Consider the following 115,343-nt stretch of genomic DNA (forward strand, 5'->3'; position numbering starts at 1 on the left):
TAGATGCTGTGGTGGTACAGGTGTATGTAAGTTTTTCCACTTTAACATTATAACATATTCATCTTTTGGATTAGTAAACGATTTTTTACATATATGCATGTAATTTTTGGCACATCACATTAAATGCACAATATTAATGAGATTTCATACCGAATGAAATAATTATCATTACCAATAGTTATATTATTGTTGATTCCAATCAGATATTGATAATTCATTCTTCATTTAATACATCTTCAAAAATAGATATAATACTATAGATTGATATATTGTTTTTTTCATATTTCTTTCCATACATAAGTTCAGTAAATTCAAAGAAATCGGTATTAAATTCTGAAGTTTCCTCCTCACATTCATATTTTTTCATCATTACATAAAGTATTCCTAAAATTATGTTTTCATAAGGAGTATTTGTGCCAAAGAGTTTTTGCTTATCTTCCCACACTGAATCTAGTAAATTAAACAATTCTTCTATTTGAAATGAACCAAGATTAAATACAGAGGAAATATAATATACAAATTTTTCTTCATGAGATGTAAAATGACTAGATTTACTAAACATGTAACCATATTTTTTGTATAAATCATTTATTTTAAAATAATAATGCATCTGATTTACCCCTTAGTATATAATTTAAAATTCATATTTTAGATAATAATACATGCTACTTAATATTATGTGTAACTATAGGTATCTTATGTGCAAAATAAAAAATTTTTTAAAGGGTTTCAAAATAGCAAACCTTATATATGATGCTCAAAACCGACACTTATCTATGTAGTAGGGAGAAATAATTTCCCGACTATATCTACAATAGAATTGGTGTGGGTGGTGGCTTCACTATACTCTTAGAGTTGATCGTTTATTGTGAAATATCGATACCCACTATATCCATTTCTGAAAAACGGTGAATTAAATGAACGGAAAAAACGAAATAAATAATTCCTCAATCGAGGAAAGTGCCGCATACGAACATGAAATCAATTTCAATTCCATTCCTGTAGAGTTGAAAGAATACGATCAGTGGGTACTCTGGAAATATATCCCTGAAAATGGTAAACATAAGAAAATTCCATATTCAATACATGGTTCCAGAGCTAGTCCAACCAACTCAGAAACATGGTCCAGCTTTGAGGAAATTAGCAGCAAATTCCAAGAATCTGAAGATTATACAGGAATTGGATTTGTATTTACAGAAAGTGATCCTTTTGTTGGTATCGATTGGGACCATATTAGAGATGCTGAAAAGGATTTATGGAATATTGATATCTTAGATGAGATTAAAAACCTTGAAACTTATGCAGAAGTATCACCAAGCGGTACCGGTGTTCATGCCATAGTCAAAGGTGAGAGGGATCCAAAGGGTAGAAAAAGAAAGGATAATCGCGAAATCTATGATAGCCAGAGGTATTTCACAGTAACTGGCGATGTTATCAGCGGTGTACCTGCAGTCATTAATGACATCAATGAAGTATTTGATTCCATACAGGAGAAGGTGGGATATGAAATATCAGCTACAACATCTACTGAATTGGGGTCTACTAGTACAGTCGAGGATGATGAAATAATTAGATCTTGCAGGAGTGCTGCCAATAGAGAAAAGTTCAATGATATTTTTGAGGGCAAGTGGGAACAGTATTATGAGTCCCCAAGTCAGGCTGACATATCTCTATGTGATATGCTCGCACTCCGCACTCAGAATGAAGAGCAAATGGATCGTATTTTCAGAAAATCTGGTCTGTATAGAGAAAAGTGGGAACGTAAAGACTATTCAGGAAAAACGATTCAGAATGCCATTGATTATGTACACTCTAAGAACACATGGCAAGGAGTTGAGTTACCTGCAGGGTATATAATAAATGAAAAGGGTCTTCACTCAAACTCTGCAAACCATTCAATTTGCCGTACACCTATTGTTGTATCTGCAATCGGAATGGATATTGACACTGATGAGTTCTGGTATAGGATTACTTTCCAAGATCCACTTGGAAACTTAAAGGAGAAATATGTCAAACAGGAAGAACTTACTAAAAAGTCTTCAGTAATGAAATTGTCAAATCAGGGTATAATAGTTACTGATAAAAAGGCTGGAGATCTGTGTGAATATCTTGCAGATTCCATTCATAGTAGTTCAGGGACATTGCCTGTAATAAGGTTTGTTCAGAAAAACGGTTGGAAGAATGGTAATGAGATGTTTGTAATTGGAAACATGTACCATACCTACGATGAGAGTGGTGCAGTTGAGCAAATTGATGAGGAAATTGCTGAAGGTCTAAAAAAACGAGGAACTTTGGAAGATTGGGTGAACGGTGTTGAAGAAATAATTAATGAACCTATTACCCGATTTAAGTGTTATTGTGCTGCATCAGCTATGCTTTTACGTCTGTTAGATGTCCAGTCTTACATAGTAGACCATACAGGTGATTCTACTACAGGAAAGACACTCAGTACTAGTGTTGCCTTCAGTATGTTTGGAAATCCCTCTGAGTTAGTATTTACAGCAAAATCAACGTCTACATATCTCGAACACAAGGCAACTACTTTTACAGATCTTCCCTTGTTTGTTGATGAAACCAGCCTGCAACATCAGGAATTTCTTAAAGAGTTAATCTACATGATTGCAAATGAGACTGGAAAGGGCCGTGGTAAAAAGGATGGTGGAGTAAGAAAGTTGAACCGCTGGAAAACTGTCACATTTACGACAGGGGAAAAACCAATCGTTGATGCTGACGGCTATGGTGGACAGCAGGTTAGAGTAATTGAAATCCAGCAGACTCTCCCAAAGATGAAACATGCTGTGAAACTAGCAAAATCTACTATATCAAATAATTATGGACACGTTTCTGACTTGTTTATTAGGAAGTTGTTCGATTATAAAGGAGAACTCAGTTATAAGTTTGCTCAATACGAAGAACTATTCACTAACAATGAATCTGCTACAATGAACCGCATGGGCGATAAGTTCGCAGTTATTGCAGTCGCTGGAGAACTACTAGAAGACGTGTTTGCTGAAATTGGCATAGAATCAAAAAATCATGTTGATTTAGTAGATGCCTTCTTCACCGAAATTGTGAAAGAAAATCCAATTGTGCCTTATCCAGTAATTGTACTGCGTGCTGTGAATGAGTGGGTTGAGGAGAATAAAGGATATTTCCTTGAAAATGAGTGTGAAGAGTCTTATAGAAAATATGGATGGATTACAGATGACGGTTACTTGGATATTATTCCTAAATCTGTCAAGGATGCGATGAAGCAGCAGGGCATGGAGATTTCAAGTGCGATTGATACTTGGATTGAAAAAGGTATTATGGTTTGTAATAGTGGAAGAAAAGATTACAGATCCACACATAGAGATGAGGAATCAAAGCGAGTAAATGTCTATCGTTTTGACATGCAGAAAATGCAGGAATATATAGAATAATTCTGTCTCAATGTTGCATGTGTCACAGTGTGGGGGGGTGTTTTTTATTAATACAATGGTATTAAACAACAACAAAACAAATTCAATATATTTATACTGTGACAACTGAGACAAATGAGACAGTAGTTAGCGGTACATCTAAAAAAGGATTGTACTGCCTCATAAATATTAGGCGGTGCAGTATGGTGTTTAGAATAAAACCAACATCTTTCTAGATTCCATCCCTGTACCGCCTAATACGTCTTTGTTATAAGTGTATTAAACGTATCAACTGTTTTACAACAAATTAATGATTACTGCTTGCCTCTACGATTAGTTGGGTAGGGGGTTCATTATAGGTTCACTTTTTCTTTCTGAAGGGGGTATATTGCTATTCCAATAATATTGCCACATTATTAATTCTATTGAAACTATACTAAATAAAAATTATGCATACTCAAATTGAATAAAGATATTCTGTTTGTTATATGTCTGAAATCTGGACCTAATAAGTCATATTAGAATGAGAAAAAACAATCCATAAATCAAATTTTAATCACAGATAATGTATAAAATCTATTTCATTTCCTAAAGAGAAGATTGAAACAATTAAATGTTAAGAGCTGACTGAAAATTCAAAAAAAGTAATATATAAAAACAGCAATCTTAGAGTGATAATTACCATGCCCAAATCATCTAAATCATCCAGCAATAACGAAAAAAACCTTGAGCAAAAACTCTGTGCATCTGCTGATAAATTAAGAAACAATATCGATGCAGCCGAGTACAAACACGTAGTACTTGGTCTGATTTTTATCAAATACATCTCGGATTCATTTGAGGAATTGTACCAAGAACTTGCGGATGATCCTGCTTCCGATCCAGAGGATGTAGATGAATACACAGCAGAAAATGTATTTTGGGTACCCGAGGAATCCAGATGGGGTGTCATTGTAGCTGATGCAAGAAACTCATCCATTGGAACTACCATTGATACTGCCATGCGAGAGATCATGAAAAGCAATGAGTCTCTCAAAGGTATTCTGCCTACAAATTATGGTCGACCAGAACTCGATAAACAGAAACTCGGAGAACTTGTCGATATCATCCATAATATCAAGTTTGATGAATCTGAACATAGTGAAAGGAACGTTCTGGGTCAGGTTTACGAGTATTTCCTGGGTAACTTTGCAAGTGCTGAAGGGAAGAAAGGTGGAGAGTTCTATATTCCCAAGTCTGTTGTTGAAACCCTTGTTGAGATAATCGAACCCTATAATGGCAGAGTGTACGAGCCATGCTGTGGTTCGGATGGTATGTTTGTACAGAGCAGAAAATTCATCGAAAGACATGGAGGAAGTGATGAAGACATCTATGTCTATGGTCAGGAATCAAACCCCACTATATGGAAACTGTGTAAGATGAATCTGGCATTGCATGGTATTGATAACGACGTGAGGACAGGTGATACCTTCCGTCAGGATAAATTACCAAATCTAAAGGTTGATTATATCCTTGCCAATCCGCCTTTCAATATTAGTGACTGGGGCGGAGAGAACCTGCAGGATGATGTCAGATGGAAGTATGGTACACCACCTAAAGGTAATGCCAATTATGCCTGGATTCAGCATATGATTTATCATTTGAAACCCACTGGAATTGCTGGTTTTGTGCTGGCCAATGGCTCATTGTCATCCAATTCTTCAGGTGAAGGGAATGTCAGGAAGAATATTGTTGAAGAGGATTTGATTGACTGTATCGTTGCCATGCCAGACAAATTGTTCTACAATACTTCAATTCCTTGCTGTCTCTGGTTTGTCACAAGGGATAAGAAAAACCATGGATTCAGAGACAGAAGTGGAGAGGTACTCTTCATTGATGCCAGAGATATGGGTGAAATGAAAGATAGGCGACATCGTGAACTTACAGAGGACGATATCCAGACCATCGCCCAGACGTATCATAAGTGGCGTGGTGAATGTGATGAGAAAGGTTTCTGCAAATCTGCTACTCTGGAAAATATTGAGAAACATGATCATGTCTTGACACATGGACGATATGTGGGATTCAAAGAAGAAATGCTCGATGATGAGACCTTTGAGGAAAAGATGGATATTCTGATTCCCAAACTCAGGAAACAACTCAAGGAACTCGATGAACTGGATGATGAGATCGGGTCGAACCTTGGAGAGATTGGTTATTCATTATAAATGAGTGAATACTATGCAACCTTTTGAGTTATTACAAACTGCCCATTATATTGTATTAATAGTGGTGAACACGCTATTTATACTAATTTTGATTGGGCAGTTTAGGGAAAGCAAAAAACCTTCTATAACTACCCACGTTGTTTCAAGCAAAAAAGAAGAATACGAACATCCAGATGTCTTGGAATCAAGCTCTGCATTTAATTCTGAGCTTCAATATATACGTATAATTAATAAATCGAAAAATGAAGCTAAAAAGGTAACTATATCTTACAAAATGAGTTTGGAAAGCAATCCAGACAGTGTCATAGAAAATACGGAAAAATTAGATTACCTAAATCCTTTTGAAATGACTCAAATTTTACTTCGTACTGATATTTTCCGAGACAATAATCCAGATAAATTTGAATCATTTGATGTCAACGATACAACTACATTAATTCGTCCAAAAAGTCATTTGAAGATATATCTGGATATAAGTGTTGAATATAATCCTTTGATTTTTGGATTCATTAAGCATGCATCAAAAGATAATTACACCATAAATTGGAACAAGTTTGATTCAGAACCTTATGAGAGGTTCGACTGTTGGAATAAAAGAAATGGACATCATATATTCAAAAAGACTGTCTCACAAAATAAAGATTTAGTTTAAAGGGGGGATAAAATGGGGAAACGAAAAACAACAAAAAAACAATTAGAAGCATTAGCAAAAGGTAGAGAAAAACAACTCCAAAATCAATTAAGGAAAAAAAGTAGAAATCCCAATTATAAGCGAAGGCCGATTATCAGAGAAAGAACAAATTCTACTAATACAAACCATTCTGCAGTACAAAACCAAAATATGAAAGTTGACTTTTCTCTATTTAATAAATTATTAAGTATAAAATTTTTTCCAATTGAAATTAATAGAGCCAAAGAAAAATTAAATTTTAAAGAAGTAATTAATCACATTTTTTCTAAATTGGATTATCATAGTAAGAAGATACATGCAAATAATAGTGAAATTACAGAAATTATTAATTATTTGAATAGGAGAGAGGAAAAATATAATCAACAATTTACTAAACTGAGAAAACAAATAATGGAACTAAAAGAAGAAAATGAGCAGTTAAAAGAACATATGAAGGTATTAAATGATAATGAATCAAAAGACAAAATTCAAAAAAACTGAAATTGGTATAATTCCTGAAGAATGAGAACTTATTTCTATCGATGAAATAAAAACCGCTGTAAGACAACTTGTTAAAGATATGGTAAAAGCAGGTGAGATTATAGATGTTTTTGATTGAATAGAAAATTACACATATAGCATTAGACAAAGTTGGGTTTAGGCTAAACTTGTTTAACTCATGGATCTCAACTACTTGCCTTTCTATATCTCAAATTTCTTATAAAAGATCGCTTTGTCACTGCCGCCTTCGATTACCACACCGTCGCCAGGCATTAGTGTATCGATTACAGCGTCCATCAGAGCACTCTTACCACCAGCACTCGGTCCAGACACATATGTGCATATCTTGGACAAAATGAAGATAGTGAACAGGCTCATTCGGGAGTTATGTTCACCGACAATGGTATCGTCAAGAATGGTGTTTATATCGTAGATTTCTGGAACGATTTCTTCTCGGAGACGTTTGAATTCCGCGAATTGTTCGTCATCCAGTTCCAGACTTTGTTTGAGCTTTTCTTCCAGAGCTGCTTGGTAGGCCTCTTCGACCTCGTCCATCGTTTTTCCTCCGGGAAGAAAGTGATTGGGATTAGACAATCACGCCATCTGTTGCAATGGTGTTGACCATAACTTCGGCACGTTCCTCGGTCACGTCGAGGTCTTTCATCTTCAGCAGCATGGTTACTGCTAGGTCTATATCGAGTATTGCATTTAGCAGCAAATGGATCATATTAAATATGATGTATATTTAGTTTAAACTATGTTTAAAAGCAAAGTTACCGCATTGAAAGCAAGTAAAACAAGAATATACCCATCAATCCGCTTGCCACGTGAATATGGTGAACTCATTGGCAATAATGCAGAAGTGATTCCTACATCCCACGAAGGAAAACAGGCTTTTTTAGTCGTACTAGACCATGAGAGTTTAAACTCAGAACCCAAAAGTCCACTTGAAACTAGAGTAGAATATCTGGAAAATAAGTTTAACAATCTTGAAAAATCAACATCAGAAGACGATAAAAAGTCTGGTGGGCCCGCTGAGATTCGAACTCAGGATCCTCGCCGTGTAAAGGCGATGTCATGACCGGCTAGACCACGGGCCCCTGCCTGCGTTTGCATCCCCTAGATGTTACAAGTTGTATATATCATTTTTGATGTATGGAATGCCATTCTTTTTATAATAGTAACATTTGATTAGGTTTTGATGGATTCAGACCCTGAAAATTATGAATATGAAGAAGATATAGAAGCCTATTATCTCGGGGATTATGCAAGTATCGGTTCGATTGTAAGGGAAGTTCTTCCCTTTGAGCTTCTTGCTACTGTAGGAGGTGTTGTTGCAGGCCTCATTCTTTCCGGTATGACAGAAGAACTTCAGGTAATTCCCGGGCTGTTAGTGATAACTCCGGCAGTGCTTGGAATGCGGGGTAACATCTCCTCTACCCTGGGCTCCCGTCTGGGGAGTGCAATACATATGGGTCTGATTACAAAAATAGAGCGCAACCCCGAATTGCTCAACAATATTGGCGGTTCTCTTTTGCTCAGTTTGTTGCTCTCTTTTGTACTGGGTTTGTTGGGTCATTTTATGACAGTTGCTCTGGGTCTGGAAAGTGCAGGTGCCTTTACCCTTACATTAATAGCCGTTATAGCAGGTTTGTCTTCAGGTTTAATTCTCTCTGTAATAGCAACGTTTTTTGCCATAGGTATGTTCAGGTTTGGTTTTGACCCGGATAATGTAGTCACACCCTCTATAGCAACTATAGGTGACATCGTATCCATGTTCATGCTGTTTCTTTCCGCAAAGGTGGTGTTGGCAATATGAGCTATTATTCCATTGGAAGTATAGTGAAAAGCAGTGCACCTATCCTTTTCCTGACTTCTTTCATCGGCCTTTTTGCAGGTCAGATCATGAACTCGCATCTGGATAGTTTGATCTCATATCCCATCCTTTTACTCCTGATACCCGCATTGATAAAAATAGGAGGAGATACAGGCAGCATGCTTGGAGCAAGGCTGGCCTCGGCATTTCATATGGGTCTTGGTACCACACGTATCCATAAGAATCCTGTTGTACGCAATAGTCTGGTAGCTGCTTTTATTGTAGGTATTATCGCTTCCTGCTTCCTGAGTGTAGTGGTATGGATTGTGGGGATGATTGTTTACAATGGTATAGAGTTTACAAGTCTTTTCAGTATCTCTGTAATGGCATGCGTGATAGAATTGGTCATAGTATATGCAGTAACACTGGTTGTAGCAGTTGCCTCTCACAAATTCGGGCTTGACCCGGATGATACCGTTATTCCTATAATTGCAACTATCGGTGATGTTGTAGGGATCTCTGCCATATTTGGAGTTATAGCATTGTTGGAGTTTGTCTGACACTAATAATGATTAAATGATTATGTTTTTATATTCGCGAATTAGTTTAAGTTAACAAAGGTAGAACGAATCATGTGTCCCAAAGAGATCAAATATAGCCCTACTAATCTCAAAGATCTTCTTATTCAAATGAAAGACACCTCAGAACTTATGGTAGATCTTGCTTACTCTGCTATGGTTTATGATGATGAGGATATTGCTGAGGAAGTCCTCCGCTTAGAAGAGAGGATGGATACTTACTACTATCACATGAACATGGCTGCAATGTTAAGTACCCGTCGTGTTGAGGAAGCCGAAGAAATGACGGGGGTGCTTCAGGTAGCTTCATCTTCTGAAAAAATCGCAAATGCAGCTGCTGATATCGCCCAAATTGTCCTGATGCAAATGGGTATTCCGCTGGAACTAAAAATGGCACTCAGAGAAGCTGAAGAAACCATTTTAAGGGTAACAGTAAGCGATGATTCCAGCATGAATGGTTATACACTGGGCGATCTTGAACTGGATACTGAAACAGGGATGTGGATTATTGCTATCCGACGCCAGAATGATTGGATATACGATCCAGATCACTCAACACGCATACGTTCTGGAGATGTCCTGTTTGCACGAGGGCATGATGAAGGGGTACCTCTTCTGATCAAACTTGCCACCAACAAAGAGTATGTTTTACGGGATAATTCACACGAGCGACTATTAAAAGACCTGGAAAAGGCCGTAGATATCATCGTAGACATGAAAAACATGGCTGAAATGTCTGTAGGACTTGCCTATTTTGCAATACTCTATGACAATAATGATATAGCAGAAGAGGTGCGTGCCATTGAGTCTGAGATGGATGTCATGAAATATGATCTCCAGCACTGGGTACTTGAAACCGCAAAACATGTCTCTGATGTTGACGAACTCAAGGGTCTATTACATCTTGCCAATGCATCTGAAGCCATCTCTGATGCTGCGTATGGTATTGCTGATACGGTGCTCAGGGATATAGAACTGCACCCCATAATTACTCTTGCTGTTAGAGGTTCGGATGAAGTTATCACGAGGGTTGTAGTGGAAGACTGTTCCCCGATTGTCGGTGATACGCTCGGAGAATTGCAGCTTGCCACTGAGACAGGGGTCCACATAATGGCCATAAAAAGAGCCGGGAGATGGCTTTACAGTCCAAGTGCCCGCACTCGTATTGAGGGAGGAGACATCCTTATAGGACGAGGTTCTCGCACCGGGGAAGAGGCTCTGCTGGAAATGTGCGCCTGCCCCGTGAGAGAGGATTGATTCACTTTGGCTGGTGCTTTTGCATTTCTTTTTTTGCCAACATGTTGGAGCCGAACGTATACAGAAGGATTACAATTCCCAGCCAGATAAAATGCTCTCCGATATCCGGTCTGCCTATATATTTTAATGCAAGACCTGTAGCCAGGACAAACATGTTTGCCAGGCCGATTTTCTTGTTTCTTTTAACGGTACTTTGATACATCTGCTTGTGTACAAGATATTCTTTTTTCTCATCCTTCATAGGTGTTCACATCCGTGGTGTAGTTATAATCATATCAGCTGCTTTTTGCAGTCTCTCAAGGACTGCAGTTCCAATCCCTTTTTCAGTAAAAGACCCGTCTACAATTATCAAATCCATACCCTTTGAATCCATCTCTCTTAATCCTGCAAAAATACGCTTTGCTGCTGTCTCGGGTTTAGTTGCCTGGCCTATAGATAATTTTTCTTCCAACAGGAAATCGTTTTGGATCTCTTCTGTAAGTAACAATCCTGCCCTTTCCTGTTCCTTTTTAGTCTTTCCAACAAGGTATGCAATTTTTGCAGATACGTCTTTTGCTTTTCCCTGCACAAGTATAACCTTTGCAGAAGGTGAATAATGGGTATATTTCATGCCGGGTGAAAGGGGTTTTTTCGTATGATCCATTTTTGCATATCCAATACATACTTCTGAATTTGTGCATTGCTGTATATCTTCGGCAGAAATCTTTCCCGGGCGCAATATCACCGGGACCTCTCCGCGTGCATCGACTACAGTGGATTCCACACCAATTTCTACTTCCCCTCCGTCCACAATTGCATCGATTCGGCCTTTAAGGTCTTCCTCGACATGGGACGCAGTTGTAGGACTGGGCCTACCGGAAAGGTTTGCGCTGGGGGCAGCAATAGGTTTGCAGGCTGCCTCTATAATATTTTGGGCAATCTGGTTTGCAGGCATGCGGATTGCTACGGTTTCAAGTCTTCCCGTAGTTATATAAGGCACCATATCTGTTTTTTCGAGAATTATTGTCAGGGGTCCTGGCCAGAAGCATTCTGCAAGTTTTCTAGCAATAGGGGTAAAAGTGCTCACAAGTTGTCTGCATTGATCCTGATTTGATACATGGACTATAAGAGGATTATCAGCAGGCCTGCCTTTTGCTATAAATATTTGCTCTACAGCTTGTGGGTTAAGTGCATCGGCTCCCAATCCATAAACCGTTTCTGTAGGAAAGGCAACAGTTTTGCCTTCTCGCAACAACTTTCCTGCCTCTTTGAATATATCGTCTGCTGTCTTTTCAGCAATCCTCATTATCTCTGTTTTTTTTTGCATACGGGATACTTGTTCCATTCCTTCACTATATCAGGACAGGCTTATCTTATATCTTTAACTTTCACATCTTCTCATGATCATCTTCAATAGTTTCTTCATGTTTAACCGGGCAGCTGGAATTTATTATACAATAGGTTTTACCGTAGTCATCTACAGTTGATTCTTCACAAAGTCCAACTCCGTGCCTGTGAGCAGCCCTGCTTATCATGTGAGCTGCTACGGGAGCTGTTAACAGAAGAAAAAGACCAACAGTAATTGCTTTGATTCCCATGGGTCCGAACCCAAGTTTTACAACGATTCCCATCATTACTCCAAAGGCTCCAAGTGTTCCGATCTTGGTTGTTGCGTGAAGCCGGTTGTATACATCAGGGAGCCGATAAAGTCCCAGCATTCCCAGGAATACAAAGAACATTCCCGCGAAGAAGAAAAAATTGCTAAGAATATCCTGTATAAATGTTATGTTATTCAGAATACCACTCCCTCATCCAGATATTTTGCGATTGTGACAGTTCCAACAAAGGTTATAATAGAAATCACAAGAGCTACATCCATAAAAAACACAGATTCATGGACAAAAGAATAAACACCCAGCATAACCGCAATTACTGTTGTAAGGGCATCCACCGCGATTACTCTGTCTGGAATTGTAGGACCTTTGATAATCCTGTAGATACAGGGAATAATTGATAATACCATAAATACAAGCGCTATGTCAAGCAAATGGATTGTGTTCATTCGAAGGCCTCCAGTACATATTCTTCCAGATCGTCCCTTATAGAATCACGTATTTTTTTTGCATCGTCGATGTCGATACAGTGTACATACAATGTAGATTTGTCATTAGATATATCAATAGTAAGGGTCCCGGGCGTCAGGGTGATGGTGTTTGCGATAGCTGTAATACCAACATCTGTTTTTGCCCTGATGGGAACTGCTATAATTCCGGGTTTTATATCGATTTTTGGTTGCAGTACGATTTTTGCTACAACAATACTTGCCTTTACAATCTCAACTATGAGTATGGAGAGATAATGTATCTGTTTTGGTATGCGGTTTAATTTATCCCTGTATGAAATTTCCTCTCCGAAATTATAGAGTTCCTTAAATGGCCTGATCAGGAATGGTCCGATCATGGCACCTATGAGGAAATTGCTCAGGTTTACGACACCGTGAACAAAACACCAGACAAAACCAAGTGCAATTGAATACAGAACATATCTTTTCATCTTACGCTCCCTCCCAGGACTGCGTTAATGTATGGTTGCGGATTAAGAAGCTGATTTGCAATCTCACTTGAAAGGGATATCAATGGTTCTGAATACACACCAAGGATGAGTACAGCTGCTGCAAGTATAATTATTGGTACTGTTATCATTGGTGAAGGCCCATGTGATGAATAAGGGCCATATTTTTCAAAATCCCTTGCTTCACCCCAGAACATGAGTAACCATGCCCTGAACATGTAGAATATTGTAAAAACTGCGAATGCAAATCCTATAAGCACTGGCAAATAATATTCTCCCAACATAGCCGCGTCAAAAAGGACAAATTTTGCTATAAAACCTCCCAGTGGCGGCATTCCTGCAATGGACATCGCTCCTATAAGGAACATGCTACTCATTAGAGGTGCACTTTTGACCATTCCTCCCATATGATGCATATCCCTTGTTTTGGCATGGTGAATAATCCCTCCGGATGTCAGGAAAAGCATGGATTTGGCAATTGCATGATTAACAAGATATACCAAAGAAGCTGCAAGGGCATAAGCTGTTCCCATTCCAATCCCCAGGAAAACATAACCTATCTGGCTGACACTGGAATAGGCAAGGAGGCGTTTGACATCTTTCTGGCCGACAGCAGCAATGGCCCCTATTGCTATGGTGATCAATGCAAGCAGGATAATAATTGGTTTTAGTAAAAACAGTGCATCTTTAAAGACCAGGAAATATACCCGGAGAATTCCGTATGCTCCCACCTTGATCATAACACCGCTAAGCATGGCACTTATGGGTGATGGGGCTGTCGGGTGGACATCCGGCAGCCAGTAATGAAGAGGGAATATGGCTGCCTTATTACCAAAAACGATGAGAAATAATAAAGCAATGAAATAGATATGCCAGGGCATAGTTCCTGCATCACTCAGTGCGGATATTTTCACTGAAAGGTCTGCCATATTCAGGGTTCCCATTGTTGCATATAGAGAAGCGACTGCAATCAGCATTACCATTGAACCGATCATATTCAAGATGAGATACTTGAATGTCGCCTCCATTTTATCGGAAATTGTAGTGACACCTCCGTTTTCCGAAGCTACTACCAGTCCGCATGATGAAAGCAGCAGTATTTCGAAAAACACAAACATATTGAAAATGTCCCCTGTGAGGAATGTTCCATTTAAGCCTGCAACAAGCAAGTTAAAAAGAGAATGATATGTTGTGTTCAGGGACTTGCCTTCGATGTAATCCAGGGAATATATAAGCGCAAGCAGGGATATCCCTGAACTCAATACAACCATCCCGGAGCCCAGCAGGTCGGCAACGAGTATTATTCCATATTTACCCCATTCCCCAACTTCGTAAACCAGTATTCCGCTGTTCCATACTTGCAAGAGGAGAATAATACTCATCAATAATATGGAAGCTGATACAATTATGTTGAGGGTCTTCTGGAAAGTTGGTCTGGAACGCAACATTATCATTAATGCTGACATAAGTATGGGTATTGCAACCAGTAGTATTGGGAGGTGTTCCTGAATATTCATCCCCTCAGCCTCCTGAGTTTCTTTACATCGGTGGTACCGTATTCTTCATGGATGCGGTAGGCCAGTATAAGTATAAATGCAGTAGTCGCAAGGCTGATTACAATAGCTGTTAACACAAGAGCCTGGACAAGGGGGTCTACGAAAGGGGTTTCCGTTCCAGGAGGCACTATTGGTGCAAGTATACCTTCAGATAATTTATCTGTAAAAATTATCCCGCTGCCAGAACCATGATAGCCCTCTGCTATTATAGGAGCTTTTTCACCATCAAATACTCCGGTTGAAACTATTAGCATATTTACTGCATGAGAGATGAGGGACAAGCCGATGATGATTTTTATGATATCCCTGCGTAGGATTAAAAATGTCCCAATTCCAAATATAAGGGCTATTGTTATTGATAATATTGTATTGTTCATTCGTCTTCACCCACGTTTTTGAATATGTATAGCAAAGTGCCGATTACGACAAAATATACACCAATATCAAAAAGAGCAGCTGATACCAACTCTATTTCACCGTAAAGTGGTATCTCTACAAATTTGATTAAACTCCTAAAGAAATTATGTCCATATACAATTGCCCCAAAAGCAGTTAGTGAAGAAAGAAGTAATCCAAAACCGAACCATTTATCCCATGAAGGGTTAAAGAAGGATTTGATATATTTCAAACCAAAAACAACATAGGTCAGGGAGATTACCGAAGCAAACATTACGCCTCCTATAAATCCTCCCCCCGGATTATTATGTCCTGCAAGTAAGAGGGATATTGAGAACAGGATAACAAGGGGAATGCAGATCTTGGTAATTGTTTTTGTAATTAATGTTGTCATTTTCCTTCACCTCTGCTGTGTATTAAGTTATAGACTCCCAGGGCTGCCAGACATAACACTGAAATTTCTCCCAACGTATCATAACCACGGAAATCTACAAGGATTACATTTACAACATTATGCCCTCCTGCAAGTGGAACACTGTTTTCCAGGAAATAATAGGAAAGCGATTCAAAGGGTGAAACAATACCTTGGGTTGCATTGAGAAGCAAGATCAGCACTGTAACTGCGACAGCAGATGAAATTACTAAATCCCTTGCCAGAATGGTTTTTGGTATTTTTTCCTTGAATGTCTGGGGAATCTTTGCTATTACAAGCAGGAATATTATTGTGGAGAGGGTTTCCACAAGCACCTGTGTAAGAGCAAGATCGGGTGCTTTGAGATATATAAATACCAGACTGACAAAGTACCCAACCGCCGAAAGTGCGATGACAGCAGCCAGGTATCTGTGAAGGGTTGCTGCTGCAATTGCTGCGATGATCATGAGGATCAGTATCAGTGCCTCGTAAAGGGGAATATCAAAATTAAGGTTGGCAGGGAACACCTGTGTTGCCATCATGAATGCTGGTATGGCAAACAGTATGACCATTAAAAATAATATAGCATAGATGTAGAGCTTTATGCTACCGGGCTGGGCAAAATTGGCAAATCCTTTTGCACTTCCCTTTGCTCCATCAACAATCCTGTCATAGTAATAGTTCACACTTACCCGGGGGTATTTTACATTAAACCTATCCTGCCAGGCCGCTATACTATCATAGCGTGTGTAAATTGTCAGGCCTGCTATGAAAGTGATTACTGTCATGAGAAGGGCCGGTGTAAGACCATGCCAGAGTTTGACATGCAGATGTACTTCCTCGAGCACGATTCCTGCGGTTGCGGGTTCAATTATATTATGGATCGGAATCGAAGGGACAAGGCCAAACAGGATGACAAGACCTGCAAGGAATGCTGCAGGAATAAGCATTGTATACGGTGGTTCATGTATATGCTCGGGCAGGAGATCATGGTGTTTTTCCCCCAGGAATATCCCGTCGATAAGTTTGATGGAATAAGCAAAGGTAAACACACCTCCCAGTACTGCTGCTGCCGGTATCAGGAATGTGAACGGTCCTCCGAGAATATGTCCCATCTCAACTGAGGTTTCATAGAACATTTCCTTACTAAGGAAACCATTGAGAGGTGGAATTCCTGCCATTGCAAGGGCTGCTATGGATGCAATGATAAAGGTAATAGGCATGTCTTTTCGCAAACCACCGAGTTTGCGTATGTCCCGGGTGGCTGCTTCGTGTGCAACAATGCCTGCTACCAGGAAAAGACACGCTTTGAAAGTTGCGTGATTGAGAAGATGGAAAGTTGCTGCTGCCACTCCTAAACCGGGTTCGTGGTAGGATGTGTAACCATACATTGTCATCATGTATGCCAGCTGGCTGATAGTTGAATATGCCAGGATTGCTTTGATGTCTGTCTGGCGGAATGCCAAAAATCCCGCAAGCAGCATTGTGAATATGCCAATTCCACTTACTAAGATAAACCAGGCTTCTGTACCTGAAAATATGGGGTGTATCCTGGCTACCAGATATATTCCGGCCTTAACCATTGTTGCTGAATGCAAAAAGGCACTGACAGGGGTTGGAGCCTCCATTGCATTTGGAAGCCATATGTAAAAGGGCCCCTGTGCGGATTTGGCAGCTGCACCTATCAGGATAAGTATCAGTGTTATTAAGAAGAAAGGATGAGCTTTGATGTTTTCAATCATCGCGGGGTTCTGGAGAATAGTAGCGATATCATAGGAACCTGTAATAGTATGTAGCAGGATAAATCCTGCCAGCATGAAAAGACCGCCACCTGCTGTGAGCAGCAGGGATTTTGTGGCTCCGTAGATGGAAGCGGGTTTATCTCTCCAATAACCGATAAGCATGAATGATGTGATACTGGTAAGTTCCCAGAATATGAAGAGCTGGAGTGTATTCCCTGCAAAGACCATACCGATCATGGACCCCATGAATAAGAGCAAGTACTGGTAATAACGGGGGAGGTCTTCCTTGTGGGACATGTACCCATTGGAATAGGACATTATAATTACACCGATACCGGATGCTATGAATCCGATCATCATAGCCAGTCCATCGGCATAAATGCTGAATTCTGCACCGATGCTTGGCATCCACTCAATTGAATGTTGTATTATATGTCCATGAATTATTTCGGGAGCTACTATACCTATTAATGCAAAGCTCAGGAAGGCAATTCCTGCTGCAAACCAACCGATCCTGTGCTTCAGGAACTTTTCCAGCAGCGGTATGAATATCGCCGCGGCAAAGGGTAAAAATATAGCCAGTATGATTACCGTAAAGGAGTCCATGTCTCTCCTTAATTAAATTCCAATATATAACTGTTGTTCATGATCAATAAATATTTTTATTAAGTCCATTTGATCATATTTATCTATTGTTCTTCTTCGTTTGTTATTTGTTCAAGTCAGACCGCGGTTCTTAATCATTATTCATTTTGCTTTGTCAGATTTTATGGCCTGGCGGCGCTGTCTTCTTTACATATACCTCTCTAGGGGGCAACAAAATATATATAGGTTTAATCTGTATAGGGAGAGTGCTTCAGGGTGGCCCTGAGGTACAGGGCGTCTGCGTTTTTGTAGATGTCTGATAAACAGAATGGGCCCGTGGTCTAGTAGGTTATGACATCGCCTTGACATGGCGGGGATCCTGAGTTCGACTCTCAGCGGGCCCACTTCCGAAATTGCGATATACTTAAATAAAAAAACCGCATGTATGTGGTGCTCCCAATGCCCAGGTAGCTCAGTTTGGGAGAGCGCTGCCCTGAAGAGGCAGTCGTCCCCGGTTCGAGTCCGGGTCTGGGCACCAATTCAGTATGAACATCAGTAGTGTAGTGGTTATCACCGGGCGTTGCCAACGCTCGAACCCGGGTTCGAATCCCGGCTGATGTATAACTATTTTTTTCTTTTATCCTTTGGCCTTATTTGATATATCGTCCTTCAAATTACCGGGTGTAATTTTTTCTACTATAATGTATTTTAGTATACTTTTTGAAGTTGTATACCAGGATTTTGCTATCAAGTCATTTATCCACGGATAAAAATATACTTCAGGGTGAATGACTATCTACTAAAAATATAAAGGTGAATGATATAAATTTTTATATGCATAAATAGCCAGATGATAAAATAATGTTCGAGATCCCCATTATCAGCCATTTACGCTCTTTCGTGCCTTCCCAAGCAACTCCTGAATCCGCTTTATATCATCTTTATCTTTTGGATGCAATCCAAGTGCCTGTTTGTACATCTGTATGGCCATACCGTAATTGCACATTCCATGAAAAGCCCGCCCCTTCATTTCCCAGATTACCGGTTTGTTCATGCCTTGCTGCACAAGGGTATCAAAACACCTGTTTGCCTGTGAATATTTGCCAAGCTGTATACAGGCCACTCCTTTGTTAAACAGGGCATTCTTGTTGGACGGTTCCATCTCCAGTGCTTTGCTGAACAATTCATAGGCTTTTTTGTGGTCTGTCCTGCATTCCTGGCCCTGTATTATCAGTTCTTCAACACTCGCTTTTTTCTTATTCCGCAATTTACTTCGGGCACGGTTTAATGCATCTGTGTTGCTTGTATTATTTGTAGAAAGTTTGCCCTGCGATTTTGAGACGGTTTTTCTTTCCTTCTTTGCAGGTGGTATGTATTTCTCCAATCCAAGTATTTCATGCATTATCATTATAGCTGCATGTTTATCCAGTGGCTCATTGTTATTGCCACATTTCGGGGACTGGATACATGAAGGACATCCCTCTTCACAGGGGCATCCCTTGATTGCTTTTAAGGTAACATCAAGCATTTCTTCAATTTTGTCAAAACCGTTCTCTGCAAAACCAACACCTCCTTCATGACCATCATAGATGAATATCCCGCTTCTTCCCTCCAGGTCTCCATGTGATGGCGTGGATACTCCTGCGACATCGTTGCGATCTGCAAGCAGATGTACCGGATACATTGCTATCATTGCATGTTCAATTGCATGCAGGCCACCGGCAAAATCCCGCTTCTGTTTACTCACCATCTCCTCATAGCCTGCAGGCAGGTCTATCCACAAACTTTCGGTTTCAAGGGATGAAGGGGGCATTTCTATTTCCTTCCTGCCCATCTCTTCATCCGATCCGTGCCGTATTCTCCGGAAACCTGTCACCTGTTCGACAACTTCGACCCTTCCCAAACCGACGGTAATATCGTCCAGTTTCCCGGGTTTTTTTTCTTCGTACTTTTCCCTCAGGAATATCTCGGAAGCAACCATTGGTTTGGTATAATAATCAGCTTTACCTTTCTCAACAAGGATTTCTTTCTTGCTGTGGTTCATCATTTGCACAACATAGGGATTTCCCATATGGATATAGATGGCTCCTTCAAATGCTTCCCTGAAAGCCATTGAGCGTTCCAGGTCTTTTTCAATAATCTTCCTCTTGCCACCTGTGGTATCTATAAGGCAATATCCGTTCCTACCGGCTCCCCTTATGTTCACCTGTCCATGGGGATGGTTATCAAGACAGATTGTACCCTTTTCATTTTCTGCAAGCAATTTTTCTTCCTTCAGGACTCCAATAACATCCCGTATTCCGCTACCGAAATACTTCTCGTCCTCCTGTTGCAGGGGTAATTCTTTTGCTGCACACAGTATATGTCCCGTTTGTATGTAGGTATTTTCAGGATTAATGACAGCATCTTCGCAGGATTTTGCAAAAAATTTCTCTGGATTGCGCATGTAATATTGGTCCAGGGCATTCTGGCCGGCCACAAGTACCACCATGCTTTCGTTCTCTCCTCTGCCGGCCCTTCCGGCCTGCTGTCGGGTGCTCATTATAGTGCCGGGAAATTCATCAAGGATACAACCATCGAGTCCTCCGATATCAATTCCGAGTTCTAAGGCATTTGTTGAAAGGACGCCTTTAAGAGTACCATTCTGCAATTGTTTTTCTATGAGAATCCTGTCTTCTGGACTATATCCACCGCGATAAGGGGCGATCCTTTCTTTCAACCCCCGGTTTTGCAGTTCCTTTTTTGATTGGAGGTACATTCTCTCCATTTTCTGGCGGGAACGGGTAAAAAGAATAGTTTGCAATCCTTCCTGTATTAATGTGGTAAACAACCGGTTTGAATCTGCAAAACTGCTTTTGCGCAGGAAGTAACCCTTTTTGTTATAGTATGCCGGCGGGTTCCAGAATACAAACTTCTGTGCTCCCCTGCCTGAACCATCCCTGTCAATGACCTCCATGTTTTTTCCAGTCAGGTTGCATGCATGTTTGCCGGGATTGCCAATGGTGGCGCTGCAGCATATGTATTGGGGATTGGATCCGTAGTGATCGCATATTCTCTGCAGCCGGCGCAAAAGATTTGCCATGTTGCTGCCGGTGACTCCGGTGTAATAATGGCTTTCATCGAGGATTATGTATTTCAGGTTGGATAATACTCTGTACCACTGCTGTTTCCAGCCCAGTACACTCATATGCAGCATTTCGGGATTGGTAAAAATAATATTTGCATCGGCTTTTGCCTGCCATCTCTCTTCTTTAGAGGACGGCCCTACAAAACGGCCAATGTCAATCCTTTCACCCAGTATATCTCTCAATTTCACAAAATTTGAATACTGATCATTGGCAAGGGCATTTAGAGGTGATATATAAAGGACAGTAGAGGCAGGATGGTCCATTATTTCTTCAAAAACAGGTATTGTATATGCCAGGGATTTTCCGCTGGCCGTACTGGTTGCCAGTACGATGTTTTTACCACTTCTGATCTTCTCAATGGCTTCTGTCTGATGGGAATATAGTCTTTTAATTCCTCTTTCATGCAGGGCAAACCTGAGCAATGGCTTGATATCAACATTATCATACTTTCCCTGTCTTTCTTTTATGGATTCACTGTGTACGATTTGCCCTTCGTAGCCCCTGGATGATGTTATTTTGGAAAGTATTTTTTCGATATCCATTGTTTTTTCCTCTTCCATGCCCCTGAATAAATGTGTATATCCTGACGGCAAACTTGTTGGGGTCGTATAGAGGATTGTTTATTCTTATGTTTATCCGATGTTTGGGGTACCTACACCCATCACTATCAGGCGTGTTTCCATTGGTGGGTGATGCCAGCCATCCGGGACCACAGTTTTCTTTTCAAACGTGATTTTCACCCTCTCAGAATCTATACGGCATTTGTTCATGTATCCTTTAACAATACTCTCTCCGGTTTTTCTTGCAAAATCCAGGGCATCCACATATTTCTTGAACTGCTTTCTTTGCCCGGGTGCAAATACAAGAAAATTCTCTTCGGGCCGTTGCAGGGAATGTGGCCGGATCATAATATCCACGCGTTTGATCCCTTTTCCCATAAGTGCTCCTACCGCATTACCAACTTCAAAATTTTCAGGTACCTTTATGTCTGCGATCAATATTTTTTGTATTTCATCCACGTAAGCCTTAACAGGTCCCCCAACCAGGGCTACAGGAATATCCAGATTCAAACGTGCCGGATATTTGCCGTTAAGTATGTCCGTGATCACTTTTTCATCAACATCCGGCAGCAGGAAGTGAATAAGTTCTTTTGACATATTTTTTGCAAACATTTCTTTGATATTTTTACAAAACTCTATCTTGTTCTTCCTGAGAAGTTTTGAAAGCATCTCTGCCCCTTTTTCAGAAGCTTCTGCATTCCACTCCGTATAATCTCCCAGTACATGCAGGGCATCTGTCGGAGTGAATCCTATTGCCTGGACAATTCTTTTCTGTATCAGGGAATCCAGTACATTGGCAGAAGGTATCCCATTTAGTTGATGAGAAATAGTCTGTATGGAAACCGGCTGTTCACCCAGTAAGTCCAGGATTTCTTTCTCTTGTGGATCAATATGCTGGTGGTCCGATTGATTCTTTATAAAAAAGCGGGTTGGCTGGAAATTTTCATTTTCCATTACACGGAAAGTAGGTGCCTGTTCGCTCAGGATTTCCATAAGTTGTGGGTGATGTGTAGCAGCCATACATAGAGGTATTACTCTTCTGGGTCCGATATTTATGCTCTTTTTAGTAACCCAGATGTGACTGTCTCCTCCCATAGCAGAAGTTTCCATGTCGATTGCTTTGACCCTTGTTTTCCAGCCACCAACTGTAGCCCCTTCTGCTTTTAACTCCGGTAGTCCTTTGTAGATAGCAGAAACATCGGTGCTTGTGCCTCCAACATCCATAACGGCACATGTATCCAGGTTTGCTAGGTATGAAGCACCCACAAGACTTGCTGCAGGTCCGGAAAAAATAGTTTCGATTGGCCGATGCAGAGCATCCTCTATATTGACCACAGATCCATCACAACGCAACATCAGCATTTTTTCCTTTATTCCGAGTTTTTCGATTTCATGGATGACTGACCGGATGAATTTTGTAGTAACAGGAATAAGCTGGGCATTGAGGAGGGCAGTGACAGCTCGTTCATAGGCTCCGAGTTCCTGGGAAAGTTCATGGCCGCATACAACCGGTTTGCCGGTAAGTTCGAGGATTTTATCCTTTACTTTAAGTTCATGTTCCGGATTACGGGTTCCAAAATAGGCAGAAACTGCGAATACCGAAACCCTGCCTTGAACTTCTTTGATATATTCTTCCACTTTTTTCATGTCCAGGGGTGTCGACTCTTCACCGTTTTGGTCGTGTCCTCCGGCTATGAATACATAATTCTCTGCAGCAAGTTCTCTTTCCAGGGGATGGTCACCGATCAGGATTAGGGAGGCGGATGCACCGGTTTTTTCCAGAAGGGTATTTGTGGAAAGTGTTGTGGATACGGACACCAGGTTTATGTTTTCCATATATTCCCGGTTCAACAATTCCAGGACGTTATGTATGCCCATAATGAGGTCCGGATAGGTAGTAAGGGATTTAGCCCAGTCTACGACTTTCCCATCCCGGTTACGGATAAAAACTGCATCTGTGTACGTTCCGCCAGCATCAATTCCCAGACTGTATTGCATTTTCCTTTCACTCCAAAACGAGATTTTCCGGTTGGTATAAATGCTTTTGTATTTAACTTCAGGGTTCAATGCGTTTTTATAGCCGGGATGGGTGTATTTTATGATTATTTGTATGGGATACCCGGATTCAGTTATCTGCTTTCTTCTTGAAAAATAACCAGCCCTTATCGTTCTTGCCGTACTTCGTCTTAATAAGAACATAGTCGCCAGTCAATTGTTTTCCTTTTAGTGTGACGATGATTTCCTTGTCTTCAATCTTTATTGCTTTGTAGTTTCCCCTGTCCCATATTTCAACTTTGCCGGCTCCGTATTGTCCTTCAGGTATTTCTCCCTCAAAATCGGCATATTCCATTGGGTGGTCTTCCGTCTGTATGGCAAGTCTCTTGATTCCGGCTTTTTTTGGAGGTTGTTTGGGAACTGCCCAGCTTTTCAGTACGCCATCAATCTCTAGCCTGAGATCATAATGCAGATTGCTGGCATCATGTTTCTGTATTACAAAAATAGGCTCATCGGATCTGGAAGTCTCTTTGGCTTCAGGTTCAGATGTCCTGTTAGAATCTCTTTTTTTCCTGTATTCTTCCAGCGTGAACTACCACCCTCTGAATAGGGTGGCTTCCTGCTTCATAGCCCTTCCCATTGAAAACAACTCCACAGGCTCTCCCCGTAGTTCCTACGGTGCTTCAAATACCTATCAAATTCTGTTTATTTAAAGCAAACTTCTTAATATTAATTGCAGCATTGACATCCATATTTTCGTGGATGGTTCAAATTGTCCAATTCTCAATATGCTTTTCCCATACCATTCTGCTTTATATTCCAATTTGGTTACAAAAGAACTCCATGATACATCACTAATGGATTGTGCAAGTTTATGATTTTTCAACATTCCAGATACGGTTAATGTTTCCAGTGCAATAGCTTGGTTTTCGCTAATTAATCTGGAAGTTAATTTATGCTGAAAATCATTTCTCTGATTTGCTATTTTCTCATGAAGTTTGGCTATCTGCTGTTTTGCTTTATCTCTATTTTTTGAACCTCTTTGTTTTCGTGAGAGACGCTTTTGTAATACCTTCAGTCTTTTCACTGAATTATTAAGATGCCTGGGGTTATCTATTTTTTCACCGTTAGACATGATGGCAAAATCTTTGATACCAACATCAATACCAACCGCACTATTTTCATCAAAATCCTGTTTATCAGGTAATTCTTTACCATCATCTACAAGAATGCTGATGAAATATTTACCAGACGATGTTTTTGATACTGTTGCGGTTTTCAAGTTACCATCAAAGTGCCTGTGCAACTTAGTTTTAATCCATCCAATTTTGGGAAGTTTGACTTTATTCGTCTCAAAATCCACTTTATAATATTGTGGAACAGAAAATGATTGTACTGGATTTTTCTTTGATTTAAATTTGGGAAAACCCGTTTTCTCACGGAAAAACCTGGTAAAAGCATTATCCAGATTAAGAGTAGCTCCACGTAAAGATTGTGAATTGACTTCTTTCAGCCATTCCATATCTTTATACAATGTTGGAATTGTTTTATTCAATGTAAATCTGGAAATTGCTTTTCCGTCTTGCTCATAGGATTTAATTTTTTGTTCTAAGGCCCAATTATAGATTACCCTCACACAACCAAAATGCTTGCTAAACATTTCTTCTTGCTGTTTTGTTGGATACATTCTATATTTGTAGGCTTTCAACATATATATCCACCTATGCACTTGACACTATTTATACTTTGTGCCAAAACCACAAAAAGACGCATTCATCTCCTGCCTTATGGAAGGAGTCTTCTGCTTATTTAGGTAATTCATCCACCGTTTGAAAACGGTGGTCTTCTTACTCTATCATGATAAATAAAAATATGAGTAAAGAGCTATAATAGGATATTGCAATTATATGGGGTTTTCAATGCTGGAAAAAGTTGATCTCTCAAAAAGAATAGACGATAAGGAGTACAAGGATTTAGTCGATAAACTTGAGATCAAAATGGGGGAATTACAGCGCAAAAGCTGGAAAATGCAGGTTCCCATAATTGTTGTCTTTGAAGGCTGGCATGCTTCGGGTATGAGTGATATAATAAATCGTTTCATTCTTCCCATGGACCCCAGGGGTTTCCGTTTCCATACAACTACCAGTCCCACAGATGAGGAAAAACTCCGACCTCTTTTGTGGCGTTTCTGGACCAAAGTTCCTGCCCGCGGCCAGGTAGCAATCTTCGATCGCAGCTGGTACAGGCGAGCGATTATAGAACATATTGAAAAAAATAATGGAAAAGGACTTGAAAGATGCCTGCAGGGAATCAGGAGTTTTGAGAGGCAACTTGCAGACGATGGTTACCTAATAATCAAGTTCTTCCTCCACATAAGCAAAGAGAAACAGCAACAACGGTTTAAAGAACTGGAAAAGAATAATGGGGATCTTTTTATTGTGGGGGAAGATGAAGTGGATTATGCAAGTGAATATGAAGCCTATCTTCACACCGTAGAAAAAATCCTGGAAAACACGGATTCTTTCAGGGCTCCCTGGACAATTGTAGAAGCAAATAACAGGAATTTTGCCACTGTCAAGATCATGACGGCTTTTATAAATGCAATGGAAGATAAACTCAAAGAGGTAGACCATAAATCCGTGACTGAAACTACTGTGGATCTCTTCCCTAAAGAGGATTTACCGGGAATACCATCCCTTAAAACTTCTATACTGGCACGCACCGATATGGGAAAAACTATTGATAAAAAAGAATACAAAGAGAAGAAAAAAGACTATCAGGAACGTTTGAGGCGTTTGCAATATGAATTGTTGAAGCGCCAGATTCCTGTAATTATTATTTATGAAGGCTGGGATGCATCAGGTAAAGGGGGTAATATCCGAAGGCTTGCCCGCCGGCTCAATCCCCGTCTCTATTCGGTTATTCCCATTGGCGCTCCCAATGATTATGAGATCTCGCGTCATTATCTCTGGAGATTCTTAAAAGAAATTCCGCCTGCCGGTAGAATTGCTATTTTTGATCGTAGCTGGTATGGCAGGGTCATGGTAGAACGGGTAGAACAGCTATGCACTGAAAACGAGTGGAAACGCGCTTATAGGGAGATTAATGAATTTGAAGCGATGCTTACTGACTGGAATGCTGTAGTTGTCAAATTCTGGTTGCATATAGATTAGGATACCCAGTTTGAAAGGTTCCAGAAAAGGAGTGAAACACCTCACAAACAATGGAAAATCACTCCAGAGGATTGGCGAAACCGTGAAAATTGGGATGCCTATCGTGAAGCTGTAGATGAGATGCTTGAAAAAACAAGCACTACTTATGCCCCATGGACAATTGTAGAAGCTAACGATAAAAAATATGCCCGTATAAAGGCCCTGAAAACCGTCACAGAAGCAATTGAAGAAAAACTTAAAAGTTAATCAGACAAAATTTTCTTTATGTTTTTTGTACATTACATGTACCATACCATCTACAAGCCCAATCTTTGGGACATAGATTTTATTGATATTTCCCCACTTCATAGCTGATAGGTAAACCTTTGATGCCGGTACGATTACATCAGCACGATCTGGTTTCATATTGAATTTTATTATGCGCTCTTCAACAGTAAACTTGCCCATGTAGTTTGCCGTTGTTTTGAGTTTTTTATATTTCAGAGGTTTGCCTTCCTTTTTTCCGGCATGTTTGAATAACTTGTTTATATTTCCTCCAGTACCGATTGCGCAAACATTTTCTTCCCCTTCAAGAGTGTCTTTGATCCATTTTTTCATTTTCTTCCAATTCCTCTTTGGCACCAACCCTTCTTTTATACGGATTGTCCCAATGTTAAAAGAGCGGGATCTTATCGCATGTTTTCCCTTGAAAAAAGTAATTTCAGTACTCCCGCCGCCTACATCTATATAAAGGTAGGATCCATTCCTGTCCAGCATTTTTTCTATATGATTGGAATAAATTACTTTTGCTTCCTTTTTTCCTTCAATGACCTGCAGATCGATATCACATTCTTTTTTGATCTGGTTTACTATTTTTTTGTGATTTTTAGCCTCGCGCATTGCTGAGGTTGCATAAGCCATGTATTCTATAGGCTGGTAGACATTTATGAGGTGCCTGAAAGCCTGCATTAATTCTACAAGTTTGTCGGCTTTTTCTTCGGATATCTTCTTGTTGATGAATGCATCATCTCCCAGCCTAAGGGGTATCCTTAGTAAGGATACCTTTTCAAAATAAGGCTTGCCGGTTTGGTCCTCCACTCGTGAAAACAGGAGTCTGATAGCATTGGACCCTACATCAATAGCAGCAAATTTCATTTATTAGCCTGCCCTGTCTTTCTGGCCAGATAATCATATATTTCGTCCTGGCATCTGACTTCTTTATCGTCAACACTTATCAGATAGGGATTGTCCTGTTTCTCATTGATTATCCTTGTTTTTTTCCTGTCATTGAACTGCATTTTCATGAAGTCCCGGATTTCTTTCTGTATATCCGGATCATATATGGGGGTGGCAACTTCTACTCTTTTGTCAAGATTACGTACCATCCAGTCAGCAGATGAAATGTAGTATTTAGTATCTCCCTCATTGCAAAATACAAAAATTCTTGAATGTTCAAGATATTTATCTACAATACTAATGGCATTGATATTTTCGCTCTGTCCTTCAACTCCGGGGACAAGGGAGCAGATACCTCTAATTATCAGATCTATCTTGACGCCTGCATTATTTGCTTCATAAAGTGCATCGATCATTTCCTTGTCCACAAGACTATTCATTTTTGCACAGATGAACGCTTCCTTTCCCATGGATGCATTTTCTGTTTCCTTTCGAATAAGGTTCAAATATTTCTTTCTAAGCTGGTGGGGAGCTACCAGCAAATGCTGGTAATCATAAACTTTGTAGTTATGTTCAAAAAACTTAAATAAGTTGTTAATTTCTTCATTGATTTGACTGTTAATGGTAAAAAGACAGTGGTCACTGTATAATTTCGCGGTTGATTCATTGAAATTACCCGTTGCCACGGCACTATAAAAAACAGATTCATTCCCTTCTTTGCGTTCTATCTGGCAAAGTTTGGCATGCACCTTCAATCCCGGTACACCGTCAATTAAGATAGCACCAGCATCTTCCAGCATTTGTGTCCAGTAAATATTGGCCTTTTCATCGAACCTGGCCTGTAATTCCATTACTACTGTTACGTTTTTGCCGTTTTTGATGGCGTTTGTCAGGGCATTGATAACTTTTGAGTTCTTTGCAACCCTATACAGGGTAATTTTTATCGAGGTGACCATCGGGTCAATAGCCGCTTCCCTGAGCAGGTCTATCATATAATCAAAAGAGTGGTATGGATAGTGAAGAAGAATATCTTTTCTTTTGATTGCTTTTAAGATACTTGTATGTGCCTCGATCGAGGGGTGTGTCAATGGAGGCGAATTCGGGTATCCAAGTTCTTTCATTCCCATGCGCGGGAAATCCATAAAATCTCTGGCGTTATGGTAGCGACTTCCGGGAATCAGGTTTTCAAAATTATTCATTTTGCTTTTTCTGAGGATAAAGTTAAGCAAGTGCTCGGGAATTTCCCTATCGTATACAAATCGTACAGGCAGTCCACGTTTTCTTTCTTCCAGACTCTTCATCACTTTTTCAAAGAAACTTTTTGTTACATCTTCTTCAAAATCGAGCTCAGCATCCCTTGTAAGTTTTATTGTATAAGCGTCGATCCTGTCATAGTTAAATATTGCAAAAACATCTTTCAGGCCAAACCTTATGATATCATCCAGAATTATAACATACTTCTTGTCATCTTTTGAAGGCAGGCTGATATATCGGGGTAAAATATCAGCAGGAACTTCTATTAGGGCATATTTATAATCAGCAGGATCCTCTTTCCTGTACATGTGAATTGCAAGATATATTACATGATTTTTTAGGTAGGGGAACTTTTTGTTTTCATTGAGCATTAAGGGAACAAGCAAAGAGTGAATCTTTTGTTTGAAATACTCTGAAATGTAGTCTTTATGGTAATCCTTGAGGTTTTTTTCATCAAGTATGTATATCTTATTCTTCTGGAGTTCCTTACTAATTTCCTTGAATACATCATCAAAATCATTTTGCAAAGTCAGAACTGTACTCTGTATTTTTTGCAACACTTCTCTGGGAGAGCCTCCAAACATCACTTTTTCTTTAATGTCGGCATCAATCATTCTTCTGATTGTTCCCACACGTACACTGAAAAATTCGTCAAGGTTTGATGAAAAGATGCCCAGGAACTTCAGCCTTTCCATCAGGGGTACACGGGTATCGGCAGCTTCTTGCAATACTCTTTCATTGAAGGACAGCCAGCTAATTTCCCGATTGATATATTTAAGTGATTCTCTTTTCATGGTATCCCATTGTATACAATTCTGGATGTATCTATTTGTGGCATTTTAGTGGTTGGAGAATATATATCAATTTTGTATGTATTCTATATATTACTACTAAAAATATTAATCAGATTTTCTTTGAATACATTCCTGCAATGGATTCTGCAAACATCTTACCAAATTCCGGTTCGGTAATACTTTCCCATTCAGCAGGGAATTTATCCCGCAGTTTTTTTATTTCTTCTTCTTTGTAATGGATGAATGCATCAATGTGGCCATCAACAGCATTGTTTTTCCCTTCTCCATCGGAGGTACTTTTGTCTCCCCAGTGTCCACTTTCCTTGAACCCGTTCAGAAGTTCGACAGCAACGGCTGCATCGTGCATGTCTCCCAAATTATCCTGAAGACTCTTCAGCCGCTTTATTGTCTGTTTGGCTTCGTCTCCCAGGACTTCCTGGAAGAATTCAAAGGTATAACGCAGGATTTTCACATCTATACGTAATCTGTGCAGTACTTCCAAAGGTGCTTCATGGGGGTCAGGACCTACTTTGTCTTCATAGGCAAGGACATTTGCATATTGGCCATAAACAAGTGTGGGAAATACTTCTCGTACACTGGTGGGGCGTGGTGTGCCTTTACTGTTTTCATTTTCCATTTTCCAGTACTTCTTTTTCCCCAGGGCATCCTCAAACTTTTTCTTGAACCTGTTGTACCTTTTGCCATCCAGGTATTCCAGCATATTCCCTCTTTCTTTGGCCCTTTCGATCTCGATGTTGTCTTTCAGGAAATCGAGTTCTCCTTTACGCTCTTCAGGTAACTCATCACAATAGTGGTCAATACGTTCAAGGAATACGTCCATGTCCCTTACATTACCGAGTGCTTTGCGGGTGCGTTTTATTCCTTTAAGATATACGCCAAGTTCTTTCATGTCAAGGTAGGGATTGAGAACTTCAAAACCGGCTTTGATACGCATGGCAGCCACGCGCATGTCATGTAGCTCTTCTATGTCCCTGCCGACTTTTGTTCCCATTTCATGCTTTTGCATTTTCTTGAAATGTTTCTGGAAGATCTTCCGGGCGGCTTCGGCCATTGTGTCATCGGTTTGGATTTCATTCTTATTTTTTGATTTTTTGGTATCTTCTGTTTCTTCATCGGGAGCGATTTCTATTGGCTTTTCTTTCAGCTCCTCTGTAACTTTTAGTTCTTCGTCATCCTGATTCATAATGTATTCTCCCCCAATCTTGCTTTGGTCTTCTTCCTCTTGATTACCTGTAAGTTCCATCATTATAAGTTGGGCCAGGGCAATAAAAAATGAATTATTTTTAGGGTTGTTTTTTAATTTATGTTGTTTGATCTCTAAAAGATGAGTAAGCATTTCTTTGAAGATCCTTGTTATAAGAAAGAGTGTAGTGGCTAGATACCCCATTGCAATATAGGATACGTTTGGATATATCCATTTTTCAGGATAGAGGGAAATAAACCCACCTATAATGATTGCGTATAGGATGGCACTTACCACGGTGTAACCGATTTCCTGTTTTATTAATAGATTCAATCCCAGCATTATGAGCGCGAGCCCCGTTGCAAATGCGCCCATGGTCACCAGTATTTCCCCTGCCGGAGAATAACGGTTCAATTCCATCAGCATAAGGGCCACAGCGCCCCCGATTCCCAGTGTTGCGCCTGCTATTACTGCAAAAAGACCAATTATTAATGATTTACCCGAGCCCATGATTACCTATGTATATTTGATTATTTTAAAAACTTCCCATCGTAAACAGAACTATTTTTAGATGAAGGTCTGGAATTCATGAACATTGTTACTTAATATGTGTACATCAAGTTAATAGAGATGTACATACAAGATTTTAATTATGGATTTCCTCGACTCATCCACCTTTGAGTATTCAGGAAAGGATTTGTTTGTTTTCCTTTCTGACATCAAATACATTATCCTATTCTACGTCTTCGGGGATTTCCTTACTACCATAGGTGCCCTGAATTTCGGGGTCGAGCAAAACGGATTTATAGCAGTCGTACTGGCGGAATTTGGCCTGGGGGCCTTTTTGCTTTTGAAAATCCTCTTTATTGGGGTGGTTTATTTGAACTACAAACTCATCAGGCAATCCGGCCTGTCCTGGAGTTCATTTCTGTGGAATACGTCCAAATTTGCTATTGCTTTTTTGGGTATTGTACTTGTAGTGAATAATTTGATGGTTATGCTGACCCAAACCAGTTTGATAGTCTAATCCTAAAAAAGTAAATTATGTGTTCAAGTCCTTTGTACTCATATTAATGGATATTTCTGCGATATCGCCACTGTATTCAGCAATCCTTTGCAGGCTTTCCACAATGAAGCCAAATTGGTGTGAGTTGGTGTTTGCCTGCCTGTTCTTGTATAATGCAGTACCTTCCAGGGAAATTTTCTTTGCATTCTTTATGACCATATTTGCTTCCATGGGATCGAGATTTGAAAGTAGGGCCATGGACTGCTTGAAGATAGTCTGGACATCTTCTGCCATTTTGAATACAGGGTCATCAGGTTCCACTTCATTTTCCATTTCAATCAGGTTCTTTGCAATCCTGACCACATGGTCTCCGATCCTTTCCATGCTTTTAGTAACAAGCCGATAGCCCAGGCACTCCCTGGGCCTTTCTATACCAATCTTTTCTGAAAGGTTGCGGTCTTCAATGGCTGCTTTCAACTGTCTTACAGTCAAAAGGTAAAACCTGTCTATCTCATTGTCCCTGAGGATTATATCCTGGGCGACTTCTTTGTCATTTTTCTCAATTGCTTCCATTATGTCGCTTAACATTGATGTTAATAGGCCGGACATATTTTGCATAGCCCTGTGGAGGGAAAGGTCCCTGTAATTGAGCAGGCTTTGCAGCACAAGTTCATGGTGGCTTTCCTCCACCACTTCAAGACCTACAAGCCTTTTGCGGGATGCATCTTTTATGAATTTACGATCGGCTGCACTGAATCCCTCTTTTGACTCCATTTTAATTATATCATAGCCAGCAAGATAATGAGAAATAAGTATCCTGAAAATGTCTTCCGGCTCGGCTACAGGAGGCTGATTATACATTTTTCCTTTTTTGGGGATCAGGCGATTAATTTCAATTTTGGTTTCGTATCTTTGATTTTTGTTGAGTGTATCAGAGGATATCAGGAGTGAACTTTTATTCTGGGGTGCAAGGATTACGCTATCTCCAGCTTCAAGACCGGCCCCTCTCACCCAGTTTATGGGGAGAGATACTATAAAGGTGGACCCTCCTGTGAGTTGTACTTTTCTTCTTTCAGACATAATATTTTCCTTTGATTTTCATAAAAATATTTTTCAATTAATAATAGTAAGTGTTTTTTGATATAATGGTTGATTTGCCTGAGTGTTGTTATTGTTGGTTAGAAATATCTCAATGTGTATTCATATGGTTAGTAAATTATATATTTTGTCAATATATAATATATATTGATATTTTGTATATGTATTTTAATTACATAACACTAATACCTGTGTTTCTGGGGGTCAGTAGCAGTTGAGCAATTACTATTGGTTCATCTGTGCGATAAACTAAATTATAAGTGCAATATCTCTTCAACAGAAACTCTTATATAGCTAAATTGCCAATCATTTACTGTATTACCCTATACCATAGGTGTGTTTTTACAAATTAATTTCTCGTTTTTTGCTGAGGTATACTGATGGATAATGACAAACATTTAAAAGGCACGACCACTGTAGGCATAGTTTGCAGTGATGGAGTTGTTCTTGCCACTGAAAAAAGGGCAACTATGGGCAACTTCATAGCCAGCAAGACCGCAAAGAAGATTTACCAGATCGATGACCTGGTCGGGATGACCACTGCTGGCTCGGTAGGTGATGCCCAGCAACTTGTGCGGATGATTAGTGTGGAATCCAAACTCTATAAAATGAGGAGACAGGAATCAATAACCATCAAAGGCCTCACAACTTTACTCTCCAACATCCTTGGTGGGCAACGCTATTTCCCTCTAATGGTCCAACTCCTGGTAGGTGGCGTAGATAAGAATGGACCTGCCATATTTTCACTCGATGCGATGGGTGGAAATATTGAGGAGACAAAAGCCGTTGCTACGGGCTCTGGTTCACCGATGGCTTATGGTGTTCTTGAAGACCGCTATCATGAAGGTATCAATGTCGAAGAGGGTATGGAACTTGCAATCCGTGCTCTTTACAATGCCATGAAAAGAGATTCAGCTTCTGGAAATGGTATCGATGTTGTCAAAATAACTGCGGATAGCTATAATAGGCTTGATACCGGAGAGGTGGACAAAATACTTGAAAATCTGAAATAAGCTACCTTATTCATCTTATTTTTTAAAATACTCTTTCCCACATTTTCTACTTTTTTATAATACAGGAAGGCATTTTTAATGGTCATAGAAGATATCCTAGAAGGATTAAAGAAAAAAATCGAGAAGAATCTTCCGGCTGGCACTACAATTTCAAATGTAGAATTTGAGGGTCCTCAGCTTGTGGTATATACAGAAGAACCCCGGAAATTTGCTGATAATGGAAACATCGTACGGACCCTGGCCAAAAATTTAAGGACCAGAATAGTTGTTCGTCCTGATCCAAAGGTACTTTTGGCACCAGAAGAATCTATCGACCTTATCGATCAAACAGTTCCCGAGGATTCAGGAGTCACAAATTATGATTTTGCTCCGGATGTCGGGGAAGTGATAATTGAGGCGGAAAAACCCGGCCTTGTAATAGGCAAGCATGGGGAAACCCTTCGTGAAATAACCAAGAAGATAGGCTGGACCCCGAAAGTTGTCAGGACTCCGCCGATAAAATCCCGTACTGTGAAAAATATACGGGAATTTATGAAAAAGAACCATTCCGATAGAAAGAATATCCTTAAAACAATTGGGAGGAAAATTCACAGGGAATGTACTTCCAAGGACCAATGGGTACGTCTTACGTCCCTTGGTGGCTGTCGTGAAGTGGGTAGAAGTTGTTTCCTGCTCTCCACTCCGGAATCCAAGATTATGATCGATTGCGGTGTCAATGTAGGTTCCGACGATGACATGACTCCTTATCTTTACATTCCTGAAGTACAGCCCCTAAATCAGATTGATGCGGTTGTTATTACCCATGCACACCTTGATCATCAGGGTCTTGTGCCTCTTCTCTATAAATATGGTTATGATGGGCCAATTTATTGTACCCACCCAACCAGGGATATGATGGTCCTGCTTGAACTGGACTTTATCGACGTGGCTGCCAAAGATGGAAAGCGGGTCCCATATGAATCTGCGGATGTACGTAATGCACTAAAGCACAGCATCGTACTGGAATACGAAGAAGTGACTGATATTGCACCTGACATCAAGCTTACGTTCCACAATGCAGGCCATATTATTGGATCTGCAATATCCCATTTCCATATAGGGGACGGTTTGCATAATGTGGTAATAACCGGGGACTTCAAGTATGGGCCGACACGCCTTTTCAATCCTGCAGTAAACAAGTTCCCCCGGGTTGAGACCGTTATTACGGAATCAACTTATGGTGCCTCTAATTCTATGCAGCCTGCATTAAAAGATGCCGAAAAGAACCTGCAAAAGATTATCAAGGAAACTATAGATCGACAGGGTGTTGTGCTTATTCCTGCATTTGCTGTGGGAAGAAGCCAGGAGGTTATGATTGTCATAGAGGAAGCTATCAGGAAAGGAATTATTGATGAGGTTCCGGTTTATCTCGATGGTATGATATGGGAAGCAACTGCCATCCATGCTACCTATCCGGAATATCTAAATAATGATCTGAGACGCCTGATTTTCCAGAAAGGACAGAATCCATTCCTCTCTGAATGTTTCAAACCTGTGGATTCTAATGAACTCAGGAGAAATATTATTGAAAATCCACATCCATGTGTGATCCTGTCCACTTCCGGTATGATGAGCGGTGGGCCGGTCATGGAATATTTCAAAGCCTTTGCACCGGGTGAAAGAAATACTTTAGTGTTTGTTGGTTATCAGGCCGATGGAACTTTGGGTCGCCGTATCCAGAAAGGCTGGAAGGAAATCCCCCTGTCTTCCGGAGGCAAGGGTTCAGAAACTGTGCGAGTGAACATGGATGTTGAGATTGTGGATGGTTTTTCCGGTCACTCGGACCGCAGGCAACTCATGGAATTTTTCAAGCGCATGAAACCACAACCAGAACATGTGTTCACAGAGCACGGCGATGAACGTTCGTGTATAGACCTTGCAAGTTCTGTCCATAAAAGAAAGAAAATTGATACAAGAGCTCTTACCAATCTGGAAACTATAAGACTGGTATAAAGCTTTAATCAAGGAGACTGCGGAGGTACTCTACAAGTTCCCTGTGGTCTCTTACAACAATATCTGCCTTGTGGAGATGATCAGCGCTGACATAGGTTGGAACTGCAATGCAAAACAATCCTGCATTCTTTGCGGCTTCAACTCCCAAGGGTGCATTTTCCAGGACAATACATTTATCTTTTTGTACTGCAAGCCTTTCCACAGCAGTCAAATAAGGCTCGGGGTCAGGTTTGCCTTTTTCTACATCTGTTCCTGCAATCATTGTATTGAATATTTTGGGATAGAATTTTCTCATCAGCGTTTCTACAATGGCACGGTCGGATCCTGAGACTACTGCAAGTTTGAACTTTGCTTGCAGGGATTTGAAAGTTTCATCCATTCCATCAAATACACATGCTTTCTGGTTCTTGAAAAAAAGTTCTTTTTTCCGTTCATGTATCTGCTCAATATCCTCTTCAGTAGGCACCATTCCTTGCTTTTCAAATATTTTTTCTATAATCCCTCTGTGATTTGATCCTTCGAGAATGTATATTTCTTCTTTTTCGATATCTATCCCTGCTTCTTTGAAGGACGTTTTCCAGGCATGTGCATGGAATGGCATCGAATCTACCAGCACTCCATCGACATCTGATATGATTGCCTCTAAGTTTTCAGGTATTGCAGTTTTATCCATGACGGTTGAGTACTATTTTAGCTTATTAAAAGGTTGTTCGAAAAGATTATAACGATACAGGTCCCATGTTATTATGGTGAATTCGCATGTCTAAGTTCAACAAAAGGGATACAGAGAGAAAGGGTGCGAAAAAAAATGAAAACCTTGAAGAAAAACTCATTCAGGAAAATCTGAATGACCTTAAATCGGAAGGTGATGATTTTTCGGAATAAAAGCTTTTTTGGTGTGAGGTTATCCCTTTTGCAGTCTGTTATCTGCATTTCAGGATGGCCTGTGAAAAGTAGTTGAACATTCTTGACATATATCAAGAAACATTATTGATTCAAAAAAAGCCCAACCGGCCACTTATGGGCCGGTTGCCTCTCTACTAAATATAAAAAATTAGTCTTTGGAAAGTGATCTCAGCCTCTTGACGAGGGTGATCCTTGCATCGTTTTCTTCTTTAACTTTCTCTTCAAAATGTCTGACGATCTTGTTGAGAGGAGCTGCAAGACTGTAAATCTTTGTAGGCCTTCCTTTGCCGTTTAGTTTTTTGCTGCTTTCCTCTATCCAGTTATTCTTTCTCATGGAACGCATTGCAACACTTACTTCAGGTTGTCGCAATCCTGTGTTCATTTCAATATCCTGAGATGAAGCTTCGTCAACATTTTTTAAGTAAGCAATAGTAGTTGCCAGGTTTCTTGAAACTCCAAGGCCTCTAAATGCTTCTATCATCTCTTCATCTGACTCGTTTATTCTTGTCATGTACATCTTTAATCCTTCCTTTCATATCATTTGTCGAAGAGTCATACCCTACGGTAATTGGAATATTTTATTCTTCGATACCACCACTTCTATATAAGTACTATATTACACATGGTTTATATATTTTACGTTAAATTGACATTCATATAAAAAATTTAATGAGAAACGCAATTTGAATATTTCATCTCTGCGTCTGATCCCAACAGGCGGATAGCCTTTGTCTACTCATCCTGCTATTCATATACGATGATAGCATCGTATGCATGTATACATAGCAGTAAAAAAATTGTATGGATATTATAACATAATCCTGGGTGCTGGATTATTTGCCAAATGTTGGTTGTAGATCTATTATAGAGGAATTTAGTAATTATTGTTCTTCAAATAAGAGTTTGTATTTCCTTTTTATGGGTGAATTTATTTTCTTTTAAAGTCGGGTTATCTAAGTGTCTGGAATTTTCTAATTAATCAGTTTTTCCAATTCACCAATTTTGTCTTCTGCAACAGCAACTACGATTTCCACTATATCAGAATAGTGTTCATCCAGGATTGTGGCACAATTTTCAAGCATATGTTTTACAAACTGAATATTCCCATAGTCCACTATGATTTTCATTTCCTTTGTGGGCCTCTGCTCAACAACCCCGGCATCGTCTATAGCCTCAATAGCGGTTTGTTTGTAAGCACGGGATAGTCCGCCAAAGCCAAGTTTGATTCCACCAAAATACCGGCTGATTATAACCACAACATTATCAAGCCCCTTCAGTTCAAGGACTTTGAAAACAGGTTTACCAAAATTTACTGAAGGTTCTCCGTCATCATCATATTTCATAATCAGGTTTCCGTCACCTGTGATAGGTATGCAAATACATTATGGTTGGCGTCGGGATATCTTTGTCTGATGTCTTTCACAAAACGCTGTGCTTTAGTTTCGTCTGCAACCTTATAGTGCTTACACGTACGGCTTTTGGAATATAAGGAAGAAAGTCAAGAAGTCCCAACATTTATACTTTTTTTAAAGCATATCCCTGAACTTAACCCATCTGCGAGTCATGATAACAGTTTTATCAGTGCCACGAATGACCTGTTCAGGGAAAACATCCTTCATGAAGTTCTTGAAGAATGGGTGGGTAGTTGAGCCCAAATAAATCACATCATGATTCTCTGCTTCTTCATCGATAACAGAGACTGCATCATCACCAACAATAAACTTGCTTTCTGTTTCCACTCCCGATAAATGAGTGAAAACTCCCTGAAATACCTTGAAGAGAAAGGAGAAATACTGGGTAAGATTTTCTCTTTATGTGTTTGTATTGTTCGATAACAGAGGATAACTGATATCGATTTTTCAACTTTTCCATACAGATTTCTTCATGAAACATCCGGTGTATTTCGGAACACCTGATCATTCAATATCCCGTATTCATCAAAACAAATACGTGATGTCAGGAAAATTGCAAGTGTCACACATGTAACAGTGGATACATAAACAGAAACCATTACTGCAATCTGGTACTTGATTGCCAGGATCGGTGATGCTCCGGCTATCAACTGGCCACTCATCATGCCGGGGAGGTGAACTATTCCTATAGTAGAAATATCTCCTACAGCCGGTTTCAGGGAAGAACGGAGGCCTTTTCTTACATAGGGCATAAGTGCCTCATTCATTCCGGCACCAAAAGAAAGTCTGGATACATAGCGGTTCTCATTCCTTTTCAGGCTGCTGTAGAAATTTCCTACACCAATGATAGTTCCGCCAAGGGAATTACCAAGCAATATACCACCTATGGGTATGAGGTAAGGGGCTTCAAATACATTGGCCAGGTCAATTACAAAGAGGTTCACATACATAAGAATCAGGAACGTACCTCCCAGGAAAGCGCCAAGTGTAGGAATATAAAGGGATTTGAGATCCATTTCCTGACGCTGGACGGACTCAAATGCTGCAAATGAAACCATCAGGAAAAACCACAACAAATTCAATACAGGATTGTTCATATCAAACACAAATGTCAGGAATAGACCGGCAAGGAAAAGCTGTATCGTCATCCTGAAAATAGCTGAAAGGGATTCTTTACCCATATTCAGCCGTACATATCTCATTATCAATAAAGGAATAATGAGCAGAAGAAAACCAAAGAATAAACCTGTGTAGGAAATCTCATCAGGCATTTATTTCACATCCGTCAACAAATATTTCATCCATAGCTACTCTGTCCCATGTGTTGTCGTGGGACACAACAAGAAGTGTCCAGTCTTCATTTTCAAGAAAAAAATCCACAACTTTTTCCTTAAGTTCGGGATCCAGTGCCGATGTAACTTCATCAAGCAGGAAAATCTCCTTGCCCAGTAACACAGAAATTATTATGCATATTCTCTGTTTCTCCCCGCCTGAAAGATCCTCAAACTTCTTGTACACAATGGACCTGTCCAGCCCAAAGTATTCAATCAGGGAATTACGCTTCCTGTGATACTTTCTTCCCCGGTTATGGTCGAAAGAAAATATTTCGTTGATCAAATCCTTAACAATTCCCTCACCGATATCAGTATCCTGTGATACATATGCGATTTCTTTCCTGATGTCCCATATGTTAGAGGCCGAAACTTTCCTCCCCCTGTAAAAAATCTCCCCACCGTCGACATGTAAAATTCCCAAAATTATTTTGAGAAGAGTTGATTTACCGCTTCCTGACCGCCCTTTAAGTATCAATTTATCACCCTGATTGACAATCAGATTAAATTTAGAAAAAAGACGAGAACCATGAAAATCAACACATATATCCTTATAACGTATCAGTTCTGAACTCATTTATAAGCACCTCGCTCAAAAATCCTCCTTTCAGTAACACTTAAATCATAAATTGGAAACTTAATCATTCAATACAACATACCTATTACTTCTGCCATACATTTTGTTTTTTGTAAATTCGAACAATTAAATCCACTTTATTTGTTTTAATAATTAGATCATTTCAATTAAGAACCTATTATGCGCACATTAAATATGAATCTTGTTGATTATTTTTAACACGAAAGTTGTACTTGATTCTAAAAAAATCCATTATAATAACACCCATATTCCACATCGACAAAATACTATCAATGAAGCTAAAAACAAAAAGATTGAAGGATAACACTGAAATACTAACCAAACTAAATCTAAAGGAAATAGAGAATAGAATAACTAGAATAGAATAACTTATACAAAGGTCAACCATGCAACAAAAACAGAGAATCATCAATGCACTGGAACGTAAACCAGTAGATAAAATTCCTGCAGGATTGTTCACAACCGCTGCTCCGCTGGAAATTATGGATTCATGTGGTGTTGCCAGACCCGAAGCTGACTTTGATGCTGAAAAGATGGCTGAGCTGGCAATAGCCACCCAGAGTATCCTTGGATTTGAGACTATACGCTACCCCTTTGACTTAACAGTGCTGGCAGAAAGTTTCGGCTGTAAGATTCACAGGGGATCAAAGGACATACCTCCTGCTGTACTCGAAGGACCGGAGATCAACATTGAAGGCATAGAAGTCCCTGAAGATTTGATGCAAAGAGGAAGAATGCCTGCAATTCTTGAAGCCACACATATTATAAAAAGGCAAGTCGGGAATGAAGTTCCACTTATATGTGGTTTTGCCGGTCCTGTGGACCTTGCTGTTAATCTGATGGGCATGAAGCCATTCCTGTTAAAAATACTGAAAGAACCACATAAAATAGAAAGATTAATGGAAGCCACTAGCCGGGCATGCATAAAAGCTGCTAATGAAAGCCTGGAAGCAGGAGCAGATGTAATATGTTTCGGAGAAGCAGTTGTTTCCCCTGACATTGTTCCACCGGCTATGTTTAAGTCCGTCATAAAACCATACTATAGACAACTTGTAGATTCTGTTAACGGTAAATGTGTAATCCATGTATGCGGAAAATCTGATCCCGTAATAAAAGATATTGCCGAATGTGGATTTTGTGGTATAAGTGTTGAAGAAAGTGTTGAAGATCTGCAATACGCCATAAAAATGGCACATGAAGGCGGTGCTGCACTGATAGGCAATGTTTCAACTTCCACTACCATATACAATAAAAATGCTGAAGAAGTAAAAGCAGAAGCTTTGAAATGTCTGGAGGTAGGCGTGGACATCCTGGCCCCAGGTTGCGGAATCGCACCACAATCACCCATAAAAAATATGCAGGCCCTTACACAGGCACGGAATGGATTCTGCGGGGAAAAGTAAAAGGGATCAAGAAGTAACTTACTTTTTCAAAAGGTGTAATAAATGAAAGTAATAATCATTGGCGGATTTCTGGGCAGCGGTAAAACTACTACCCTGCTTAAGCTGGGAAAATATCTCAATGATAAAGGCGAGAAAATCGCTATTATCGTAAATGAGATAGGTGAAATCGGAGTTGATGGGACAACACTGGATATAGAAGGAGTGGAAACCAGGGAAATCACCAACGGATGTATTTGCTGCACTTTGAAAATCGATATGGAACAGGCGCTTGACTCCCTTGCCGAGGAATATGGACCGGACACGGTAATTATTGAACCTACAGGTGTTGCGTTCCCCCGGCAGATCAAAGAAGAAATTGAATTGATGAAAATTGCAGATATGGAGTTTTCCCCAATAATAAACCTGATCGATGGCAGCAGGTTCGATCTGGAAATAGAACAGGTTCCAATATTCATAAAGACCCAGATAGAGGATGCAGACATCCTGGGCATTAACAAGATAGACGTCGCGACAGATGAACAGATCAGTAAAGTCAAAGCGTTATTGCAACACTATAATACTGATGCAAGAATTCTGGAATTTTCTGCAAAGGAAAATGAAGGAAATTTTGAAGAATTAATAGAAACCATAAGTGGAGAAGGAAAACAAAGAGACCATTCTATAAAACAAAATTCTATTGCCGAATCAAATGTATCATCACATGCTATTGAATTTGCAATTGAGACAAATGATCTGGAAATCAAGAAAGGGCACAAACTGGCAAATGAAATTGTTGATTCCATACATAGCCAGTTCATTCAATTGAATCCGGATTTTATAGGCCATATAAAGATGTCCATGGACCTACCGAAAACTTTCCTGAAAATCAGCCTCACATCCTCTACAAACAAACCTGAAATAGAAATTTTTGAGAGGGAAAATGTTGCAAACCAAAAAGTTAGAGCATTGGCAGCTGTGACAAATATCAGACAGGATGATGTAGTCAAAATACTGGAAAACACTATTGAGGAAATGTTTGCGGAAACAGGAATTGATCTTCAGAGACTTCAGCAACATACAGACACAAAAAATATCATTAACCTGTGTGATATTTCTATATAAACAGAACCGGGGGTCTAATAATAACTGATAACAAATCGGAGCAAAATCAGAGAGTGATGCCTATATGGGTATCTGCAGGATCTATTGCGGGTGCACTCTACGGCAACCTGTTACTTGGACCGTCTATAGGAAGCGTGGGGCTTGGCACTATAATGGGTATAGCAATAGGGTCACTTGGTGGTGTTTCTTTCGGATTATCACAGATACGAAAGCAGGAAGGAGATGATAAATATGCCTTTGAAGGTGAAGAAAATCTCATGAAGATCATGGGAGCGGTCGCTATCATCCTTTTTGTAATTACTCTTGCTATGTTGTTCTGACCAGAAGAATGCCGATAAGGGTGATCGACATTCTTCAAATGAGCCATGCAGCCTGTTATGCTATGCGAGAAACTTATATATCATTTGCAAACATATAAACATGTTAACAATTGTGAAATTGCAGATATGATAGATATTCAGGGGAAAAGAAATGACAAAAATAGAAGTAGATACAAGGGGAGAGACCTGCCCGGTACCGCTAGTTGAATGCAGGAAGGCACTGAGAAAAGCTACACCGGGAGACGAAGTCATAGTCACCGGCACACATCCAGCTTCAAAGAAGGAGATACCAATGGCCTGTGAATCCATGGGGCTTGAAATTATAGGTATCGATGAAGAAGCTGATGAGTGGAAAATCAGAATTAAGCGTTAAAAGGGTTGGTTTCTGTGAGCAATAAAACCGTCATAATAGTCCATAGCGGAGACATGGACAAACTGTACAGTGCACTCATTATTGCAAATGGTTCACTGTCGATGGGAATGGAAGTTTCCCTGTATTTTACTTTCTGGGGCCTTGAGCGGTTGAAAAAAGGAGGACTCGAAAAGGGTCCCTTCTCCAAAATGAATTTCCTGGGGCTTGGAAAATGGATGGTCAAAAGCAGGATGAAAAAGGCCAATGTAGCTCCTCTTGAAAAAATGATGACCGATTTCAAGGAACTGGGGGGTAAAATAATTGCCTGTGAAATGACCATGGAAATTATGGGAATCAAACAAGAACAGCTACGTACCGAATGGATTGATGAATATGGTGCTGTGGGCACCTATGTCCATGAAGCAAAAGATGCAGAGATTACATTGTTTATCTGAGGAATTGTATGGAAGACAAAACTGCTTATTTTGATAATTCCGCAAGCACACGGTTGGATGAAAGAGTGTTTGAGGCAATGAAGCCGTATTATTTTGATACTTATGCAGTGGCAACATCAGAGTTTGCCTATTCGATGGGTATTGATGCAAAGGAGGCGCTTGAAGAAGCAAGGTCCACAATTGCAGATTCATTAAATGCTTCGCCGGGAGAAATTGTTTTCACATCCGGAAGCACCGAATCAAGCAATATGGCAATAAAGGGAGTAACATCTGCGCTCAAAAAGAAGGGGAAACACCTTATTGTCTCAAAAATCGAGGATTTCCCCGTCCTGAACACCGCAAAAGCACTGGAAAAACAGGGTTTTGAAGTCGATTTCATTGAAGTGGATGACACTGGTCGGCTAAATACAGAACAACTTGCCGAGACGATCACAGACGAAACTGTTCTCGTCTCGATACAGCATGCCAATCAGGAAATAGGTACGCTGCAGGATCTGGAAAGCATTTCAAACATATGCAGGGAGAAAGGAGTACTTCTGCATACAGATGCCACCCATAGTTTCACACGCGTTCCAATAGATGTACAAAAAATTCCTGTGGACCTGATAACGGTTGCATCACATACCATACATGGACCCCGTGGTGTTGGAGGGCTCTATATACGCAAAGACACACCTATCAATAAATGGATGGACGGTGGATTCCAGGAATTCAACCTCAGGGCGGGCCTTGAAAATATACCGGGGGCCGTAGGATTTGCAAAAGCAGTAGAACTTGTGACAGAAGAGGAAAACAGGCAGATCAAAGCACTTAGAGACCATCTTATAGAGAGAATATCCAGTGAAATTACGGATGTAATATTAAACGGAAGTAAGGAACACAGGAGTCCACATAATGCCAACATAACGCTCCATTATGTAGAAGGTGAATCACTTACTCTACATCTGGATATGCGTGGATTTGCGGTCAGCACTGGTTCTGCGTGCTTTAGCCGCTCCCTTGAAGCAAGTCACGTTATACTGGGCATAGGGGGAGACCATGAAAGGGCCCATGGGTCATTGCGCTTTACCTTCAGTCGTTACAATACCCTTGAGGAAACCGATGCCATGGTGGATGCGATAAAGGAAATCGTTGCTCAATTAAGAGAAATTAGTCCATTGTACGAGAAAAAGTGAGGTGTTTAATGTGAAATTCCCTTACAGTGAAAAAGTTCTTGATCACTTTAAAAACCCCCGGAATGTGGGTAAAATAGAAAACCCGGATGGCAAGGGGCTGGAAGGAAGTCCGGCATGTGGTGACATGGTGGCAGTATACCTGAATGTCAATTCCGAAACCTTGGTGATAGAGGATATAAAATTTGAATCCTATGGATGTGCATCCAATATCGCTACAGCTTCCATAATTACCGAAATGGCCAAGGGAAAGACCCTGGAAGAAGCCAAAAATATCTCATGGAAGCAAGCCACCGAAGAACTAGGGGGGCTGCCCACAGTAAAAGCACACTGTTCAGTACTGGCTGTGGAAGGTTTGAGGGCGGCAATTAGGGATTATGAAGAAAAGCATGGCCTTGTGAGTGAGAAAGAAACTACTACTGAAGAAGTCGTCAGAAGGCGCCTGAAACATGTCATGAATCCCATGGCGGGGCTGGATATAGTCAGGACGGAACTTGTGACAAAGATAGAGATAAATGAGGGTTCTGTGAGAATACTTATAGACCTTCCTTCAGATCACCAGTTCGCATCGGCTATTAAAGAGGATATTCTGGAGAAAGTAGAGTCACTCTGGGATATCGAAGAAGTGAAGGTCGTTTTCACAGAATAATTACAGAAGAGGAGGAATATAGTATTACAATAGATATTCTGGGAATCTGCGCAAGTCCCAGGAAGGCAGGCAATACTGACGTATTGCTGGATGAGGTAATGGAAGGCGCAAAAAGTAACGGTGCTACAGTCGGGATAGTACATCTGCGGGATTACAGTATCGAGTCTTGCGTGGGATGTGAGCAGTGCAGACAGGATAATACCTGCACCCGATTCTATGACGGCATGAGCCTGCTGTATCCGAAAATAGAAGAAGCAAAGGGCATGGTGCTTGGTTCCCCTACCTACAATTACAACGTTACCTCCCTTATGAAAACCTTCATAGATCGCCTCTATCCTTACTACAATTTCACAGATGACAGACCACGTGAGTATTCCAGCCGGCTGGCAGGACAGGGAAGACGTGCCTGCGTTTTCACCATTGGAGAGCAATCTATCATTGAAGATATCGGGTTCAGCCTGGAAGCCATGAGTTATCCCCTGGAAGCCCTGGGATACACAGTGGATAAGGCGATGCCTGTGCTTAACCAATTTGACAGGGGAATTATCAAAAAGGATGAAGCAGCGCTTAAAAAGGCTTTCGAAATGGGCGAGGAACTTGCCGGGAAATTAAAGTGAAGGATTGTCTGTTGGATTAATAACTAAAATACAGATTTGTTATTGAAGAATCACAGGCACAATTGATCGGTACTGTTTGATATAGAATCTACATAATCTATGCAGGTAACACTTATTGCCACATCAGCTCCTCTACATTTCATGAAAGAAAGCAACGAAAATGTCAAAGTACTTTTCATTTGTGTGCACAACAGTGCAAGAAGCCAGATAGCAGAAGAATACCTGAAAAGACTTGGAGAAGGCAAGTTCGAAGCTGAGAGTGCGGGTTTTGAACCCGAACAGATTAATTCACTCGTCCTTGAAGTAATGAAGGAAGATGGATTCGACCTCACAAAGAAAAAGACCCAGGATGCATGGGACCTTTTCCGGGCAGGTAAATTTTTCCATTTCGTAATCACTGTTTGCGACAGAGAGCACGAGAAGAGATGTCCTATATACCCAAAACCCTTTGCAAAATTATACTGGCCATTCCCGGAACCTGAAAATTTCACAGGCACACATGAAGAAAAGCTGGAACAAATGAGGAATTTGAGAGATACAATAAAAAAGAGAGTAGCACAAATTCGTAGAAGAAACAAGTGGCTTTTCACACGGATCAAAATAATTCAACCCTGGAATACTTTTTAGGTGGAGGGCATAAATCACCCCACATAATGCTTTTTTTGTTTCTTATTCAGATAAGGATAAACTATATAAGAAACCTTCATCACAGCAATAGCAATAATCATCTTAATAAAAATACACCACTGAGTGTATCGTCTTTATTTTACAATTATTGAGGAGAAAAAAATGGTATCAAAAGAAGTACCTTTTACTAAAGAAAAAGTACAGGAGATCGCGGAAATATATCCTACTCCTTTCCATCTCTATGATGAGAAAGGCATACTGAAAAATGTGGAAAAACTTAAAGAAGCCTTCGGGATTCTGGAAGGTTTTCAGGAATACTACGCTGTAAAAGCCCTCCCCAATCCATATATACTCAAAATCCTGAAAAACCAGGGATTTGGTGCCGATTGCAGTTCCCTTCCCGAACTTGTACTTGCTGAAAAAGCGGGTATTGTTGGTGGAAATATTATGTTCAGCTCCAACGATACACCAGCAGAAGAATTCGTCAAGGCAAAAGAACTGGGCGCTATAATCAATCTTGACGACATAAGTCATATCGATTACCTTGAAAAACATGCAGGCCTGCCTGAAATGATATGTTTCCGTTATAATCCCGGTGCATTAAAAAAAGGTAACAAGTTCATAGGCAATCCTGAAGATGCAAAATACGGTTTTACCCGGGAACAGCTCTTTGAAGGATATAAAAAACTGGCCGATAAAGGGGTCAAGAGATTCGGTATCCACACAATGGTAGCATCCAATGAACTGGACCCTACCTATTTCATAGAAACTGCCAGGATTCTCTTTGAAGTTATCGCCGATATTTCAAAGGAACTCGGTATCAAATTCGAATTCGCGAATCTGGGAGGCGGTATAGGAATACCCTACGAGCCAGACCAGGAGCCAGTCCCCTATGATGTTATAGCAAAGGGTGTTAAGGAAGAATATGATAAAATAATTTCCGCAAACGGCCTTGACCCCCTCAAGATCTACCTTGAATGCGGGAGAGTAATCACCGGACCCTATGGATACCTTATCAGTAAAGTACGCCATCTCAAGCATACCTACAAGGATTTTGTAGGAATGGATGCCACAATGGCAAACCTTATGAGGCCGGGCGTTTACGGCGCTTACCACCATATAACTGTACCTGGCAAGGAAAACCAGCCTCATGACCATACATATGATGTGACAGGCTCTCTTTGCGAAAACAATGACAAATTCGCCATGGACAGGAAACTGCCTGAAATCGAAATTGGTGACATCCTGGCAATGCATGATGCCGGAGCACACGGCCATGCAATGGGATTCAATTATAATGGAAAATTACGCTCTGCTGAAATTTTGCTCAGGGAAGATGGCAGTGCTGTACAAATCAGAAGAGCAGAAACTATGGAAGACTATTTTGCCACACTGGATTTTGAAGGTCTCGAGAATTTTAAATGAAATGACCTGAAAAAAATATAATCGGGTATAAACCCGATTATTTATTATACCACCGTAAAGGCAGCTCATATCCCAGATTGGGATCGTATTCCTTTGGCAGGAAGAATTTCGTTCCCCTGTTGTCCAGAGCCTCTTCAAAACCCGGATCTATGGAATCAAGTTTCAATTTGGTTGTCTTTGCCTCTGAAGATTTACCTATCCTATAAAGGGCAAACCGCTTATTATAAAGTACAGAAGGATTGTTCGGATCAATCGAAAGGGCTTGATCATAGCATTCGATTGCCTCATCGACATTACCCATCATGTTATTGGCAAATCCTTTGTTGTACCATGCAGTAATGCAATTGGGTTTCACCTCAAGTAGGCGGTCATAATATATTATTGACCCTGCATAGCTACTCAACAGGTACTTGATAGTAGCCTTGTGATAGAGAGCGTCAGCGTTGTTGGGCTGGAGCGTTAGAATCTGGTCGTATACAACATCGGCTTTATTGTACTCTCCAAGAAGGTATAGATTAAACCCTTTATGCTCCATTGCAGTAACATGCTGTGGATTAACGGCAAGTAACTGTTCATAGCATTCGATTGCTTTCTGGTACTGTCCGATATTTTCAAAAGCCAGCCCCTTATTGAACAATGCATCCTGATTTTCGGGGTCAGAATCCAGAATTTTATCATAAACAACTATTGCATCACTGAAACGGCCCATCTTTTCAAGGTTATCAGATTTGAGATACAGAGCATCCTGATTTGAAGGCTGATTATTAATGACAGTATCGATTGCATTCAGGGATACATCATACATCCTTGCCTTGTGTGCGGATTGAGCCAGCAGATACCATGCATTCATGTCTTTTGGCTCCAAACTGAGATATTTCTGGTAAGCGTTGGCTGCATTCCTGAAACTTCCAAGTTTGTCGTATATCAATCCCCTGTTATACAGAGCATCCCCATTATCAGGATCATTCTCTACTACTCTTCCATAAGCATACAGAGCAGTCTGGAGGTCACCTGCCTTTTGTGATACTATTGCATATTTATGCCACAATTTCGCAGAATCAGAATTAACTGAAAGAGCCTGTTTAAACGCATCTGAAGAATCGGCCCATTGATTGTATTTTTTGAAAAGATCCCCTTTACCTTCCCAGGCAGCTGCATAATCAGGTTCTATCATTGTAGCCATTTCAAATGAAGAGAGGGATTTATTCGTATTATTTACGGCTGACATTGTCATGGCGCGTGAATACCATAGGTATTCGGGAGCTGGCAGCTCACCATCTTCAATAGACGCAAGGGAGTTGACAGACACATCTGTCCCACTTCCCATGAAAGTCAGATCAAATCCGTTACTTTTAAGGAAATCAAGGAACGGGGAATTGCCTGTATAATGAAAATTATTCCTATGATCAGATTCTTTTTGATTGGATTGCGATAGCTTACTCTGATCAGTCCTTAGTTGATAACTGGCTGCTGAGTGACCAGGATTCAGTTCAAGGACTTTTTCATAAGAAGTGATAGCTTCATCATACCTTCCAAGTTCATCCAGAACGGCCCCTCTCTCATACCACACCTGTGCTGAGGATGGCTCAAGTTCACAGACTTTATCATAAGCCTCTAAAGATTGCTCATATTTACCCAGTATTTTCAGGTCAACAGCCATCTCATACCAGGCAAGGGTATAGTTCCCATCCCTTTCTGTGGCCTCCTCATAGCTCTTAACTGCTTTTCCATACTCGCCTATCCTGTCTAACAATACCGCCTGTTCATACCATACAGCAGGAGCATCCGGCTCAATGCCAAGGGCTTCTCCATAGCTATCGATAGCTTCTGAAAAATCACCATAGTTTTTAAGAATAGTAGCTTTTCGGTACCATACGACGGCATGAGGTTCTGTTTCAAGTACGTCATTGTAGCATTCAAGTGCATCCTCATATTTTTCCAGCCTGTAGAATGCTTCACCTTTATTGAACAGTATCTGGGCAGACTCTGAATCAAACTGGGGTGTTTCATAGAAAACCTCATGGGAATCGGTTTCAATCATAATTGAGGGAGCCTCTGAAACACGTCCGATACCACGTGCATGATCCGGATTTAATTTAAGGGCCTGGTCATAACATTCAATCGACTCCTCATACCTTCCAAGTTCATCCAGTAATTGCCCCTTCAGGTTCCATAGTGTTTTATTTTCCGGATCGTATTCCAGTGCCTGATTGTAACAGGTTAGTGCATAATTATTCTGACCCAGTTCTTCAAGACTGCGGGCTTTGTATCTCCATGAATCCACATTGTATGGTTGTATTTCAAGCACCCTGTCATAATATTCAATGGCTAGGTTGTAATCATCCATTTTTTCTGCAACAAGACCATACTTCAATAATAATTCAGAATTATTTGGATCCCTTAGGAGGGCTTTATCATAATTATCCTGTGCTTTCTGATACTCTCCCATGGCTTCATAGCATTCCCCCAGCTGTGTCCAGGAATCTGTTTTGGAGGGATTGATACGCAAAGCAGCCTGGAAATGTTCGATTGCATCCTCGTACTTGCCTTCATTTTTGTAATACAGACCTTTGTTATAGAGGTCCTCAGAATGATATCCATAAGCACTTAATGCTGCATCCTGATATGTAAGCGAATCATTATAATTACCCTCTAAATGGCTTATTTTTCCTTTAAGGAATAGAATTGGCAACACTTCCAGATCGGGATTATTGACCATTTCAGTTATATTTTGATCAGCGTCCTTCAGGTTCAAAAGAGCTTTTTCATAGTACTGTGTGGCTTCATTCTCACGAGCCAGATTTTCGAGACTCAGGCCAGCTATATAAAGGGCATAAGTAGAATTGGGATTGGAATCTAGAACCCTTTTGGAAACTTCCAGAGATTGATCATAGTTTCCTGATAAATAAAAAGATGAAATGTTCTCATATGTGTCACTATAAAGGTACTGAGAATCATTTGTCTGTGTAATATTTACTTCCTGTGTAATATTTACTTCATCCGAATAAAGGGATATACCATCATTCAAATTGTCAACAGCAACAGCTGGATGACATAGAGTAATTGCCAAAAATAAGACTAAAGTAAACATTGATAAAATGTTTTTGAACCCCATCACCATTTAAACCTATCACCACGGTCCATTAAATCAATTAATATAATACAATGCTTACTAAAATTTAAAATTATTGTTTGGATATAAAATCACCACAGGACAATAAAAAAAGACATAAAGATTTAATCAAAGGGGTTTGGCAGTCCACATTCTTATTTGTCTATAATCAATGTTAGCACCTATTGATTTTGCTTTTTGCTATTTGGCACATTGTAAACCTTCATGTTAGCATATCAGAATTGAATCTATTCTAGCCTGGCCTTTTTGAGTCCAGTAATGGCAGCATTCACATATCTGATAATCATTGTTTTCCCTGAGATCTGTTCCGCAAACCGGGCAATTTTTTAAGAGATAGTCATATCGGTTCATTGTACCACTCCTTAATGGTCCTAAGGCAGGAACATTAATATATAGTTTTGGAATGTAAACTATAAAAATAGTGAACTAATATATAGTTGGTATGCATGATTTCTGGTTACACCTGGAATCTGAATCGTCTCATTCAAATCTTCAAAAATTAATTTTACCATTTGTGCACAAATACATATATAAAAACAAATTAAACTAAAAGATGACTTTTATAAATAATCAGTGCTTTATTAAACAAAAAATCTCTGATTTTCATGACAGGCTGGCCAAAATGCTTTACCGGAGAAGATATAGGGAAAAACTATACCCTCTATTTAATAACTATCGCATTAGTTTCCATGCTCATATTTCCATTCTTAAGCAGGGAAATCTTACTCCTGATTTTTGCAGGTGCGGGTGTATATGGCTACATAACCAGTAGCAATCGGAATATAACCAATCTTATTGTCTCAGTAGTTTTGCTACTTTTGATAAGTATTACTGCGAATCACTATTCCTATTCCCTACCAAAATACATAATTATATCAGCAATCCAGATCTCCACCATTGGCTTCACAAGTGCAGCCATAGTGCGCCGGGGCACCAAAAAGGACTCACAAGAAAATACTACCAATCTCCCATCAAGCCTTGCTTTATTAATAGCAGGGGCCGCTTCTGCCTTTATAGCAGGTTCATGGTATGCATACTGGACAGCCGCTGTATCATACGAACTTATATTTTTCATAGCAGTAATCGGAGCAATTACAGCAGCTCTATTTGAATCCATACCATCCTCCGTAGATAGGCTTTTTTCAATGACCCTGGGTTCGGCAATGGCAATGTGGATTCTTGCATCCTTTGGTTACACAGTTGCTCCTTTCCATTTATTGATTGCATTCATTTTTGCACTCTTTTTGGGGTATCTGGCATATCGCACCAATATAGCCGATATTTCCGCAGTGTTGAGTGCTACACTTATGGGAGTTTTGATAATTGTTTTTAGTAACATCCTCTGGTTTGTTTTGCTACTTACCTTTTTCATACTCGGAGGAGTATTCACCAAATACAAATACAACTATAAGCTCGATCTGGGTATCGCACAGGAAAAGGGAGGAGTAAGGACTTATGAAAATGTATTCAGCAACAGTACTGCTGCCCTTGTGCTTGCCATTGCATGTGGCATATATCCCCAACATAGCAATCTAATAACATATGCTTTTCTGGGAACCGTAGCAACAGCTGCAGGGGACACCCTTGCAAGTGAAATCGGAACAACTGCACGCCAGTCACCCAGGATGATAACAAACTTAAAACCTACAAAAACCGGTACTGACGGGGCTGTAACTTCCCTTGGAGAACTTGCAGCCTTTGGGGGAGCACTGGCAATAGGAATACTCGGAGCAGCCTTTGGGTTTGTGGAGCAGATAATTCCTGCCATACTTATTACATGTGCAGGCGGATGGGGAGGTACAAATATCGATAGTTTACTTGGTGCTACATTCCAGAAAAATGGTTACCTGTCCAATAGTGGAGTCAATTTTGTAGCAACTGCCATAGGTGCCCTCATATCCGGTATACTGTATATTCTTGTCCTGTAATGACAAAAAAGATATACTTACCACAACTATATCTAATACATGAAAGTAGAGGGGATTGCCCGGGAAACACTGAAATTTATATTGAAAAGTAGTGAATCAACATATCCCCGGGAATTTGTGGGTTTACTGGAAACAGAAAAAGGCATAATAAGCAATGTGATGATTCTGCCTGGAACAGAGAGCAGTGAAATGAATGCAGTAATCAAATTATTCATGATGCCAAATGTACAATCCGTAGGTTCGGTGCACAGCCATCCGGGACCCAGTTATCGGCCCTCAAATGCCGACCTTATAATGTTTGGTAAGACCGGGGACTGGCATATAATTGTTGCCGAGCCTTTCGATGAGAACAGCTGGCAATGCTATAACAGGAAAGGGTATCCTGTAGACCTGCCGGTTCTTGATGTAGAATTGGACCAGCCGGAACTGCCCTAACAAAAAAAATATGAAACGAAATCGAACTCTTTAAAGGGTTGATAAATATGGAACCTGAAGACTATGTGATAAAAGAAGGACCAACACCACATGAAAACGCTAAATTTGGAGCCGGCCTTGTAATATTGATTCTATATATTATTGTGCTTGGAAGATGGCTGGGAGTATTTTAATCCCCTTACTTATTTTTCCTGCAGGACCGAATATGTAACTCCTCCAAGCCAATAGCCGATCATTCCAAAAAGAAAAGCTGCAGGTATTAATACAAGAGACTCATAGCCCAAGTCCAATATCCATTCAAAAGCCATTATTACAAACAGGATTACAAAAAGAACATATCCTGCATACTTAGCACTTTTTTTACCCCGATACATTTGGATCACTTTAAATCATCTGGCAGGCAGATTTTCCAAACCCACATCTGGACATCATAGAGTCTATTTGCTCTTCAGAAGAAAAATTATCATATGCCTTATTCGCCTCCTCCACACTGGAATAGAGGCGTGCAAAGATACAATCCCAGTACTCATCATCACTTTTTACAATTGCATGATATTGATTTGTTTCAGCAGGTGCCCATATCAGCACCTGACCACCGGTTTCCTCCTGGGACTGGACTTCAATCTTCAACCTTCCAAGAGCCTTTGTTTCATGATTAATATTATTATTATTATTATTATTATTATTATTATTATTTTCTGCCATAGCGTTCCAATATAATTCCATCATTTTTAACCTATTGGGTCACCGGAAATACTTTGTACTTAAGAATTAATAAACAATATTCGACAGGTACTTAAAGAAGATAAATTAAAGAGGAAATGTAAAAGAAATAATGGGGGTAATTATTCCTATGCAGGACAAAAATCAAGAGTATGAAAATCCCATAATAGTTTTCCTATGGAATGCAGAAAAGGACTGGCCGGTTGAATTTGTATCCGATAACATACAACAATTTGGGTACAATGCCGATGATTTTATATCGGGAGGAAAGACCTATGCACAAATAATCCATCCACACGATATCGATGAAGTCAGAGAAAACATACACCGCATCTGTAAGAAAGGCATTAAAGAATACACCCATCGATACAGGATACTAACTGCTGATGATGAGGAAAGATGGGTTCTGGAAAAGACCCTTGTGGAAAGAGACATCGAGGATGAACCATGCCATTTCCAGGGTTTTGTAATGGATATCACTGGCCAGATGGATTCTGAAGAGATGAGTGTGGATATGATATCTACAAAAAGTCCTGTTGTAGCATTTGTCTGGAAAGTAGAAAAGGGGTGGCCTGTAGAATACGTCTCAGATGAAATTGAAAAGTATGGCTACACGACCGAAGAATTCCTGTCAGGTAATCTTAATTACGGGGACATTATCCACAAAGACGATCTAAAGAGAGTAGAGGACGAACTGAGCAGGAGATGCCGGGAAGGATACAATGATTTCTATCAGGAATATCGGATATGCACAAAAGAAGGCCAGATACGTAAAGTTGCTGAAAGGACCCTTATAATTCGTGATGAAGATGGAAACCCTTCAAAATACCAGGGAATCATTGAAGACCTCTGATTCCCGATAAATTATATATAAAATAATATTATATTTTAATAGTAAGTATGCGTGCCTACGTCAACAGAAAAGGTTTGAGAGACTATATAATATACACACTGGCCTTGCTACCCATAGCCATGTTGTGTTACAAGCAACAGCTAACTCTTGGACCAATTTCATCATACCCTCTCTTTTTAATCTTATTCCTGATGCCAATTGCGTCAAATATAGAAATACCGCTAACCAAAATCAGAACTCGCAAAAACCAGCATATGCATAGGGACGCCCTCCTTCTGGAGGAAACGTACGGTGTACCCGTGGTAAAAGAACTTGCAACAGGCACAAAACTGATCTATGACACAAAAATCACACTTAATGTAGGTGGATTTATAATTCCTATATTAACAATTCTGTATCTACTTGCCAGTGAAATGGATTTTGTTGCGTTGGAGATAATGCTCATAGTACTGGTTGTCGTTGCATTACTGGCGGATTTTGTTGATGGAGTAGGGATAGTAATACCCGCATACGTAGGGATATTTACAATTCCACTGGCATTAATATTGGCCCCTCAGAATGCAGCTACTATCATATTCATCGCCGGGACAGGCGGAATCATAGCAGGTTCTGTGGCATCCTTGATGGCCTTGAAAAGAGAGGAAAAGGGAAGCGCTTATATCGATATAGGCGGAGCAGCCTGCTTTCAGGCAATATATGTAACCACCTTACTGGCAGCATTAATATCCGGGTTCATTCCTTGAATAAGGACTACTATTACCTTGATTTCCAATTTTATTTTGCAGAACTTTTGATGTTTGGATGGAACGATATTTTTCAATCCCTTTCTCACCGAACCTGAATGATTGAGGCGTGGGATCTATTTTTGTAGCCCTCATTTTTTGTATGGCCATAACAGGAGTTAAGGTGGTATCAATATCATTTAATTGCATGGAATCAAGAAATATGATACCATCACCCAGAAAATCATATTCATCAAAATCTTTGGTATCAATACCATGCTTTTTTTCAGTTATTAAAAATGAAGTTATACCCCTATTTTTAATCGTCCTGTGTAACGAACGCCAGCCTCCGGAATTGCGGAAATTTTCAGGATTGCTAAAAACATTAAGGGAATCAAACACTATCCTGCAGGGCTTATACGTCTCAATAATCTCTGTGATCTCTTCAAAGGTCAGCATCGACATCCCAAAAACTTCCAGATAGCCATCATCGATGTATTTTGCAACATCCCAGCCAAATCTCATAAATTGTTGCACCAGCTGGGGAAGACGTTCTTCAAAGGAAAAAAGGACACATTTCTCTCCTTTGGTTACACCCTCCATAAGATATTGCATGCAAAGAGTGGTCTTTCCCGTTCCAGGAGGACCTGTAATAATCACTGAGAAGCCTTCCGGTATACCTCCTTCCAGCATATCATCCAGCCCAACAATACCGGTACTTATCCGTTTTATTGAACATTGCAAATTACCGGCATCCATTTTTGACCTGAAGCGCCCCTTGTCAAGCGAGAGTAAAGCTTTTTCGAGTACAAGGTTTTTAGCACCAAGTTCTTTTTCATACCTATCAAGAACTTTAATGGCATCCGAACTGAGCGTCGTATGAACCGGATATTTGTTACGTACCATGCTCTATGGATATAGTCCATAGTGCATATATAATTTTGCGCACCATGGACATAAAAAAAGAAAGTATGTACATCAATCGTCGTCTTTAACAGAACCGGCACCCGGAAGGAAATTACCTCTTCCTCGCCTCCCCACAATATCACCATCCCAGATAATCTCCCCGCGGGAAATGGTATATTCGGGGAATATGCCTTCCATCCCTTCATACGGAGTCCATCCTGCCTTACTGTGCAACATATCTGAATTAATAGATTTCACATTTCTTGGATCCATGACTATTAGATCAGCATCATAGCCTTCAGCAAAAACACCTTTTCCGTGGTTGTCAAGTCCGAATATTCTTGCCGGATTGCTGCTTGTGACTTCAATGAGACGTTTGAGAGGAAAAAGATTTCTTTTAACTCCCACCATCATAAGGGGCATAAGAGTTTCCACTCCCGGTACACCCGAAGGAGCGCTCTTAATGTCTCCCTCCTTCTCCGACATCCTATGAGGAGCATGATCCGAAGATACAACATCCACAGTACTATCATTTATTCCATTAACAAGCGCTTTCACACTTTGTCGGTTCCTAAGGGGAGGATTCATTTTGCCGAAAGTACCAAGCCTATCCCAATCACGGTCTGAAAGGAAAAGGTGATGGGGAGCTACCTCAAAGCTTAAATGACGCGAAGCTTTTTCTTTTTCAAGAATGTATTTTTCCCTTTTTAGCTGACCAAAAGCTTCCAGGGTACTGATGTGGCAAAAATGAGTATTTACGGAGGTTAAACCAGATAACTCGAGCGCTTTCTTAACTGCCATTGCCTCACATTGATTGGAGCGAATCCGGGAATGGGATAGGGGAGTGAAGTCTTTCTTGAGTAAGATTTCATTATCGCATTTGATATTTTCATCCTCAGCATGGATACAGGCCAATGCTCCAAGTTGCTGGATTGTTTCAAGAGCCTCTTTTAGCAAATCTGAATCCAATCCCAGACCGGCAGTTGATTCTGCCATGAAAATCTCCCCAAAAGCCGTAATACCCAGCCCCCAGAGACTTTCCAGCTTTTCAATGTTCTTTCCTACACCACCATTAATTCCAAAATCAATGATGGATTTACGATTTGCCAGTTTGAGCTTTTCCCTGAAAGATTTTCTGTCAATAACCGGCGGCAATGTGTTGGGGTGTTCCACAACTGCCCCAATACCACCTGCAGCAGCCGCACAGCTTCCTGAATACCAATCTTCTTTGTGAGTCATACCGGGCTCCCGGAAATGCACATGTACATCGATGCCTGCTGGAATAGTAAGTCCCCCGTGTGCATCAATATGTCTGTCCGCATCCTCGTCCTTCAGATTTTTGGCAATTTTTTTTATTTTACCTTCATTTATAAGCACTTCGCCGGGTTGCAACTGATTCTTATAAAAAACTTTAGTGTTCTTAATTAATATATCATTCATACTCTTCCCTTCGACTAGTTATAGGTAGGTATGCATATTATTTTTCCCATTTTACATCTTCCGACCGGATGGAAATAATGATTTAAATTTTATATATAGATATTTGGGATAAAGTATATATTAATGGAAATCATTACTTATTTTAGTGGAGGAAGTGATAGACAATATGAAATGCATTGAGAAAAATGAAAGGGAACTTATATCCCAAAAAGGTAAACCGAACATTTCTCATACAATATATAGGGGAAGAATCAACGGAAACCTTGACAATGAAGAAATGGACCTTTACAGATTCCTCATAGGTGGAATCGAAGGAAAATGAGTGCAAAAACAATGGCTAATGTTGTGCCAGGCAATATACGATGTTATTTTTGCAGCTCATATCTTGAGAACAGGCGCCTGGGAAATATGGCCATATACTTTTGCAACACTTGCAATCATATAGTACCAAAAGAGATTGAACAATACTAAATGTTCAATTACTTTTTTAGATTTTATACGTGAAGAGTAAGTCAATATGCTCACAGCATGGAATATATATACATATATAGAATATATTAACAAATATTTATAAATGGCTAGTTCACTTATTTTAAAAAGAAACTTTACTTACATTAGAGGGTTAATATGATAAAATCACACAAGCCATTAATAATTATACTTATCTTATTGTTGGCATTGTTTGCTGCAGGATGTCTTAATGAAAATGATAACACACAAGACGAGAAGACAAATGAAACAGTAACAGAACATACTAAAGTCGAAAAGATCAACATAGAAGGATCCACAACTGTCTTCCCTCTTGCACAGGCAGCTGCTGAAATATATATGGAAAATCATCCTGAGAAGTCAATAAATGTTATTAGTGGGGGATCAACCACGGGCATAAAAGCCCTGATCGAGGGTGAAGTCGATATTGCAATGGCATCCAGGAAAATGAAATATTCCGAAAAAAAAGCAGCAGAAGCAAACGGAATTGACCCTGTTGAACACGTAATTGCATGGGACGGACTCACAGTAGTTGTAAACCCGGAAAACCCTGTAGATCAGCTGACCTATGAGCAAATAAAAGGGATCTACGATGGGTCCATAAGCAACTGGGCAGAGGTAGGTGGAGAAGACCAGAAAATAATAATACAGAACCGTGACCCCAGTTCCGGAACATATGGCTATTTCAAGGACGAAATATTAGGAGATGTTAAATTCCGCCCGGATTTAGTATCCCGGGATTCAAACGGAGCCATTGTCCAGGCAGTCACCCAGGAAGATGCAGCAATTGGATACATAGGATTTGCATATCTGGATGATAGTGTGAAGGCTGTAGATATAGATTCAGGGAATGGAATGGTTGAGCCTACTTCCGAAAATATCCTTTCAGGCAAATATCCACTTGCCAGACCCCTGCACTTCTACACAGACGGACAGCCTACCGGCCTTGCTGCAGACTTCATAGGATTTATCCTGAGCGAAGAAGGTACAATAATTATAAATGATGTGGGGTACTTCCCCGCCTAAAAAGGCCTGCTCTTAGCCCTCTATTTTTAAGTATCCTGAAATTACATACACAATATATCTATATAGACTATATGTTTAAATATAGTGTAGCATAGAATATTGCGATAAAGACTATAAGTACGGTATCCATTACTTTTTCCGAGGCTTAAGCCTTCAAATGGAAAAGGATAATGTAACTATGGTAGAAAGGTCAAAAATACTTTCAATAGCACTTACTTTAATAATGGTACTGGCGTTATTTACCGCCGGCTGTGTCAGCAATGACGAAGAACCAACCGAAAGTTCTGGTGATAAAGATTCAACCGGTGCTGAAGAAATCAATGTAAAAGGTTCAACAACTGTACTCCCCCTCGCACAGGCAGCAGCTGAAACCTACATGGAAAAACACCCTGAGGCTTCCATCAGTATCAGTGGTGGCGGCTCGGGTACAGGTATTGCAGCCCTGATAGATGGCGACGTTGACATCGCAATGGCTTCTAGGAAGATGAAGGATTCAGAAACCGAAGAAGCAGAAGCAAACGGAATTGATCCTGTAGAACACGTAATTGCATGGGACGGACTTACAGTAGTTGTAAACCCGGAAAACCCCGTAGACCAGCTTACCTACGACCAGATTAAGGGAATCTATGACGGTTCCATCAGCAACTGGGCAGATGTAGGTGGCCCTGACAAGGAAATTGTAGTAATTAACCGTGACAGCAGCTCCGGTACATACGGCTACTTCCAGGAAGAAGTACTCGGTGAAGACAACGAATTCCGTGAAGACGCAATCGCACAGAGCTCAAATGGTGCTGTGGTACAGGCAGTTTCACAGAACGATGCAGCAATCGGTTACATCGGTTTTGCTTACCTCAATGAAAACGTAAAAGGTGTCGATGTCGACAAGGGAGACGGGATGGTTGCGCCAACTTCCGAAAATATCCTTGCAGGCGACTATCCACTTGCCAGACCCCTTCACTTCTACACAGACGGACAGCCTACCGGCCTTGCTGCAGACTTCACAGAATTTATCCTGAGTGAGGAAGGTACAGAGATCGTCTACGAAGTAGGATACTTCCCAGTAGAAACTGTTGAGTAAATGATTTGAAGCATGAACCCTTAGAGGTGAGCGATGTTTCACAGAAGACTTAAAGAGAAGGGCATTGAGATAGGCCTGTTCTTAGCAGCGGCAACGACTGTCGTTGTCCTTCTCTTCATTTGTATTTTTCTTTTTAGAGATGGATACCTATTATTCGAAACAAGTTCTTTTACTGGTTTCATAACCGGTAGTTCATGGTACACCGCTTCAACACCGCCTCGTTTTGGAATACTCCCCCTTTTATTCGGCTCATTTCTGGTCACAGCAGGCGCAATAACCATAGCTGTACCCCTGGGCCTTGCTGCAGCAATATATATTTCAGAGTTGGCAAGCCCAAAAATCGCTGACTTACTGAAACCATTCATTGAAATCCTTGCAGGCATACCTTCCGTTGTATACGGTTTCTTTGGTCTGGTAGTCCTGGTTCCTCTTATAAAAGATATTTTTGATATACCCACAGGCCAAACAGCCCTTACGGGTTCTATAATGCTTGCAATGATGGCACTACCCACAATAATTTCAATTTCCGAAGACGCTATTAATGCGGTACCACTGGCACTTAAAGAAGGTTCATTAGCTCTGGGGAGTACACAATGGCAGACAATTTATAAAGTAACATTGCCGGCTGCCCTTTCCGGAATATCCGCCGCAGTGATATTGGGAGTAGGCAGAGCAATCGGTGAAACAATGACAGTATTGATGGTAACAGGTAACATGGCCATAATACCTGGATTCCCCGAAGGATTTCTTGATCCTGTCAGGACAATGACAGCAACTATTGCACTTGAAATGGGAGAAGTACCCAAAGGCAGCCCGCATTTCCATGCATTGTTTGCAGTTGGTTCAGTATTGTTTATTACGACTTTCATAATAAATATGGTTGCAGATAGGATAAAGAGAAAATATAAACTCAAGGAGGGGCTCTGATTGGATCCAAGAACGACTGAAAAATTAGCATTTTGTTTCCTCAGAGCATGTATATGGATTGTTGTTGCATTTGTAGCAATTCTTATACTCTACATTGTAATACAGGGATACAGCATAATGAGCTGGGAGTTCCTGACTGAGATGCCCAGAAACCGGATGACTGAAGGTGGCATCTATCCCGCTTTGATGGGGACAGCATATCTTGTTGGCATATCCATGGCTGTAGCAATCCCCCTTGGCGTTCTTTCAGCTATCTACCTAAATGAATATGCAAAGGAAAGCCGTTCAACCTGGATCATTGAAATGGCAATCAACAATCTTGCCGGAACCCCTTCCGTAGTGTTCGGATTGTTCGGATTGGCATTGTTTGTTAAATATTTAGCATTTAAACCGTCAATTATCTCGGCATCCCTTACCCTTTCCCTCTTGATATTGCCAGTTGTAATCAGAGCAAGCAAAGAAGCCTTGATAACCGTTCCTCAGGAACACAGGGAAGCTTCTCTTGCCCTTGGTGTAACAAAATGGAAGACCATAAGTAGTATAGTATTACCAGAAGCATTACCCGGAATAGTAACCGGAATTATCCTGAGTATTGGAAGGGTTGCAGGTGAAACCGCCCCTATAATGTTCACAGGTGCAGCTTTCTTTTTACCACGTCTGCCGGAGTCTGTATTTTCACAATTCATGGCTTTGCCCTATCATTTGTTCATACTGGCTACCTCCGGTCTCAACCCCATGGAAACCAGGCCCATACAGTACGGAACTGCTCTTGTGTTACTGATATTGGTACTGCTCATAAACAGTATTGCAATTATTATCAGAAAACATTACAGGAATAAGCTTAACAGATAATTTTTTGAGGATAAGATATGAGTGGAATTAATGATTTCGCAGACATCGAGGTCGAGGATCTCAACCTATGGTATGGCTCCAATCAAGCCCTTCAGGACATAAATATAAAAATCCCCAGCAAAAGTGTAACTGCTCTTATAGGTCCTTCAGGATGTGGAAAATCCACATTTTTACGCTGTATAAACAGGATGAATGATCTTATTAAAGTATGTCATATCGAAGGCAAAGTCAAAATAGATAATAAAAACATCTACGATGAAGATGTGGATGTAGTTGAACTCAGAAAGAAGGTGGGCATGGTTTTCCAGAAACCAAACCCATTCCCCATGTCAGTTTTCGATAATATCGCCTATGGCCCAAAAATCCACAAAGTTCCCAAAAAGGACATAAAAGGGATTGTAGATAAAACCCTGCAGGATTCAGCTCTTTACGAAGAGGTATCTGACAGGCTGGATTCATCGGCCCTGGACCTCAGTGGAGGACAGCAGCAGAGACTCTGCATTGCAAGGACCATGGCCGTAGAACCGGAAATCATACTTTTTGATGAGCCATGCAGTGCCCTTGATCCCATATCTACAAATAAGATAGAAGACCTGATTCTTGAATTAAAAAAGGATTACACAATTGTAATTGTTACCCACAATATGCAGCAAGCGGCCAGAATTTCTGACTACACCGCATTTTTCCTTATGGGAAAAATAATCGAGTTTGGAGAAACAAACCAGATATTCGAAAATCCCAAGGAAAAACGTACTGAAGACTACATCACGGGAAGATTCGGGTGATTAAATGGTTCGTGAGAAATACCATGCTGAACTTGATGAACTAAAAGAAAACATCTCTGATATGAGTGCCGTGTCCCAGGAAATGTTCAGGAAATCTATAAAGGCACTTGCAAATATTGATAAAGAACTTGCTCAGGAAATCATTGAAATGGATCAGACAGTAAATGATTTTGAAGAGAAAGTTGAAACCCGAATCACAAGATTACTGGCATTACAGCAGCCAATTGCCAGTGACCTGCGACTTATAACGGCTTCTTATCGAATATCAATCGATCTGGAAAGAATGGGCGATCTGGCAGTGGATGTGGCCAAAAGAATAAAAAAGATGGATACTGAGAAGGCTCTTTCAATTTCTGAATGTAAACCTATTATAGCCACATGTGAAGAAATGATAGAACAATCCATTAAAGCCTATTCAGAACTGGATACTGAGCTGGCAAAAGGTATCACTACAAAAGATGACATCGTCGACAGGAATGTCTACGCAGGCTGGCAGGATCTGGTCCAGATGATGATCGACAACTCAACTGTTATTGAAAATGCAGTGGAAATGATGTTTGTTCTCAGGTATCTGGAACGTATTGCAGACCATACATGCAATATATGTGAAAGTATTGTATACATTGCAACTGCTAAAAGGGTCGATCTGAACTGATTGATCCTTTATTTTTTATTGTTCATCCTATTTTTCAATTCGTAAAATTAATATGCTGAAGTCTCTTCTATTGATCCCCTGAATAACGAGAAATAGAGGCTTTCAACGTGACCCAAGAACTTTTTGATCTAAATATAGGATATATCCACTTAAAAAATCCAGTCGCCATCGCTCCAATGGCGGGTATTACAGACAGTTCATTCATAAACAATTATGGCAAAAGTGCCGCACTTGTGATAATGGGCGGATACAACCTTGATGAGAAAACCAATGCTGCAGCATGTGAACTCATAGAAAGGGGAAGAAAAGAATTTGTATCACAGGAGCCAATCGAATATATCACAAAAGAGCTAAATGCCGTTGATTTCAATGGGACAGCGGGAATAAACCTGCGCAGCAGTGAACTTAAACCCTTACTTGATGTGGCAGAAATCATCAGGGATGCTGGTGCATTAATGGAACTGGACGCACACTGCCGCCAACCTGAGATGAAAGAAATAGGAGTTGGAGAGGCCCTGATGGAAGACCTCCCACGTCTTACAGAATGGATAAGGCGGATAAAAGAAACTGGTGTCGTGCTTTCAGTCAAGATTAGGGCAAATGTTGTTGATGACATACAACTTGCAAAGGCAATTGAAAGTGCAGGTGCTGATATAATCCATGTCGATGCCATGAAAGAAGGTGCAGGTGCCGATCTTGACACTATCCGCCGCATCCGGGATGCAACACGTATTTTCCTGATAGGCAATAATTCGATACAGAGCTTTGATGATGCAAAGGAGATGTTTTCCAGAGGTGCAGATATGGTATCTGTGGGAAGACAGGCAATGGACTCTCCGGAAATTATAGATTCCCTTGTAGATGCTGTTTCTGAATTTCAGGAAAGTACCGGCTGGTATAATGCTCCAAAACATATTTGCAGAGGACAGGGCGATCTGCGAGGACTGACTTTCTGTTGCCTCCCGGTAAAACCCTGTGCTGTACATAATAAGGCCAAACAACTGGGATTCAGTCCCCGGGAATTTGCAAACCTGAAAATGGAATTTGTAAAAGGTACCCCCCTTGAATACGGTGACAGTACCTGCTTTGGTAGTCTTGCATGGTGTTGTAAGATCACAAAACCGTGTTTCATGAGAGATGGTGTGCTGGACCTTATAGACCTCCCCCCACAGGAGTACATGAAACTCAAAAAACAAATGGCTGACTACATCCTCGACCACGCCAAAGAAAAATAAACGGTGGGGATATGAATTCCTGTTACAAGATACAGCCCTCCGAAGTTGCCCGCAGTGCCCAACTTGCAATGATATTGGAGGTATCGGCATCACCAAAACCCGGAAATATTGACAGGACGCATGATTATGTCGATACCTGTTATGAACATTTCCTCGCATCTGCAACCGGTGTTTATCCAGTAATTGAAAGGGCTGCTTCTGGAAAAGAAAAGATAGGGCAATTGCTCAAAGAAGCCGTGCTTGAAAGCAATAAATGGCAAAAAGGAGGAAACACACATTTTGGTGCGTTCTTACTCCTTCTTCCCCTGGCAAAAGCTGCAGGTCAGCTGAGTCAGGAAAATGAAACGTTTGATATGAAAAAAATGGTTGAGAGGGCTCACTGGATAGTTAAACATACAGATGTAGAGGACTCGATTAATTTCTATCAGGCTTTTGGAAAAGCACATGTCTGCGTACAGGATGTAGAAGATCTTGATCTCAACGATTCGGATTCCATCACAATCTTAAGGAAAAATCAAACCAGCCTTTTCGAATTGATGGAAATATCCGAAAACTACGACATGATAGCTAAAGAGTGGACCCATGGTTTTGAACTGTGCTGCCGGTGCAGCGAACAGATCACTGACTTTATGGAAGAAAAAGGGATTTGTACAGACATAAATTGCTCCATTGTTTACACTTTCCTCAAGTTATTGTCGAAAAATCCCGATACATTCATACAAACCAAGTTCAACCGGGAAACTGCAGTCGAGGTTTCAGAAAAGGCAACCGCTATTGTCACACAGATAGAAGCATCCGGGTATGAAGCAACCCTTCCTTCAATAATTGAACTTGATGAAGAGTTACTCAAAAAGAAAATAAATCCCGGTTCAACTGCAGATATAGTTATAGGCGGGCTTTTCCTTTCAATCATGGGAGGCATGCGGTTTTGATGGAAATCTCAGAACTTGACAAATACGGTATATGCGATGGAATTTCCGAGATCATATTGACATCCGGAATAGAAAATCCCAACGCTGCTCCAATTGGTCTGATTCGCAAAGATAACAGGATTTTCATAAGACTTTATAAAGGTTCTACAACTTATGAAAATGTGAAACAGGATAAAAATTTTGCCGCCAATGTGACCTGTGACCCTTTACTTTTTGTAAAATCGACTTTTTCGAATCTCAAAAATGAGGATTTCAAATACTATCCCCTGAATTCAACAAAAATACCACTGCTAAAAAATTCAGCCAGCAGTGTTATTTTCATATGCGGTGAAATAAAACATACAGAACAGGCCATGACAGCAGAAATCATCCCAATGGATGCGGTAGCCAATGATTATAGACCAAAGGCCATCAACCGGGGCCTTACAGCAGTTATTGAGGCAGCAGTGCATGCTACTCGTTATGAATTAACAGGAGATAATAAGTTTCTCGACTTGATTGACCAGTGCATGGAAACTACCTACAAATGTGGAGGACAGAGGGAAAAAGATGCCGCTGACATTCTCTTATATGAAATTGATGAAATTAAGAAACATGTATCCGGGGGCAAAGACACTGAATAATTTCATGGAAATTGCCATTGAGCAAGCCCGAATGGGCATGAAACACAATCTGGGAGGGCCCTTTGGAGCTGTAATTGTAAAAGATAAAACTGTAATCTCCAGAGCACATAACAGAGTACTTGATTTTAATGATCCGACGGCTCATGCTGAAATAATGGCAATCAGGATAGCCTCATCAAATCTGGAAACATTTGACCTGTCTGGCTGCGAAATATATACCACCTCTTATCCATGCCCTATGTGTATGTCAGCTCTGTACTGGGCACGCATCAAAACGCTTTATTATGGGACAACAACAGCCGAGGTAGAAAAAATCGGATTTGACGACGGACAGATATACAGGGCTCTCTGTAAAGGTACTGATACAGAAATGAATGTGGAAAAGCTGGACAGCAAAATATGCCAACAATTGCTGTCCGAATGGGAAGAAAAAGAAGACAAGTATATGTACTGAAGATCCTTACTCTTTATCTTCAGCAGGACTGGCAGGTTTTATGTGATCTTTTGCCTGAGAGTTTTCAGGATCAAGTTCCAATAACTTTGCAAAGGCCTTGTCGGCCCTATCATTGTTTCCAATTTTCAGGTAAGTATTTGCAAGACCCTGCCATATTTGGGGAGATTCTGGCTCTATATCAATGGCTTCTGTAAATGCTTCTATAGCCTCTTCAAATCGTTCCAATTTGAACAAAGTATTACCTTTCCCATATAAAATACCTGCAGCATCTTTTTTAAGTTTGGGTTTGGGATTTATGTTCAAAAATGAATATTGTGGAAATGCAAAATCCTTAACATCTGAATGTTGTGCCGCTCTATCATAGCATTTGAGAGCTTCTGTAAATTCATCATTCTGATAAAGAAGAGTGGCTTTACAATACCAGGCGTCTGAGAAAGCAGGATCCAGGTCCAGACATTTCGAAAAGGATTCAATCGCTTTTTGATGCTGTCCTATCGATTGCATTACAAATCCATGTCCAAACCATTTACCGGCATCTTGCGGATCTTCTTCAAGAAAACTATCAATTACTTCAAGAGCCTCTTCATGCCTTCCCATCCTGTAAAGGACAAAACAACGGCTATAAAGAACATTCTGGCATTTTTTTCTCAAAGTGTTCAGGTCATCTTCCATATCATCTTCAAGCTCACTTAATTTATTTTCCAGTTCACCCCATATAGCGGCCGCCTCATTGTATTTTTCCAACGCCTCTTCATAATTGCCCATTTCAAAAAGTACATATCCATTCCCATAGATTTCCTCACCGCGTCTATAGAGAGTCGTGAATTGTTTTTTCCGGGAAACTTTATCGTACCATTTTTTCAGAAAACTCATGGCAATAGAATAAGCCTTCTCTGTATCATATATCTTTTGTAATATAAGGCACATCAAATTTGTAGATGGCAAAAAAAGGACTTGAGCCGATAATTCATCAGGACACCGAAATCTTAATTATGGGATCCCTGCCAGGAGAAGAATCCCTCAGACAACAAAAATATTATGCCAATAAAGGAAATGATTTCTGGAAGCTCACAGGTGATGCTATCGGAGAGGAACTTGACAATAAGGAATATCCAGAAAAATTAAGAATTCTAAAAGAACATAAAATAGGCCTCTGGGATGTTTTCAGGCAAGCAGAAAGAAAGGGAAGTGGTGATTCTGAAATCAGGTATGAGGTTATCAATGATTTTTCCCTGCTTGAAGTGATAGCACCTAACATACGTAAAATCCTTTTCAATGGAAAAACAAGAGCCGGGAAATACGAATATTTATTACAGGAAAAGGGATACGATACAGCAGTATTGCCTTCATCCAGTGGCGCCAACAGACAAAACAGAATTGAAAGAGAAAAAATATGGAAACAGCAATTGCAACGCTGATTCGATACAGTATATTATATAAGTGTTCAGATACCAATTTAAATAAGTAAGATCAATCAGCAGAAGTGATACCATCGCAACTCCCAACCATCCATCCCCGAAAAGTGACAGTTCTTTTTCTGCAGGTATTGACACACCAACCATGAAAAGCGTACTTGAAGATATTGTCAATGCAAGCCCTGTTATTGTTTTTGTATGGAAGGAAGAGGACAGGTGGCCTGTGGAGTTCGTCTCGAAAAATATTTCTCTTTTTGGCTATACTCCCAATGATTTTATTTCGGGCACCTTAAGGTATAGTGACATAATCCATCCGGACGACCTTGAAATGGTAACTGAAGAGGTGGAAAAACATCTGGAAAGCGGAGATGAAAAATTTAATCTTACCTATCGTGTCCTCACCGGGAAAAAAGATGTACGCTGGGTCGAAGAACGTACCATGATTCATCATAATCCGGATAACACCTACTATGAAGGAATTATCATGGATATTACTTCCAGGAAGATGGAAGAAAAAAAGATCATTGATGGTGCCCTGGAGATGAAAAAAGCCCTCGAGACAGTAATCAATGCAAGCCCTGTAATTGTTTTCCTGTGGAGAGCAGAAGATGATTGGCCCGTGGAATTTGTCTCGGAAAACATTACACAATTCGGATATGAAGTTGAAGAATTCACATCAGACAAACTGGTGTACGGTGATATCGTTCACCCTGATGATATAGAGAAAGTGCGCCAGGGGATGGCCCGATGTGTCGCAGAGGGTAACAGAGAGTTCACCAAAGAATATCGTATCCTGACAAAAGATGGAAATGTACGCTGGGTGGATGAACGCACAAAAATCCAGCAAAATGATACAGGTGATGTGACATATCTGCAGGGTATAATTGTTGATATAACAGAAAGAAAGAATGTGGAAAATGCTCTCTATCTTGAAGAAAAACGTCATGAAGCTCTTTTAAAACTATATGCCATGTCTGATTCTTCAATTCAGGAAATAATGGATTATGCGCGTGAACAGGCAGTCTCACTAACTGAAAGCAAGATTGGCTTTCTGGCATTCCTGGATGAAACGGAAACAAACTATGCGGTTATTTCCTGGTCAAACGGCAAACAGAGTTCCGATAAGGCTCCGGCAGAGAGCTACAGTATCTGGGATGAAGCACTTTACCATCGCACTCCCATAATGAACAATGAATATTTAACTGATAAAGATACTGATCCTAAATTAATCCAGAGAAATCTGAGCGTCCCCATTTTTGAAGGCGGTAGAATTGCAGGTATTGTGGGTGTTGCCAATAAGGGACAGGATTATACATCTACAGATGTGAGGCAGTTAAAATTACTCATGCAGGGTATGTGGAACATAATCCAGCAAAAACTGGCTGATGAGGAATTATACCAGTATATGGAAGATTTGAAAAAATCAAGTGAAATAAAATCAGTCCTTTCTGATGTCATTAAGAACAGCCCTGCAGTCGTATTTATATGGTGGGCCGAAGAAGACTGGCCTGTTGAATTCGTCTCCGAGAATGTAACACAGTTCGGTTACACTGTGGATGATTTCCTTTCGGGTAAACTGGTCTACGCTGACATAGTACACCCTTATGACCTGAAAAGGGTCCAGAACGAACTCGCAAAAAGAATCGATGCGGGACAGACTGATTTCAATCAGGAATACAGGATAATGACGAAATTTGGAGATGTCAGGTGGATAGATGAAAGGACTTTTATCAAATATGATGAAAATGGAACAGTAACGTATCTGCAAGGTATCATTGTAGACATCACAGAAAGAAAGCATTCCGATGATTTCATGCACCTGCAGTATGATCTTGACAGTGTTCTCAGCTCTGCCACATCAAATGGCGAGATCTTCAACAGGCTACTGGATCTTGCACTGAAAATCACACCCCTTGATTCAGGAGCCCTGTACCTTGTTGACGATAAAACAGGAGACCTGAACCTGGTAGCTCATCACGGGCTGTCTGAGCAGTTTGTGAATAGTACCTCCCACTATGAAAGGAATTCAGTACATACACGCCTTGTTATGAGCGGACAGGCGGTGTATAAACATCATTCCGAACTCAGCGCAATCACCACAGGCAAGAACCTCCGGTATGAAGGCTTGCATGGAACTGCAATAATTCCGATTCGATACCACAACGAGATAATAGCTGCTCTCTATCTGTCCTCACATTCTGAATATGAAATCCCCGATAAATCCAGACATGATCTCGAAACGATAGCAAAACAAATCGGGAAAGTCCTATCAAATATGCACAAAGAAGCATCCGCCCAAAAGGAGATCAGTGATTTGCAGATATTGATTGACAATGTAAAAGAAGGTATCACTGTAACCGATAAAAAGGGAGCATTGCTTTATACAAATAAGATACTTGAGAAGTGGATACGATACTCTGCAGATGAGCTTAAAAAGATGGACATTACAGATATATATCCGCTGAGATACAGGCATGTCCTGGATTCCGTAAACAAGCCAATAAACCAAAACAGGCCTTATAGTGAAGATATCAGGTTATATTCCAGCACAGGAAGAGAAATTCCCTGCAGAGTAACTTTTAAGAATATAAAATGGAACGAAAAGGATTGCATACTTGGAATCTACGAACATATCAATACATCAGCAACCTCCATTCATGATACATAAAGTCCGAAGATATTTATATATTAGAAGGACTATCGTAGTTAAATTCAACAGGGATGACTGCGGAGTGAATTCATGAGTCCTAGAAAAAAAGATGAAAAAAAATATACAAAATATGTAGGTATATTCCTTGCAGTAATAATGGTCGGGTCAATCGGCATGTTCTTTTTCAGCGGCGGGTCAACCAACAACAACAATGAACAATCTGAAAATGTTCAGGTATCTGGTTTTGAGAGTGTGCCGGGTGAACATATAGGGATAAAATTAAACTCCATTCAGGATGGTCTGCAGGTAACTCCAGATAATGTTACTACAGCCAGATACATGAACATCGCCTACCTGAACGGTACGCCACTGCAATATCTTATAGGTAATACATCCGTTTACAATAATTTCTACGGGTCAAATGTAACCAAACTGTATTCAGCAGGATATGATAATTCTTCATGGATAGAAATGCATGAGATCGACCCAAAGGTTGTGGCATTCCAGTACTATACTGCTCCTGAAACATATAAGGGATACCAGCCCCTTTCCAGAGGACAGGGTATCTACAACGTCATAGGAACTCCCATGCTATTGGGAGAACAACAAAGTGTTGAAGACACAATAGATGTAATTGAAGGAGATGCAAAATCCGCCCATAAATTCAATGAAATATTCCAATTCGCAAGTACAGATGCCCCTATACAGCAAGTTGTCGATCTGGAAAATGAATTCGCAGACCAGTATTATGTTGAATGGGCTATTGAAGATGGCAGCAGTTTCAGAAGAACTGCCCTGTATGCCGATCCCACTGAAAACACAATGACCAACCTGACAATAAGGGCATCCAACACAAGCCAGAGAGGCCTAAATTACAACATTACAGATTACGGAAATATTACCAAGGTGGACATCACTGCCAATGCATCTAATTTCTATGCACTGGCTATGGAACCCATCCAGTAATTTTCCTTTTACTTTTTTAAATCGATACCAGAAGTTTTATAATCGATAGGCATCTTCAAGAAGTGCAATCGAGTTGTCGCAAGTTATATATGTACCAGTGGCGATTCATACCAAATACTCCAACGAATGTAAACAGTATGGTAGAATTGACCATTGTTTGCATCTATACAATGAATAATGACAAACCGCGGTGTAAACCGTGATTTCGAAGGAGATAGAAATTATGGCAAAATTTGATGTTCCAGATGAACTAATAGATAAAGCTCTTGAAGCAGTAGAAGTTGCCAGAGATACTGGCAAGGTAAAAAAAGGAGCTAACGAAGCTACAAAGGCTGTAGAAAGAGGTATTGCAAAACTGGCAGTCATTGCAGACGATGTTGAACCTGCAGAAGTAGTAGCTCACATTGGCCCCCTTTGTGAAGAAAAGAATGCACCTTACATCTACGTGAAACAGCAGAAAGAACTTGGAGCTGCCTGCGGAATAGGCGTTGGCTGTGCTGCAGTAGTAATTACAGATGCAGGTAAGGGCGCAGAGACCATCGAGGACCTGGCCGAAAAAGTCAGTGCCCTCAAATAAACTTACCCATAAAAAAGGAGTAATTCTCCATGGCAGATGAAAACTTAGGATATGCCGCGGAGGTCATAGATGTCATCGGCAATACCGGCATGCATGGCGAAGCAAGCCAGATCCAGTGCAGGGTACTGGATGGCCGGGACAAGGGCAGGATCATCACCCGTAACTGTATGGGCCCTGTTCGTATCGGCGATGTGCTGATGCTGATGGAGACTTCCAGAGAGGCAAAGAAACTTACAACAAGGTGATGCGCAATGGAAACCAAGAAATGCTCTTTCTGCGGAACTAAACTGGAACCTGGAACTGGTATCCTTTTTGCAAAGAAGGACGGTTCTACCTACAATTTCTGCTCCTCTAAATGCAGGAACAATTACAAGATGGGTAGACTTCCAAGGCGTACTATCTGGACCGAAACGGGCAGAACCTACATGAAAAAAGCCTGATGAGGAATTAATCAATGGAACGCACATATGTTATGATCAAACCAGATGGTGTCCAGAGAGGACTTATTGGAGAGATCATAGGAAGAATCGAAAGGAGAGGTCTCAAGATAAGTGCAATGCGCATGAATGTTATCGATGAGAATGATGCAAAGGAACATTACAGCGAACACTGTGAAAAACCATTTTTCGGTTCACTTATATCCTATGTGACTTCCGCTCCTTCAGTTTCAATGATTGTTGAAGGTAAGGATGCAATAAAATCCATGAGGACAATAAATGGCGCCACCAATCCATCCGAAGCAATGCCCGGTACAATCAGGGGCGATTTTGCTCTTGAAACCGGTAGAAATGTGGTACATGCATCCGATTCAGTAGAATCAGCTGAAAGAGAAATCAGCATCCATTTCAAGGATGATGAGACAAACGAATATTGTCGTATAGACGAAGAATGGCTCTATGAGTGAGTACCCTTTTGCTCACTCCCCTGTTTCTTAAGGAAGGGATGCATATTACCGATAACGAAAATCTCAGGACACCCATTGTATGCGTTATGGGACATGTGGATCACGGTAAGACCACACTGTTAGACAGGATACGCGGTAGTTCTGTGGCTGCAGGAGAAGCCGGTGCGATCACCCAGCATATCGGTGCAACGGAAGTGACGATCGATTCCATAATAGAACATAGTGGTGCTTCCGGGATGAAGAACAATTTCATAGTACCCGGTCTTTTATTCATAGATACACCGGGACACCATGCATTCACATCCCTGCGTAGCAGAGGAGGAGCACTTGCAGATCTGGCAGTGGTAATTGTAGACATTAATGAGGGCTTCATGCCCCAGACAAAAGAAAGTCTGCAAATACTCAAGCGGTTCAAAACTCCCTTTGTGGTTGTTGCAAATAAGATCGACAGGATACATGGTTGGCAACCACATGAAAGCGCGAGTTTTCTGGAAACTTACAACAAACAAAGTGAACGTGTAAGAGCCGATCTTGATAACAAGTTCTATGAAATTGTCGGGGAACTATATAACAGTGGTTTTAATTCCGAACGCTATGACCGTGTATCTGATTTCCAGAGAAATATAGGAATAATACCTATAAGCGCGGTTACCGGCGAAGGTATACCTGACCTGCTTATGGTATTACTGGGGCTGGCCCAAAAATTCCTCGAATCTAATCTTCATTATAACGCAAGTGGACCTGGTGAAGGAACAATACTTGAAGTAAAGGAAGAAAAGGGATTGGGAACTACCATCGATATTATTCTCTATGATGGAACCCTCAAAAAAGGGGATACTATTGTAGTCGGAAGTCTTGGGGAGCCTATTCAGACCAAAGTGAGGGCTTTGCTAAAACCCAATCCAATGGGAGAAATATCCGCCGAGGAAAAGTTCCAGAATGTGGAATCAGTTACGGCTGCTATTGGTGTAAAGATATCTGCGCCAAATCTTGATGGTGCCCTGTCAGGAGCCACTGTAAGAGCGGCCAACCCGGAAAACCTTGATACGATTGTCAAAGAGGTTCAAGAGGAACTTGACGAGGTACAGATTAGTACGGGCACCACAGGTGTGACTCTTAAAGCAGATACAATCGGATCACTGGAAGCGCTTGTTAATGAACTCCAGAAGGAGGATATACCCATCAGAAAAGCCGAAGTAGGAGACATATCCCAGAGGGATATTATCGAGGTTTCGGCTATCGAAGATCCTTTTAATGCGGTTCTTATTGGCTTTAATGTAAAGATGTTACCTGATGCAAAAGAAAAAGCAAAGGGTGGCGATCTTAAAATATTCCAGAATGATGTTATTTACAGGCTTATTGATGATTACAAAGACTGGGTCAAAGAAAAGAAGGAGAAATCCGAACAAACAATATCCCAGCTCATAGTAAAACCTGCAAGATTCCTGCTTCTTCCAGACTGCACGTTCAGACAAAGCAAACCTGCTGTTGTTGGTGTCAGAATCACAGGCGGAAAGGTCAAAACTAACATCGGTGTTACAGATAACAGTGGCAGAGTTGTAGGCACAATTAAAGGACTCCAATTAGAAGGAGAAAACATCAAGGAAGCCAGTGCAGGGATGGAAGTTGCAATGGCGATTGATGGACCAACAATAGGTCGCCAGATCAAAGAAGGTGATGTACTTTATTCAAATATTCCCGAAAAGCATGCAAAGGTGCTTGAAACGGAGATACTTGACTCACTTTCGGCAGATGAGATGGAAACCCTCGATGCTTTCCTTGAAATCAAACGCAGGGATAATCCGTTCTGGGCCAAGTAATAATATTAATTGATGTTGGAGGTAAATAATGGTAGATTTCAAAATTGTCGTATCAGATCCAAAAGCCAAAGCATACCAGTTCGATGTGAGTGGTGCCGAGGCAAATAAGTTCATAGGAAAAGCAATAGGCGAAACTGTAGAAGGAACAGTAGTCGGTCTTCCCGGTTACACCATCCAGATTACCGGCGGAAGTGACAGAAGTGGTTTTGTCATGCGCAAGAACGTACCCGGTCCCAAAAGGCAGAGGTTACTCGTAGCCGAGGGTGTCGGATATAAGCCAAAAGACAAGGGAATGCGTCGCCGTAAATTCCTCAGAGGAAGAGAAATAGCTCCGGATATTGTCCAGATCAACACAAAAATTGTTGGATACGGAGACAAAACCATCGAAGAAATTCTCGGTGGCGGTGAAGAGGGAGAGACTTCCGAAGAGTAAATCTCCCGCCCTTTTTTATTTCAATTGATATTTCACCCCTGAATATTCCTTGTTGGCTACACATTATTATATCTTCAATTGCATTTAATACAATAGTTATTTATAAAAATTAATTATATTGTATATATAGAGAATTGAGGATAGATGTGACATGGACATCCGAAATCCAAATGTGAAACAACTTTTCTCTTATGAGAAAAAAGCCAGCATACTTGAATTATTTTACAGGGTCATTTATTCCATTCTTATAAGAATTGTACTCTATATACGGGATATTTACAGGAATCTGTCTTGTCTTTCAATGGTTCGTAATCCTTATGCAGGAAGGAAAATCGAGAGACTAAACCGTATCATAAAGGGCTTGAGTACTACACTCATGTCATAGGATATCTTTTCCTCACAACTGATGTCAGGCCTTCCATAAAACCGCCTTCAATAACAATATTTGAAAAGAAGCTGTACTATGACAGGGATACAGTAGAGATACTAAAATGATGCTTACTCAAAAGTATAAATAGATATAATCTAATTGACATATATAAAATATATAAAAGAAGTCGATGTGTAGACAGATTTTGTACCAATTAAAAGCAAAGCAGGAAGAATAGATATGAGGCGCTCACTTATTGACATTACATGTTTTTCCGAAAAACGTAAGCGCCTTCTTCTCCTGCTTATGGAAGGCAAGAAGGATATTGATGAAATAAAAGAGATTCTTGATGAAACTTCGCCTTCAATTCTTCCCCAAATAAAAATATTGAAAGAAAATGGCCTCATAGTTCAGGAAAATAGTACGTATTCATTAACCAGAATTGGCATATTGCTGGTGCACATGCTCCAGGAGGTCTTTAAAACATTTGATGTACTTGAACATCATTTCGATTATTTAAATGAACATGATTTAACTCCTATTCCAAAAGAATTATTGCACCGTATCGGAGAATTAAATAATAGTGAATATATCGTACCTTCACTTACTGATGCATTCGATCCTTTCGCAAAAATAAAACCACTTACAAAAGCGTCTATCTGGATTAAAGCTTTTATTGCAGTCTATCATCCGGCATAGCCTCCGTGTGCCTCTGAAATGGCCTCAAAAGGAGCAAACTTATCGTTGATAATGACAGAACCGATATTTGAAAAAATGAAAAATGATTATCCTGAAGCAACCCGGATACTCAAAAATTCAGACAATTCCCGGATATTGATCTACAAAGGAGAAGTTAAGCCCTCCTTAATTATTGCTTCTGACCAATATTTCCTTTTATCCCTTATGTTGAATAACTGTCGTTATGACAACAGTTACCTTATGGGTACAGAAAAAGAAGCCATCGAATGGGCAACCAAGCTCTATGAATGGTATGAAAAAAATTCAGAGTTAGTCCCAAAAAAGGACTAACATCATTTCAGAGCAACTTCTTTCCAGCTTCAGGGCCACTTTTACACTCAAAGACATCGGTAATTTTCATGACAATCAGGGCTTTGGCAGGATATTTCTCTCCTTTTTCCTTTGCCATGGCATATGCAGCGTCGTAATCATCACCTTCAGTCTTAATTTCTACATCACCTTTTATCTGGAAACAGCCTTTTGAGCCTTCACCCCATACATAAAGTGATGCTTTAGGATTTTCTTCAAGGTTATTGCGGGTTTTCAAAAAATAATTGTCCACAATCCAGATAGTTGCATCATCCACAAGTTTGCACATACCAATTGGAATTACATTTGGTATACCGTCTTTTGAGGCGGTGGCAAAGGGAAGTGGCCTGCTGACATTGGCAATTGATTCTTTCATGTCTTCTGTGAGTTTTACCATGTTTAGATCTCCTTGTTAGATAACAAAATAGTAAGGTAGAGGTATATTACATTTATGATTCTTTAATTTCTGACTTCAGGTAACCGAAATCATATCCAGGAAATAATGATGCAACCGTAGATCAGGCGTCAGTTCGGGGTGGAAAGCCAGAGCAAGTACATTGTTTTGTCTTGCTGCTACAATTCTCCCATTAATTGTTGACAATACATCAACCTCCGGGCCCGCATCCATGATTGCAGGGGCCCGGATAAAAATTGCTGTATAGGGAGAATCCAGGAATGGAAGATCTAAATTAATTTCAAAGGACTCCCGCTGCCTTCCGAAAGCATTCCGATTCACTTTTACATCCATCAGACCGAGAAGATGCTGATGGGTCTTATGCACCTGTTCGTCCCCGCGGGTTGCAACAAGGATCAAGCCGGCGCAGGTGCCAAGTACAGGAATGCCGTTCTTTGCAGCATTCTGAATTTCACCTGCAATTCCTTCTCTTTCAATCAGACGGCCCAATGTTGTACTTTCCCCTCCGGGTAATATGACCGCATCACATCGGGGCACAATGCCTTCATGACGGATTTCCAGCACTTCACCTTCAATGTCCCTCTCACAAAGGGCACGTTCTACGGCATCAATATGTTCGGAAACATCACCTTGTATGGCGATTATACCGATACGCATCAATTTCACCGTTGATAATTTACCAGCCACGTGTCTGCAAAGTTTCTTCAGGGAGTATAGTGTCAGCACTCATGCCCTTCATTCCTGAACCGATTCCCCTGGAAATTTCTGCCAGTTTTTTGGGGTTATCATAATTATTAACTGCTTCAACAACTGCTTTAGCCATCATTTCAGGATTTTCAGCTTTGAAAATTCCAGAACCTACAAATACACCATCTGCACCCAGTCTCATCATTAGGGCAGCATCTGCTGGAGTGGCAACACCACCTGCTGCAAAGTTTACCACAGGCAAACGCTGTAAGTCTGCAGACTCAAGAACAAGTTCTATGGGTGCTTCGATGTCACGGGCAACCTTGATGAGTTCTTCTTTGTCCTTGCCGGCAAGTTCACGTACTTCCCCCATGATCTTTTTCATGTGGCGCACAGCCTCACGGACATCCCCGGTACCTGCTTCACCTTTGGTACGTATCATTGCCGCACCTTCATTGATACGCCTCAGGGCTTCACCAAGGTTTCTTGCACCACATACAAAAGGAACAGTAAAACCAGTTTTATCAATATGATACATTTCGTCTGCAGGAGTCAGGACTTCAGACTCATCGACCATATCAGCTCCCAGGGATTCAAGGATTTCAGCTTCCACAAAATGACCGATCCTGGCCTTTGCCATTACAGGAATTGTTACAGTATCAATAATCTGCGCAACGATTTCCGGATCTGCCATCCTGGCCACTCCACCGGCCTTACGGATATCAGCCGGAACTGCCTGCAGGGCCATTACAGCCACAGCCCCTGCTTCTTCGGCGATTCTAGCCTGCTCGGGGTTGGTTACATCCATAATTACCCCGCCTTTCTGCATTCTGGCAAAACCTCTTTTAATGAGTTCAGTACCGTGCCTTAAGTTTTCAAGTTCCATCTCATAAGCCTTCTTTTTTTTAATCGGATATAGGGTCAATAGTAAGTATATTTACATAAAAAGATTTGGTCGCAGCATCCTTCTGCAAAATTATATTGAAATGTCTCACGTGCCCTATATTCTTTTTGGGTAATTCAATAGCTTGCGTGAACTACCGCCCTATGAATAGGGTGGCTTCCTGCTTCATTATTGAACCTATTAGTTCAATTCCACAGGCTTAAACTGTAGTTCCTACAGCACGATTCAGAATATTAATTGCAGCATTATGGTCGCGGTCAATAATTAATCCACAATGGGGGCAATTATGTGTCCTCGTTGCTAATGATTTTTTAACGTTTTGACCACAATTGCTGCAGATTTGAGATGTATTACATGGGTTAACTAATTTTACAAACTTACCAGCTTCTTCCGCTTTGTATTTTGTAAACTGAATTAGATTACTCCATGATGCATCATGTATAGATTTTGAAAGTCTTGAATTTTTTACCATATCCTTTATATTCAAATCTTCAAAAACTATACAATCGTAAACATTAATCAATTCTCTACTTAACTTATGGTTAAAATCATTTCTTTGGTTACGTATTTTTCGATGCAATTTGTTTACTTTATCGCATTGCTTTTTCCAGTTATTAGAAAACTTCTTTTTTCTACTAAGTTCATGTTGTTGCTTTTTTAATTTTATTTCTGTATTGCAATAATATTTTGGAGAATTAACTTGTGCACCGTCACTTAACGTTACAATGGAATTAAGTCCCACATCAATTCCAATGAAGGCAATAGGTTCTACAGGTTTTACATTGTTTTTAATTACAACAGAAAATGTTGCATACCATTGTTTTCCATCTCTACGAATGGTACAAGTTTTAATTTTACCTTCAATTTCCCGATGTTGAACTATCCTAATTTCTCCAATTTTCGATAATTTCAATTTCTTTCCAGAAATACTAAAACCAGATTGAGGATAAGTAAAACTGTTATATCTATTTTTACCTTTGAAACGTGGATAGCCTACTTTTGTCTCTCCTTTCTTACATCGTCTAAAGAAACTATCAAAGGATTTTCCTAATCTCCTGATTACATCCTGCTTGACTTGTGAATGTACTTCTGTATCAAATTTAAGGTATTGAACCTGATACAATTGTTCCATTGTAGATATTCCCTAATTACATCTTTCGTATGCATTTCTACGGTCTGCAAGAAATTCATTATAGATACATCTACAAACATCAAGAGTTTTATTCAATTTGATTTCTTGTTGTTTTGTAGGATATAACCTAAACTTATATGATTTTTGCATTAAATACCTATAGGTAAGGAATGATTAAATACTTTTCGAACCTATAGGTAAATATGCCTTATTCAAGTTCTGCTGTATATGAAATTAATTATCATATTGTATGGTGTACGAAATATCGAAAACAGGTTATGAATGATGAATTAAAGCAATTTCTTGATGACCAGATAAGAACAATTGCTGAATCTAAAGAATGGGAAATACTTGAACTGGAAGTTATGCCTGAATATATCCATCTTTTCATAACTGCACCTCCATTCATAGCACCTACAGATATTGTCAAAATTATGAAAGGCGTTACTACAAAAAGAATATTTCAAAAATTCCCTGAACTGCGAAAAAAAGAATTTTTGGGAAAGCATTTGTGGTCTCCAAGTTACTACATAGGAACACACGGTCAAGTATCTGCTGAAACGATTCAGAAATACATAGATGGTAACAACAATAGAGGGTGTAATTTATCCACCGTTTGAAAACGGTGGTATTCTTACTCTATCATGATAAAAGAGGAACAAGCGAAATTCATATTCGCAACGGATACTCTCCTGACAGGCACCTGGACAGTTGTGGACCCGATTTTCGTTGCAACCCCTTGCAGTAAGTTATATGACAAAACCCCACATCTACACAACATCTGAAAAAATGCTACGGGAAATAAGTGTAACCTTAAAGGCTACACTTACTCCTCTTTTTTAATTCTGGCCAAACTAACCAATTTATCCTTCTCCCTGATATTCATAATTTTTACACCCTTTGTATTACGTCCCTGCACCCTAATATCTGTCACAGGGATACGTATCACAATGCCGGCAGAGCTTGTAAGGATGATCTCATCATCATCTTCCACTGTTTTTACAGTGACCACGGGACCATTGCGCATATCAGTGAAAATGGTTATCACTCCCTGCCCTCCACGACGAAGGGTGCGGTACTCATCAAATGGCGTGCGTTTGCCAAAACCATTCTCTGTAACAGTCAGCAGGGTAGCATCAGAATCTACAACATCCAGGCTTACAATAACATCCGCACCTGTCAGTTTCATACCCCTCACACCACGTGCCGTCCTGCCCATCACACGCACATCTTCTTCAGAGATACGGAGGGCTTTACCATGCCTTGAAGCCAGCATTATATCCTGATTTCCGTCGGTCTGGAGAACATTTACAAGTTCATCCCCCTCTTTCAGGGAAATCGCAATAATACCGGCACGGCGTGGATTACTGAAATCCGAAAGACTGCAACGTTTTACGGTCCCATCACGTGTACCCATGAAAAGGTAGCGATCCTTTTCAAAATCATGTACCGGGATCATGGCATTTACTGATTCACCTTCAGCAAGTTCAAGTAGGTTAACAATAGCCTTCCCTCTGGACTGGCGACTTCCCCTGGGAATATCATAGACTTTTTGCCAGTAAACCTTACCGTGATTTGTGAAAAAGAGGATGTAATCATGGGTAGAAGCCACAAAGATGCTTCCCACAGTGTCATCTTCCTTTGTTTCCATACCTCTCACACCACGACCGCCCCGATGCTGCATATTATATGTCTGGAGAGGAATATTCTTGATATAACCACTCTGGGTAGAGGTTACAACCACTTCTTCCTCGGGTATGAGGTCTTCATCCGCAAGTTCTTCACGGCTACCCTGAATAAGGGTTCTGCGCTCATCACCATATTTATCTTTCAACTCCAGAACTTCATCCTTAATAATCGCATATTTACGCTCATCATTTGCAAGGATGTCCTTAAGATCGGCAATCATATCGATTAGACCATTATACTCTTCATCGATCTTTTCCCTCTCCAATCCAGTCAGCCGCTGCAGCCTCATATCCAGAATGGCTTTAGCCTGGGTTTCATCCAGATTAAAATTACTTATAAGCCCTTCTCTTGCCTCCTCTGTGGTGGCTGAGCCTCTTATCAATTTGATAACTTCATCAATGTTATCCAGGGCTATTTTAAGCCCCTGGAGAATATGTGCTCTTTCCTCGGCTTTTCTTAGATCAAAAGCTGTACGTCGAGTGATAACATCTATACGATGTTTGAGATATATCTGGATCAGTTCCCTGAGATTAAGAACGCGGGGCACCCCGTCAACCAGAGCCAGGTTTATGATACCAAATGTGGTTTCAAGCTGGGTCTGTTTGTAGAGCTGGTTGAGCAGGACTTTGGGATTGGCTCCTTTCTTAAGTTCAATAACCACCCGCAGACCTTCCCTGCCGGATTCATCTCTCAAATCCGAAATACCCTCAATTTTTTTATCCCTTACAAGATTGGCGATGGATTCCACAAGACGTGCCTTGTTTACCTGATAAGGAAGTTCGTATACCACAATGCGGTATTTATCATTCTTCATCTCCTCTATCTCGGTCACAGCACGCAGATGGATAGGGGAGCGTCCTGTCTCATAGGCACTCTTGATCCCACTGGTACCCATTATGATACCACCAGTAGGGAAATCCGGTCCTTTCACGATCTTTAGAAGTTCTGAAAGTTCAGTGTCAGGGTCATCAATCAATTTGACAGTAGCATCCACTACTTCCCGGAGATTATGGGGGGCCATGTTGGTAGCCATCCCCACAGCAATACCGGTGGAGCCGTTCAAAAGCAGGTTGGGCAACTTTGAAGGCAGGACTTCAGGTTCCTCCAGGGAACCATCATAGTTAGGCTTGAAATCAACAGTTCCCTTCTTGATATCCTCAAGCATTTCAGTTGTTATCTTATCCATGCGGACTTCTGTGTAACGCATTGCTGCAGCAGAATCACCATCAACAGACCCAAAGTTACCCTGGCCGTCTATTAACGGATAACGCAGGGAAAAGTCCTGGACCATACGCACCAGACTGTCATACACAGCAGTATCGCCGTGCGGATGGAACTTACCCAATACATCACCCACTACACGGGCAGATTTCTTGTATGCCTTATCATGGGTTATCCCGGCTTCATTCATCGAATGAAGAATACGACGATGAACCGGCTTCAAACCATCACGGGCGTCAGGCAGGGCCCTTCCCACAATAACACTCATCGAGTAATCAATATAAGAACGCTTCATTTCATCCTGGATAAGCACCGGAACTACACGTCCACCTTCCCCGTCATGCTGTTCGATACTTTTATCGAGAGGATTTATATCATTATCGTCTGCCATTTTCTACCACCTCATATATCCAGGTTGATAACATCCTTTGCATGCTCCTGTATGAATTTACGTCTGGGAGCAACTTCATCTCCCATCAGAATGGAAAACATCCCATCAGCTGCGACCGCATCCTCCATTGTTACCTGCAAAATAGTGCGTGTCTGAGGATTCATGGTTGTCTCCCACAGTTGATCGGGATTCATTTCACCAAGACCCTTGTAGCGCTGTATACTTACACCCTTTTCGCCAATCTCTTCGATTATTTTGTCCTTTTCCCTCTCTGTATAGGCAAATCGTTGATTTTTACCTTTCTTGATACTGTAGAGAGGTGGTTGTGCGATGTATACATACCCAGCATCTATCAAAGGAGTCATGTAGCGGAAAAAGAAAGTTAGCATAAGGGTGCGTATATGTGCGCCATCCACATCGGCATCAGTCATGATGACTACTTTGTGATAGCGAGCCTTTGAGAGGTCATACTCATCCCCTATACCCGTTCCCATTGCAGTGATCAGGGAAAGGATCTCATTATTCTTCAATATCCGGGACAAACGGGATTTTTCTACATTCAATATTTTGCCCCTAAACGGAAGAATTGCCTGGAAGCGTCTCTCACGCCCCATCTTTGCCGAACCACCTGCAGAATCACCTTCCACAAGGTAAATTTCAGATACCGACGGGTCTTTTTCAGAGCAGTCCGCAAGTTTGCCGGGAAGAGTGCTGACTTCCAGGGCACTTTTACGCCGCGTTAATTCCCTTGCCTTTTTGGCCGCTTCCCTAGCTCTGCGTGCATCCATTGCTTTTTGCAGGATAGCAGAAGCAATCTTGGGGTTTTCTTCCATGAATTCCGAGAGACCCTCAGAAACCATGGATTCCACAATACCCTTAAGTTCACTGTTTCCAAGTTTTGTCTTTGTCTGCCCCTCAAATTGAGGGTCCATCAATTTAACACTGATGATTCCTGCCAGACCTTCCCGGATATCATCACCGCTGAGTTTGATGTCTCCTTTGGCAATGTTGTTGCGTTTGGCATAATCATTGGCAACCCTGGTCAGGGCTGACTTGAAACCTGCCAGATGAGTACCCCCCTCGTGGGTATTGATATTATTTGCAAAGGAATAGACATATTCACCATAACTGTCTGTATACTGCATGGCGATTTCAACCCGGGTATCTTCCTTTTCCCTCTCAAAATATATAGGTTGTTCATGCAGTACATTGCGGCTCTTGTTCAAATATTCAACAAAAGAGACGATACCGCCATCATACTCAAAAACTTCCTGCAGGGGCTCATCTGATCTCTTATCGGTTATTACAATTTTAATTCCACGATTTAAGAATGCAAGTTCTCTTAACCTTGTGGCCAGGGTTTCAAAATTGAAATCTACTGTTTCAAAAATGTCGGTATCCGGTTTGAAAGTTATCGATGTACCGGTACTTTCAGTATCCCCTTTCTCGATAACATCATCAAGAGGTTTTCCTCTTACGTAACGCTGATAGAAAATTTTGCCATTCCTGTGAACTTCAACATCGTTCCATTCAGAAAGAGCGTTTACAACAGAGACACCTACTCCATGAAGACCACCTGATACCTTGTAGGAACTCTTATCGAATTTACCCCCTGCATGCAGAATGGTCATTACAACTTCAAGTGCCGATTTTTTGTATTGGGAATGTATATCCGTGGGAATTCCCCTGCCGTCATCCCTGACCGTAACCGAGCCATCCCTGTTTATAGAAACGTCAATTGAGGTACAATAGCCTGCAAGGGCCTCATCTATACTGTTATCCACTACTTCATAAACAAGATGGTGTAAACCCCGCCCATCAATGCTTCCGATATACATGCTCGGTCGCTTGCGTACGGCTTCCAGTCCTTCCAACACCTGAATATGGGTCGCATCATAGACATCTCTGTCACTCATTGCGTTCTGTCTCCATGAATCCATTTAAATAATAAATGCAAAAAAATAAACAAAAAGAGAACACAAAAACTGTAGCTAGCGTCTCCTATTGAGTTTTGCTCCTCCTATGTGTTCATTTATTAAATAGTTAAGTATAATCTGTTACGGGACCCTTTAACTAATGGTTAGATATATTTACAGGAATGTTTTTTAAGAGGAAAACCGATAATGACCAGAAATCATATTCACAATATCAATAAAATCAAGGTGAACAAATGTCATTGGCAAATTTAAGGACGCATTATACGACACAAATCGATCCCGGTAAAATCGGAGACGATAAGGTTGCTCTTGCAGGTTGGGTACATGAGGTACGTGATCTTGGAGGAATCTGTTTTGTTGTATTAAGGGACAGACAGGGAAGAGCCCAGGTTACTCTTGTAAAGAAGAAAATTGACAGGGAACTGTTTAATTTCGCCAGAAAACTTATCCGGGAATCAGTTATCTCTGTCAGGGGCATTATTAAGCCCGAAGAAAAAGCTCCTAATGGTTATGAATTGATACCTGATGAGATTGAACTGCTCAATGAAGCAGAATCTCCCCTGCCCCTGGACACCACAGGAAAAGTGGATGCTGAACTCGACACAAGACTGGATTCACGTTTCATAGACCTGAGAAGAAGCAGAACAAATGCCATATTCAGGATAAGACATGAGGTTCTGCATGCTGTCAGGAATTATCTTGCAAAGGAAGGATTTCTGGAAACATCAAGTCCAAAGGTAGTGGCCACAGCAACCGAAGGAGGTACTGCCCTTTTCCCGATTACTTATTTCGACAGGGAGGCTTTCCTCAACCAGAGCCCCCAGCTTTTCAAGCAGATCCTGATGTCCGGTGGAATGGACAGGGTATTTGAGATCGGACCGATCTTCCGTGCAGAGGAACACGACACCCGTCGCCATCTGAACGAAGCTACATCTATTGATATAGAAGCGAGTTTTGTCGACCACTTCGATGTAATGGAAATCCTCGAAAACATGGTGGAATATGTTTACACCCGGGTAATAGAGAACGTACCCGATGCTCTTGAAGTACTGGGAATTGAACTCAAAGTCCCGAAAACCCCATTCCTCAAACTGACATATCAGGAAGCGATAGAGATTGTCAATTCCCATGGTGAAGAGGATTTGAAATGGGGAGACGACCTGTCCACCCTTTCCGAACATACCATCGGAGAACATGTATTTCAGGAAACCGGGGAAGAACACTATTTCATCATAGACTGGCCTACCGAAATAAAACCATTCTATGCCATGCCCTACGAGGAAAAACCTGAATTCTCCAAGTCCTTTGACATGATGCACAGGACCATGGAACTCTCCTCCGGTGCACAGCGCATACACTTTCCGGAAATGCTCAAAAACAGGATAGCAGATCAGGGACTTGATCCAGAAGGCTTTGATTTCTATCTCCGTGCTTTCAGTTACGGAATGCCTCCCCACTCCGGCTGGGGTTTGGGTTGTGAAAGATTTGTGATGACCATGCTTGGCGTGGAGAACATCCGCGATGTCGTACTGTTTCCCAGAGACCGCAGGCGTCTTTCCCCATAAGAAGGCAGGATAATGACAGATAGAAATGCAAAAAGTCATCATCTTGGTAAGGAGGCCGCCGGCAGGGCCGCAGCAGAACTTGTGAAGGACGGAAATATCGTGGGGCTGGGTACCGGCTCCACAACTGCCTATGCAATAAAAGCCCTCGGAGAAAAGGTCAAAAAGGGACTGGATATAAGGGCAGTTGTTACATCCTACCAGTCGGAAATGCTGGCGATACAGGCAGGCATACCCCTGACAAGCCTGGCTGAAAATCCGGTCCTTGATATTGCAATTGACGGTGCCGATGAAGTCGATTCAGATCTCAATGTGGTAAAGGGAGGCGGAGGTGCTCACTTTCGGGAAAAAGTAGTATCCCTTTCTGCCAACAAATTCATTGTAGTTGTGGACGACTCAAAGATAAGTGAAACAATATCAATGGCTATTCCACTGGAAGTCCTGCCTTGTGCCCGTGAACTTGTACAGCAACAGGTTGCTCAAATGGGCGGAGAAGCCAGTATACGTCCTGCATCCAGAAAGGATGGGCCTGTTATATCTGATAATGGTAATTTCATTATGGATGCTGCTTTCGGAGAGATCCCAAATCCACAGGAATTTGCAGATAAACTGACAAATGTTGTCGGAATCGTAGAACACGGAATATTTACCAATACCGATAGGGTGTATATTGGTTACAAAGACGGAAAAATAGAACTGAGGGAATGATTACATTCCCATTTTTTTCATCATTTTCTTCATATTAAATTTGCCTCCACGCATACCTTTCATGGCGTTTTGCATCTGTTTATGATATTTCAGCAGCTCACGAACGGTTTCCGGAGTGGAACCAGCACCTATGGATATCCTTTTAATGCGGGAACTTCCTATTATACGTGGATTTGTCATTTCTTCTTCTGTCATTGAATCCATGAGGGTTTTGTATTGTGCCATTTTCTGCCCTGTAACTTCATAAGCATCATCGGAAACTTTCATCCCCATGCCGCCCAGTGGCAACATTTGCATGATCTGCTTCATGGGGCCCATCTTGTTCATGGCTTCAAGCTGTTTGTACATGTCCTTGAGGGTAAATTTTCCCTTCATCATGGATTCAACATCGAGTTCATCTTCTGAGAGGGTTTCTTCGGCCTTTTCCATCAGGGACCTGAGGTCTCCCATCCCGAGCAGGCGGGAAATGAACCTGTCCGCCTCGAATCTTTCCAGGTCTTCTGGTGTTTCACCAACACCAATGAAGGCTATCGAGGAATCGGTTGCGGCAACAGCAGACATAGCACCGCCACCTTTGGCGGTACCATCAAGTTTTGATATCACAACACCGGAAATCCCAACTGAGTCGTTGAATGCTTTTGCCTGTTCGCTTGCCTGTTGGCCGATACCGGCATCAAGTACAAGCAATTTGTAATCAGGATTGGAAATTGCGTGGATTCTCTCCATCTCATCTATAAGATCGTTTTCAAGAGAGTGGCGACCTGCCGTATCAATGATCTTCACATCATACTTGTCTATTTCAGCAAGGCCCCGTTCAACTATACCCACAGCATCAGGATTGCCTTCTTCACCATAGAACGGCACATTCAGGGATTCACAAAGGGTTTTAAGCTGCTGGTAAGCCCCGGGCCTGAAAGTATCAGCACAGACCACAGCAGGTTTGAGCCCTTTACGCTGGAAATAGCGGGCAAGTTTGGATGTGGTTGTAGTCTTACCACTACCCTGCAATCCAATCATCATTATTTTTTGGGGTTTTAGCGGGATATCGGTACCTTCACCCACAATTTTCATTAGTTCCTCATAAACGATGCGTATCACATGTTCCCGGGGATTCATACCCTGGGGAACATCCTCATCAAGAGCTCGCTCCTTTATGCTCTTGGAAAGCTGCATCACCATCTTGACATTAACATCGGATTGAAGAAGTGCCCTCTGGATATCCTTTACAACATCGTTTACCGTCCGCTCATCAATGCGTCCGGCACCCACGAGTTTTTTAAGGGCATCCTGCAGGGAATTACTGAGTTTGTCCATTACCATAATAGGGATCGTCCTTTTTTAATTTCTGCTTCAATAATACTCGATTGTTTTATATAATTATTTTGTGACAAATGGTCAGTACCCTATCAAACAGATAGCAAAATAACTGAAAACAAAGCCATCAATACGCCCATCCATTGTCTGGACGATAGATATTCACCAAGCACTATCCAGGAAAGCAGGACTGTGCCTGCCGGGTAAAGAGCAGATGTGATCGTGGCAATATCCAGCCTTCCTACTTGACTTGCTGCTGTGAAAAAGATACTGCCTGCAGTGTCACCAATACCTGCGATAAGAATAGGCAGAGCCGCTTTTCTAGCCGGTATGCATAGATGGCCTTTTGAGAGTAGAAACAATAGTAATATTGTTGCACCTTCAATTTTAGCGACTGCCAGTGTCCAGAAGATTGAGACTCCACTGAAATTGCTTATCGAGATATAAGCCAATCCAAATCCCAGTCCTGCAAGAAAAGGGAGTTTGAGAGCATCTGTATTGATTTTAGCCAGACTGCTGCTGCTTGAGACCAACCACACACCCACAAGAGCAATACTAAATCCCAAAATTTTATGGAATGCAGGTAACCCTTCTGTAAAAAGGCTATAAATAACAGGAACAAGAACGGCAACAACCGCTGAAACAGGTGCTACAAGTCCCATTTTCCCCGATGAAAGGCCTTTGTAGAGGGAAAGGATTCCTACATTCCCAAATATCCCTGCCAGAAGGGCCCATAAATAATCAATTTCTAGAGGAAAGGGTTCCGAGGTTATATGGCCTGTAGTAACAAGTAAGAAGAAACCTATGAACTGGGTTATCATAACAACTATGTAAACACTGGTCTTTCTGGTTGCAATACCGCCACTGAAGTCTCCCGTACCCCAGGACATAGCAGCTGCAAGACCAAAAACTACGACTAGCAATTCAGCAGGAAATGGAAACATATTCCCTAGAATGAGTCTGGACCCTTAAATTTGACGATATTAAACAAACTGGCAATGCTCTTTAAAGTTGAAATGAAAGGTGATATGATCAAAAGAAGAGTGTATAGCGGGGGATGGATTCGAACCATCGGTCTACGGGTTATGAGCCCGTCGGGATCTCCTGGCTACCCCACCCCGCTACGGGTGGATACTTCAACAACACAATACAGCAAAAATCAGCCGTCTCCAATTAAGAGATGTATAGCGGGGGATGGATTCGAACCATCGGTCTACGGGTTATGAGCCCGTCGGGATCTCCTGGCTACCCCACCCCGCTACGGGTGGCTTATATTGCGTCGAGGAACCTGATAACGGTATTATGGTACATAAAGGTTGTGCATGGAAAAACTACATGAAAAAAGATATAATACAGCACGGTTAAACCAGCCCATTGCAGGAGGAAATTTAATGGCATTACCTGATAAATTCAAATGTGTTATTACAAACTGGGATTACATCTATGATCTTTGCAGGGACGTTTCTGAAGACGTTAAACATTCTGGTTATGAACCTGATATTATTATTGCACTGGCCAGGGGCGGATGGTTTGCCGGTCGCGTGATGTGTGACTTCCTGGGACTGGATGATCTTACAAGCCTTAAGATCGAACACTATACAGGAACTGCCGTTGCAGGGGACGAACCTCTGATACGCTACCCATTGGCAGAAAATGCCGCTACCGGCAAGAAGGTACTGATTGTGGACGATATAACAGACAGTGGCCAGAGTATGCTTCATGCAAAGGATTATATTCAGAAGCAGGAACCAAAAGAGATCAGGACCGCTACTCTCCAGTACCTCTATAACTCTGCTATTGATCCTGATTATTGTGGTGAAAGATTGGAGGAATGGGCATGGATAGTCTATCCCTGGAATTTCATCGAGGATATGACCGACATCATTAATGGCACCATGGAGCGTGAAGAAGCAAAATACTGGGACATTCCCGCTCTGAAACATATTCTTTATAAACACCATTCAGTGGAATCCATATCTTTTGAAATAGCCCAGCCCGGCCGTCTTGTTGAAGTACTCAGGGAGATGGAAAGAAGAGGAATTATAACTTCCGAAACCATAAGGGGCAAGACATTCTGGAAAAAAGTTTGAAAAAAAGGTGATATATTGAAAGGACATGCAGACATTGCAATTATCGGCGGAAGCGGCGTATATGACGCAAATATGTTGGACAACATACACCAGATAGAGGTGGATACCCCTTTTGGCAAACCGTCTGATTCGATTACAGTGGGAGATTTTGGAGAAAAGAAGGTCTGTTTCCTACCACGACATGGAAAAGGACACAGAGTATCTCCAACAAACCTGAATGCCAGAGCCAACATCTTTGCCCTGAAAAAACTTGGTGTCAAACAGATAATAGCCGCCTCAGCTGTTGGAAGCCTGAAAGAAAACATAAAGCCTCTGGACATTGTAATTCCTGACCAGATATATGACAGGACAAAACTTCGTCCTTCAACTTTCTTTGATCAAGATATAGTTGTTCACACTGGTTTTGCTGATCCTTTTTGTTCCGGGATGTCAGATTTGCTCCATAAAATTGCAATTGAAAACGGCTACAACAGTCATCCCGAAGGAACCTATGTATGTATCGAAGGCCCCCAGTTTTCAACCAGAGCTGAATCAAATGTTTATAGGTCACTGGGTTTTGATATAATCGGAATGACTGCCACACCTGAGGCAAAACTTGCACGGGAAGCCGAAATCTGCTATAGCACCATTGCAACTGTGACTGATTATGATGTATGGCATGAAGAAGATGTGACTACGGAAACAATCATTGAAAATGTAATAAAAAACGAAAAAGCAGTTAGAACTATTATTCGTCAGGCACTTGAATCCCTTGATATTGAGCAGGATTGTGAATGCAGACATGCTCTTGATGGAGCAATAATGACTGATTCTGGGATGATACCTTACGAAACACAGTACAGATTAAAAACTCTTATTGGCAAATATATTGACTAAAATAAGCCATTTACTCGTAAGGGTTAAAAGACAGATAGCCAAATAGTAAACCGGTGAACTAATGCCTCACAAATGTACTAAATGTGAGACTGTATTTGAAGACGGAGCCGAAGTTATCCTCAATGGCTGCCCTAACTGTGGATGGAACAAATTTCTCTACGTAAGCAATGAGTCCGAAAAGGAAACTGATGAAGTTGAGAAGGGTAGTGAAACCACAAAAGAAGTTACTGAGGAAAAAGAAAAGACAATTCCTTGCGAAGAATTCATTCATGAAGTTGATGAATTTATAGGAATTGAGCATAAAGAAAGCACCATTATCGAAGACGATGGGGAGAAAGTTGAATCTGTACGTATTATTGGGCCCGGGTCCTATGAGTTGAACCTTGATTCCCTGCTTGAACGCGATGAGATCATCATGGCAATCAAGGAAAACGGGACCTATGCAGTAGATCTGGCCTCCACATTCCACGGCAAGCGCAAGAAAAAATGATATTATTCCTTTTTCATGGTAAAACCAATGGTACTGCCTGAACAACGTTTCTGGGAAGTTGACCTTTTACGGGGCTGTGCCATTGTCCTCATGATTATATATCATACATTCTATGATCTGGACCTGCTGGGCAATTTTTCTTTCGCGATAAATCAGGGCAAATTATGGATAATCGGCAGAAGTTCAGCTGTTCTTTTTATATATACTGCAGGGATTGCCCTGAGCCTTAGTTATTCACGATACCGTTTGAAACATCCCGAAAACAGAAATCCCTGGCACAAATATGTAAAGAGGGGAATTCGGATATTTCTCTGGGGAAGTCTGATTACTTTAGTCAGCTGGTTTGCGTATCCCTCTATGCCAATCGTTTTCGGGATTCTGCATTTTATGGGAATCTCAATAATAATTGCCTATCCGTTGATTGAAAAGAAACATGCCAACCTGATTGTCGCGGGAGTTGTAATCGCAATTGGATTCTACCTGAAAACAATACGTGTGCCAAATGACTGGTTTTTGTGGCTGGGAGTGCATTCCACATCATTCCAGACACTGGATTACTTTCCCCTGCTTCCCTGGTTTGGCCTTGTACTGGTAGGAATTGCCACCAGCAATCACCTGTATCCGGCCTATGAAAGAAAATTTGATGTTCCTGATATGACAGGCTTTGCCCCGGTAAGACTGCTCACTGCAATGGGAAAAAGGTCCCTTGCAATGTACCTGTTGCACCAGCCGGCCATAATTCTCATCCTTTACCTGTTGGGTCTGATCAGGTTTCCATTTTCATTCTGATCCCCTCTTATGAAATCTTCCAGGGTAGTCTGTTGGGAATCAATCTTCATCAGGCTCGAAACCCCTATCCCGATAAGCCTTACCTTCTTCTTGCAGCTGAATTCCTGTAACATACGGTTACCTACCTTGCATATCACAGAAAGGTCATTGCTGGTTGCCCTGAGAGAAAAAGCCCGTGTGTATGTAGTAAAATCCTCGAACCGTATCTTTAGGTTGACAGTACGGAACACATAACCGTGCCTGACCAGCCTGCTGTGTACCTGTTGCGCAAGCCTGTCCATAGTTTCCCTTAATAGTTCCATATCCCCGACATCTTCTTCAAAGGTATCCTCCTTGCTGATGGATTTCACCTCACTTTTACCGGCCACCTTACTGTGATAATTACCCAGCGCCATCTGGCGCAATTTAAGGGCGGATTTGCCCAGACGGGATACTAACAGTTGCACATCGGTGTGTGCAAGGTCCCCAATGGTCCGGAGACCCATCTTTCTCAGGATCTCACGGGTACGCCTGCCTACACCGGGGATGGCAGATACCTCCAGAGGAAACATGAATTCCTGTACATTTTCAGGCTTCACAACCGTCAGACCGTCGGGCTTCTGGTAATCAGAAGCAATCTTAGCCACAATCTTGTTGGGTGCTATCCCGATAGAACAGGTGAGATCCTCATCATCATACATTTCTTTCTTTATCCTGAGAGCAAGGTCCTGTGCCTCAGTGTAGGTTTTCACAATATCAGTAACATCCAGATATGCTTCATCCACACTTACCTGCTGGAAAACAGAAGTGTAGCGCTGCAGTAGTAGCATTATATTTTCCGATGCCTGCTTATAGAGGGGCATATTCACCCGCAAAAAGACCGCATCCGGACAAAGTATGTAGGCTTTCGAAATAGGCATTGCCGAATGGATGCCGTACCTGCGCGCCTCGTAGGAACACGTACTTACCACACCCCTTCCTTCCCCATTTTTTGGGTCAGACCCGACCACGACCGGGAGGCCCTTAAGGGATGGTCTCTCACGCACTTCTACCGAGGAGAAAAAACTGTCCATATCAATATGGAAAATTATTCGGGATGGAGGCATCTGCATATCTTCTGTTGTCCAGAATTAAAATGTTTCCACCATATATCATGATACCTGTAAATTAAATAATCCTTTCAACACTTACTCAAAACTATTTATCTCTGGAGGACTATTAAACCTGAAAGAAACAAGGAAGGTATACAAATGGAAATAGAAAAACTTCTTGAAGAACTGGCTAACGCCCACGGAATTTCCGGCAATGAAGAGAGTATTCGCAAAATCATGGAAAGGGAAATCAAACCCTATGTCGATACCATAGAAGTAGATAAAATGGGAAATCTCATAGGTACCAAAAAAGGCACAGGTCCTTCCATTATGCTTGCTGCACATATGGATGAGATAGGGCTTATGGTAAAATACGTCGATGAGAATGGATTTCTCCGATTTGTGACTATCGGTGGCTGGTTTGACCAGACCCTGCACAGCCAGCGTGTCATGGTGCACACCACCAGGGGACCTATCCCGGGTGTCATCGGTTCCAAACCCCCTCACGTAATGAAAGATGAGGATAAAAAGAAACCGATAAAGGCAGAAGAAATGTTTGTGGATGTCGGGGCAAAGGACAAGGAAGATGCAGAAAACTTAGGAATTGAGGTTGGTACACCCATTTCTATAGACAGGAACTTTGTGGCATTGCAAAATGGTCTCTACACCTCCAAAGCCTTTGATAACCGCGTTGGAGTGACCATGGTGATCGATGCCCTGAAACAAATTTCCGAGATGGATATTGATGCCACTATTTATGCCGTGGGAACGGTTCAGGAAGAGGTGGGGCTTAAAGGTGCACGCACATCTGCTTTCGGTCTGAATCCGGATATTGCAATTGCAACAGATGTCACCATCCCGGGCGATCACCCCGGCATAGAAAAGAAGGATTCAGCCCTGGAAGTGGGCAAAGGTCCGGTAATTACTGTAGTTGATGGTGCCGGCAGGGGCCTTATGGCAGATAAGCAGGTTGTCAAATGGCTAAAAGAAACAGCACAGGAGAATGATCTGCCCCATCAACTTGATGTGGGAGACGGAGGAACCACCGACGCAACCGCAATACACCTGACAAGGGATGGTGTGCCCTCAAGTACTATTAGTGTGGCTGCAAGGTATATTCACTCACCCGTAGAAGTGATTTCCATTGATGACCTTAAAGCAAGCGCCTCTCTTGTTGCAAAAGCAGCTAAAAATGCAGGGAAGTATTTCTAATACTTCTCCACTTACTTTCTCACATTAAAAACGGCTTATACCATCAATTATTTTAATAATAGAATGCTACTTTTCACAGCATTTCATGATTATACCTTTTGTATGCATGAAAGGCTGACAGACATGTGGACTAACGCGAACTTATATTTAATATGAACGTGTCACATGGTTGCACAATATTCATAAAAATCGTGAGGGATTGTATTATTCGAAAATGTACGCTTTCTGGACACTACCCTGAGAGACGGTGAACAAACACCCGGTGTAGCACTGACTTGTGAAGAAAAACTCTGGATCGCCCGTAAACTGGACGAGATGGGAGTACACATCATCGAAGCAGGCTCTGCCATCACCTCCGAAGGTGAGAGAAACGCTATAAGAGGAATCACTGCTGAAGGCCTTGATTCTGAAATATGCAGTTATTGCCGTATAATGAAGCAGGATATAGACTACGCCCTGGAATGCGATGTGGATTCCATTCACCTTGTCGCACCTGTATCAGATCTGCATATCAATGTGAAATTGAAAAAGGACAGGCAAGCAGTCAGGGAAATGTCAACCCGTGTCATTGAATACGCCAAAGACCATGGCCTGATTGTTGAATTCAGCGGGGAAGATGCATCCAGAGCAGATTTTGATTTCCTGAAGACCCTCTACCAGGACGGAATCGATGCCGGTGCCGACAGGTTATGCTATTGTGATACTGTGGGAATGCTGGTTCCCGAAAAAACGGAAGCTATTTTCAGCGAACTTTCCAGCGAATGCAGTGTACCGGTAAGCATTCACTGCCATGATGATTTCGGATTATCAGTATCCAATACCATAGCTGCCCTGAAAGCCGGGGCAGGGGAAGCCCATATGACCATAAATGGGATCGGTGAAAGGGCCGGGAATACCTCACTGGAAGAAGTTGTGATGATTCTGGAATGGCTTTATGATCACAGAACTGGTATAAAATCAGAAGAAATTTATAAAACATCCAGACTGGTCAGCCGCTTGACCGGCATACCTGTGGCCATCAACAAATCGCTCGTGGGAGGTAATGCATTCACCCATGAAGCAGGCATTCATGTACACGGACTGCTGGCAGACACTTCTACATATGAACCCCTGAAACCCGAAATTCTGGGCAGGGAAAGAAAAATAGTTCTGGGCAAACACGCCGGCAAAAGCTCAGTAACCCTGGCATTGAAAGAACTAGGACTGGAAGTAGAAGATTCCCAGCTCAATGAGATTCTCACCAGGGTCAAGGAAATAGGTGACCATGGAAAACATGTCACAGATTCCGATTTACAAACAATTGCTGACACCGTACTGAACATATACAGGGAATCCCGGGTCAAACTCAAAGATTTTACCATAGTATCCGGTAACCAGGTTATGCCAACCGCATCGGTAAGGATAACCGTGGATGGTGAGGAAGTTGTGGAAGCCGATATCGGTGATGGTCCCGTAGATGCAGTTGTAAAAGGAATCCGCAAGGCTGTATCAGGTATAGGAGATATACAGCTGGAAGAATACCATGTCGATGCGATAACCGGCGGTACTGATGCGCTGGTGGAAGTGCGTGTTAAACTTTCAAAGGATGGAAAAATGGTTAGTTCCCGGGGTGCCCGTACAGATATAATCACAGCATCCGTTGAAGCTGTGATAAATGCAATAAACCAGCTAATGAAGTGAAGTTAGAAGCAAGAGAAGAAAACGAAGGGATATAATGAGTGAAAATAACAACAAGATGACAGGTGCACGCGCAATCATCGAGTGCCTCTATGAAGAAAATGTGGAGGTTATCTTCGGCTATCCCGGTGGTGTCCTTCTTCACATATATGATGAGATATACAAATCCGATCTCAGACACATTCTTGTCAGGCATGAACAGGCAGCAGCCCATGCCGCAGAAGGATACGCAAGGGCAACCGGCAAGGTTGGTGTATGTCTTGCAACCTCCGGACCCGGAGCCACCAACCTTGTAACAGGTATTGCAAATGCCTACATGGATTCTATACCAATGGTCGCACTCACAGGACAGGTGCCCCGTTCAATGATAGGTAATGATGCGTTCCAGGAAGCAAATATAACCGGCATCACAATGCCAATCACCAAGCACAATTATCTTGTGCAGGATGCAAAGGACCTGCCCCGTATAATCAAAGAGGCTTTCCACATTGCATCAACAGGAAGGCCCGGTCCCGTGTTGATAGATCTGCCCAAGGATGTCACAACCGAGGAAATCGAATTTACCTACCCGGATAAAGTGGACCTGAAAGGTTACAAGCCAACCTACAAGGGTAATCTCCAGCAGGTAAAGCGAGCTGCATCAGCGATTGAAAAGGCCCATCAGCCTCTGATATATGCAGGCGGCGGAATATTGGGCTCCTGCGCAAGCAAGGAACTGATACAGTTTGCCGAGAATCTACAGGCACCTGTAACTACAACCCTTACAGGTATAGGCGGTTTCCCTACACAACATCCTCTTTATTTGGGAATGCCCGGCATGCACGGAACTAAATATGCCAACTACGCCATACAGGAATGTGATCTTCTCATAGCAGTCGGTGCCAGATTTGACGACCGTGTGACAGGGAAACTTGCATCCTTTGCACCCAACGCAAAAATCCTGCACATTGACATCGATCCTGCCGAGATTTCCAAGAACATAACGGTGGATATACCGATTGTAGGGGATGCAAAGAACATCCTTGCCTCCCTTAACAAATATGTAAAGCCTGTTGAGAAAGAAACCAGAAAAGAGTGGCTTGACAGGATAGAGGGATGGAAAAAATCCTATCCCCTGCACTATGTTGGTGAACAGGACGGGCTCAAACCCCAGTACATTATTGAGCAGATCTATGAAGCATGCAAAGATGCTATCATAGTTACTGAAGTCGGCCAGCACCAAATGTGGGCAGCCCAATATTACAAATTTAGCCAACCTCGCAGTTTCATCACATCCGGGGGACTTGGGACAATGGGATACGGCTATCCTGCATCAATCGGTGCCAAGGTCGGAAAGCCGGATAGAGTTGTCTTCAATATTGCAGGTGATGGTTCTTTCCAGATGAATTCCCAGGAAATCGCAACTGCTGTCCAGAATGACATTCCGGTGATCGTAGCAATAATGAACAACGGTTATCTGGGAATGGTCAGGCAGTGGCAGGAATTATTCTTTGAAAAGCGTTATTCACATACCTGCATCCGGGACAGTGTTGATTTCGTGAAACTGGCCGAAGCTTATGGTGCGGTTGGTATCAGGGTCGAGAAAACTTCAGAAGTCAAACCGGCTCTTGAAAAAGCGATGGATTCCGGAAAACCGGTAATTATAGACTTTATTGTGGAATGTGAAGAGAACGTATCGCCAATGGTGCCTGCAGGTGCACCTATCAATGAAATACTTGACCTGGAGAGGAAAGAATGAGACACACACTTGCAGTTCTGGTAGAGAACAAGTTCGGAGTGCTGTCAAGGGTGGCAGGGCTCTTTGCAAGACGCGGTTATAATATCGATAGTCTTGCAGTAGGAGTTACCGAAAATCCTAACGTCTCCAGAATGACCCTGGTGGTCCGCGGAGATGACCATGTCGTAGAACAGGTTAGCAAACAACTGAATAAGCTGATCGATGTGATTCGTGTTACAGATCTTGATGCTGACGAATCCGTGGAAAGGGAACTGGCTCTTATCAAGGTTAAGTCCGATAAGGATACAAGGGCCGAAATTATCCAGATAGTTGATATCTTCCGTGCACGTATTGTTGACGTGGCTTCAAAATCCATTATCATTGAAGTTACCGGTGATGAAGAAAAAATTGCAGCTATCGAGAAACTTCTCAAACCCTTCGGAATCAAGGAACTTGTCCGAACAGGAAGAATTGCCCTAACTAGGGGCTCAAAAAATTCATAACTATAATATATAACAGGAGATTGAAATAAATGGTAGACCTATATTACGATGAAGATGCTGATTTTTCAGTGATGGATAGCAAGAAGATTGCAGTTATCGGTTATGGCAGCCAGGGACACGCCCAGGCACAGAACCTTCATGACTCCGGTCTTGATGTAGTGGTCGGCCTGAGGGTTGGTAGCAGACGCTGGAAACAGGCAGAAGAAGACGGCCTGAAGGTTATGTCTGTTGAAGATGCTGCAAGGGAAGCCGACATTATCCAGATTCTTATGCCCGACGAAGTACAGGCTGATGTATACAGGGATAAAATCGAGCCGGGGCTTGAAGCAGGTAATGCACTTGTCTTTTCCCATGGGTTCAACATCCACTACAATCAGATCATCCCCCCTGCAGACGTTGATGTCTATATGGTTGCTCCAAAGAGTCCGGGACATCTGGTCCGGAGGACCTACATGGACAATGCCGGTGTGCCCGGTCTGATCGCTATCTACCAGGATGCTACAGGCAATGCAAAGAAACTGGCCCTTGCCCATGCCCGGGGTGTGGGATGTACCCGTGCAGGTGTCATTGAAACAACTTTCCGCGAGGAAACCGAGACCGATCTTTTTGGTGAACAGGTAGACCTCTGTGGTGGCGTTGCTTCCCTGATCAAGAATTCCTTTGAGGTTCTTGTCGAAGCAGGTTACAAACCGGAAATGGCCTATTTTGAGACACTGCACGAAGTCAAACTTATCGTAGACCTCATCCACGAAGGCGGACTGGAAAAAATGTGGTACTCTGTCTCCAACACAGCAGAATACGGTGGAATGACAGTGGGACCCAGGGTCATCAACGATGAATCCAGACTGGCAATGTATGAAGCCCTGGAGCGCATCCAGAATGGTGAATTTGCAAAAGATTTCGTACTGGAAAAAAAAGCCAACAATCCTGTCCTCAAAGCAATGGAACGGCAGGATCGGGAACACCCGGTGGAAGAGGTAGGCAGGAAACTGCGTGCCATGATGCCCTGGCTCAACAGTGAACTCAACGAAAAATAACCCCATTTTTTCTTTTCCTTTTTTGGAGGAAAACATGAACACGTTAGATAATATATACAACCGCAGAAGTGTACGCCGTTTTACGGAAAAGGATGTGGATGATGAGGCCATCACAACTCTGTTAGAATGTGCCCGCTGGGCTCCTTCAGGACTCAATAACCAGCCCTGGAAGTTTGTGGTGATTCGCAGGGAAGATACTATCGAGCAACTAGCCGGTTGTACCCATTACAGTGACACTGTGAAAGGAGCTAAAGTACTTGTTGCATTCTATTATGATAAGGAAAGCGGATACAATCGTACCAAGGACATCCAGTCCATAGGTGCTTCGATAGAGAACATGCTCCTTGCATGCAATGAACTCGGCCTGGGTGCTGTCTGGGTGGGAGAAATACTCAATCAGGAAGAGAAAGTGAACTCAATTCTCAAAGCACCGGCAGATATGGAACTTATGGCAGTTATCGCAATAGGCCATCCGACAGATGAAGAAAGGTCATCCACGAGGAAATCCCTTGCAGAAATTACATACAGAGATAATTTTGAGAATGAATGGTGATTCTCAGAAATCATCATTTTCACTCAATATTTTTGGTTTTTGCCCGATATCCTCGATTGCTGATTTTATTTCATTTACAGGACAGGTTAACCTGTGGAAGAGATGGGATTGACAGAAACAATCCGAACAACCGAATTTCGACACATAAGTTCCCTGCAGATTGGCAGCAATGCCACATTCGATATGTTTTTCAGCGCAGGTGTAGACAACATCCACATATTCAAAATCCGAATGGGTAAGTAAATAATCAATATGCCATCTGGGTTTTTTGTCCTTTTGACGGGCAAGCTTTTGGTGGCGATGCATACGTTTGAGTCCGCCGGGGCCAAGTGCAGACCCCACATAAATATAATAGCCTGCCTCAAATACTATGGATTTGAGACTGCCTACACCAACAGTACATCCATCCGTTTTCAGTATAAGGCAGTAGGTCCCTTTGGCACACATAATATAACCTCAAAGAAGATTCTTGAATTTTTTATTGCATTTGCGGTTAATGCAATAATGCCTGGCATCCTTTTTGGGTTCCTTTACTCTGACTATTTTCCACCCACATTCTTCACAGATTTCCTTGCGCAGTGTAACACGACCCTTTTGGGGGTATGAACATGTAAAACCACAGCGTCCTGCACATCCCACGAATTTCGAATCTTTGGTCTCAATCAATATCATGTTACAGCCACAGGAAGGACATTTTCCTATCACAGTAGGCGGGAAGCATAGTTTTTGCTTTTCACAATTAAAGCATGGACCTACTCCAACACTCCAGTAATATTTTCCACCACCGACCTTGAGTACGGCAAATCCGCCCATTTTGCACTGCCGGGAGCGCATTACATCCAGGGAACCTTTTCGGGGAAGAGGATATGTATTGCGACAATCCGGATAGCCGCTGCACCCTACAAAACGACCCTTATCAGTACGTATAATACTCAGCGTCCTGCCACATTTATCGCATTTGCCAATGTGATTATTTTTATTTTCAGCCAGTTTTTCATCTTTTATAGAACCTGTAATACGCAGCACAATGTCACCTTTACCGGCTTTGAGCCGGGTATACATTTTCTGTATAAGGGTGGTACCTTCACTGATGGCCTCGTCAAAGGATTTCTTTCCTTCCTCGACATCTTCTATCAACCCTTCAATTTTTGCCCTGATTTCAGGTTGTATCAATATAGGTACTGAAATCCCCAGTGCATCCATGAGATTAAAGCCGGTATCCAGCATAGAAATGGTTTTGCCTTTAATCTCAAAATAGCCTCTTTTCTTGTTTGTTTCGATGTGTGAAGGGGCTGTTGCCTTGGTTCCGATACCATGTTTATCCATAAGGGTCAGAAGTTCAGCTTCAGTTAGACGTTTGGGGGGTGTGGTCTGGGATTTGGTGTTTGTGATCTTATTTACAGCCACCTTATCCCCTTCTGCTACCGGAGGAAGAAGTTTTTCTTTTGATATTTCAAACGGATAGACCTGTTTCCACCCTTCGGATTTCATAACCGAACCCTTACAATCAAAAGGCTCATCCTTCACATGCACTTCCATGTGAGTTTTTTCAAAGAGGGCAGGATCCATAAGATTGGCAAGAAAATGACGCACAATCAGGTCATATACCTTCCAGGAATTATCCAGTTTAACTGCATTTTTGACCTGTTTTTCGGAAACTGCCTTTATAGGATGGATAGGCGGGTGATCATGGCCATCCTTTGTCCCATTACGTGGAGATACTGTCGTTTTGAGTAAATTTTCTGCAAAGAAGGAGTATTCCCCTATCCGGAGAAGGTTTTTAAGCATGGATTTAAAGTCATGATCTTCAGGATAGCGGTTTGTTTCTGTCCTGGGATAACTGATAAAGCCGGCCAGGTAAAGCTGCTCTGCTATTTCCAGGGCTTTTTCCGGACTGATATCCAGGAATTTGGAAGCCCGTTTGAGGAATTCATTCGTATTTAGAGGATAAGGAGGATTGATCTGTTTTTCTTTGATATTGAGGCGAAACACGGTTGCTTCTCTGGTACCCTGCAGTTTTTCATATATTTGTTTTGCAAGTCCAACATCCCGTATGTTGCCTTTACGGTGCACACCCTCAAATTCACTGGATCCTGCCTGGAAAACCGCTTCTATCTTCCAGAAATCCTCAGGTTTAAAATTACGGATGGCTTTTTCTCTTTCATATACAAAACCACATGTTGGAGTCTGGCAGGGACCAATTGACAGGATACTTTTGGTGTATGCCTTCTCCCGGACAGCAAGGGTCATAAAACGGGTAAAAGCCGCACCCATTCTCAGGTCAAGTATCTGGCGGGTATCCGCAGACAGGGCCAGATTGGTATCCGGCTCTACAAGATTACTAAAAGCCTTTTGGACCTCATTTGCAGACAGGGAAGAAAACCTGGCCCTTTTTACCGGTACTTTTTTGACCTGCAAAGCAATATCACGTGCCTCAAAACCGATATTCTCTCCTTCCCGGTCATAGTCACATGCAAGTACAATGGAATCTGCCTGTTTTGCAAGTTGCCTGACAGCCCGTTCATAATTTTTCTTGGTGATATTTTTGATCGGGTCAGCTGTCAGCAGGACCGCAGGGTCAATTGCCTTCCAGTCCCGGTAAGCCGGATCAAAATCATAGGATGTAATGTGTCCGGCAAGACCGATTATCTTGTATTTATCTCCTTTAGCTACAAAGGAATATACCGGCAGGTCAGCCACATGTTCTCTCGTACTATTTCCTCCGCTCAAAATAGTCGCAAGTTTGGCTGCAGCCTTGTTTTTTTCAGCAAATACAACAATAGTCATATACAGGGCAACTAGATGTTGCCATGATTACATAAAGGTAGCTGGGAACGGTTCTTTTGGTATTCATTAAGATAAAAATAACAATGTGCACTTATATATAAACAAATGCAATATAAATTAGAAATGATATAAATTTTTGTATATACAAAACATAACCAAAAATATAGTTATGTAAAATATTATATGCCTATAAATAGTTATTCTCTCACCGGAGAGTGCTTTTAGTGGAAAAGGAAAGACTTCTAGTCCTCCAAAGGGATATTGCTATTGAACTTGGTTCATCAAATAATTTACAAACTGCTTTTCATTCCCTCTCAAAACATATTCTTTCCCTGAAAGATATTGATGCCACAGCGATATACCTTAGATCAAAAAATGGTGGATTTGACTTCATAGCCTGTGGGGGCGACATTCCTGAAGATATATTGAAAAATATCCAGCATTACCCTGCGGATTCATTACAGGCAAAAATCGTTAAAGAAGGTAAAATTCGTTATATGCCACCTGAAGAAATTGCAGGAACCCTTCAGGAAAAAGAGTATATCAAAAAAATGAAAACAATTGGCATAATCCCCATAAAAAAAGAAAATGGAGAGGCAATATCTTCATTTGTCGTCTCTTCTTTTACTCAGGAAGGAATTGCTGAAGATACAAAAATAATTCTGGAATCAATTGCCCGTCAGATTGGGAATTTGATTTTGAGACTTGCAAGTGAAAATGCCCTAAAGAAAAGTGAATCAAAGTTCAGGAGTTACATTAATAATGCTCCTGATGGTATTTTTGTCGCAGATAAAAACGGAGATTATATTGAAGTCAATAAAGCAGCCTGTGAAACAACAGGATATTCGCAAGAGGAACTCCTCTCGATGAACCTCATGGACCTCATACCCCCAGAAGATCATGGAAGGGTCATTGAAACTTTTGGAACCTTCGGTAAAAAAGGATTTGCTGATACTGAATTCCATTTTGTAAGGAAGGACGGAAACATAAGATGGTGGCGTGTAACTGCTACTAAACTTCCAGATACCTATTATTTAGGTTTCGCAAAGGATACCACAAAATCCAAACTCATGGAAGAGGAATTGATTAAGAGCAAGTTGTTCCTGAACAGCATCATTGAAAGCATAAAGGACGGGGTCAGCATACTTGATGCAGACATGAATATCGTACATGTAAATGATGCCATGAATAAGTGGTACGCAAGGAATACACCCCTTGAAGGCAAGAAATGTTATGAAGCTTATCATGACAGGGACTGCCCATGTAAACCCTGCCCTATAATGAGATGCATGGAAACAGGAGAGACAGAAAGAAATATTGTACAGGGTTTGCCGGACTCAGAACCACAATGGTTTGAACTCCTGGGGTATCCATTGAAAGACTCCACCACCGGTGAAATTACCGGTACGGTCGAATTCGTAAAGGACATTACAGACCACAAGCGTGCAGAGGCAGAACTTGCAGAATCCAGGCTTCATGCCAGGGAAGTAAGCAAAACCAACTCTGAGTTCAAGGCCAATTTGAGTCATGAAATTAGAACTCCATTAGGTAACATAATTGGTTTTAGCCAGATGCTTCGTAATGATATATATGGAAAACTCAATCCAAAACAGCAAAAGCACATTCATGATATACAAAAAAGTGCGGAACAGTTGATAGGTTTAATTGATGCCATTCTGGAAATATCAGATGTTGAAGCGGGAAAGATGGAACTCAATATTGAAATGGTTTCCATTGGTGAGTTACTCAGTGAAATTTTAAAATTCCTTAAACCTTTTGCAGAGGATAGGAATATTGAAATAACTATTGATGTACCTGAATACATACCGGAAATGAGTGTGGACAAAGTAAAAATCAAGCAGGCAATGTATAATCTCGTCGTCAATGCAATACACTTTACCCCTGAAGGAAGAGATGTACATATCAGTATGGAATACAGCAGTTATGACCTGAAGTTCGAAGTAAATGATTCCGGACTCGGCATTTCCCCGAGCCATTTAGAAGAATTATTCAGACCTTTTAAAGAAATATATTCCAAATCCGGAATGAAACCACATGACAGTATTCTGGGCCTTTCACTTGCTAAAGAGTATATAGAATTACATGGTGGAGAGATAGAAGTGGAAAGTAAACCCGGGGCGGGAAATACCTTCATTTTCACAATTCCAATCCAACCTATTTAATGGAGCGAAATGTTAACGATAGAGTTTCATTTTAATTCCTTTTTTACCTGTGAAACCTATATATGCGAATACGGATTATTCTGGAATGAATTAAGCACGGCAGGCGTTAAAAATGACATTGATGGATGAAGCAAAGAAGGGAAACATTCCCCCTCAGATACATAAGGTTGCAGAAAAAGAGGGTATTGATCCCGAAATCGTAAGAAAGTATGTTGCAGAGGGCCTTATTACTATTCCAAAAAATGTGCGCAGAGATGCATCTCCAAAAGCCATCGGAAAATGTATGGGTGTCAAGGTCAACGCCAATGTCGGAACTTCAAGAGATTTTGTTGATGTGGAAGATGAAGTTAAAAAGGCAGAAACTGCCGTTAAATATGGGGCAGACAGCATAATGGACCTCTCCACAGGGGGAGACCTTGATTCCACCCGCAAACTTCTCATGGAAACCGTAGATGTACCGTTTGGTACAGTGCCAATCTATCAGGCGGCTTCATCCCAAAAAACTGTAGTTGATATGACATCCGATGATATCATCAATACTGTGCGCAAACATGCAGAAGACGGTGTCGATTTTGTGACAATTCATGCAGGAGTGAACCAGAACGCTCTGCAACGCCTGCGTAAAGGGGAAAGGGTGATGGATGTTGTCAGCAGAGGAGGTTCATTTACAATTGCCTGGATGATCCACAATGAGCAGGAAAATCCCCTCTACAGTGAATTTGACTACCTGATAGAGATAGCAAGAGAATATGATATGACCCTGAGCCTGGGTGACGGAATGCGTCCGGGTTGTATCCATGATGCCTCGGATAATGCAAAATTCATGGAATTCATAACCCTGGGTGAACTTGTAAAAGAGGCACGTAAATCCAATGTCCAGACCTTTGTGGAAGGGCCCGGTCATGTGGCAGCTGACGAGGTGCAGCTGAGTGTGCAAAGCATGAAAAAACTATGCCACGAAGCTCCCCTCTACCTGCTTGGACCACTTGTCACAGATATTGCACCCGGCTATGACCATATTACAGGTGCAATTGGTGGAACCATTGCCGGCATGTCTGGAGCGGACTTCCTGTGCATGACCACTCCCGCGGAACACCTTGCCCTTCCCACCGCAGATGATATCAGAGAGGGAGCGATTATCACAAAGATAGCAGCACATGCTGCCGATCTTACACGGCAGGGACAGCGTGAAAAGGCAAGAAAAACAGACTTCCAGATGGCACAAGCCAGACGTGACCTTGACTGGGAGAAACAATTTGACATTGCAATTGACAGTGAAAAACCTGCTGCCATACGCCAGAGCCGCAAGACAGGAAGTGATGCATGTTCCATGTGTGGTGAACTCTGCGCCCTGAAAATAGTACAGGATGCCCTGAAAGTTAATACTAAATAACAGGCCCACAATTTTTCTTTATGAGAATCACAGTGCTTGTGGATAATAATACTCTGATAGACAATTATTTTGAAGGAGAACCTTTACACTTATAATACTGACTATCTGCTTCACCCTGATCGTTGGACTTATATTCGCACCGCTTACCACTATCTACTGGTAGTCAGGAAATTCAGGAATCCTGATAGACAGTTTGCCGAGGCACTTCTAACCTCCATTATGGAAATAATAATTGCATTCTATACACTTCACATATCCAATATCCTTGCGGCCATATCCGGCAGTCTTGCAAGAATTATGCTTGGAAAGAATAACAGTAGCGTACATCCGGACACATTGGATGAACAAAAATATTATTAAGAATCAATCGGCAAACTTGTGGATATGATCATAGAATTCAAGGACAAGCTGTGTCAATTCACTATCCATATTGAGACTGAAAGTGCGTATCTGTTTTCCCAGGGGTTTCTCCTTAACAATACCTGTTTCTACAAGAGGTGCTATTACACGGGCAACACTCGAATGAGACAAGCCTGTCTCTTCTGCAATTCCTGAGAGATAGGTAGAGTCCCCCTTATGGGATATCAGGTTTTTGAGAACAGTCATCTGTGCAGTCCTGCCGAATATCTTTTCGAGAACATCCATCCTGCTTACTTACAACATTATATTTTATAAGTCTTTCTAATTATGGTCAACTTATATCTCTGAATAACAGGTCTTCCATATATTTGGAAAGGCTTTAATGGCATAGACTATTTGATGGGAATACTATTATTTAGTGGTCATTATGCCCGAAAAAGAACTTGACGATAAAATACTCAGTCTTCTTGAAAAGAATCCGGCCCTTTCTGCAGTCGAACTGGCAGATGTACTGAAAATATCTGAAGAAACAGTACAAACAAGACTTGAAGAGCTGGGAGATTCCAGGCAAACCATCCTGATAATAGATGACAAGCCCGATGCCATAATTGCTGCAAAAAGAGCATTGCAGGCAGAAGGATATAATGTTGTTGAGGCATATAACGGGAAAACTGGTCTTGAAGATATTGAGGAAAAACACCAGACCTTATTCTTCTGGATGTCATGATGCCGGATATGGATGGTTTTGAAGTGTGCAAACACCTGAAAGAGGATGAACTGCATAACCACATCCCCATAATAATGCTTACCGCAAAAGGGGAAGTTGATGACCGGGTAGAAGGAATCGAGACAGGTGCAGACGATTATATTGCAAAACCTTTCAACCTGAGAGAACTGAAGGCCCGCATTCGAATGGTATTGCGCCGGGCACAAGACTGATCATTCCCATGTTTTTCAGTAATCGACGATATAACACAATAATCATAACTTTCATTACCCTTCTTTTTATAGGTTCTGTTGTTTTTTTTGGGGGTACGTTTAAACCTCGGGGTCCAGGAAATCTGTGAGGAACAATATACAGAACAACAGACCCTCAATACAAAACAAATATCATCGGCTGTCACAGAGTTTCTGAATGAGAAGGTCGTAGCCCGGGAAGTAATAGCAGGCGCTGAAAATGGAGTTCCTGATGACTTCTATATGAGGTTCTTCAAAGCCCTGTACGAAAGGTCGCAGGGATTTTATGCTCTTGAGTATATCGATGAATGCGGCACCATTGTCTCCGGCTATCCTGAAGATCGAACTCCTCTGGGATATAATCTGTATGAAAAAACATGGATCAAGCTTTCCAAAAAACGGCTCTGTAGAAACCCTTTCCTCTAACTTCCACTAATACATTATCATTTTTATAAGAAGAGGTCCCCAATGTGATTCTGGATAGACAAAACACAAAGGGGATGGATATATTTTGTTCCAGATTGGAAATCTGGAACTCCCATTAAATCTGTGATTTAATGGTATACCGTCGTAGAATGAGAGATGAATTTGATGAAGACATCTATCATTACAGAAATCTGGTAGAGACGATGTTTTCTGTTTTGAAAAGGAATATGGGGAAGAACTGAGAGCAACAAAATACAGAAATCAGGTCAGAGGTCAAGTTCAAATTATTAATCCATAATATAGACAGGGTGATCTCTGCTTTAATAATTATTCAAATGATAATTTCTACAGAGCCAAATAGTTATAAAAATAATAATTACAAAAATAATTATTATACGCTTCTGTAACGAGCAATCAGAAAGAAACATAAAGGACTACCAGCCATTTTTAATTACAATGGATACTCCAGAAAACAAGGATTTCGAGATTATACCACCAGAACCCAGGGCAGGAGATGATGTCATCATACGTGGCACATCCTCTGCGGAATCAGTGGATGTAGCAATGACCTTTACCAAGACCGTGCCGGTGAAGGGTGGAAAATACAAATGTCGTATGCCTGACACAGAAGTACCAGAAAGGCCCAATCGTTTAACGGTGAGAGCCGAAAGAGTGAAGGACCTGAAGGTCAGGGTAAAGATATTGTTATGGATAACCAGACGTGCAAGAGCTTCAGAGGGTGTAGCGGAAATCTGCGAATGCGATGTACCTTCAGGCAAATACGATATCCGGATCGAAGGTAATGCTGCAGATGGCCAGTCTCAGGTGAGTCTCACGGTAACCGCCAGCAGGAACATAAAGGTTGAGAGCGGCAAATTTGAAGAAGTCCTTTCTACCAGGGCCATTCCCGCAGATGAATTTGAACTGACAATCGCAGAACAGACTGAAATTATCAAACTACACTGAATTTTCACGCCGGTAAATGGCTTCCTCCCGTAAATAAGAAGAGAGAATGATGTATGAATTTGCAGAAATCCTGATGACAGGGACCCTTCTTGGTTTTGCTGCAGGCATATCTCCGGGTCCACTGATGGTCATAACAATTTCCGGAAGCCTGCAACACGGGTCAAAAGAAGGTTTTAAGGTTGCTATTTCTCCTTTAATAAGACTTCCTGATAGTATCAGCTGTGATTTACATACTAATACATTTCCAGTAGCAAAATTCGGTGATCGCCTTTATAAGCCTGGCAGGGGCACTTTACCTGATGCATCTGGGAATTACTTCTTTAAGGACCAAAAATATCAATATCGAGATAACTAACCAGAAAAAGGAATCCCAGAAAAAGGCATACTGGCAAATTTCCTGAACCCCCATCCCTACCTGCTTTGGATTGCAATCGGAGGACCGATTCTCTTCAGGACTGCAGAGGTTGACAGGCTCGCACGGATAATGTTTATTATCGGATTCTATGCCCTGCTTGTAGGTTCTAAAGTTATGATTGCCTTGTTTGTAGGCAAAAGCAGGGATTTTTTGAAAAGCAAGTACTATCTTCATCTATTTCGAAGTCTGGGAGTGCTGTATCTCCTCTTTGCTTTGTTTTTCATAGAACAGGGACTGGAACTGCTGGGCTTGCATATTTGGCGATAATGAGTGCAGTTATGGAGCAAGTTTCTGGACGAGGAGAAGCAAAAGAATCCCACCAAGATTGGATGAGATAAAACTCCTGATTAAAGAGCACCGGGGAGAGACCAGGCAGGAGTACAAAGCCGAAGTTGTCGGAATCTTCTGGTCCTATGCAAGGGGAGAAGAAAAGCCGGGAAGTGATGTTGATGTGCTGGTCAATTTTGATACCGAAGCCACCCTGTTTGACCTTGTGGGACTTGCCGACTACCTTGAAGACTTGCTCGAATTGCCTATGGACGTGGTGTCAAAACGAGCCCTGCATCCCAGGATGCAAGATAATTTCCTGAAAGAGATGGTGGTTTTATGAGAGTTCTTTACTTTATATCTCAGAGATGATCGATGCATTTCTTTCCATTGATGAGTGTCAGTTATTTCTAATAAGCAGTAAACTCAAAAAACAAACTGTCGTAAGGGAGGATAATTACTAAATATCTGAAATAAACAATGCTATATACAATCCCAAAAGTGATAATCGCTTGAGATGATAAGTACATGTTGATCGAATATATACAGGCGGCCCTTGAAAAGCGCCTGATGCCCTTTAAGTACAAGAATGCAGATTAAATTTCAAGCATTCGATCAAGGGATTTTTTTGCCTTTTCCCTTATACTTTCTTCTACATTCACTTCATATTGCATTTTTTCCATTGAATCCAGCAAAATGGAAGGTGTAACCATTTTCATGTTTGCACATGAGGCAAAGGCAGAAGCAAAATAGAACGTTTTATCAGGATGTTGTTCTTTAAGCCTGCAGAGAATACCATTTTCCGTCCCGATAATAAATTCGTTTACACCTGGTTTGCCAGCCCTTTCAATAATTCCGGAGGTACTAAGGACTGCATCTGCCATTTCAACAACTTCAGGCCTGCATTCCGGATGAGCCAGGAATTCAGCATCAGGATGTTCCTGCTTTGCCATTATGATTTCTTCCGGCATTATCTGGTGATGAACTGGACAATAACCTTCCCAGAAAATAATTTGTTTTTCTGTGTGAAGGGAGACATAATGTGCCAGATTCTTATCAGGCACAAAGATTACTTTATCTTCCTCAAGGGAATTTACCACATTGACAGCATTTGAGGAAGTGCAACATATATCGCTTTCTGCCTTTACAGCTGCTGAGGAATTTACATAACATACAACTGCAGCATCAGGGTTTTTTGCCTTTGCTTTTCTGAGGGATGGTACATCGACCATTGCTGCCATAGGACAATGGGCATCCTTTGCAGGCAGCAGTACCTGCTTATCCGGGGAAAGAATGGCTGCACTCTCCGCCATGAAATCCACCCCGCAAAAGACAATGACATCACAGTCATGTTCCACTGCCTGACGGCTCAGCCCAAGTGAATCACCTGCATAATCTGCCAGTTGCTGTATTTCACATCGCTGGTAATTATGGGCCAGAATAACGGCATTCATTTTTGTCTTCAATTCTTCAATTTTAGCAATTATTTGATCCATATACATCATCTTAGCCACTGATTCACGGCGTTAACTATATTTGAGAGGCAAATATATTAAATTGTTGGACGATAACCTAAACAGGTGATATTTTATGGAAAAGATAGATATTAAAGTCAAAGGAATGACATGTGGCCATTGCAAGATGGCAGTTGAGAAGGCTTTACAAAATATTACTTCAGTATCCAGAGCGGAAGTAGATCTTGAAAAAGGCGAGGTCCACGTGGAATATGAACCTGATATAAATGTAGAAGAGCTGAAAAAAGCTGTCAGGGATGCAGGTTACGAGGCATAATATAACCATGGCTGAGATTTTTTTACATATAAGCGGTATGAGTTGCGGACACTGCACAAAAAGTGTCCGCGATGCTCTTGAAAGCCTTGAAGGAGTGAAATCTGCAGAGGTGGACCTTGAAAGTGGTATTGCTACAGTGAATTACGATCCTTCATCCACAAGTGTTGAAACTATGAAGGAGACTATTAGCCAGGCCGGATATTCTGTCGAAGGTCAGGAAGAGAATGCATGTGAAGGAACCTGTCCTGTAAACATTGAAGAAATATCAACCCGAGATTCCGATAGGACCCTGACATTGAATATTTCAGGTATGTCCTGTACTGCCTGTGCCAAACGTATCGAAACAGGCCTTGCAAAAGTAGATGGAATTGGAGAAGTCTCAGTTAATTTTGCATCGGAAAAAGCCTCTATAACATATGATGTTAATAAGCTGGATTTAAATGACATACGTGAGCAGATCGAGTCCCTGGGGTACGGAATTCGCAGTGATCGCCTGACTCTGGATATTACCGGGATGAGCTGCACCTCCTGTGTATCCAACGTAGAAAAGGCGCTTAAAAACCAAGCCGGCGTATTTGAAGCAAATGTAAACTTATCCCTGGAAAAAGCGGATATAATTTTCGATAGTTCCGTAATCAATCAGGAAGGTCTCATCAAAGTCATAGAAAACGCAGGTTACGGCGCTTCAATACCGGATGGTACACAAAATAATTTGAAAGACAAACGAGAACAGGAAAGAATTGAGCAACAAAAAAATGTTTTGATAGCCTTTGCTATGACATTACCCCTGACGCTTGGTGCCATGCAGGGAATGCTGAGGATTGACCCTTATGTGCCTGATATTCTCGCTAACAATATTGTTCAATTCACCCTGGCAACCCTCACTTTGACTTTTCCCGGCAGACAGTTTTTCACCGGAGCTTTTAGGGGATTGCAGCACGGATATGCCGACATGAACTTATTGGTGGCCTCGGGTACCGGAGCCGCTTTTGTTGCAAGCACTGCAGCAGCCTTCCTGAATCTGGGGGCGGGATATGAACATACGTACTTTGATTCGGCTGCCATGCTTATTACATTCATCCTTTTCGGACGTTACCTGGAAGCCAAAAGCCGGGGTAAGACCTCGGAAGCGATACGTAAGCTTATGGGGCTGCGGGCAAAAACTGCCCGGATAATCGTGGATGGGGAAGAAAAAGATATTCCTGTCGAAGAAGTAAAACCTGGAAATGTCATCGTTATAAAACCCGGGGAAAAGATACCGGTTGACGGTGAAGTCATAGAGGGGGATTCTGCTGTTGATGAATCCATGATCACGGGGGAAAGCATCCCTGTTGAAAAAAGCACAGGAGATACAGTAATCGGTGCAACGATAAATAAGACTGGTTCATTCAGGTTCAAAGCTACAAAGGTCGGTGCTGATACCGCCCTGTCACAGATCATAAAAATGGTAGAAAGAGCCCAGACATCAAAGGCACCCATTCAGCGCCTTGCAGATATTGTAGCAGGATACTTTATTGTCATTGTGATGTCCATTGCCCTGATGGCATTTTTATTCTGGTTTTTCATAGGCTACGGAACATTTAATGTTGCTGAACTTACAGGTGTTGCCAGTCCTTTCCTCTTTGCCCTGCTGGCTGCCATCACGGTGCTTGTAATTTCGTGTCCCTGTGCATTGGGGCTTGCCACACCGGTTGCCATAATTGTAGGTACCGGAATGGGTGCTGAAAATGGAATCCTCATACGCGATGGGGAAAGTCTGGAGACTACTCCAAAAATAGACACTATCGTGTTTGATAAAACCGGTACCCTGACAATCGGTAAACCTTTCCTTACAGATGTTGCAACAACAGGTAATTATGAAGAAAACTACCTGCTTCAGGCAGCAGCTTCAGTTGAAATCCTTTCCGAGCATCCGCTGGCTGAAGCAATTGTGGAAGGAGCAAAATCCAGAAAACTTCAGCTAAAAAATGTATCCGGTTTTGAATCATTATCCGGCAAAGGAGTTGTAGGAGAATGGGAAAATCATTCTGTATTT

At 41.3% G+C, this 115,343-nt stretch carries 118 protein-coding genes, 6 tRNA genes and 2 pseudogenes (1 of these 126 only partly in view); 78 read left to right on the forward strand and 48 right to left on the reverse strand.

The genetic code is table 11. The annotated features are described in order from the left end of the window. Window positions 1-214: 214 nt before the first annotated feature. Window positions 215-610, reverse strand: a complete 396-nt coding sequence (locus tag CI957_RS00265; protein ID WP_128753984.1) for a hypothetical protein — start codon at window positions 608-610, stop codon at window positions 215-217. A 307-nt stretch (window positions 611-917) separates the two neighbouring features. On the opposite strand from CI957_RS00265, the gene CI957_RS00270 reads away from it, so the two are divergent. From CI957_RS00270 to CI957_RS00285, 4 genes are all read left to right on the forward strand, one after another. Continuing rightward, window positions 918-3,422: a DUF927 domain-containing protein gene (locus CI957_RS00270; protein ID WP_128753985.1), complete on the forward strand. Its 2,505-nt coding sequence runs from the start codon at window positions 918-920 to the stop codon at window positions 3,420-3,422. A gap of 662 nt (window positions 3,423-4,084) precedes the next feature. Next, entirely contained in the window at window positions 4,085-5,608 is a 1,524-nt protein-coding gene (locus tag CI957_RS00275; protein WP_128753986.1) for a class I SAM-dependent DNA methyltransferase, read from the forward strand. Window positions 5,609-5,621: 13 nt separating this feature from the next. Beyond that, window positions 5,622-6,260, forward strand: coding sequence for a hypothetical protein (locus tag CI957_RS00280; protein WP_128753987.1), 639 nt, complete (start codon window positions 5,622-5,624; stop codon window positions 6,258-6,260). A gap of 12 nt (window positions 6,261-6,272) precedes the next feature. Continuing rightward, window positions 6,273-6,779: a hypothetical protein gene (locus CI957_RS00285; protein ID WP_128753988.1), complete on the forward strand. Its 507-nt coding sequence runs from the start codon at window positions 6,273-6,275 to the stop codon at window positions 6,777-6,779. 201 nt (window positions 6,780-6,980) lie between these two features. Here the strand turns inward: CI957_RS00285 and CI957_RS00290 are convergent, their stop codons facing one another. Both CI957_RS00290 and CI957_RS00295 read right to left on the reverse strand, forming a co-directional pair. Then, window positions 6,981-7,334 (reverse strand): hypothetical protein, encoded by a 354-nt coding sequence (locus CI957_RS00290; protein WP_128753989.1) that lies wholly within the window; start codon window positions 7,332-7,334, stop codon window positions 6,981-6,983. Window positions 7,335-7,802: 468 nt separating this feature from the next. Further along, window positions 7,803-7,879: transfer RNA gene (locus tag CI957_RS00295), tRNA-Val, on the reverse strand. Between the two features lie 101 nt (window positions 7,880-7,980). Here CI957_RS00295 and CI957_RS00300 point away from each other — a divergent pair. From CI957_RS00300 to CI957_RS00310, 3 genes are all read left to right on the forward strand, one after another. After that, window positions 7,981-8,598: a magnesium transporter gene (locus tag CI957_RS00300; RefSeq protein WP_096711570.1), complete on the forward strand. Its 618-nt coding sequence runs from the start codon at window positions 7,981-7,983 to the stop codon at window positions 8,596-8,598. Next, the gene (locus tag CI957_RS00305; protein ID WP_096711569.1) at window positions 8,595-9,155 is read left to right on the forward strand and encodes a magnesium transporter; all 561 of its coding nucleotides are present in this window, start codon (window positions 8,595-8,597) and stop codon (window positions 9,153-9,155) included. Before CI957_RS00300 ends, CI957_RS00305 begins: the two co-directional genes overlap by 4 nt. A 72-nt stretch (window positions 9,156-9,227) precedes the next feature. Next, window positions 9,228-10,430 (forward strand): potassium channel family protein, encoded by a 1,203-nt coding sequence (locus CI957_RS00310; RefSeq protein ID WP_096711568.1) that lies wholly within the window; start codon window positions 9,228-9,230, stop codon window positions 10,428-10,430. Window position 10,431: 1 nt separating this feature from the next. Here the strand turns inward: CI957_RS00310 and CI957_RS00315 are convergent, their stop codons facing one another. The 9 genes from CI957_RS00315 to mbhE form a co-directional block, all read right to left on the reverse strand. Next, window positions 10,432-10,671, reverse strand: coding sequence for a hypothetical protein (locus CI957_RS00315; RefSeq protein ID WP_096711567.1), 240 nt, complete (start codon window positions 10,669-10,671; stop codon window positions 10,432-10,434). 6 nt (window positions 10,672-10,677) lie between these two features. After that, window positions 10,678-11,736: an L-threonylcarbamoyladenylate synthase gene (locus CI957_RS00320; RefSeq protein WP_241645721.1), complete on the reverse strand. Its 1,059-nt coding sequence runs from the start codon at window positions 11,734-11,736 to the stop codon at window positions 10,678-10,680. A gap of 61 nt (window positions 11,737-11,797) precedes the next feature. Continuing rightward, window positions 11,798-12,208, reverse strand: coding sequence for a monovalent cation/H(+) antiporter subunit G (gene mnhG, locus CI957_RS00325; protein WP_342764910.1), 411 nt, complete (start codon window positions 12,206-12,208; stop codon window positions 11,798-11,800). Further along, window positions 12,202-12,471, reverse strand: coding sequence for a cation:proton antiporter (locus CI957_RS00330; protein ID WP_096711564.1), 270 nt, complete (start codon window positions 12,469-12,471; stop codon window positions 12,202-12,204). Before CI957_RS00330 ends, mnhG begins: the two co-directional genes overlap by 7 nt. Beyond that, a complete protein-coding gene (locus tag CI957_RS00335) occupies window positions 12,468-12,962 on the reverse strand; it encodes a Na+/H+ antiporter subunit E (protein WP_096711563.1) in 495 nt (164 codons plus the stop codon). Before CI957_RS00335 ends, CI957_RS00330 begins: the two co-directional genes overlap by 4 nt. Then, complete coding sequence (locus CI957_RS00340; RefSeq protein ID WP_096711562.1) at window positions 12,959-14,497, reverse strand: proton-conducting transporter membrane subunit; 1,539 nt, start codon at window positions 14,495-14,497, stop codon at window positions 12,959-12,961. The genes CI957_RS00335 and CI957_RS00340 overlap by 4 nt, the downstream gene beginning before the upstream one ends. Beyond that, complete coding sequence (locus tag CI957_RS00345) at window positions 14,494-14,913, reverse strand: NADH-quinone oxidoreductase subunit K (RefSeq protein ID WP_096711561.1); 420 nt, start codon at window positions 14,911-14,913, stop codon at window positions 14,494-14,496. Before CI957_RS00345 ends, CI957_RS00340 begins: the two co-directional genes overlap by 4 nt. After that, complete coding sequence (locus tag CI957_RS00350) at window positions 14,910-15,326, reverse strand: monovalent cation/H+ antiporter subunit B (protein ID WP_096711560.1); 417 nt, start codon at window positions 15,324-15,326, stop codon at window positions 14,910-14,912. Before CI957_RS00350 ends, CI957_RS00345 begins: the two co-directional genes overlap by 4 nt. Beyond that, a complete protein-coding gene (gene mbhE, locus CI957_RS00355) occupies window positions 15,323-17,692 on the reverse strand; it encodes a hydrogen gas-evolving membrane-bound hydrogenase subunit E (protein ID WP_096711559.1) in 2,370 nt (789 codons plus the stop codon). Before mbhE ends, CI957_RS00350 begins: the two co-directional genes overlap by 4 nt. 309 nt (window positions 17,693-18,001) lie before the next feature. Between mbhE and CI957_RS00360 the strand changes: the two genes are divergently transcribed. The 3 genes from CI957_RS00360 (at window position 18,002) to CI957_RS00370 (ending at window position 18,292) form a co-directional block, all read left to right on the forward strand. Continuing rightward, window positions 18,002-18,075 (forward strand) — tRNA-Val (locus CI957_RS00360). Window positions 18,076-18,132: 57 nt separating this feature from the next. Further along, window positions 18,133-18,209, forward strand: a tRNA-Phe gene (locus CI957_RS00365). Between the two features lie 11 nt (window positions 18,210-18,220). Continuing rightward, window positions 18,221-18,292: transfer RNA gene (locus CI957_RS00370), tRNA-Gly, on the forward strand. A gap of 259 nt (window positions 18,293-18,551) precedes the next feature. On the opposite strand, the gene CI957_RS00375 is transcribed toward CI957_RS00370, so the two are convergent. The 4 genes from CI957_RS00375 to CI957_RS00390 all read right to left on the reverse strand — a co-directional run bounded on the left by CI957_RS00375 (window position 18,552) and on the right by CI957_RS00390 (window position 25,065). Further along, the gene (locus CI957_RS00375) at window positions 18,552-21,341 is read right to left on the reverse strand and encodes a DEAD/DEAH box helicase (RefSeq protein ID WP_096711626.1); all 2,790 of its coding nucleotides are present in this window, start codon (window positions 21,339-21,341) and stop codon (window positions 18,552-18,554) included. A 90-nt stretch (window positions 21,342-21,431) separates the two neighbouring features. Next, complete coding sequence (locus tag CI957_RS00380; RefSeq protein WP_096711558.1) at window positions 21,432-23,357, reverse strand: hydantoinase/oxoprolinase family protein; 1,926 nt, start codon at window positions 23,355-23,357, stop codon at window positions 21,432-21,434. Window positions 23,358-23,484: 127 nt separating this feature from the next. Then, on the reverse strand, window positions 23,485-23,940 hold the full coding sequence (locus CI957_RS00385; protein ID WP_096711557.1) for a DNA polymerase ligase N-terminal domain-containing protein: 456 nt from the start codon (window positions 23,938-23,940) through the stop codon (window positions 23,485-23,487). Window positions 23,941-24,063: 123 nt separating this feature from the next. Then, on the reverse strand, window positions 24,064-25,065 hold the full coding sequence (locus CI957_RS00390; protein WP_394342256.1) for an RNA-guided endonuclease TnpB family protein: 1,002 nt from the start codon (window positions 25,063-25,065) through the stop codon (window positions 24,064-24,066). Between the two features lie 208 nt (window positions 25,066-25,273). Here CI957_RS00390 and pap point away from each other — a divergent pair. After that, window positions 25,274-26,773, forward strand: a pseudogene (pap, locus tag CI957_RS00395) (polyphosphate:AMP phosphotransferase). On the opposite strand, the gene CI957_RS00400 reads toward pap, so the two are convergent. The 3 genes from CI957_RS00400 to CI957_RS00410 form a co-directional block, all read right to left on the reverse strand. After that, complete coding sequence (locus CI957_RS00400) at window positions 26,774-27,661, reverse strand: exopolyphosphatase (RefSeq protein WP_128753990.1); 888 nt, start codon at window positions 27,659-27,661, stop codon at window positions 26,774-26,776. Next, complete coding sequence (gene ppk1 / locus CI957_RS00405) at window positions 27,658-29,730, reverse strand: polyphosphate kinase 1 (RefSeq protein WP_128753991.1); 2,073 nt, start codon at window positions 29,728-29,730, stop codon at window positions 27,658-27,660. The genes CI957_RS00400 and ppk1 overlap by 4 nt, the downstream gene beginning before the upstream one ends. A 109-nt stretch (window positions 29,731-29,839) precedes the next feature. Beyond that, the gene (locus CI957_RS00410; RefSeq protein WP_128753992.1) at window positions 29,840-31,444 is read right to left on the reverse strand and encodes a CHAD domain-containing protein; all 1,605 of its coding nucleotides are present in this window, start codon (window positions 31,442-31,444) and stop codon (window positions 29,840-29,842) included. 142 nt (window positions 31,445-31,586) lie between these two features. Between CI957_RS00410 and CI957_RS00415 the strand changes: the two genes are divergently transcribed. After that, complete coding sequence (locus CI957_RS00415; RefSeq protein ID WP_128753993.1) at window positions 31,587-31,961, forward strand: hypothetical protein; 375 nt, start codon at window positions 31,587-31,589, stop codon at window positions 31,959-31,961. A 15-nt stretch (window positions 31,962-31,976) separates the two neighbouring features. Here the strand turns inward: CI957_RS00415 and CI957_RS00420 are convergent, their stop codons facing one another. After that, entirely contained in the window at window positions 31,977-33,020 is a 1,044-nt protein-coding gene (locus CI957_RS00420) for a phosphate uptake regulator PhoU (protein WP_128753994.1), read from the reverse strand. A 398-nt stretch (window positions 33,021-33,418) separates the two neighbouring features. Here CI957_RS00420 and psmB point away from each other — a divergent pair, with 398 nt between their 5' ends. Together psmB and CI957_RS00430 are read left to right on the forward strand one after the other, a co-directional pair. Next, entirely contained in the window at window positions 33,419-34,051 is a 633-nt protein-coding gene (psmB, locus tag CI957_RS00425) for an archaeal proteasome endopeptidase complex subunit beta (RefSeq protein WP_096711550.1), read from the forward strand. 78 nt (window positions 34,052-34,129) lie between these two features. After that, window positions 34,130-36,043 carry a beta-CASP ribonuclease aCPSF1 gene (locus CI957_RS00430; protein ID WP_096711549.1) on the forward strand — a complete coding sequence of 638 codons (1,914 nt, stop codon included), beginning with the start codon at window positions 34,130-34,132 and terminating at the stop codon, window positions 36,041-36,043. Window positions 36,044-36,047: 4 nt separating this feature from the next. On the opposite strand, the gene CI957_RS00435 is transcribed toward CI957_RS00430, so the two are convergent. Next, window positions 36,048-36,716 carry an HAD family phosphatase gene (locus CI957_RS00435; protein ID WP_096711548.1) on the reverse strand — a complete coding sequence of 223 codons (669 nt, stop codon included), beginning with the start codon at window positions 36,714-36,716 and terminating at the stop codon, window positions 36,048-36,050. Window positions 36,717-36,802: 86 nt separating this feature from the next. Here CI957_RS00435 and CI957_RS11010 point away from each other — a divergent pair, with 86 nt between their 5' ends. After that, a complete protein-coding gene (locus CI957_RS11010) occupies window positions 36,803-36,928 on the forward strand; it encodes a hypothetical protein (RefSeq protein ID WP_258082578.1) in 126 nt (41 codons plus the stop codon). 169 nt (window positions 36,929-37,097) lie between these two features. On the opposite strand, the gene CI957_RS00440 is transcribed toward CI957_RS11010, so the two are convergent. From CI957_RS00440 to CI957_RS00465, 5 genes are all read right to left on the reverse strand, one after another. Next, the gene (locus tag CI957_RS00440; RefSeq protein ID WP_241645728.1) at window positions 37,098-37,460 is read right to left on the reverse strand and encodes a transcriptional regulator protein; all 363 of its coding nucleotides are present in this window, start codon (window positions 37,458-37,460) and stop codon (window positions 37,098-37,100) included. A gap of 460 nt (window positions 37,461-37,920) precedes the next feature. Further along, the gene (locus CI957_RS00445; RefSeq protein WP_105460556.1) at window positions 37,921-38,292 is read right to left on the reverse strand and encodes a YigZ family protein; all 372 of its coding nucleotides are present in this window, start codon (window positions 38,290-38,292) and stop codon (window positions 37,921-37,923) included. A gap of 183 nt (window positions 38,293-38,475) precedes the next feature. Next, complete coding sequence (locus tag CI957_RS00455) at window positions 38,476-38,688, reverse strand: hypothetical protein (protein WP_181079267.1); 213 nt, start codon at window positions 38,686-38,688, stop codon at window positions 38,476-38,478. Window positions 38,689-38,831: 143 nt separating this feature from the next. Further along, on the reverse strand, window positions 38,832-39,632 hold the full coding sequence (locus CI957_RS00460) for an ABC transporter permease (RefSeq protein WP_105460557.1): 801 nt from the start codon (window positions 39,630-39,632) through the stop codon (window positions 38,832-38,834). Then, window positions 39,625-40,269, reverse strand: coding sequence for an ATP-binding cassette domain-containing protein (locus CI957_RS00465; RefSeq protein WP_105460558.1), 645 nt, complete (start codon window positions 40,267-40,269; stop codon window positions 39,625-39,627). The genes CI957_RS00460 and CI957_RS00465 overlap by 8 nt, the downstream gene beginning before the upstream one ends. A 407-nt stretch (window positions 40,270-40,676) precedes the next feature. Here CI957_RS00465 and mtaA point away from each other — a divergent pair, with 407 nt between their 5' ends. The 10 genes from mtaA (at window position 40,677) to CI957_RS00515 (ending at window position 48,411) form a co-directional block, all read left to right on the forward strand. Then, entirely contained in the window at window positions 40,677-41,693 is a 1,017-nt protein-coding gene (mtaA, locus tag CI957_RS00470) for a methylcobamide:CoM methyltransferase MtaA (RefSeq protein ID WP_096711543.1), read from the forward strand. A 42-nt stretch (window positions 41,694-41,735) separates the two neighbouring features. Next, window positions 41,736-42,794, forward strand: a complete 1,059-nt coding sequence (locus tag CI957_RS00475; protein ID WP_096711542.1) for a GTP-binding protein — start codon at window positions 41,736-41,738, stop codon at window positions 42,792-42,794. A 56-nt stretch (window positions 42,795-42,850) separates the two neighbouring features. Next, complete coding sequence (locus tag CI957_RS00480) at window positions 42,851-43,114, forward strand: hypothetical protein (RefSeq protein WP_096711541.1); 264 nt, start codon at window positions 42,851-42,853, stop codon at window positions 43,112-43,114. Between the two features lie 151 nt (window positions 43,115-43,265). Continuing rightward, entirely contained in the window at window positions 43,266-43,487 is a 222-nt protein-coding gene (locus tag CI957_RS00485) for a sulfurtransferase TusA family protein (protein WP_072357887.1), read from the forward strand. A 14-nt stretch (window positions 43,488-43,501) separates the two neighbouring features. After that, on the forward strand, window positions 43,502-43,921 hold the full coding sequence (locus tag CI957_RS00490; RefSeq protein WP_096711540.1) for a DsrE/DsrF/DrsH-like family protein: 420 nt from the start codon (window positions 43,502-43,504) through the stop codon (window positions 43,919-43,921). 8 nt (window positions 43,922-43,929) lie between these two features. Further along, window positions 43,930-45,096, forward strand: coding sequence for a cysteine desulfurase family protein (locus tag CI957_RS00495; RefSeq protein WP_096711539.1), 1,167 nt, complete (start codon window positions 43,930-43,932; stop codon window positions 45,094-45,096). A 10-nt stretch (window positions 45,097-45,106) separates the two neighbouring features. Continuing rightward, window positions 45,107-45,742, forward strand: coding sequence for an iron-sulfur cluster assembly scaffold protein (locus CI957_RS00500; RefSeq protein WP_096711538.1), 636 nt, complete (start codon window positions 45,107-45,109; stop codon window positions 45,740-45,742). Between the two features lie 44 nt (window positions 45,743-45,786). Then, on the forward strand, window positions 45,787-46,359 hold the full coding sequence (locus CI957_RS00505) for a flavodoxin family protein (RefSeq protein WP_277749679.1): 573 nt from the start codon (window positions 45,787-45,789) through the stop codon (window positions 46,357-46,359). 141 nt (window positions 46,360-46,500) lie between these two features. Continuing rightward, window positions 46,501-46,986, forward strand: a complete 486-nt coding sequence (locus CI957_RS00510; protein WP_128753996.1) for an arsenate reductase ArsC — start codon at window positions 46,501-46,503, stop codon at window positions 46,984-46,986. A 162-nt stretch (window positions 46,987-47,148) separates the two neighbouring features. Further along, entirely contained in the window at window positions 47,149-48,411 is a 1,263-nt protein-coding gene (locus CI957_RS00515) for a diaminopimelate decarboxylase (RefSeq protein ID WP_128753997.1), read from the forward strand. A gap of 37 nt (window positions 48,412-48,448) precedes the next feature. On the opposite strand, the gene CI957_RS00520 is transcribed toward CI957_RS00515, so the two are convergent. After that, window positions 48,449-51,481 carry a tetratricopeptide repeat protein gene (locus CI957_RS00520; protein WP_164908982.1) on the reverse strand — a complete coding sequence of 1,011 codons (3,033 nt, stop codon included), beginning with the start codon at window positions 51,479-51,481 and terminating at the stop codon, window positions 48,449-48,451. A gap of 668 nt (window positions 51,482-52,149) precedes the next feature. On the opposite strand from CI957_RS00520, the gene CI957_RS00525 reads away from it, so the two are divergent. Genes CI957_RS00525 through CI957_RS11015 form a run of 3 tightly spaced genes read left to right on the forward strand, consistent with a single transcriptional unit; the run spans window position 52,150 to window position 54,080 of the window. Beyond that, window positions 52,150-53,472: a TIGR00297 family protein gene (locus CI957_RS00525; protein WP_096711533.1), complete on the forward strand. Its 1,323-nt coding sequence runs from the start codon at window positions 52,150-52,152 to the stop codon at window positions 53,470-53,472. 39 nt (window positions 53,473-53,511) lie between these two features. Beyond that, window positions 53,512-53,907, forward strand: a complete 396-nt coding sequence (locus CI957_RS00530) for a Mov34/MPN/PAD-1 family protein (protein ID WP_096711532.1) — start codon at window positions 53,512-53,514, stop codon at window positions 53,905-53,907. A gap of 47 nt (window positions 53,908-53,954) precedes the next feature. Then, the gene (locus CI957_RS11015; protein WP_277749672.1) at window positions 53,955-54,080 is read left to right on the forward strand and encodes a hypothetical protein; all 126 of its coding nucleotides are present in this window, start codon (window positions 53,955-53,957) and stop codon (window positions 54,078-54,080) included. Between the two features lie 9 nt (window positions 54,081-54,089). Here CI957_RS11015 and CI957_RS00535 read toward each other — a convergent pair whose 3' ends face one another. After that, entirely contained in the window at window positions 54,090-54,281 is a 192-nt protein-coding gene (locus CI957_RS00535) for a hypothetical protein (protein WP_128753999.1), read from the reverse strand. A gap of 10 nt (window positions 54,282-54,291) precedes the next feature. Beyond that, complete coding sequence (locus CI957_RS00540; protein WP_128754000.1) at window positions 54,292-54,612, reverse strand: hypothetical protein; 321 nt, start codon at window positions 54,610-54,612, stop codon at window positions 54,292-54,294. A 148-nt stretch (window positions 54,613-54,760) separates the two neighbouring features. Between CI957_RS00540 and CI957_RS00545 the strand changes: the two genes are divergently transcribed. Beyond that, window positions 54,761-55,483 (forward strand): PAS domain-containing protein, encoded by a 723-nt coding sequence (locus CI957_RS00545; protein ID WP_164908983.1) that lies wholly within the window; start codon window positions 54,761-54,763, stop codon window positions 55,481-55,483. Between the two features lie 254 nt (window positions 55,484-55,737). Beyond that, the gene (locus CI957_RS00550; protein WP_241645792.1) at window positions 55,738-56,226 is read left to right on the forward strand and encodes a DUF1614 domain-containing protein; all 489 of its coding nucleotides are present in this window, start codon (window positions 55,738-55,740) and stop codon (window positions 56,224-56,226) included. Here the strand turns inward: CI957_RS00550 and CI957_RS00555 are convergent. Together CI957_RS00555 and CI957_RS00560 are read right to left on the reverse strand one after the other, a co-directional pair. Beyond that, window positions 56,203-57,111 carry an ATPase domain-containing protein gene (locus CI957_RS00555; protein WP_096711527.1) on the reverse strand — a complete coding sequence of 303 codons (909 nt, stop codon included), beginning with the start codon at window positions 57,109-57,111 and terminating at the stop codon, window positions 56,203-56,205. The genes CI957_RS00550 and CI957_RS00555 overlap by 24 nt on opposite strands. Window positions 57,112-57,183: 72 nt before the next feature. Beyond that, window positions 57,184-58,551, reverse strand: coding sequence for a dihydroorotase (locus tag CI957_RS00560; RefSeq protein ID WP_128754002.1), 1,368 nt, complete (start codon window positions 58,549-58,551; stop codon window positions 57,184-57,186). Window positions 58,552-58,717: 166 nt separating this feature from the next. Here CI957_RS00560 and CI957_RS10545 point away from each other — a divergent pair, with 166 nt between their 5' ends. The 11 genes from CI957_RS10545 (at window position 58,718) to CI957_RS00610 (ending at window position 67,607) form a co-directional block, all read left to right on the forward strand. Beyond that, window positions 58,718-58,873: a hypothetical protein gene (locus CI957_RS10545; RefSeq protein ID WP_164908984.1), complete on the forward strand. Its 156-nt coding sequence runs from the start codon at window positions 58,718-58,720 to the stop codon at window positions 58,871-58,873. Between the two features lie 305 nt (window positions 58,874-59,178). After that, window positions 59,179-60,066 (forward strand): PstS family phosphate ABC transporter substrate-binding protein, encoded by an 888-nt coding sequence (locus CI957_RS00565; RefSeq protein WP_128754003.1) that lies wholly within the window; start codon window positions 59,179-59,181, stop codon window positions 60,064-60,066. Between the two features lie 178 nt (window positions 60,067-60,244). Then, window positions 60,245-61,144: a PstS family phosphate ABC transporter substrate-binding protein gene (locus CI957_RS00570; protein ID WP_128754104.1), complete on the forward strand. Its 900-nt coding sequence runs from the start codon at window positions 60,245-60,247 to the stop codon at window positions 61,142-61,144. 33 nt (window positions 61,145-61,177) lie between these two features. Next, window positions 61,178-62,071, forward strand: a complete 894-nt coding sequence (gene pstC, locus CI957_RS00575) for a phosphate ABC transporter permease subunit PstC (RefSeq protein ID WP_128754004.1) — start codon at window positions 61,178-61,180, stop codon at window positions 62,069-62,071. Beyond that, on the forward strand, window positions 62,072-62,923 hold the full coding sequence (gene pstA / locus CI957_RS00580) for a phosphate ABC transporter permease PstA (protein ID WP_128754005.1): 852 nt from the start codon (window positions 62,072-62,074) through the stop codon (window positions 62,921-62,923). A 17-nt stretch (window positions 62,924-62,940) separates the two neighbouring features. After that, window positions 62,941-63,708: a phosphate ABC transporter ATP-binding protein PstB gene (pstB, locus tag CI957_RS00585; protein WP_128754006.1), complete on the forward strand. Its 768-nt coding sequence runs from the start codon at window positions 62,941-62,943 to the stop codon at window positions 63,706-63,708. A 4-nt stretch (window positions 63,709-63,712) separates the two neighbouring features. After that, complete coding sequence (gene phoU, locus CI957_RS00590; protein WP_096711519.1) at window positions 63,713-64,363, forward strand: phosphate signaling complex protein PhoU; 651 nt, start codon at window positions 63,713-63,715, stop codon at window positions 64,361-64,363. A 107-nt stretch (window positions 64,364-64,470) separates the two neighbouring features. Further along, window positions 64,471-65,598 carry a methanogenesis marker 9 domain-containing protein gene (locus tag CI957_RS00595; protein ID WP_105460572.1) on the forward strand — a complete coding sequence of 376 codons (1,128 nt, stop codon included), beginning with the start codon at window positions 64,471-64,473 and terminating at the stop codon, window positions 65,596-65,598. A gap of 11 nt (window positions 65,599-65,609) precedes the next feature. Further along, entirely contained in the window at window positions 65,610-66,530 is a 921-nt protein-coding gene (locus CI957_RS00600) for a triphosphoribosyl-dephospho-CoA synthase (RefSeq protein ID WP_128754007.1), read from the forward strand. Beyond that, window positions 66,530-67,153 carry a DUF447 domain-containing protein gene (locus tag CI957_RS00605; protein ID WP_128754105.1) on the forward strand — a complete coding sequence of 208 codons (624 nt, stop codon included), beginning with the start codon at window positions 66,530-66,532 and terminating at the stop codon, window positions 67,151-67,153. The genes CI957_RS00600 and CI957_RS00605 overlap by 1 nt, the downstream gene beginning before the upstream one ends. After that, window positions 67,125-67,607 carry a nucleoside deaminase gene (locus tag CI957_RS00610; RefSeq protein ID WP_241645734.1) on the forward strand — a complete coding sequence of 161 codons (483 nt, stop codon included), beginning with the start codon at window positions 67,125-67,127 and terminating at the stop codon, window positions 67,605-67,607. The genes CI957_RS00605 and CI957_RS00610 overlap by 29 nt, the downstream gene beginning before the upstream one ends. A gap of 6 nt (window positions 67,608-67,613) precedes the next feature. Here CI957_RS00610 and CI957_RS00615 read toward each other — a convergent pair whose 3' ends face one another. Beyond that, complete coding sequence (locus CI957_RS00615) at window positions 67,614-68,480, reverse strand: tetratricopeptide repeat protein (RefSeq protein WP_164908985.1); 867 nt, start codon at window positions 68,478-68,480, stop codon at window positions 67,614-67,616. A gap of 65 nt (window positions 68,481-68,545) precedes the next feature. Here CI957_RS00615 and CI957_RS00620 point away from each other — a divergent pair, with 65 nt between their 5' ends. From CI957_RS00620 to CI957_RS00675, 11 genes are all read left to right on the forward strand, one after another. Beyond that, window positions 68,546-69,025 (forward strand): DNA-deoxyinosine glycosylase, encoded by a 480-nt coding sequence (locus CI957_RS00620; protein ID WP_128754008.1) that lies wholly within the window; start codon window positions 68,546-68,548, stop codon window positions 69,023-69,025. Window positions 69,026-69,167: 142 nt separating this feature from the next. After that, window positions 69,168-71,690, forward strand: coding sequence for a PAS domain-containing protein (locus tag CI957_RS00625; RefSeq protein WP_128754009.1), 2,523 nt, complete (start codon window positions 69,168-69,170; stop codon window positions 71,688-71,690). 72 nt (window positions 71,691-71,762) lie between these two features. Then, window positions 71,763-72,638, forward strand: a complete 876-nt coding sequence (locus CI957_RS00630) for a hypothetical protein (RefSeq protein ID WP_096711512.1) — start codon at window positions 71,763-71,765, stop codon at window positions 72,636-72,638. Window positions 72,639-72,852: 214 nt separating this feature from the next. Further along, window positions 72,853-73,215 carry a 50S ribosomal protein L7Ae gene (gene rpl7ae / locus CI957_RS00635; RefSeq protein ID WP_096711624.1) on the forward strand — a complete coding sequence of 121 codons (363 nt, stop codon included), beginning with the start codon at window positions 72,853-72,855 and terminating at the stop codon, window positions 73,213-73,215. 29 nt (window positions 73,216-73,244) lie between these two features. Beyond that, entirely contained in the window at window positions 73,245-73,460 is a 216-nt protein-coding gene (locus CI957_RS00640) for a 30S ribosomal protein S28e (protein ID WP_013037328.1), read from the forward strand. Window positions 73,461-73,466: 6 nt separating this feature from the next. Continuing rightward, window positions 73,467-73,655 (forward strand): 50S ribosomal protein L24e, encoded by a 189-nt coding sequence (locus tag CI957_RS00645; protein ID WP_072357968.1) that lies wholly within the window; start codon window positions 73,467-73,469, stop codon window positions 73,653-73,655. A 14-nt stretch (window positions 73,656-73,669) separates the two neighbouring features. Then, window positions 73,670-74,119 carry a nucleoside-diphosphate kinase gene (ndk, locus tag CI957_RS00650; protein ID WP_096711511.1) on the forward strand — a complete coding sequence of 150 codons (450 nt, stop codon included), beginning with the start codon at window positions 73,670-73,672 and terminating at the stop codon, window positions 74,117-74,119. A 44-nt stretch (window positions 74,120-74,163) separates the two neighbouring features. Beyond that, window positions 74,164-75,939, forward strand: a complete 1,776-nt coding sequence (infB, locus tag CI957_RS00655) for a translation initiation factor IF-2 (RefSeq protein ID WP_096711623.1) — start codon at window positions 74,164-74,166, stop codon at window positions 75,937-75,939. Between the two features lie 28 nt (window positions 75,940-75,967). After that, window positions 75,968-76,372 carry a 30S ribosomal protein S6e gene (locus tag CI957_RS00660; protein ID WP_128754010.1) on the forward strand — a complete coding sequence of 135 codons (405 nt, stop codon included), beginning with the start codon at window positions 75,968-75,970 and terminating at the stop codon, window positions 76,370-76,372. A gap of 676 nt (window positions 76,373-77,048) precedes the next feature. Then, on the forward strand, window positions 77,049-77,441 hold the full coding sequence (locus CI957_RS00670) for a hypothetical protein (RefSeq protein ID WP_164908986.1): 393 nt from the start codon (window positions 77,049-77,051) through the stop codon (window positions 77,439-77,441). 18 nt (window positions 77,442-77,459) lie between these two features. Further along, complete coding sequence (locus CI957_RS00675; RefSeq protein WP_096711508.1) at window positions 77,460-77,771, forward strand: transcriptional regulator FilR1 domain-containing protein; 312 nt, start codon at window positions 77,460-77,462, stop codon at window positions 77,769-77,771. 7 nt (window positions 77,772-77,778) lie between these two features. Here CI957_RS00675 and CI957_RS00680 read toward each other — a convergent pair whose 3' ends face one another. The 5 genes from CI957_RS00680 to CI957_RS10790 form a co-directional block, all read right to left on the reverse strand. After that, window positions 77,779-78,186 carry a pyridoxamine 5'-phosphate oxidase family protein gene (locus tag CI957_RS00680; RefSeq protein ID WP_096711507.1) on the reverse strand — a complete coding sequence of 136 codons (408 nt, stop codon included), beginning with the start codon at window positions 78,184-78,186 and terminating at the stop codon, window positions 77,779-77,781. 75 nt (window positions 78,187-78,261) lie between these two features. Further along, window positions 78,262-78,861: a pyridoxal 5'-phosphate synthase glutaminase subunit PdxT gene (pdxT, locus tag CI957_RS00685; RefSeq protein ID WP_128754106.1), complete on the reverse strand. Its 600-nt coding sequence runs from the start codon at window positions 78,859-78,861 to the stop codon at window positions 78,262-78,264. Window positions 78,862-78,880: 19 nt separating this feature from the next. Further along, window positions 78,881-79,777 carry a pyridoxal 5'-phosphate synthase lyase subunit PdxS gene (gene pdxS / locus CI957_RS00690; protein ID WP_096711505.1) on the reverse strand — a complete coding sequence of 299 codons (897 nt, stop codon included), beginning with the start codon at window positions 79,775-79,777 and terminating at the stop codon, window positions 78,881-78,883. Between the two features lie 217 nt (window positions 79,778-79,994). Further along, window positions 79,995-80,927: a transposase gene (locus tag CI957_RS00695; RefSeq protein ID WP_241645739.1), complete on the reverse strand. Its 933-nt coding sequence runs from the start codon at window positions 80,925-80,927 to the stop codon at window positions 79,995-79,997. A gap of 12 nt (window positions 80,928-80,939) precedes the next feature. Continuing rightward, complete coding sequence (locus CI957_RS10790) at window positions 80,940-81,077, reverse strand: helix-turn-helix domain-containing protein (protein WP_241645742.1); 138 nt, start codon at window positions 81,075-81,077, stop codon at window positions 80,940-80,942. A gap of 53 nt (window positions 81,078-81,130) precedes the next feature. On the opposite strand from CI957_RS10790, the gene tnpA reads away from it, so the two are divergent. After that, complete coding sequence (gene tnpA, locus CI957_RS00700; RefSeq protein ID WP_096711504.1) at window positions 81,131-81,547, forward strand: IS200/IS605 family transposase; 417 nt, start codon at window positions 81,131-81,133, stop codon at window positions 81,545-81,547. 206 nt (window positions 81,548-81,753) lie between these two features. Here tnpA and gyrA read toward each other — a convergent pair whose 3' ends face one another. Both gyrA and gyrB read right to left on the reverse strand, forming a co-directional pair. After that, the gene (gene gyrA, locus CI957_RS00705; RefSeq protein WP_096711503.1) at window positions 81,754-84,228 is read right to left on the reverse strand and encodes a DNA gyrase subunit A; all 2,475 of its coding nucleotides are present in this window, start codon (window positions 84,226-84,228) and stop codon (window positions 81,754-81,756) included. Between the two features lie 11 nt (window positions 84,229-84,239). After that, window positions 84,240-86,144, reverse strand: coding sequence for a DNA topoisomerase (ATP-hydrolyzing) subunit B (gene gyrB, locus CI957_RS00710; RefSeq protein ID WP_105460579.1), 1,905 nt, complete (start codon window positions 86,142-86,144; stop codon window positions 84,240-84,242). A 254-nt stretch (window positions 86,145-86,398) separates the two neighbouring features. Between gyrB and aspS the strand changes: the two genes are divergently transcribed. Together aspS and rpiA are read left to right on the forward strand one after the other, a co-directional pair. Then, the gene (gene aspS / locus CI957_RS00715) at window positions 86,399-87,730 is read left to right on the forward strand and encodes an aspartate--tRNA(Asn) ligase (protein ID WP_128754011.1); all 1,332 of its coding nucleotides are present in this window, start codon (window positions 86,399-86,401) and stop codon (window positions 87,728-87,730) included. Between the two features lie 12 nt (window positions 87,731-87,742). Next, complete coding sequence (rpiA, locus tag CI957_RS00720) at window positions 87,743-88,435, forward strand: ribose 5-phosphate isomerase A (RefSeq protein ID WP_128754012.1); 693 nt, start codon at window positions 87,743-87,745, stop codon at window positions 88,433-88,435. Here rpiA and CI957_RS00725 read toward each other — a convergent pair whose 3' ends face one another. The 4 genes from CI957_RS00725 to CI957_RS00740 form a co-directional block, all read right to left on the reverse strand. After that, window positions 88,436-89,755, reverse strand: a complete 1,320-nt coding sequence (locus CI957_RS00725; protein WP_105460582.1) for a signal recognition particle protein Srp54 — start codon at window positions 89,753-89,755, stop codon at window positions 88,436-88,438. 86 nt (window positions 89,756-89,841) lie between these two features. Further along, window positions 89,842-90,693 carry a DMT family transporter gene (locus CI957_RS00730; RefSeq protein WP_096711498.1) on the reverse strand — a complete coding sequence of 284 codons (852 nt, stop codon included), beginning with the start codon at window positions 90,691-90,693 and terminating at the stop codon, window positions 89,842-89,844. Window positions 90,694-90,797: 104 nt separating this feature from the next. After that, window positions 90,798-90,872 (reverse strand) — tRNA-Met (locus tag CI957_RS00735). Between the two features lie 62 nt (window positions 90,873-90,934). Further along, window positions 90,935-91,009 (reverse strand) — tRNA-Met (locus CI957_RS00740). Between the two features lie 131 nt (window positions 91,010-91,140). Here CI957_RS00740 and CI957_RS00745 point away from each other — a divergent pair. The 4 genes from CI957_RS00745 to CI957_RS00760 all read left to right on the forward strand — a co-directional run bounded on the left by CI957_RS00745 (window position 91,141) and on the right by CI957_RS00760 (window position 93,994). Further along, window positions 91,141-91,839, forward strand: a complete 699-nt coding sequence (locus tag CI957_RS00745; RefSeq protein ID WP_128754013.1) for a phosphoribosyltransferase — start codon at window positions 91,141-91,143, stop codon at window positions 91,837-91,839. Between the two features lie 15 nt (window positions 91,840-91,854). Then, a complete protein-coding gene (mtnP, locus tag CI957_RS00750) occupies window positions 91,855-92,715 on the forward strand; it encodes an S-methyl-5'-thioadenosine phosphorylase (protein ID WP_096711497.1) in 861 nt (286 codons plus the stop codon). Window positions 92,716-92,776: 61 nt separating this feature from the next. Continuing rightward, the gene (locus tag CI957_RS00755) at window positions 92,777-93,205 is read left to right on the forward strand and encodes a Zn-ribbon domain-containing protein (protein WP_096711496.1); all 429 of its coding nucleotides are present in this window, start codon (window positions 92,777-92,779) and stop codon (window positions 93,203-93,205) included. A gap of 27 nt (window positions 93,206-93,232) precedes the next feature. Then, window positions 93,233-93,994, forward strand: coding sequence for a heparan-alpha-glucosaminide N-acetyltransferase (locus CI957_RS00760; RefSeq protein ID WP_241645746.1), 762 nt, complete (start codon window positions 93,233-93,235; stop codon window positions 93,992-93,994). On the opposite strand, the gene dinB is transcribed toward CI957_RS00760, so the two are convergent. Then, a complete protein-coding gene (gene dinB, locus CI957_RS00765) occupies window positions 93,955-95,085 on the reverse strand; it encodes a DNA polymerase IV (RefSeq protein ID WP_096711494.1) in 1,131 nt (376 codons plus the stop codon). The genes CI957_RS00760 and dinB overlap by 40 nt on opposite strands. A gap of 138 nt (window positions 95,086-95,223) precedes the next feature. Between dinB and CI957_RS00770 the strand changes: the two genes are divergently transcribed. The 6 genes from CI957_RS00770 (at window position 95,224) to CI957_RS00795 (ending at window position 101,763) form a co-directional block, all read left to right on the forward strand. Further along, window positions 95,224-96,276 (forward strand): M42 family metallopeptidase, encoded by a 1,053-nt coding sequence (locus CI957_RS00770; protein ID WP_128754014.1) that lies wholly within the window; start codon window positions 95,224-95,226, stop codon window positions 96,274-96,276. Between the two features lie 198 nt (window positions 96,277-96,474). After that, window positions 96,475-97,956 (forward strand): (R)-citramalate synthase, encoded by a 1,482-nt coding sequence (locus CI957_RS00775; RefSeq protein ID WP_128754015.1) that lies wholly within the window; start codon window positions 96,475-96,477, stop codon window positions 97,954-97,956. A gap of 34 nt (window positions 97,957-97,990) precedes the next feature. Beyond that, window positions 97,991-99,691 carry an acetolactate synthase large subunit gene (locus CI957_RS00780; protein ID WP_172425441.1) on the forward strand — a complete coding sequence of 567 codons (1,701 nt, stop codon included), beginning with the start codon at window positions 97,991-97,993 and terminating at the stop codon, window positions 99,689-99,691. Then, window positions 99,688-100,173: an acetolactate synthase small subunit gene (gene ilvN / locus CI957_RS00785; protein ID WP_105460589.1), complete on the forward strand. Its 486-nt coding sequence runs from the start codon at window positions 99,688-99,690 to the stop codon at window positions 100,171-100,173. Before CI957_RS00780 ends, ilvN begins: the two co-directional genes overlap by 4 nt. 29 nt (window positions 100,174-100,202) lie before the next feature. After that, window positions 100,203-101,210, forward strand: coding sequence for a ketol-acid reductoisomerase (gene ilvC, locus CI957_RS00790; protein WP_096711489.1), 1,008 nt, complete (start codon window positions 100,203-100,205; stop codon window positions 101,208-101,210). A 34-nt stretch (window positions 101,211-101,244) separates the two neighbouring features. Continuing rightward, a complete protein-coding gene (locus tag CI957_RS00795; RefSeq protein WP_128754016.1) occupies window positions 101,245-101,763 on the forward strand; it encodes a nitroreductase in 519 nt (172 codons plus the stop codon). A 3-nt stretch (window positions 101,764-101,766) separates the two neighbouring features. Here CI957_RS00795 and CI957_RS00800 read toward each other — a convergent pair whose 3' ends face one another. After that, window positions 101,767-102,210 (reverse strand): DUF123 domain-containing protein, encoded by a 444-nt coding sequence (locus tag CI957_RS00800; protein ID WP_096711487.1) that lies wholly within the window; start codon window positions 102,208-102,210, stop codon window positions 101,767-101,769. A gap of 9 nt (window positions 102,211-102,219) precedes the next feature. Beyond that, window positions 102,220-104,550 carry a DNA topoisomerase gene (locus CI957_RS00805; protein WP_128754017.1) on the reverse strand — a complete coding sequence of 777 codons (2,331 nt, stop codon included), beginning with the start codon at window positions 104,548-104,550 and terminating at the stop codon, window positions 102,220-102,222. A 224-nt stretch (window positions 104,551-104,774) separates the two neighbouring features. Between CI957_RS00805 and CI957_RS00810 the strand changes: the two genes are divergently transcribed. From CI957_RS00810 to CI957_RS10550, 3 genes are all read left to right on the forward strand, one after another. After that, entirely contained in the window at window positions 104,775-106,733 is a 1,959-nt protein-coding gene (locus CI957_RS00810) for a PAS domain S-box protein (protein WP_096711485.1), read from the forward strand. A 112-nt stretch (window positions 106,734-106,845) separates the two neighbouring features. Next, entirely contained in the window at window positions 106,846-108,126 is a 1,281-nt protein-coding gene (gene thiC, locus CI957_RS00815; RefSeq protein WP_128754018.1) for a phosphomethylpyrimidine synthase ThiC, read from the forward strand. A 219-nt stretch (window positions 108,127-108,345) separates the two neighbouring features. Then, complete coding sequence (locus CI957_RS10550; protein WP_164908987.1) at window positions 108,346-108,486, forward strand: hypothetical protein; 141 nt, start codon at window positions 108,346-108,348, stop codon at window positions 108,484-108,486. A gap of 3 nt (window positions 108,487-108,489) precedes the next feature. Here CI957_RS10550 and CI957_RS00820 read toward each other — a convergent pair whose 3' ends face one another. Next, the gene (locus CI957_RS00820; RefSeq protein WP_096711482.1) at window positions 108,490-108,771 is read right to left on the reverse strand and encodes a helix-turn-helix domain-containing protein; all 282 of its coding nucleotides are present in this window, start codon (window positions 108,769-108,771) and stop codon (window positions 108,490-108,492) included. Window positions 108,772-108,913: 142 nt separating this feature from the next. On the opposite strand from CI957_RS00820, the gene CI957_RS10795 reads away from it, so the two are divergent. The 8 genes and pseudogenes from CI957_RS10795 (at window position 108,914) to CI957_RS00855 (ending at window position 111,860) form a co-directional block, all read left to right on the forward strand. After that, window positions 108,914-109,213 carry an AsnC family transcriptional regulator gene (locus tag CI957_RS10795; protein ID WP_241645751.1) on the forward strand — a complete coding sequence of 100 codons (300 nt, stop codon included), beginning with the start codon at window positions 108,914-108,916 and terminating at the stop codon, window positions 109,211-109,213. Continuing rightward, the gene (locus tag CI957_RS10800; protein ID WP_241645754.1) at window positions 109,210-109,425 is read left to right on the forward strand and encodes a response regulator transcription factor; all 216 of its coding nucleotides are present in this window, start codon (window positions 109,210-109,212) and stop codon (window positions 109,423-109,425) included. The genes CI957_RS10795 and CI957_RS10800 overlap by 4 nt, the downstream gene beginning before the upstream one ends. Window positions 109,426-109,512: 87 nt before the next feature. Further along, window positions 109,513-109,869, forward strand: a complete 357-nt coding sequence (locus CI957_RS00830) for a hypothetical protein (protein ID WP_128754019.1) — start codon at window positions 109,513-109,515, stop codon at window positions 109,867-109,869. A 137-nt stretch (window positions 109,870-110,006) separates the two neighbouring features. Continuing rightward, window positions 110,007-110,276 (forward strand): annotated as a pseudogene (locus CI957_RS00835) (IS5/IS1182 family transposase); the annotation flags it as partial. Window positions 110,277-110,325: 49 nt separating this feature from the next. After that, entirely contained in the window at window positions 110,326-110,835 is a 510-nt protein-coding gene (locus tag CI957_RS00840) for a hypothetical protein (protein ID WP_096711480.1), read from the forward strand. 46 nt (window positions 110,836-110,881) lie between these two features. After that, window positions 110,882-111,190, forward strand: a complete 309-nt coding sequence (locus CI957_RS00845) for a hypothetical protein (RefSeq protein ID WP_096711479.1) — start codon at window positions 110,882-110,884, stop codon at window positions 111,188-111,190. 12 nt (window positions 111,191-111,202) lie between these two features. Further along, window positions 111,203-111,517 carry a LysE family transporter gene (locus CI957_RS11185; protein WP_096711478.1) on the forward strand — a complete coding sequence of 105 codons (315 nt, stop codon included), beginning with the start codon at window positions 111,203-111,205 and terminating at the stop codon, window positions 111,515-111,517. A gap of 58 nt (window positions 111,518-111,575) precedes the next feature. After that, entirely contained in the window at window positions 111,576-111,860 is a 285-nt protein-coding gene (locus CI957_RS00855) for a nucleotidyltransferase family protein (protein WP_241645759.1), read from the forward strand. Window positions 111,861-112,113: 253 nt separating this feature from the next. On the opposite strand, the gene nadA is transcribed toward CI957_RS00855, so the two are convergent. Next, window positions 112,114-113,022 (reverse strand): quinolinate synthase NadA, encoded by a 909-nt coding sequence (gene nadA, locus CI957_RS00860; RefSeq protein ID WP_128754020.1) that lies wholly within the window; start codon window positions 113,020-113,022, stop codon window positions 112,114-112,116. An 85-nt stretch (window positions 113,023-113,107) separates the two neighbouring features. Between nadA and CI957_RS00865 the strand changes: the two genes are divergently transcribed. Further along, window positions 113,108-113,308, forward strand: a complete 201-nt coding sequence (locus CI957_RS00865) for a heavy-metal-associated domain-containing protein (protein ID WP_096711475.1) — start codon at window positions 113,108-113,110, stop codon at window positions 113,306-113,308. Between the two features lie 7 nt (window positions 113,309-113,315). Further along, window positions 113,316-115,343 carry the 5' portion of a heavy metal translocating P-type ATPase gene (locus CI957_RS00870; RefSeq protein WP_128754107.1) on the forward strand. The gene runs 702 nt beyond the window's last position, so only the first 2,028 of its 2,730 coding nucleotides appear in the window; it begins with the start codon at window positions 113,316-113,318; the stop codon falls past the right edge of the window.

Source organism: Methanohalophilus sp. WG1-DM, from assembly GCF_004104135.1.
GTDB classification, from domain to species: domain Archaea; phylum Halobacteriota; class Methanosarcinia; order Methanosarcinales; family Methanosarcinaceae; genus Methanohalophilus; species Methanohalophilus euhalobius.

Bases quoted from the DNA above. Each gene is read 5' to 3' on its own strand.
- rpiA (WP_128754012.1), top strand. From the start codon at position 87,743: ATGACAGATAGAAATGCAAAAAGTCATCATCTTGGTAAGGAGGCCGCC.
- CI957_RS00515 (WP_128753997.1), top strand. From the start codon at position 47,149: ATGGTATCAAAAGAAGTACCTTTTACTAAAGAAAAAGTACAGGAGATC.
- CI957_RS10800 (WP_241645754.1), top strand. From the start codon at position 109,210: ATGATGCCGGATATGGATGGTTTTGAAGTGTGCAAACACCTGAAAGAG.
- ilvC (WP_096711489.1), top strand. From the start codon at position 100,203: ATGGTAGACCTATATTACGATGAAGATGCTGATTTTTCAGTGATGGAT.
- dinB (WP_096711494.1), bottom strand. From the start codon at position 95,085: ATGCAGATGCCTCCATCCCGAATAATTTTCCATATTGATATGGACAGT.
- CI957_RS00820 (WP_096711482.1), bottom strand. From the start codon at position 108,771: ATGGATGTTCTCGAAAAGATATTCGGCAGGACTGCACAGATGACTGTT.
- gyrA (WP_096711503.1), bottom strand. From the start codon at position 84,228: ATGGCAGACGATAATGATATAAATCCTCTCGATAAAAGTATCGAACAG.
- CI957_RS00390 (WP_394342256.1), bottom strand. From the start codon at position 25,065: ATGTTGAAAGCCTACAAATATAGAATGTATCCAACAAAACAGCAAGAA.
- CI957_RS00770 (WP_128754014.1), top strand. From the start codon at position 95,224: ATGGAAATAGAAAAACTTCTTGAAGAACTGGCTAACGCCCACGGAATT.
- CI957_RS00680 (WP_096711507.1), bottom strand. From the start codon at position 78,186: ATGGTAAAACTCACAGAAGACATGAAAGAATCAATTGCCAATGTCAGC.
- psmB (WP_096711550.1), top strand. From the start codon at position 33,419: ATGGATAATGACAAACATTTAAAAGGCACGACCACTGTAGGCATAGTT.
- CI957_RS00840 (WP_096711480.1), top strand. From the start codon at position 110,326: ATGGATACTCCAGAAAACAAGGATTTCGAGATTATACCACCAGAACCC.
- CI957_RS00415 (WP_128753993.1), top strand. From the start codon at position 31,587: ATGGATTTCCTCGACTCATCCACCTTTGAGTATTCAGGAAAGGATTTG.
- CI957_RS00330 (WP_096711564.1), bottom strand. From the start codon at position 12,471: ATGAACACAATCCATTTGCTTGACATAGCGCTTGTATTTATGGTATTA.
- CI957_RS00475 (WP_096711542.1), top strand. From the start codon at position 41,736: ATGAAAGTAATAATCATTGGCGGATTTCTGGGCAGCGGTAAAACTACT.
- CI957_RS00350 (WP_096711560.1), bottom strand. From the start codon at position 15,326: ATGACAACATTAATTACAAAAACAATTACCAAGATCTGCATTCCCCTT.
- ndk (WP_096711511.1), top strand. From the start codon at position 73,670: ATGGAACGCACATATGTTATGATCAAACCAGATGGTGTCCAGAGAGGA.
- CI957_RS00420 (WP_128753994.1), bottom strand. From the start codon at position 33,020: ATGTCTGAAAGAAGAAAAGTACAACTCACAGGAGGGTCCACCTTTATA.
- CI957_RS00620 (WP_128754008.1), top strand. From the start codon at position 68,546: ATGGCAAAAAAAGGACTTGAGCCGATAATTCATCAGGACACCGAAATC.
- CI957_RS00600 (WP_128754007.1), top strand. From the start codon at position 65,610: ATGAATTCCTGTTACAAGATACAGCCCTCCGAAGTTGCCCGCAGTGCC.
- CI957_RS00660 (WP_128754010.1), top strand. From the start codon at position 75,968: ATGGTAGATTTCAAAATTGTCGTATCAGATCCAAAAGCCAAAGCATAC.
- CI957_RS00280 (WP_128753987.1), top strand. From the start codon at position 5,622: ATGCAACCTTTTGAGTTATTACAAACTGCCCATTATATTGTATTAATA.
- CI957_RS00465 (WP_105460558.1), bottom strand. From the start codon at position 40,269: ATGAGTTCAGAACTGATACGTTATAAGGATATATGTGTTGATTTTCAT.
- CI957_RS00530 (WP_096711532.1), top strand. From the start codon at position 53,512: ATGAAAGTAGAGGGGATTGCCCGGGAAACACTGAAATTTATATTGAAA.
- CI957_RS00615 (WP_164908985.1), bottom strand. From the start codon at position 68,480: ATGAGTTTTCTGAAAAAATGGTACGATAAAGTTTCCCGGAAAAAACAA.
- CI957_RS00480 (WP_096711541.1), top strand. From the start codon at position 42,851: ATGCCTATATGGGTATCTGCAGGATCTATTGCGGGTGCACTCTACGGC.
- CI957_RS00300 (WP_096711570.1), top strand. From the start codon at position 7,981: ATGGATTCAGACCCTGAAAATTATGAATATGAAGAAGATATAGAAGCC.
- pstB (WP_128754006.1), top strand. From the start codon at position 62,941: ATGAGTGGAATTAATGATTTCGCAGACATCGAGGTCGAGGATCTCAAC.
- CI957_RS00510 (WP_128753996.1), top strand. From the start codon at position 46,501: ATGAAAGAAAGCAACGAAAATGTCAAAGTACTTTTCATTTGTGTGCAC.
- CI957_RS00445 (WP_105460556.1), bottom strand. From the start codon at position 38,292: ATGAAATATGATGATGACGGAGAACCTTCAGTAAATTTTGGTAAACCT.
- ppk1 (WP_128753991.1), bottom strand. From the start codon at position 29,730: ATGAAAAGAGAATCACTTAAATATATCAATCGGGAAATTAGCTGGCTG.
- CI957_RS00535 (WP_128753999.1), bottom strand. From the start codon at position 54,281: ATGTATCGGGGTAAAAAAAGTGCTAAGTATGCAGGATATGTTCTTTTT.
- CI957_RS00525 (WP_096711533.1), top strand. From the start codon at position 52,150: ATGACAGGCTGGCCAAAATGCTTTACCGGAGAAGATATAGGGAAAAAC.
- CI957_RS00695 (WP_241645739.1), bottom strand. From the start codon at position 80,927: ATGGAACAATTGTATCAGGTTCAATACCTTAAATTTGATACAGAAGTA.
- CI957_RS00270 (WP_128753985.1), top strand. From the start codon at position 918: ATGAACGGAAAAAACGAAATAAATAATTCCTCAATCGAGGAAAGTGCC.
- pdxT (WP_128754106.1), bottom strand. From the start codon at position 78,861: ATGCGTATCGGTATAATCGCCATACAAGGTGATGTTTCCGAACATATT.
- pstC (WP_128754004.1), top strand. From the start codon at position 61,178: ATGTTTCACAGAAGACTTAAAGAGAAGGGCATTGAGATAGGCCTGTTC.
- CI957_RS00745 (WP_128754013.1), top strand. From the start codon at position 91,141: ATGGCATTACCTGATAAATTCAAATGTGTTATTACAAACTGGGATTAC.
- nadA (WP_128754020.1), bottom strand. From the start codon at position 113,022: ATGATGTATATGGATCAAATAATTGCTAAAATTGAAGAATTGAAGACA.
- CI957_RS00805 (WP_128754017.1), bottom strand. From the start codon at position 104,550: ATGACTATTGTTGTATTTGCTGAAAAAAACAAGGCTGCAGCCAAACTT.
- CI957_RS00560 (WP_128754002.1), bottom strand. From the start codon at position 58,551: ATGAATGATATATTAATTAAGAACACTAAAGTTTTTTATAAGAATCAG.
- mbhE (WP_096711559.1), bottom strand. From the start codon at position 17,692: ATGGACTCCTTTACGGTAATCATACTGGCTATATTTTTACCCTTTGCC.
- CI957_RS00340 (WP_096711562.1), bottom strand. From the start codon at position 14,497: ATGAATATTCAGGAACACCTCCCAATACTACTGGTTGCAATACCCATA.
- CI957_RS00440 (WP_241645728.1), bottom strand. From the start codon at position 37,460: ATGACAAGAATAAACGAGTCAGATGAAGAGATGATAGAAGCATTTAGA.
- CI957_RS00630 (WP_096711512.1), top strand. From the start codon at position 71,763: ATGAGTCCTAGAAAAAAAGATGAAAAAAAATATACAAAATATGTAGGT.
- CI957_RS00540 (WP_128754000.1), bottom strand. From the start codon at position 54,612: ATGGCAGAAAATAATAATAATAATAATAATAATAATAATAATAATATT.
- gyrB (WP_105460579.1), bottom strand. From the start codon at position 86,144: ATGAGTGACAGAGATGTCTATGATGCGACCCATATTCAGGTGTTGGAA.
- phoU (WP_096711519.1), top strand. From the start codon at position 63,713: ATGGTTCGTGAGAAATACCATGCTGAACTTGATGAACTAAAAGAAAAC.
- CI957_RS10790 (WP_241645742.1), bottom strand. From the start codon at position 81,077: ATGCAAAAATCATATAAGTTTAGGTTATATCCTACAAAACAACAAGAA.
- CI957_RS00335 (WP_096711563.1), bottom strand. From the start codon at position 12,962: ATGAAAAGATATGTTCTGTATTCAATTGCACTTGGTTTTGTCTGGTGT.
- CI957_RS10795 (WP_241645751.1), top strand. From the start codon at position 108,914: ATGCCCGAAAAAGAACTTGACGATAAAATACTCAGTCTTCTTGAAAAG.
- aspS (WP_128754011.1), top strand. From the start codon at position 86,399: ATGTCATTGGCAAATTTAAGGACGCATTATACGACACAAATCGATCCC.
- CI957_RS00545 (WP_164908983.1), top strand. From the start codon at position 54,761: ATGCAGGACAAAAATCAAGAGTATGAAAATCCCATAATAGTTTTCCTA.
- CI957_RS00605 (WP_128754105.1), top strand. From the start codon at position 66,530: ATGGAAATCTCAGAACTTGACAAATACGGTATATGCGATGGAATTTCC.
- CI957_RS00730 (WP_096711498.1), bottom strand. From the start codon at position 90,693: ATGTTTCCATTTCCTGCTGAATTGCTAGTCGTAGTTTTTGGTCTTGCA.
- CI957_RS00570 (WP_128754104.1), top strand. From the start codon at position 60,245: ATGGTAGAAAGGTCAAAAATACTTTCAATAGCACTTACTTTAATAATG.
- pdxS (WP_096711505.1), bottom strand. From the start codon at position 79,777: ATGGAACTTGAAAACTTAAGGCACGGTACTGAACTCATTAAAAGAGGT.
- CI957_RS00565 (WP_128754003.1), top strand. From the start codon at position 59,179: ATGATAAAATCACACAAGCCATTAATAATTATACTTATCTTATTGTTG.
- CI957_RS00485 (WP_072357887.1), top strand. From the start codon at position 43,266: ATGACAAAAATAGAAGTAGATACAAGGGGAGAGACCTGCCCGGTACCG.
- CI957_RS00375 (WP_096711626.1), bottom strand. From the start codon at position 21,341: ATGGATATCGAAAAAATACTTTCCAAAATAACATCATCCAGGGGCTAC.
- CI957_RS00285 (WP_128753988.1), top strand. From the start codon at position 6,273: ATGGGGAAACGAAAAACAACAAAAAAACAATTAGAAGCATTAGCAAAA.
- CI957_RS00290 (WP_128753989.1), bottom strand. From the start codon at position 7,334: ATGGACGAGGTCGAAGAGGCCTACCAAGCAGCTCTGGAAGAAAAGCTC.
- CI957_RS00345 (WP_096711561.1), bottom strand. From the start codon at position 14,913: ATGAACAATACAATATTATCAATAACAATAGCCCTTATATTTGGAATT.
- CI957_RS11015 (WP_277749672.1), top strand. From the start codon at position 53,955: ATGGAACCTGAAGACTATGTGATAAAAGAAGGACCAACACCACATGAA.
- CI957_RS00795 (WP_128754016.1), top strand. From the start codon at position 101,245: ATGAACACGTTAGATAATATATACAACCGCAGAAGTGTACGCCGTTTT.
- ilvN (WP_105460589.1), top strand. From the start codon at position 99,688: ATGAGACACACACTTGCAGTTCTGGTAGAGAACAAGTTCGGAGTGCTG.
- CI957_RS00760 (WP_241645746.1), top strand. From the start codon at position 93,233: ATGGTACTGCCTGAACAACGTTTCTGGGAAGTTGACCTTTTACGGGGC.
- CI957_RS00675 (WP_096711508.1), top strand. From the start codon at position 77,460: ATGGCCTCAAAAGGAGCAAACTTATCGTTGATAATGACAGAACCGATA.
- CI957_RS10550 (WP_164908987.1), top strand. From the start codon at position 108,346: ATGGAAATAATAATTGCATTCTATACACTTCACATATCCAATATCCTT.
- CI957_RS00460 (WP_105460557.1), bottom strand. From the start codon at position 39,632: ATGCCTGATGAGATTTCCTACACAGGTTTATTCTTTGGTTTTCTTCTG.
- CI957_RS00310 (WP_096711568.1), top strand. From the start codon at position 9,228: ATGTGTCCCAAAGAGATCAAATATAGCCCTACTAATCTCAAAGATCTT.
- CI957_RS00380 (WP_096711558.1), bottom strand. From the start codon at position 23,357: ATGCAATACAGTCTGGGAATTGATGCTGGCGGAACGTACACAGATGCA.
- CI957_RS00800 (WP_096711487.1), bottom strand. From the start codon at position 102,210: ATGTGTGCCAAAGGGACCTACTGCCTTATACTGAAAACGGATGGATGT.
- CI957_RS00865 (WP_096711475.1), top strand. From the start codon at position 113,108: ATGGAAAAGATAGATATTAAAGTCAAAGGAATGACATGTGGCCATTGC.
- CI957_RS00430 (WP_096711549.1), top strand. From the start codon at position 34,130: ATGGTCATAGAAGATATCCTAGAAGGATTAAAGAAAAAAATCGAGAAG.
- CI957_RS00305 (WP_096711569.1), top strand. From the start codon at position 8,595: ATGAGCTATTATTCCATTGGAAGTATAGTGAAAAGCAGTGCACCTATC.
- CI957_RS00435 (WP_096711548.1), bottom strand. From the start codon at position 36,716: ATGGATAAAACTGCAATACCTGAAAACTTAGAGGCAATCATATCAGAT.
- CI957_RS00640 (WP_013037328.1), top strand. From the start codon at position 73,245: ATGGCAGATGAAAACTTAGGATATGCCGCGGAGGTCATAGATGTCATC.
- tnpA (WP_096711504.1), top strand. From the start codon at position 81,131: ATGCCTTATTCAAGTTCTGCTGTATATGAAATTAATTATCATATTGTA.
- CI957_RS00495 (WP_096711539.1), top strand. From the start codon at position 43,930: ATGGAAGACAAAACTGCTTATTTTGATAATTCCGCAAGCACACGGTTG.
- CI957_RS00645 (WP_072357968.1), top strand. From the start codon at position 73,467: ATGGAAACCAAGAAATGCTCTTTCTGCGGAACTAAACTGGAACCTGGA.
- CI957_RS00400 (WP_128753990.1), bottom strand. From the start codon at position 27,661: ATGAAATTTGCTGCTATTGATGTAGGGTCCAATGCTATCAGACTCCTG.
- CI957_RS00725 (WP_105460582.1), bottom strand. From the start codon at position 89,755: ATGGTAATGGACAAACTCAGTAATTCCCTGCAGGATGCCCTTAAAAAA.
- mtaA (WP_096711543.1), top strand. From the start codon at position 40,677: ATGCAACAAAAACAGAGAATCATCAATGCACTGGAACGTAAACCAGTA.
- CI957_RS00550 (WP_241645792.1), top strand. From the start codon at position 55,738: ATGCATAGGGACGCCCTCCTTCTGGAGGAAACGTACGGTGTACCCGTG.
- CI957_RS00845 (WP_096711479.1), top strand. From the start codon at position 110,882: ATGATGTATGAATTTGCAGAAATCCTGATGACAGGGACCCTTCTTGGT.
- CI957_RS00315 (WP_096711567.1), bottom strand. From the start codon at position 10,671: ATGAAGGATGAGAAAAAAGAATATCTTGTACACAAGCAGATGTATCAA.
- CI957_RS00265 (WP_128753984.1), bottom strand. From the start codon at position 610: ATGCATTATTATTTTAAAATAAATGATTTATACAAAAAATATGGTTAC.
- CI957_RS11010 (WP_258082578.1), top strand. From the start codon at position 36,803: ATGTCTAAGTTCAACAAAAGGGATACAGAGAGAAAGGGTGCGAAAAAA.
- thiC (WP_128754018.1), top strand. From the start codon at position 106,846: ATGACATTGATGGATGAAGCAAAGAAGGGAAACATTCCCCCTCAGATA.
- CI957_RS00625 (WP_128754009.1), top strand. From the start codon at position 69,168: ATGAAAAGCGTACTTGAAGATATTGTCAATGCAAGCCCTGTTATTGTT.
- CI957_RS00610 (WP_241645734.1), top strand. From the start codon at position 67,125: ATGTATCCGGGGGCAAAGACACTGAATAATTTCATGGAAATTGCCATT.
- CI957_RS00780 (WP_172425441.1), top strand. From the start codon at position 97,991: ATGAGTGAAAATAACAACAAGATGACAGGTGCACGCGCAATCATCGAG.
- CI957_RS00410 (WP_128753992.1), bottom strand. From the start codon at position 31,444: ATGGGCTCGGGTAAATCATTAATAATTGGTCTTTTTGCAGTAATAGCA.
- CI957_RS00670 (WP_164908986.1), top strand. From the start codon at position 77,049: ATGGAAGGCAAGAAGGATATTGATGAAATAAAAGAGATTCTTGATGAA.
- CI957_RS10545 (WP_164908984.1), top strand. From the start codon at position 58,718: ATGAAATGCATTGAGAAAAATGAAAGGGAACTTATATCCCAAAAAGGT.
- CI957_RS00275 (WP_128753986.1), top strand. From the start codon at position 4,085: ATGCCCAAATCATCTAAATCATCCAGCAATAACGAAAAAAACCTTGAG.
- CI957_RS00755 (WP_096711496.1), top strand. From the start codon at position 92,777: ATGCCTCACAAATGTACTAAATGTGAGACTGTATTTGAAGACGGAGCC.
- CI957_RS00320 (WP_241645721.1), bottom strand. From the start codon at position 11,736: ATGCAAAAAAAAACAGAGATAATGAGGATTGCTGAAAAGACAGCAGAC.
- CI957_RS00555 (WP_096711527.1), bottom strand. From the start codon at position 57,111: ATGGTACGTAACAAATATCCGGTTCATACGACGCTCAGTTCGGATGCC.